Below are 115,343 nucleotides of genomic sequence, written 5' to 3'. Positions count from 1 at the left end.
CTCTTTCCGGGTAGCGCTGGGCCCCGCGCTGTCGCTGGCGACGCTCGGCGTACTGATCACGTCGGGGTTAACAGGTATGATGGCCGCCTGGCTGTTTCATCTGGATCTTATCGAAGGTCTGCTTATCGGCGCGATAGTCGGTTCCACTGACGCCGCAGCGGTCTTTTCTCTGCTTGGCGGCAAAGGGCTAAACGAACGTGTAGGCTCCACGCTGGAGATCGAATCGGGAAGTAACGACCCGATGGCCGTTTTTTTGACCATTACATTAATTGAGATGATCCAGAAACATGAAACCGGCCTGGACTGGATGTTTGCCGTCCATATTATCCAGCAGTTCGGTCTCGGTATTGTTTTTGGCCTCGGCGGCGGTTACCTGCTACAGCAGATGATCAACCGTATTTCTCTGCCCAGCGGCCTGTATCCGATGCTGGCGCTCAGCGGCGGTATTCTGATTTTTGCTTTGACGACCGCGCTTGAAGGCAGCGGCATTCTCGCGGTCTATCTGTGCGGATTCCTGTTAGGAAACCGTCCGATTCGCAACCGTTACGGCATCCTGCAAAACTTTGACGGACTGGCCTGGCTGGCGCAGATCGCCATGTTCCTGGTCCTGGGACTGCTGGTGACGCCTTCCGATCTGTGGCCGATTGCCGTCCCTGCGCTTATTCTCTCTATCTGGATGATTTTCTTCGCCCGCCCATTGTCGGTATTTACCGGCCTGCTGCCTTTTCGCGGCTTCAATCTTCGGGAGCGCATTTTCATCAGTTGGGTCGGACTGCGCGGCGCGGTGCCGATTATTCTCGCCGTTTTCCCGATGATGGCCGGGCTTGAAAACGCTCGCCTGTTCTTTAATGTCGCTTTCTTTGTGGTACTGGTGTCGCTGCTCCTGCAGGGAACATCGCTGTCATGGGCGGCGAAGAGAGCCAAAGTGGTCGTGCCTCCGGTTGGCTGGCCAGTATCGCGCGTGGGGCTTGACATCCATCCTGATAATCCGTGGGAACAATTCATCTATCAGTTGAGCGCCGACAAATGGTGCGTCGGCGCGGCGTTGCGCGACCTGCATATGCCGAACGAAACCCGCATTGCCGCGCTATTTCGCAATAATGAACTGTTTCACCCCACGGGTAGCACTCGCCTGCAGGAAGGCGACGTACTCTGCGTGATTGGCCGGGAGCGCGATCTGCCAGCGCTGGGCAAATTGTTTAGCCAGTCGCCGCCGGTTTCGTTAGATCAGCGTTTCTTTGGCGATTTTATCCTCGAAGCGAACGCGAAATTCGCCGACGTGGCGCTTATCTACGGGCTGGAAGAAGGAACGGAATACCGGGATAAACAACAAACCCTCGGTGAAATCATACAGCAGCTGCTGGGCGCTGCGCCGGTCGTTGGCGATCAGGTGGAGTTTGGCGGCATGATTTGGACGGTAGCTGAAAAAGAAGATAACGTGGTACGCAAGATTGGGGTACGCGTCGCCGAAGACGAAGCAGAATAAGGTCGCCGGACAACGTCGACCCGCCCCCGGTGGACCGGTCGACGCCTTAGCCTGAGTTAGGTTACGTTGTCACAAACGGCACGCGCGGCGCTACGGCGCACAGTAGCCCATAGCCCAGCGTGCCTGCCGCAGAGGCGACATCATCGACCTTAATTTCTTTGCCCCATAATTCAACCGGCGTGCCGATTCCCGCCTGCGGACACGGCGTCAAATCCACCGCCAGCATATCCATTGAAACGGTGCCTACTGTTCTGGTACGGATACCGTCCACCAGCACGGGCGTCCCGGTCGGCGCATGGCGTGGATAGCCATCGGCATAACCCGCCGCGACGATGCCAATGCGTTGTTCCTGAGTCACAGAATACCCTCCGCCATAGCCTACTCTTTCACCCGCGCTCAGCGTCTGCACGCCAATAATTTCGCTACTCAGCGTCATCACGGGTTTTAGTCCGGTATCGGCAATATCCCGCCACTGTCCTGACGGCGACGCGCCGTACAAAATAATGCCCGGCCTGACCCAGTCATAATGCGCCTGGGGATGCCACAGCGTCGCTGCCGAATTTGATAACGAGTATGCACACTGCAGGCCTTCTGTCGCCAGCGCAATACGTCTCATCGCCTCCCCGATACCTTCCGGATGATCGGCCTGAGCAAAATGTGACATCAGGGTCATTTCACCGACATTGCGCATTGCCCGCAATTGCTGCCAGACGGTCTGCGCCCGCTCAGGCTGAAAACCGAGTCGGTTCATACCGCTGTTGACTTTGACATAGATATCCAGCGGCGCGTTAAGCCGCGCATTTTGCAGCGCTTTCAACTGCCAGTTACTGTGGATGCAGGTGGTCAGCCGATAAGTGTCATACGCCTCCAGGTCTTGCGCATGGAAAAACCCCTCCAGCATCAATATCGGCCCTTTCCACCCGCGCTCACGCAGGGTAATCGCCTCTTCAAGGTTGAGCATAGCGAAACCATCTGTGGCGCCCAGCGCGCTCCAGACGCGTTCAATACCGTGGCCGTAGGCGTTAGCTTTCACTACCGACCAGACGCGCGCCTCCGGGGCCGCCCGGCGCACAATAGCCAAATTTTGTTTCATTACCTGTAAATCAAGGCTGGCCTGTATAGGGCGGGTCATTTCACTTCCTTTATCAGTTATGCGCGCTATGCAAACGTTGCGGGCGGGTGGGCGTAAAATCGGAACGGTATCGCGCCACGCTCAGATCGTCGTAGGGTATCGCTGGCGTACGACCCAACAAGATATCGCTTAACAACTGGCCTGAACCGCAGGCCATCGTCCAGCCTAAGGTGCCGTGTCCAGTATTAAGCCACAGATTTTTATAACGGGTGCGTCCTACTACCGGCGTGCCGTCCGGCGTCATGGGGCGCAGGCCGGTCCAGAATGTGGCCTGCTCAATATGACCGCCGCGCGGAAAAAGATCGCGCACAACCATCTCCAGCGTCTCGCGGCGCGGTTGCAGTAAGTCGGTATTAAAGCCCACGATTTCCGCCATTCCCCCCACGCGAATACGCTTATCAAAACGCGTAATAGCGATTTTGTAGGTTTCATCAAGAATCGTCGATACCGGCGCGCCGTCTGGCTCGACGATTGGGATGGTTAATGAATAGCCTTTCAGCGGATACACCGGGATATCAACAATGCCTTTAAGCATCGCCGTCGAATACGATCCAAACGCCATGACATACGCATCTGCTTTAATGATCTCATCGGCGCATTTCACGCCGTAAATCTGATCATTTTCGTACAGTAATTTTTCCACGGGAGTATTAAAGCGAAAGGTTACGCCCGCCTGCTCCGCCATGCGCGCCAGACGCTGGGTAAAGAGCTGACAGTCCCCGGTTTCATCATTCGGTAAGCGCAGCCCGCCGGTTAATTTATGCGCAACCTCAGCCAGAGCGGGTTCAACTTCCGCCAGTCGGCTGGCTTCCAGGAGCTGATACGGCACCCCGGCATCTTCCAGCACGGCGATATCACGGGTGGCGTTCTCATACTGTTGCGCGGTGCGGAAGAGTTGTAGCGTTCCCCCCTGGCGGCCTTCATATTCGATACCGGTCGCGGCGCGTAGCGTTTTCAGGCAGTCGCGACTATATTCCGCCAGACGCACCATGCGGCCTTTATTTTCCATATAATGCCGGGTATCGCAGTTACGCAGCATTTGCCACATCCACTTCAGTTGAAATGGGGTGCCATCCAGACGCACCGCCAGCGGCGCATGGCGCTGGAACATCCATTTTATCGCCTTCAGCGGTACGCCAGGGGCCGCCCAGGGTGCCGCATATCCCGGTGAAATTTGTCCGGCATTCGCCGCGCTGGTTTCTTGCGCCGGGCCGGATTCGCGATCGATGACGGTGACATCATGCCCCGCCTGACTCAAGTACCAGGCGCTGGTCACGCCAACTACGCCACTCCCCAGGATGACAACTCGCATAGCCACTCCGTTAATAGTAAAAGAACAATCTTCTGATTACATCTTGATAACTCAGATGAAAATATTATTCAACATATGACTTTTTTATGGTGACGTGCTTCACATATACCCTAAAGACAAGCGATCCCATTGGTTTGGGATCTCCTGCTACGCGGCATGGCTATACAGCATAAAATGATGCCAATACCCGATTTTTTGCCGTTCAATGTGGAGGAAATCGCAAAGAAAAGTTTTCACGATCAAGTCGTTTTTTAACATGGTGTTCTATGCTTGAAAGGAGGCGCTCCATACAGAGAGCGTCGCCAACAATGAGGGTGCGCGAATGGCAATGATTGATTCCATGAACAAGGACACCACACGTTTGAGCGATGGCCCCGACTGGACATTTGATCTGCTGGATGTTTATCTGGCAGAGATAGACCGCGTGGCGAAACTCTACCAACTGGATACTTACCCGCACCAAATTGAAGTCATCACTTCCGAACAGATGATGGACGCCTACTCCAGCGTCGGGATGCCGATCAACTATCCGCACTGGTCGTTTGGCAAAAAGTTCATTGAGACGGAACGTCTGTATAAGCATGGTCAACAAGGACTGGCTTATGAAATTGTGATCAACTCTAATCCCTGCATTGCCTACCTGATGGAAGAGAACACCATCACCATGCAGGCGCTGGTCATGGCGCACGCCTGTTACGGCCACAACTCCTTTTTTAAAAATAATTATCTCTTCCGGAGCTGGACGGATGCCAGCTCTATCGTCGATTACCTGATTTTCGCCCGGAATTACATTACCCGCTGTGAAGAACGCTACGGAGTGGATGAAGTAGAAAAACTGCTCGACTCCTGCCACGCGCTGATGAATTACGGCGTCGATCGCTATAAGCGCCCGCAGAAAATCTCGTTGCAGGAAGAGAAAGCGCGACAAAAAAGCCGGGAAGAGTATCTACAAAGCCAGGTGAATATGCTGTGGCGCACGCTGCCAAAACGCGAGGAAGAAAAAACTGTCGCCGAAGCACGCCGCTTTCCTGCTGAACCGCAGGAAAACCTACTCTATTTTATGGAGAAAAACGCCCCGTTGCTCGAGCCGTGGCAGCGCGAAATTCTGCGCATCGTGCGTAAAGTCAGCCAGTATTTTTATCCGCAGAAACAGACGCAGGTCATGAACGAGGGCTGGGCGACCTTCTGGCACTACACCATCCTGAACCATCTGTATGATGAAGGCAAAGTGACGGAACGCTTTATGCTGGAGTTTTTACACAGCCATACCAATGTCGTATTTCAGCCGCCCTATAATAGCCCCTGGTATAGCGGAATTAACCCCTATGCGCTCGGCTTTGCCATGTTCCAGGATATCAAACGTATTTGTCAGTCGCCCACGGATGAAGATAAATACTGGTTTCCGGATATTGCCGGTTCCGACTGGCTGGAAACGCTGCACTTCGCCATGCGCGATTTTAAAGATGAAAGCTTTATCAGTCAGTTCCTGTCGCCAAAAGTGATGCGTGATTTCCGTTTCTTCACGGTACTTGATGATGACAGGCATAATTATCTGGAGATCTCCGCCATTCATAACGAAGAAGGTTATCGGGAGATTCGATCAAAACTGTCGTCACAGTATAACCTGAGCAACCTGGAGCCGAATATTCAGGTCTGGAATGTGGATTTACGCGGCGACAGATCGCTGACGTTGCGTTATATCCCGCATAACCGCGCGCCGCTGGATAAAGGCCGCAAAGAGGTGCTGAAACATGTGCATCGGTTATGGGGCTTTGATGTGATGCTGGAGCAACAAAATGAGGATGGCAGCGTAGAACTGCTGGAGCGTTGTCCGCCGCGCATGAACACGCTGTAATCGAGATGCTGCCCGGTAGTGTTTGCGTCTACCGGGCATCGCGGGATTATCGTCCCTGAATCGCTAAATCGCCGGGCAGATTTTTCTGCATCCGATGCCAAATCTCGCCGCTGTCATGCCCATAACGCCGCACCGTTTCATACACCTGGTCGTGCGCGCCCTGCTCGCATAACGACGATAATTTATGATAGAAACCCAGTGCCAGACTGCGCGCTTCCGGATTGGCGAAATAGTGGCGACCAATGCGGGTGTATAACCCTTTCATGCCGTTCAGGATCAAGCCGTAAATAGGATTGCCGGAGGCAAATGCCAGACCACGAAAGATGTTATAGTCCAGATCGGCGAATGCATCGGCATGGTCGGCCACTTCGTGGGCAGTGGCCAGCACTTCCTGCGCCTTATCCGGGTGTTGACGCAATGCGGTACGAATAAAGATAGTAGAAATATTGGTACGCACCGACAACAAATTGTCGATCAGTTGCGGAACGCTTTCATGATCAAGGCGGGCCAGCGTTTCAAGGATATTCAGCCCTGACGTTTCCCAAAAATTATTAACCTTTGTCGGTTTGCCATGCTGAATGGTCAGCCAGCCATCTCGCGCCAGCCGCTGTAACACCTCGCGTAATGTCGTGCGCGTCACGCCGATCAGTTCGGAGAGTTCTCGTTCTGCCGGTAAGATCGTGCCAGGAGGAAAGCAGTTATTCCAGATACTTTCAATAATATACTCTTCCGCGAAACCCGCGGGGCTCTGCGCCTTAATGACCATAGTGAGATTTCCATTACACAGCAAAACATAGTTGTACTCATCATACCAGACGGGCGTAACACCTGATAGCGGACGCAATGAAGAAAAAGGGGATCAAGGCACCATTTCTGATATCGCCTGCCAATATCGTTAAGGACTTGCTTGCATTCGTCGCGCTCGCTACTCTCTGTGTTTAAACATAAAAACGCTATTTCATTTTTCTAGGTAAGGAAAAATTTCATGGAGATCTCATGGGGTCGCGCCATGTGGCGCAACTTTTTAGGCCAGTCGCCCGACTGGTACAAACTGGCACTACTTGTCTTTTTAATTGTTAACCCATTCATTTTCTTAGCTAATCCCTTTGTTGCTGGTTGGCTGCTGGTGGCAGAGTTTATCTTCACCCTGGCGATGGCGTTAAAGTGTTACCCCCTGCTGCCCGGCGGGTTACTGGCCATTGAAGCCGTTATCATCGGCATGACCAGCGCCGCCCATGTACGTGAAGAGGTTGCCGCCAACCTGGAAGTCTTGCTGCTGCTGATGTTTATGGTGGCAGGCATCTACTTTATGAAGCAGTTATTGCTGTTTATTTTTACCCGTCTGTTACTCAGTATCCGCTCGAAGATGGTTCTGTCGCTGGCCTTTTGCGTCGCCGCCGCATTCTTGTCGGCTTTCCTTGACGCGCTTACCGTCGTTGCGGTGGTGATCAGCGTCGCCGTCGGTTTTTACGGGATTTACCATCGTGTGGCCTCATCGCGCGGCGAAGAGAACGATATGCTGGACGACAGCCATATCGATCCGCATTACAAAACGGTGCTGGAGCAATTCCGCGGATTCTTGCGTAGTCTGATGATGCATGCAGGCGTGGGGACGGCGCTGGGCGGCGTCATGACCATGGTCGGGGAGCCGCAAAACCTGATCATCGCTAAAGCTGCTGGCTGGCATTTCGGCGACTTCTTTTTGCGGATGTCGCCTGTCACCGTCCCGGTACTGGTATGTGGACTGTTAACCTGTATGCTGGTCGAGAAAATGCGCTGGTTTGGCTATGGCGAAACGTTGCCCGAAAAAGTCCGCGACGTCTTGCAGCAATTCGACGATCAAAGCCGTAAGAAGCGCACCCGCCAGGATAAAATTAAACTAATAGTCCAGGCGGTTATTGGCGTCTGGCTGGTTACCGCCCTCGCCCTCCATCTCGCGGAGGTGGGACTGATTGGTCTGTCGGTCATTATTCTGGCCACCGCGTTAACGGGTGTCACCGATGAACACGCCATCGGCAAAGCGTTTACCGAGTCGCTGCCGTTTACTGCGCTGTTAACCGTTTTCTTCTCTATTGTGGCGGTTATTATCGATCAACATCTTTTCGCGCCGATTATTCAGTTCGTCTTGCAAGCCTCTGAACACGCACAGCTAACGCTGTTCTATCTCTTTAACGGCCTGTTGTCTTCCATCTCAGATAACGTCTTTGTCGGCACCATTTATATCAACGAAGCGAAGGCGGCAATGGAAAACGGCGCAATCAGCTTAAAACAGTTTGAGCTGCTAGCTGTGGCCATCAATACCGGTACTAACCTGCCATCGGTAGCGACGCCAAATGGTCAGGCGGCATTCTTATTCCTGCTGACCTCCGCGCTGGCGCCGTTAATCCGTCTCTCCTATGGCCGTATGGTCTGGATGGCGTTACCGTACACTATCGTACTGACCCTGATAGGGCTACTGTGCGTCGAATTCACTCTTGCGCCGGCCACCGAATGGATGACTCAGGCAGGATGGTTAGCAACGCTTTCGTAACGTTTGGCCGGGCAATACACCGCCCGGCTCCGATTTTTGCCTGATAATTATCCAATTACACATTATTTCATTTCCCGCTAGTGGCGCACGAATTGAATTGGTTTACACTGCGGTCTCTACGCATGTTGCAGGGAAATTATTATGTTGCGATTTTTAAACCAGTGCTCACGGGGTCGGGGCGCATGGTTACTGATGGCGTTTACCGCCCTGGCGCTGGAAATGGTGGCGCTGTGGTTCCAGCACGTCATGTTACTTAAACCTTGCGTGCTATGTATTTACGAACGTTGCGCCCTGTTTGGCGTGATGGGCGCGGGTCTGGTCGGCGCAATAGCGCCGAAAACGCCGCTGCGATACGTGGCAATGGTTATCTGGATTTACAGCGCCTGGCGGGGTCTACAACTGGCGTATGAACATACGATGATTCAGTTGCATCCCTCGCCGTTCATGACCTGTGACTTTATGGCGCGCTTTCCAGACTGGTTACCGTTGGGTAAATGGCTACCGCAGGTGTTTGTGGCATCCGGTGATTGCGCCGAGCGCCAGTGGTCGTTTTTAACGCTGGAGATGCCGCAATGGCTGTTGGGGATCTTTGCCGCTTACCTTGTGGTAGCGATAGCTGTCGTCATAGCTCAGGCATTTAAGCCTAAAAAACGCGACCTGTTCGGTCGTTGATACACACGCTCCTTCGGGAGCGTTTTTTTGCCCGAAGCGTTGTTTGCCAGTGATTAAAAGGTGTATATTAAATACATCTTTTAATCACCACATCAGGGAGATGTCTTATGTCCCACTTACGCATCCCGGCAAACTGGAAAGTTAAACGCTCTACCCCCTTTTACACCAAAGAGAATGTTCCGGCGGCACTGCTCTCTCATCACAACACAGCGGCAGGCGTTTTCGGACAACTCTGCGTGATGGAAGGCACCGTGACCTACTATGGCTTTGCGAATGAAACCGCGACAGAACCAGAAGTGAAAGTGGTGATTAATGCCGGGCAATTCGCCACCAGTCCGCCGCAATACTGGCATCGGGTAGAGCTGAGCGATGATGCGCGGTTCAACATTCATTTTTGGGTAGAGGAAGACCATCAGGGCGAGGAAATGTATCAACAGAAAAAAGCCTGACATCGGTAAACCAGTTACCACTGGGCGGCGTCCCGCCCAGTAGCCAGGTGATTAATGGCGCTAATTAAACGCTAGAGTAGTTTAATTTTAACGTGGTATCCCTCAAGCCCTTTCATCGTTTCTCGCGGCGCGAACTCTATTTCGGAAACCTCTTGCCCGGTTTTCTTCCGTAGTTCGGCGACCTTTTTGCTAATGAGTGCCGCGATTTCCTCTTCTGCTTTATGTGTCAACTCTTCGCTGTTCATTGATTTCCTCCTTTGAACTCGCAAACGGCTAAGCGCAATAAGACAGTGTCGTCATGGACGCGCTACTATTTTAACGTACAAAAAATTATAGGCTATCTTTCTGAGGATTATCAGGATGTTTCGCTTTAGAAGATGCAAAAAACCGCCTGGCACAGACGGTGCATCAGGCGGTTGGTTAATAGCACAAGACGCTATCTACGAGGATCTTCAACCTCATTCTGGGTATCCGGGTCGAGAGGATCGTCTCCCTCTGGCGTATCCGGAATATTTTCACCAGGAAGCGGCTCATCCTCTGGTAATGGATCGACTAAATCAGGACGTTCAGACATAAAGCCTCCAACGAACCATAGTTATTAAAGATACCCTACAGCACTACTTTTGGTTTTTCTTTGGATTTTTTCCTTCGTCTTCGGGTGTCTTATCAGGCTTCCTGGGCTGATCCTTTGAAACGCGCAACGGTTGGTTATTCATGGGGTAACTCCTCAGGATAGGCAGCGATATACTGCTTTGAAAGTATAGAGTCGCCGCCATACGTGCGCGAGCGCAGCGACAAGGCGCGTCAGGGAAGAATAGAAGGCAGTGATAACGCCAGGTGACGGAATTTGCACGCAATTCCTGATTTCAGGGGCCGCCCAGCGTAAATTAAAGAATTGTAAACAATCAGCCGTTTTGCCGAAGACTTATTCTGCCCACGACGGTTTATTTAAAATATGATCCTGCCAGTCCCGTACTTCGGATTCTTTAACCGCGATATGACGGACAGAAATTCGCTCGCCATGCATAGCGGCTTTCGATCCAGTCTGCAGCGGATGCCACGTCGGCAAGGGCTTACCTTCCGCCAACAAACGGTAGGCGCAGGTCATCGGCAACCATTCAAAGTCTGGCAAGTTTTCGCGAGTGAGTTTGATACAGTCGGGTTCAAATTCAAAACGGCGTTCATAATGACGGCACTGGCACGTTTTGATATTTAATTGCCTGCACGCCACGTTGGTGAAGTAGATTTCATCTGTATCTTCATCCATCAGCTTATGCAGGCAGCATTGACCGCAGCCATCGCACAGCGACTCCCACTCGGCATCGGTCATTTCATCCAGGGTTTTACGTTGCCAGAAAGGTGTATCGCTCATTAAAGTATCCGCCATTGCATTAAAGCTGCACCTTATAACCAGTCTGGCCTGCAGATGCAAGTTTTACCGCCGCTGAAGGCGGCAAGCAGATTTTACAGAACGCGAGTAGACAACGTTTCGCCATTAAAACGAATGTCCAGCTCATCGCCGCTTAATAATGGCCCCACGCCTGCCGGCGTGCCGGTTAGCACCACGTCCCCGGCTTTGAGCGTAAAATAGCGGCTCATATAGGCGATAAGGGGCACAATAGGATGAATCATATCCGCGGTCGACCCTTGCTGGCGAACCTCGCCATTAACGTTAAGTCCGATAACCGTATTTTGCGGATCGCCGCAGAAGGCCGCGACAGGGATGAAGCCTGAAATCGGACATGCGTTATCGAAACCTTTGGCTTTTTCCCAAGGCTGTCCGGCCTTTTTCATTTTCCCTTGAATATCGCGCAGGGTTAAATCAAGCGCCACGCCATAACCGGCTATCGCTTTACGTACATGATCTTCGGTCGCCTGGCGGAGCGTTGCGCCAATCAGCACGGCAAGCTCAACTTCATGATGAACAGCGCCCATATCCGCCGGAATCGCCAGCGGCTGGCGAATATCACACAATGCGGTTTCCGGCTTGATAAAAAGCACGGGTTCTTCCGGCGTCGCGCTGCCCATCTCCTTGATGTGATTTGCGTAATTACTGCCCACGCAGACCACCTTACTTACCGGGTAATCAAGCAAGGCACCTTGCCAGTTACGATGTTGATACATATTTTCCCCTAAGATCATGATGGAATTCAGGCGCGGCGCCGAATACCGTTTAACGGTCAGCGTGCGACGTATTTTGTCCCACCGAAGAAAGATGTTGTTTCAGCAAATCTTCCGGCGGCGGCGGCAATTGTAAATAATAGCCCTGCTCGCTTAACGCCTGTTTTACTTTTTCGAGCTCGGCATTGACTAATTTTTTACGTCCATCAAGCGGCAGCATCATCGCTAACTGCGGCTGACCGAATCCTTTCATCAACGCGTCAGGCACCCGCGAAAAATCGTCTTTTTTTTCGACATACAAATAGGTTTGATCGCGCTTGCTACTTCTATAGATCACACAAAACATACTTTTACTCTGAATTAACGGGATGGTGACTTGCCTCAATATAATACTGACTATAACATGCCTTCTGGACTTCGGAATATCACTCCGTATCGGAGATGATAAATAGCAAATTGAGTAAGGCCAGGATGTCAAACACGCCAATCGAGCTTAAAGGCAGTAGCTTCACCTTATCAGTGGTTCATTTGCATGAAGCGGAACCAGAGGTTATTCGTCAGGCGTTAGAAGACAAAATAGCGCAGGCTCCTGCGTTTTTAAAACACGCCCCTGTCGTTATTAACGTTAGCGGTCTTGAAAGCCCGGTAAACTGGCCGGAACTGCATAAGATCGTGACCTCAACCGGCTTACGCATTATCGGCGTGAGCGGCTGTAAAGACGCCAGCCTGAAAGTAGAAATCGATCGGATGGGTCTTCCTTTACTGACTGAAGGTAAAGAGAAAGCGGTTCGGCCTGCGCCCGTTGAGCCGGCAACGCCCAGCGAACCGCCGCAAAACGCTAATCCCATCACAAAAACGCGATTAATTGATGTTCCGGTTCGTTCCGGTCAGCGCATTTATGCTCCACAATGTGATCTGATTGTTACAAGTCACGTCAGCGCTGGCGCAGAGCTTATCGCTGACGGCAATATCCATGTCTATGGCATGATGAGAGGTCGCGCGCTGGCAGGGGCGAGCGGCGATCGGGAAGCGCAAATTTTTTGTACCCATCTGACGGCAGAACTGGTCTCTATCGCAGGTGTTTACTGGCTGAGTGATAAAATCCCGGCAGAATTTTATGGCAAAGCGGCGCGCCTGCGTTTAGCAGACAACGCTTTGACAGTTCAACCGTTGAATTGATCCCTTTTTAACAAGGAATTTTTATGGCACGCATTATTGTTGTTACTTCGGGTAAAGGGGGCGTTGGCAAGACCACCTCCAGCGCGGCCATCGCTACAGGTTTGGCCCAGAAGGGAAAGAAAACTGTCGTCATTGATTTTGATATCGGACTGCGTAACCTCGATCTGATTATGGGGTGCGAACGTCGTGTCGTTTACGATTTTGTAAACGTCATTCAGGGCGATGCGACACTGAATCAGGCGCTGATCAAAGATAAGCGTACTGAAAATCTCTTCATTCTTCCGGCGTCGCAGACCCGGGATAAAGACGCGCTAACGCGCGAAGGCGTCGCTAAGGTACTGGACTCACTGAAAGCAATGGACTTTGAGTTCATTGTTTGCGACTCGCCGGCGGGTATCGAAACCGGGGCGCTGATGGCGCTCTATTTTGCCGATGAAGCGATCATCACGACCAACCCGGAAGTCTCTTCTGTCCGTGACTCGGACCGTATTCTGGGTATTCTGGCATCGAAATCTCGTCGCGCAGAAAATGGCGAAGAACCGATTAAAGAATATCTCCTGTTGACGCGCTACAATCCAGGCCGCGTCAATAAAGGCGACATGCTCAGCATGGAAGATGTACTGGAGATTCTGCGTATTAAACTCGTCGGTGTGATCCCGGAAGATCAATCCGTACTGCGCGCATCGAACCAGGGCGAACCGGTGATTCTTGACGCCACTGCGGATGCGGGTAAAGCCTATGCAGATACCGTAGATCGTCTGTTGGGAGAAGAACGTCCTTTCCGCTTCATTGAAGAAGAGAAGAAAGGTTTCCTCAAACGCCTGTTCGGAGGATAAATTATGGCATTACTGGATTTTTTTCTCTCGCGGAAAAAGAGTACCGCTAATATTGCAAAAGAGCGGTTGCAAATCATTGTCGCGGAACGTCGCCGTAGCGATGCCGAACCGCATTATTTACCGCAGTTACGTAAAGATATTCTTGAGGTCATTTGTAAATACGTACAAATCGATCCGGAAATGGTTACCGTCCAGCTTGAGCAAAAAGATGGTGATATCTCCATCCTTGAACTTAACGTAACGCTGCCGGAAGCCGAAGAGTCAAAATAAGCTCTTTTATGGGAAAATTCCTGGATTAAAAAAGGCAGAAGAATCTGCCTTTTTTATTTTTTTACATTATTCCGAATACGGACATTTATTTCACTGGCCGTTTTCCCGGCAATTACCGTCGTTAAAGCGAATACTCCTGCAACAGAAGAGTTAACTTCTCCGCCATCAGTTCGGCGCGCCAGCCGGAAATCAATTCCGGTTGCCCATTTTGCGGTTTTAATTTCCAGTGCCAGTTAAGCAACTGATTAATCTGCCGACGCGATGCCAGTAGCTCGCCGCTGACGTGATGCGACGCGCTCACCTCCGCCACTAGCGCTTTGATGGCCTTAAACGCTTTGCGATAGCCCGGCATGTCCATCAGATTCAACAGGGGTTCCGGCAATGCCTCTTCCGGTAGCGCCTGTGCTTTCGCCACCAGCGATATCAACGTCTTGCCGTGAAAACGAATCTCGCTGCCGGAAAGCCCCAGGCTATCCAGCTCACCGAGACTGCCCGGCATATAACGCGCGACCGCCCACAGGTTTTCTTCACGCACAACAAAGTTCACCGCCATATCGCGCTCACGCGCCTTACGTAGCCGCCAGTCAGCTAAAAGTTGCAGACAGGCTAACTGGCGAGTACGCAGTTGCCAGGCATTGGTGATATCCCGCCATGCTTCTTCCGGCGCCTGAATCTCCTGACGACGCTGCTGCATCAATCGGCATTCATCAAGCGCGGCAGGCAGCCATCCTGCGGCTTCAGTTTCAATCATCAGCTTTTTGGCGATCGGTAACAGATACCAGACATCCGCCGCCGCGTATTCACACTGACGTTCGCTTAAAGGCCGGGCTAACCAGTCGGTACGAGACTCGCTTTTGTCCAGCGCCACGCCCGTATACTCTTCTACCATCGACGCAAAACCCCACGACAGCGGACGCCCGCAAAACGCCGCCAGAATTTGCGTATCAATCAGAGGTTCCGGCAGTTCGCCAAACGCATTCAGAAATACTTCCAGATCTTCGCTACCCGCGTGCAGAAATTTGGTGATTCCCGTATCGCGCAACACCGCTTTTAACGGCGACCAGTCGCTGATGCCGAGCGGATCGATCAGGGCGACATTTGCCCCGTCAAATAACTGGATCAATCCTAACTGCGGGTAATAGGTGCGGGTACGGACAAATTCCGTATCTAAAGCAATAGCCGGACATGCGCGGACAGCCTCACACAGGCTCGCCAGCGCATCGTCCGTTTCAATCATTTGGTAATTCAAATCGTGTTCTCTTTGGTTCGCGCCAAAAAAAACGCCGGCTTAACCGGCGTCTCTCGTTAGCTGACTTAACGCTCAGGCTTTATTGTCTACTTTGCCACGGGCTTCGTCACGCAGTTCTCGTCGTAAAATTTTCCCAACGTTAGATTTTGGTAATTCCTCGCGAAACTCGACCTGTTTGGGCACCTTATATCCGGTCAGATGGCGACGGCAGAAGGTGATCAACGCATCGTCAGTCAATGCCGGATCTTTCTTAACCACAAAAAGCTTCACCGCTTCGCCGCTACTACCGGAAGGCACGCCAACCGCCGCGACTTCCTGCACGCCAGAATGCTGCATCACCACATCTTCAATTTCGTTTGGATAAACGTTGAAACCAGAAACCAGAATCATATCTTTCTTACGATCGACAATCCGCAGAAAGCCGTCTTCATCCATAACCGCAATATCGCCCGTATGCAGCCAGCCATCTTTAATGATTTCATCCGTCGCGTCAGGACGCTGCCAGTATCCCAGCATAACCTGCGGGCCTTTCACGCAAAGCTCTCCGGCCTCACCCGGCGCGACTTCGTTGTCATCGTCATCCACCAGTTTGGCTTCTGTTGACGGTACTGGCAGGCCGATACTGCCGCTGTGATAATCAATATCATGCGGGTTGACGCTCACCAGCGGGGCGCACTCGGTCAGCCCGTAGCCTTCCAGCAGGTATTGCCCGGTCAGCTTTACCCAACGTTCCGCAACGACGTTTTGCACCGGCATCCCGCCGCCGGCTGACAGATGCAGCGAAGAAAAATCCAGCTGTTGAAACTCTTTATTATTGAGCAGGGCGTTGAATAGCGTATTAACGCCAGTCATCGCCGTAAATGGATATTTCGCCAGCTCCTTGACCAGACCGGGGATATCACGCGGATTGGTAATCAGCAGGTTTTGCCCACCCAGCTCGATAAAAAGCAGACAGTTCATGGTTAAGGCAAAAATGTGATACAGCGGCAGCGCGGTCACTACCAGCTCTTTCCCCGGGTGCAGCAGCGGCCCATAGGTCGCTTTCACCTGCTCCAGATTCGCCAGCATATTGCGGTGGGTCAACATCGCGCCTTTCGCCACGCCCGTCGTACCGCCAGTATATTGCAGGAAAGCCAGATCTTCAGCGACAACCTCGGGTTTGACATACTGCATACGGTAGCCATGCTGTAGCGCGCTGCGAAACGAGATCGCATCTGGCAAGTGGTATTTTGGCACCAGACGCTTGATGTATTTCACGACAAAGTTAACAACCGTACCTTTGGCGGTAGAAAGCTGGTCGCCCATCCGCGTCAGAATAACGTGCTGTACCGACGTTTTCTCGACCACTTTTTCCAGCGTATGGGCAAAGTTAGAAACAATAATGATTGCCGCCGCGCCGCTATCGTTAAGCTGATGCTCAAGTTCGCGCGGCGTGTAAAGCGGGTTAACGTTCACCACAATCATGCCGGCGCGTAAAATACCAAATAGCGCGACAGGATACTGCAACAGGTTTGGCATCATCAGCGCCACACGGTCGCCTTTTTTGAGTCCCAGCCCTTGTTGTAAATAAGCCGCAAATGCCCGACTACGTTCTTCTAATTTACGGAAGGTCATTACCTCCCCCATATTGACGAACGCAGGCTGATCGGCATAGCGCGTCGCCGCATGTTCAAACAGTTCAACCAGGGATTGATAACGGTCAGGGTTGATCTCCGCCGGAACATCAGCAGGATAACGGTTAAGCCAAACCTTCTTCAATGCATCACCTCTAAAATGAGTGTTCGTCGTCATCACAACCCCAGTCAATAAACAAGTTGTTAACATTATATTAACTCAGCGTACCAGTTTATTAATTACGCAACTGAAAGGTTGCGAAGCGCGTCACTATTTATTTTTATTATGTCTCTATGAATGCAGAAACAGCGGACCAGCCGCTGTTTCTTTTATTGATAAAACAAAGGGTTACTCTGTTACTATCGTCTGAACCTCTGCGGGTCCAGGGTTATACCATCCCCAACCGCCATATCCATAAGGCCAGGCGCGTCCGCCGTAAAACCACGGATCGATCGGCTGTGGAGGCATGACGACCTGCTGAACAAGATGCCAGCGTTTATAGCCGGTAGCCTGCATCAGCATAAATTTATACGGCGTATTGCCGATTTTACCGTCAACCGTGCCGGTTATCGGGCCGACAACGGTAACTAACTGGCCACGGAAGTCCACCGGGTCCAGAAAACCGTTCACATCGGCAAAAATTCTGCCGCGCGAGGCTTCGCCCAGAACAGGACGCGCGCCGCTGTCGAGCGGTACGGTCGCGATTTCAAGCCGGGTTTTTCCCTGCTGATTTTGTACCGCCACAACTTTGCCGCCAAAACGCGCCTCTTGCCCGATATAGAGCTGCGGCGCATTCATCACCCGCACCAAATCCTGCTGCGGCGTCGGACTCGAACCTTTAATGGCATCCGGGATAGTCACGCAACCGCTCAGCATAAGCGCAAAAGCGCACGCCAGCGCCCCTTTTATTAACCGTTTTTGAACCGCCATGATGCGACTCCTTTTTCTCGACCTCTATTCCACCCCACAGCATAAAGTATGGGGGTAATAGTAGTGAGAGTCATTCTTTGCCGGGAAGTTTCTTCCACGCCACTTCGTTACGCAAATAAACCGGCTCGGCATGTTCCACGGCAACGGTCTCTCCTGCCGCCAGCTTTTGACTGGCGATGGGCAACATATCTTCCGCTGCCGGGAGCGACACCTCCCCATCATGAAGCGTCAGGCCGCACTCCTTCGCCAGATCGGGCCATGCGGACCAACCCGTTCCTACGGTCGCCCACTCGCCGGAAAGCTGTTTCAACCGCTCGCCGACCCGTTCCGGTTTCAGCACCGCTTCCGTCTCTTCGCCCTGCCAGACGCCCTGCGCATCACGCTGGTATTCCGCCCAGTACACTTCGCCCATCCGCGCGTCAATCGCGGCGAGTACGCGGGTCGCGCCAGTTTTACGCCATGCGCCCTGCGCCATCGTGGCAAGCGTCGAAACACCGATCATCGGCAGATTTGCCCCTAACGCCAGCCCTTGCGCAATCCCAATGCCGATACGCACGCCGGTAAAGCTGCCCGGACCGCGCCCAAACGCCAGCGCATCTATCTCATTGAGCGAGGCGCCGCTGGCGGCCAGAATCTCCTGCACCATGGGCAGGATACGTTGAGTGTGTTCTCGTGGACAAAGCTCAAAGTGAGCATTGATAGTACCGTTGTTCCACAGGGCGACAGAACAGGCCTCTGTGGCGGTATCGATAGCCAGAATTCGCATGAGGTTTCGTGCTTAGATCAATAAAATAGCGCGCATCTTACCATACTCCGTAACAAATTACTCGGCGGATGGAATCGCAAGAAAGCGAACGGCACGGGCGATATCACGCGTGCGCGGCGCAGGAGGCAGGCTGGCGAGAAACGTGGCGCCATAGGGCCGCATCACCAGCCGGTTATCACAAATCACTAACACCCCGCGATCGTCCGCATCGCGAATTAGCCGCCCCACTCCCTGCTTCAGCGTAATCACCGCATCGGGCAGTTGAACCTCATCAAACGGATCGCCACCGCGCAAACGACAGTCTTCCATTCGCGCTTTTAACAGCGGGTCGTCCGGGGAAGTAAACGGCAATTTGTCGATAATCACCAAAGATAACGTATCGCCGCGCACGTCCACCCCTTCCCAGAAGCTGCTGGTGGCGACGAGCAGCGCGTTGCCGGCGCTAACAAATTGCTGTAACAGTTGGCCTTTACTGGTTTCCCCTTGCAACAATACCGGCAGCGTCATGGTGGCGCGAAACTGCTCCGCCAGATCGCGCATCATGGCGTGTGAGGTGCACAGCATAAAACATCGCCCGTTATTGGCTTCGATAATCGGCCTGAGCATAGCCGCCAACTGTCGCGCCGCGCCGGGCTGGTTGGTTTGCGGTAGGTTACGCGGTACGCAGAGTAACGCCTGGCGCGTATAGTCGAATGGGCTGGGCAACAGCATGGATTCTGCCTGTTCAATTCCCAGACGGGCGGTAAAGTGGTGGAGATCATCATTTACCGACAACGTGGCCGAGGTAAAAATCCAGCTACCGGGCTTCTGTTCCATCACCTCTTTGAATTTGTCCGCCACGGTGAGCGGCGTCAGCGCCAGAGTGAAATGGCGCGAGGTGCACTCATACCAGTAGCTGTATCCCGGCTGATTGATCTCTTTTAAGCGTTTCAGCCGTGAACGGTATAGCGTGGCGCGTTCAAAAGCCGCATCCAGCAGCGCCGAACGGCCCAGCGACAGTTTCGCCACGTCGTAACAAAGCTCCAGCGTATCATCCAGCAGTAAAAATGCCCGTTGGATACGAGAGTCGGCTAACAGTTCACGCAAATTTCCCCGGTAGCCGGGCTCCCCCAGTTGCAGACGAAAATCCTGGGCGCTCTGGGCAAGGCGATCGGCGCATTTTTGCAACTGTTGAGTGTCTTTCAGTTCCGTCCGGTAGGCGATGGTGATGTCTTTTGCTAAATCCAGCAACTGACGGCTAGAGAGCGATTGTCCGAAATACTGGCTGGCGATGTCAGGCAGTTGGTGGGCTTCATCGAAGATCATTACTTCAGCCTGAGGGATAAGTTCGCCAAACCCGCTCTCTTTAACCACCATATCCGCAAGAAAAAGGTGGTGGTTTACAATCACCACATCCGCGTCCATCGCCTTTTTACGCGCTTTCACCACAAAGCACTCTTTGTAAAGCGGACAATCGCTGCCAAGGCAGTTGTCGTTGGTACTGGTGACCAGCGGCCAAGCCTGGGAATCCTCCGCCACGCTGACGCAGGTGCTGATATCGCCATCCCGCGTCTGATTTGACCAGGAGCGCAGCAATATCACGTCGCTTAACGTTTGTACCGGTAAATCGCCGCCCGCCAGCGCTTGTTGTTCCAGACGCTCCAGGCAGAGGTAGTTTGAACGTCCTTTCAACAGGGCCGTCTTACCGGTAAACGCCAACGCTTTTGCTACCGTCGGCAGATCGCGGCTGTAGAGTTGATCCTGCAACGCTTTCGACCCGGTCGAAATAATGACTTTTTTCCCGGCGCGCAACGCCGGAGCGAGGTAAGCATAGGTCTTCCCGGTTCCGGTGCCGGCTTCAACAACCAAAGGCTGCGCATTTTCAATCGCTTGTGTCACGGCAACCGCCATTTGTCGCTGTGGTTCGCGCGGTTTAAAGCCGGTTATCGCTTTGGCCAGTTGGCCATCTGCTGCAAAATCGTCCGTCACACTGCCCCCTGTTAATTTGCACAGGGGATTATGTCAGGGTAGAAAGGCTTACGCCAGTTACAGAGGTGACGGCGGCGCCACATTGTGGCAGTCTTGAGCCATTCAAATGGAAAGCAAATGAGGAATAAGTGATGTCTATCGTGCGTATTGATGCCGAAGATCGTTGGTCAGACGTGGTGATCTACAATAATACGCTGTGGTATATCGGCGTGCCGGAAAACCTGGACGCCGATGCTTTTGAGCAAACGGCGAATACTCTGGCGCAAATTGATGCGGTGCTGGAAAAACAGGGCTCCAGTAAGTCACGTATTCTGGATGCCACTATTTTCCTGAGCGATAAAGCGGATTTTGCCGCCATGAATAAGGCGTGGGATGCGTGGGTCGTCGCAGGCCATGCGCCGGTACGCTGTACCGTACAGGCCGGGTTGATGAACCCGAAATATAAAGTTGAGATTAAGATTGTCGCGGCGGTATAAGCCGGTTATTCGTCTTCATCCTCAAAACGCGCCACTATCCGTTCGCCGGTATGGTTGGCGCGAAGTTCGCCTGCCACCTGGGCAATCGCTTCTCCGCTACTCATACCTTGCGACATCAATTCCTGGATACGTTCTACGGCTTTTTGCTGTTGTTCATGACTGAGTGAAGGTAAACCTGCAAACATGATTAACTCCTGCTAAATTGTTAGCGCTAATTATTTCACGCTACCCGGCGGTAAGCCAGTAGTGTTGTAACGAGTCAGGAATGATGAAGACGTTATCTCCCACTGTTATCACCTTACCCTGGCGTCCGGACGCCGCTGAACACTATTTTGCGCCCGTAAACCATTTGCCCTGGGCGATGCTGCTGCATTCAGGTGATGCTATTCATCCCTATAACCGTTTTGATATTCTGGTCGCCGATCCTGTCACCACACTGACCACGCGCGCCCAGGAAACCACGGTATGTACTGCGCGCACGACTACCGTCACTCTCGACGATCCGTTACACGTTTTGCAGACTCAACTGGAGGCGCTGCCTTTTCATCCTCAGCCTGACCCTGACTTACCCTTTCAGGGCGGCGCGCTGGGTCTGTTTGGTTATGATTTAGGGCGGCGTTTCGAAATTCTGCCCGATACTGCCGCGCGCGATATCGCTTTACCCGATATGGCGATTGGCCTTTACGACTGGGCGCTGATTGTCGATCACCATAAACAGGTAGTGTCGCTGATAAGCTATCACGATGCAGACGCCCGATATCGCTGGCTCACCGGCCAGCGCGCGCCGACCCGAACGCCCTTCAGGCTTACCTCGGCCTGGCAATCCAATATGACGCGTTGCGAGTATGGCGAGAAGTTTCGTCAGGTGCAGGCCTGGCTGCACAGCGGGGACTGCTATCAGGTCAATCTTTCCCAGCGTTTTCAGGCGAGCTACGAGGGTGATGAATGGCAGGCTTTCGAACGCCTTAACCGCGCAAATCGCGCCCCGTTCAGCGCCTTTCTTCGTTTACATGACGGCGCCATATTGAGCCTTTCTCCCGAGCGTTTTATCCAACTGGAGAACGGTCATATTCAGACGCGCCCGATCAAAGGTACGCTTCCACGGCTTAACGATCCGCAGGCGGATCGTCAGCAGGCGCAGAAACTGGCTAATTCAATGAAAGATCGCGCTGAAAATTTGATGATTGTCGATTTGATGCGTAACGACATTGGCCGGGTCGCCGTACCAGGTTCGGTGAAAGTGCCGGAACTGTTCGTCGTCGAACCATTTCCTGCCGTTCACCATCTGGTTAGCACCATTACTGCCCGTTTACCAGACTCGCTTCATGCCACCGATCTGCTGCGCGCGGCTTTCCCCGGCGGCTCCATTACCGGCGCGCCTAAAGTGCGGGCAATGGAAATTATCGACGAACTGGAGCCGCAGCGACGCAACGCCTGGTGCGGTAGCATCGGTTATCTGAGTTTCTGCGGCAAGATGGATACCAGTATTACTATCCGCACCGTCACGGCAACGCAGGGCCAACTCTATTGCTCAGCCGGCGGCGGTATCGTGGCCGATAGCAACGAAGAAGCGGAATATCAGGAAACTTTTGATAAAGTTAATCGTATCCTGCACCCACTGGAGAACTAATACGTGGATACCAGCCGTCTGACGCTCGATCATTTCTTATCGCGCTTTCAGCTTTTGCGCCCGCAGATGACTCATGAAACGTTAAATCAACGTCAGGCCGCCGTACTGATCCCTGTGGTTCGCCGCCCCCAGCCGGGGCTGCTGTTGACCCAGCGGGCTATTCATTTGCGCAAACACGCCGGACAGGTCGCCTTTCCCGGCGGGGCCGTGGACAGTACCGATGCTTCGCTTATCGCCGCAGCGCTTCGCGAAGCGCAGGAGGAAGTCGCCATCCCGCCGCAAGCCGTGGAAGTGATTGGCGTTTTACCGCCGGTAGACAGCGTGACCGGTTTTCAGGTCACCCCGGTGGTCGGCATTATTCCGCCAAATCTCCCCTGGCGCGCCAGTGAAGACGAAGTGTCTGCGGTGTTTGAAATGCCGCTGGCGCAAGCGTTGCAACTGGGTCGATATCATCCGCTTGATGTTTACCGTCGCGGCAATTCGCACCGCGTATGGCTCTCCTGGTATGAGCATTATTTCGTCTGGGGCATGACCGCAAACATTCTTCGTGAGCTGGCGCTGCAAATCGGCGTAAAGCCCTGACTGTACACAACGCCATTCACGTTGCCTCAAGGCGGTAACAATCGCCTCCCCCAAAGAGGCAGCCTGAAGGGCAACGTGTATATACTTAACTTTACGCGCGCAAGACACGACTTGAGATTACTGTCGCAATATTAGTAAAAACGCGGTTATTCATTAGTTTAATTCATGTGAATAGTTAAGCTGATGCCAGCGTTCCCTCTTACACTATGCGCAGTTATAACATCGTAACCGGAAGCCCCGGTTGCCCTGTCAGGAGTATTATCGTGATTAGCCTATTCGACATGTTTAAGGTAGGGATTGGTCCCTCCTCTTCCCACACTGTTGGCCCGATGAAGGCCGGTAAACAGTTCGTCGATGACCTAGTCGAAAAAGGATTACTGGATAACGTTACCCGCGTCGCTGTCGATGTCTACGGCTCGCTGTCGCTGACGGGGAAAGGTCACCATACCGATATCGCCATTATTATGGGTCTGGCGGGTAATGAACCCGCTACCGTGGATATTGATAGTATCCCCGGTTTTATTCGCGACGTCGAAACGCGCGAGCGTCTGTTACTGGCCCAGGGACGTCACGAAGTCGACTTCCCGAAAGATGACGGAATGCGTTTTCACAACGGCAATTTGCCGCTGCATGAAAACGGGATGCAGATCCACGCCTGGCATGACGACACGGTCATTTATAGCAAGACGTACTATTCCATCGGCGGCGGCTTTATCGTTGATGAAGCGCATTTCGGCCAGGAAGCGACGAATGAGGTTACTGTACCTTATCCGTTTAAATCGGCGAAAGAAATGCTGGAGTATTGCAACAGCACCGGCCTTTCACTCTCCGGCATGGTGATGCAAAACGAACTGGCGCTGCATAGCAAGAAAGAGATTGAAGAGTATTTCGGTCACGTCTGGCAAACCATGCAGGCTTGTATTGATCGCGGTATGAATACCGAAGGCGTTCTGCCGGGGCCGCTGCGCGTACCGCGTCGCGCCTCTGCGCTGCGTCGTATGCTGGTTTCCAGCGATAAGCTTTCCAGCGATCCGATGAACGTCATTGACTGGGTGAACATGTTTGCTCTGGCGGTGAACGAAGAGAACGCCGCAGGCGGTCGCGTCGTGACGGCGCCAACCAACGGCGCGTGCGGCATCGTTCCTGCGGTACTGGCTTACTACGACCATTTTATTGAGTCTGTCAGCCCGGATATTTACACCCGCTACTTCCTGGCGGCAGGCGCTATTGGCGCGCTGTATAAGATGAACGCGTCTATTTCCGGCGCGGAAGTCGGCTGTCAGGGCGAAGTCGGGGTCGCCTGTTCGATGGCGGCGGCAGGCCTTGCTGAACTGTTGGGCGCCAGCCCGGAACAGGTTTGCGTTGCCGCTGAAATCGGCATGGAGCATAACCTGGGGCTGACCTGCGACCCGGTTGCCGGTCAGGTGCAGGTGCCGTGTATCGAGCGTAACGCCATTGCTTCGGTTAAAGCGATCAACGCTGCGCGTATGGCCATGCGTCGAACCAGCGCGCCGCGCGTCTCGCTGGATAAAGTCATCGAAACGATGTACGAGACCGGAAAAGACATGAACGCCAAATACCGCGAAACGTCGCGCGGCGGGTTGGCTATTAAAGTCCAGTGTGATTAAACGCCATTTCCCCTCCCTTCGCCCATCTGCTACGGATGGGCGAAATTTTTATCTCTTCCTCGTCGACTCCACGTTTCCCCACTACACTTGCTGTGTCGCGGTTGGCTTTTGTCGCCAACGCTTATTGGGCGGCCCGCATGCAAACAGCACAACGGATCATCAATCATTATCGCCGTAATCGTTTCATTGTTTGCACGATTTGTGCACTGGTCACGCTCATTCTTACGCTGAACATCCGATTTATTTCGGAGCGGAACTTAAATCACCATCGCACGGTTGCATTCGCGAATCATGCCGTTGATGCGCTGGATAATGTGCTGCATCCTCTCCTGGTCGGACGAAACATACTGCTACCCTTACTTGAGCTTCCGTGCGCGACCGCGCATCTGCCGTTGCGTAAGCAAGCCGCCCGCCTGCAAACCATTCGTTCTATCGGGCTGGTAAAAGAGGGAATTCTCTACTGCTCAAGCATTTTTGGCGCCCGTAATACTCCCATACGCCAGCTTCAGCCCGATCTTCCCGCAGCTGGCGATCTGCTGCTACTTTCCACGGACCAATCGTTACTCAAGGGAAGCCCGATCCTCATTCAGTGGTATCCCGCCTCTGCCGATGGACAGGATGGCGTGATGGAAATTGTGAATATTGACTTGCTGGCGACTATGCTACTTGAGCCGCAGCAGCCGCAAATTACCAGCGCCAGCCTGACGGTCGGCAAACGGCACCTGTTATATGGTCGGGGCGTGGTCGATACTCTTCCGGAATTAAAAAAAGATGAAGAGCGTTACCAGCTTTCATCGCGGCATTTCCCTTTTACTATCAGCGTCAGCGGGCCGTCGGCAGGCGTACTGGCGTTCAAACATCTCCCGACGCAGTTACCGCTGGCCGTATTGCTTAGCCTGTTGATCGGTTATATCGCCTGGCTGGCAACCGCCAGCAGAATGAGCTTTTCCTGGGAAATTAATCTGGCCCTTGCCGAACGGGAGTTTGAGCTATTTTGTCAGCCGTTGCTTAATGCCCGCACGCAGCAGTGTACCGGCGTTGAGATCCTGTTACGCTGGAATAACCCGCGCCAGGGCTGGATCTCACCGGATGTTTTTATTCCTATCACCGAGGAGCATAACCTGATAGCGCCGCTGACCCGCTATGTGATTGCGGAAACCATTCGGCAGCGGCACTACTTCCCCATCAACCATCAGTTTCATATCGGCATCAATGTGGCGGCAAGCCATTTCCGACACGGCGTGCTTCTCAAGGATCTTAATCAGTACTGGTTTAGTGCGGAACCTGTTCAGCAACTGGTGCTGGAGCTCACGGAACGCGACGCGTTGCTTGACGTTGATTACCGCCTGATGCGCGAGCTGCATCGTAAAGGCGTGAAGTTAGCCATCGATGATTTTGGCACAGGAAACAGCTCGCTCTCCTGGCTGGAAAAACTGCGTCCGGATATTTTGAAAATCGATAAATTCTTCACCGCCGTCATCGGTACCGATGCGGTCAATTCAACGGTGACCGATATTATTATCGCGCTGGGGCAAAGACTGAATATTGAACTGGTTGCGGAAGGGGTCGAAAACCAGACGCAGGCACAGCATTTGCGCCAGCATGGCGTGCAAATGTTACAGGGCTATCTCTATGCGAAGCCGATGCCCATTAGCGAATTTCCACAGTGGCTGGCGGGCAGCGCGCCGCCGCCCGCCCGGCATAACGGACAGATTATGTCCGCGATGCCGCATCTATAGACTTGATTCCTGCGTGTGACGTTATTCCTCTTCGTCGTGGGCAGGCTGTTCTTTAACAATTCGAACCAGATCGACACGGTAGTCGTTGGCCTCGACAATGGTGATCCGCAGGGGCGGAACATCAATGACATCGCCTACACGAGGAATATGGCCATTAGCGGCGATCACTAACCCCGCGACCGTCGCAATATCACCCTCTTCGTTCACCAGATGGTCAACTTCCAGCGCCTGCTGTAACGCATGAAGATCGGTGCCGCCCTTCACTATCCAGCCCTCGGCATCGGCAACGATTTCCGGCGTTTCATCGGCATCCGGGAACTCACCGGCAATCGCTTCCAGCACATCCAGCGGCGTAACCAGCCCCTGCACCACGCCGAACTCGTTAGTGACGATAACGAAACTGCCGCGCGCGCGACGCAAAACGCCTAACAGATTGATAGGATCAAGCGTTTCCGGCACCACTATCGCCGGGGAAGAGGCGGCGATAGCCGCAACGTCCGCGCCCTCTTCCAGCGCCACCAGCAACTCTTTCGCCCGAACGATACCGATAATTTCATCCAGCTCGCCCCGACATACCGGGAACAGGCTATGCGGAGAAGAGAGTAACTGCTGACGGATTTCAGCTACGCTGAGATTCGCATCCACCCAACTAATTTCGCCTCGCGGCGTCATAATGCCGCGCAGGGAGCGCGACGCCAGAGTCAGTACGCCGTTAATCATGTAGCGTTCTTCTTCGGCGAAGGCGCCTTCCGACACCGATATCGCGGCCGGGCTATCCGTCTCATGTTGCATACTCGCCTGACGTTTACCGCCCATCAGACGCAGGATAGCGTCCGCAGTACGCGCGCGCAGCGGCAACGTGGACTGATGACGAATAAAGTTGCGGCGCGCAATCTGGTTAAACACCTCGATAACGATCGAGAAACCAATTGCCGCGTACAGGTAGCCTTTCGGAATATGGAAACCAAATCCTTCCGCCACCAGGCTCAAGCCGATCATCAGCAGGAAACTCAGACAGAGCACCACCACCGTCGGATGCTGGTTGACAAAACGGGTCAGCGGTTTTGACGCCAGTAGCATCACCGCCATCGCAATCACCACCGCCGCCATCATAACCGGCAGATGGTTTACCATACCTACCGCCGTAATCACGGCGTCCAGCGAGAAGACCGCATCCAGGATGACAATCTGCGTGACTACCACCCAGAAGCTCGCATAGCCTTTACCGTGTCCGGTGTCATGCTCGCGGTTTTCCAGACGTTCATGCAGCTCGGTGGTCGCTTTAAACAGCAGGAATATACCGCCCAGCAGCATAATTAAATCGCGGCCGGAGAAGGTAAAATCCCAGACAGTAAAGAGCGACTTTGTTAAGGTCACCAGCCACGAAATAATGGACAGCAGCGCCAGACGCATAATCAGCGCCAGCGAGAGCCCGATAAGACGCGCTTTGTCACGCTGCTTTGGCGGCAATTTATCGGCGAGGATCGCGATAAAGACCAGGTTATCGATACCTAGGACAATTTCCAGGACGACGAGCGTGAGTAAACCCACCCAAATTGAGGGATCCATTAATAATTCCATGACAAGCTCCTGCTTAAGGAATGACTAAACGGCGCCCACAACATCTCAAAGGATGCAGGCGGTAACGCAATAAACAAAGTAAGGCTATGGCAAGATATGCCAGATTGACAGGCGCAAAACGGCCAAAGAGTGAAATGACGTCGGTGACGATCCATACAACGGGCTGCTGCCCTATACCCCATTCTAATTAAACGGAAGCTAAACATAACAGAGACAACTGGTTTTTGGCAAAGATTTACCTTCCTTTGCAAAGAGATGTAACCAGGATATTTTACACTTCGAAATTTCTCATTATCGAAAACAAAATTACAGATCTCCATCACACAAAATATTTTTTTCGATATCTAAAATAATTCACGAAAATCATGCGTTTTTCGTTGTAACCCTCATCTGAATCGATTCGCTTGCGGACGGCGATTCAAAAAATACATCTGTCAAGTTGATGTGTTGACAATAATAAAGGAGGTAGCAAGTGACCATTGCTATTGTTATAGGCACACATGGTTGGGCTGCAGAGCAGTTACTTAAAACAGCCGAAATGCTGTTAGGCGAGCAGGAAAACGTCGGCTGGATCGATTTCGTTCCAGGCGAAAATGCCGAAACGCTGATCGAAAAGTACAACGCTCAGTTGGCTAAACTCGATACCAGTAAAGGCGTGCTATTTCTCGTTGATACATGGGGAGGCAGTCCGTTTAATGCTGCCAGCCGCATTGTCGTCGATAAAGAGCGCTATGAAGTTATTGCCGGCGTCAACATCCCGATGCTGGTCGAAACGTTTATGGCTCGTGACGACGATCCGAGCTTTGACGAGCTGGTCGCACTGGCGGTAGAAACCGGTCGTGAAGGCGTAAAAGCGCTGAAAGCGAAACCGGTAGAAAAAGCCGCGCCAGCGCCGGTCGCCGCCGCGCCAAAAGCGGCCACGCCGGCAAAACCGATGGGCCCGAATGATTATATGGTTATCGGGCTTGCCCGTATTGATGACCGCCTCATTCACGGTCAGGTCGCTACCCGCTGGACCAAAGAGACCAATGTCAGCCGTATTATTGTTGTGAGCGATGAAGTCGCGGCGGATACCGTACGTAAAACGCTGCTGACGCAAGTTGCGCCGCCGGGCGTTACGGCGCATGTGGTTGACGTCGCGAAGATGATTCGCGTCTACAATAACCCGAAATACGCCGGCGAACGCGTGATGCTTCTGTTTACCAATCCTACCGACGTCGAGCGCATCGTTGAGGGCGGCGTGAAAGTCACCTCCGTGAACATTGGCGGTATGGCCTATCGTCAAGGTAAAACGCAGGTGAACAACGCCGTTTCCGTCGATGAAAAGGATATCGAAGCCTTTAAAAAGCTCAACGAGCGCGGCATCGAGCTTGAGGTGCGTAAAGTTTCCACCGATCCGAAACTGAAAATGATGGATTTAATTGCCAAAGTGGCGAAATAACCGCCGGCATTTAATTAGCTTTCACACTTAAGATAGCAATAGGAGAAGTACAATGGAGATTACCACTCTTCAGATTGTGCTGGTGTTCATCGTCGCATGTATCGCGGGTATGGAGTCGGTACTTGATGAATTTCAGTTCCACCGTCCGCTGATCGCCTGTACCTTAATCGGCGCCGTTCTGGGGGACATGAAAACCGGTATTATCATCGGCGGTACTCTGGAAATGATCGCTCTGGGCTGGATGAACATCGGTGCTGCCGTTGCGCCTGATGCCGCACTGGCGTCCATCATCTCTACCGTTCTGGTCATCGCTGGGCATCAAAGCATTGGCGCCGGTATCGCGCTGGCGATTCCGCTGGCGGCGGCAGGCCAGGTACTGACCATTATCGTTCGTACCATCACCGTGGCATTCCAGCACGCGGCGGACAAGGCGGCTGAAAACGGCAACCTGACGGCGCTCTCCTGGCTGCACGTTTCTTCTCTGTTCCTGCAGGCAATGCGTATCGCCATCCCGGCGGTTATCGTTGCCATCTCCGTAGGCACCAGCGAAGTACAGGGAATGCTGAATGCGATTCCTGAAGTCGTCACAGGCGGTCTGAACATCGCCGGCGGCATGATCGTCGTGGTTGGTTATGCGATGGTTATCAACATGATGCGCGCAGGCTACCTGATGCCGTTCTTCTACCTCGGTTTCGTCACCGCGGCTTTCACAAACTTCAACCTGGTCGCACTGGGTGTCATCGGCGCAGTGATGGCTATTCTTTACATCCAGCTGAGCCCGAAATACAACCGTGTAGCGGGCGCGCCTGCAGCGGCTGCTGGCAATAACGATCTCGATAACGAACTGGACTAACAGGTGAGCGAAATGGTTGATATGACTAAAACTACCACCGAGAAAAAACTCACTCCGAGCGATATTCGCGGCGTATTTCTTCGTTCTAACCTGTTCCAGGGGTCATGGAACTTCGAACGTATGCAAGCGCTGGGCTTCTGCTTCTCTATGGTGCCGGCGATTCGTCGCCTGTATCCGGAGAATAATGACGCGCGTAAACAGGCGATTAAGCGTCACCTGGAGTTCTTTAACACTCATCCTTACGTTGCGGCGCCGGTACTGGGCGTAACGCTGGCAATGGAAGAAAAGCGTGCGAACGGCGCAGAGATTGACGATGGTGCTATCAACGGTATCAAAGTCGGTCTGATGGGACCGCTGGCAGGCGTCGGCGACCCTATCTTCTGGGGTACCGTCCGTCCAGTATTCGCGGCGCTGGGCGCAGGTATTGCAATGAGCGGCAGCCTGCTTGGTCCGCTGCTGTTTTTCATCCTGTTTAACCTGGTGCGTCTGGCGACCCGTTATTATGGCGTGGCTTATGGCTACCGCAAAGGCGTCGATATCGTTAAAGATATGGGCGGCGGCTTCCTGCAAAAACTGACTGAGGGGGCGTCAATCCTCGGCCTGTTTGTCATGGGGGCATTGGTTAACAAGTGGACGCATGTGAATATCCCGCTGGTGGTCTCCACCATCACCGGTCAGGATGGTCAGACACGCGTTACCACCGTGCAAACCATTCTCGACCAGCTGATGCCGGGTCTGGTTCCGCTACTGTTGACCTTTGCCTGTATGTGGCTGCTGCGTAAGAAAGTTAACCCGCTGTGGATTATCGTGGGCTTCTTCGTCATTGGTATCGCCGGCTACTCCGTAGGACTGCTGGGCCAGTAAGGCTGTTGTACACTACCGGGGCCAAACGGCCCCGTTTTTTTATTTCTCTGGAGGATAAATGACTATCACGGACCTGGTGCTGATTCTCTTTATTGCCGCATTATTGGCTTACGCTCTCTACGATCAGTTCATCATGCCCCGTCGCAATGGCCCCACTCTGCTTTCTATAGCCCTGCTCCGCCGCGGTCGCATAGACAGCGTTATCTTCGTTGGGCTGGTCGCCATCCTTATTTATAACAACGTAACCAGCCACGGAGCGCAGATGACCACATGGTTATTAAGCGCGCTGGCGTTAATGGGGTTTTATATATTCTGGATCCGCACGCCACGGATCATCTTTAAACAACGTGGCTTTTTCTTCGCCAATGTCTGGATAGAATATAACCGTATTAAAGAGATGAATTTATCGGAGGACGGCGTACTGGTGATGCAATTAGAACAACGACGCTTGCTTATCCGTGTACGCAATATCGACGATCTGGAAAAAATATATAAACTTCTTATTGAAAATCAATAGCTTAAGATATAGCCTCAACTATGTTTTTCGAATTTTATTTCGAATCATAATATAGCTAAGGCTATATTTTCTATTGACCAATTGTTATTTAATTTAACGTTTTATTGATGAATAAATCTAAATGAAAATCGTTTTCAATTAGAAGGCAAATAATATTTTATCGCTGTTGTTTTATATTCTAAAAATATGTTAATGTTGCGCCGTCAATTAGGGAGTAGCCGATTTCCAGACTCCGGAAATGTACGTGTCAACATACTCGTTGCAAAACGTGGCGCGTACGGACCAGCCGCCGCTGGTCAGGCGAGACCATAGGCGCATCAACTGCTGTGTATTTCGTCACAGAATGGCGACATGCATGTTTGCTGGGGGCAGTGATGTGTTTAATGGATACCCCGGTCAGGACGCTGTCATGCACTTTACTGCTACTGTTCTTCTCGCTTTCGGCATGTCGATGGATGCTTTCGCGGCATCAATTGGCAAAGGCGCCACCCTACATAAACCCAAATTCTCAGAAGCGTTGCGTACCGGTCTTATCTTTGGCGCGGTTGAAACGCTAACCCCGTTGATCGGCTGGGGGCTGGGGATATTGGCGAGTAAATTCGTTCTGGAATGGAACCACTGGATAGCCTTTGTTCTGCTGATCTTTCTGGGCGGACGCATGATCATCGAAGGTATCCGCGGCGGTAGTGATGAAGATGAAACACCGTTACGTCGTCACAGCTTTTGGCTATTAGTCACGACGGCTATCGCGACCAGCCTCGATGCGATGGCGGTTGGCGTCGGTCTGGCGTTTTTGCAGGTAAACATCATCGCAACCGCATTAGCTATCGGTTGCGCCACGCTTATCATGTCCACCCTCGGAATGATGATCGGTCGCTTTATCGGCCCAATGCTGGGTAAGCGTGCTGAAATTCTCGGCGGGGTCGTACTGATAGGAATTGGCGTCCAGATCCTCTGGACGCATTTTCACGGTTAACGGTTACGCTGCCAGAGATGAAGGTTGAAATCCGTCTGGCAGCTAAGTCCGGCGCTGGCAGCCAGTTGTTCCCACACGTCTGGTCTGGCGCGCCAGGCAAATGGCGTCATTTGCAACAGTGCTACAGCCGCTTCGGCGGTGAGCTGCATGTGATAAGCAAGGCGGGTACTCTGCTGCAATGTGAATCCGTCGAGCTGCTCGGTATACGGCGCATGTAAACGCACCTCATCATAAATGAGCCCTTTTAGTTCCATCAGATGATGCGGCCCCGGCGTGGCGGTAACGACCCAACCACCAGGTTTCACCACACGCGCCAATTCCTGCGCCTTACACGGAGCGTAGATTCTGATCACCGCATCCATTGACGCATCGGCAAAGGGCAGTCGATGGCTTGACGCCACACAAAACTTCACCTGCGAATAGCGCTTCGCCGCCGCTTTGATCGCCGTTTTAGCAACGTCCAGTCCAAACGTGGTAACTCCCGGCAACGCCTCGGCAAAAGCATGAGTGTAATACCCCTCGCCGCAGCCAATATCCAGAATCGCCGTGGCCGACTGATCCAGCCGCTCGCGCAACAGGTTAATCACCGCATCGCGCAGCGGCTGATAATGGCCTGCATCAAGAAACGCTCTCCTCGCCTGCATCATTTCGGCGCTGTCGCCCGGATCGCGCGAACGTTTATGCTGTACCGGCAGCAGATTGATGTAGCCCTCTTTCGCCACATCAAACTGATGGCGCTGTGGACATATAACGCTGCTATTAATCTGCGTAAGCGGTTGATGGCAAAGCGGACAGGTAAACGACATGACAACTCCGGACTGGGGCGCTAAAGGGCGCAAGTGTAACGCGAATTGCGCCCCGGGAAAATCCTTTACGAGCCCGGAACCGCAACGTGGCTGCCATGCATCACCAGAAGGTGATCTGAATCGGCTGGCATACCGTCTGGCTCAACATTTTCCAGCCGCAGTACATCGCCCATGATCTGGCTGAATACGGGCGCAGATACCGCACCGCCATAATAAGCCCCATTTTGTGGATTATTAATCACCACCACCAGCGCAAATCTGGGGTTACTTGCCGGCGCGACGCCTGCGGTATATGCCACATACTTATCAACGTATTTACCATCATCGCCAATTTTTTTCGCCGTCCCGGTTTTGACCGCAATACGGTAGTCTCTTACTGCGGCTTTTGTTCCGCCGCCGCCAGGCAACGCGACGCTCTCCATCATATGTTCCACCTCGTGCACCAGTTCTTCCGGCATTACTCGCGTGCCGATCACGGGCGGATCAACTTTGGTGATCGATAACGGACGGTAGATACCAAAGCTGCCAATCGTGGCATAAACATGCGCCAGTTGCAGCGGCGTCACCATTAATCCATAGCCAAAAGCGAAGGTAGCGCGATCTAAATCACTCCAGTAACGGCGTTTCGGTAATAACCCGCTGCTCTCTCCGGTGAGACCCAGTCCGGTAGGCACGCCGAAACCAAAGCTTTTATAAGTATCCATTAATTTCTGCACCGGCATCGCCAGAGAAAGGTGAGAAACGCCGGTATCGCTGGATTTTTGCAAAATGCCGGTTAATGTCAGTTCCGGATAGTAGCCGACGTCGCGGATACGGTGTCCATCGAGAGTAAAAGGATGGGTATCGATAACGCTGTCCGGTTGCACGATACCCTGCTGTAACGCAGTCATAATGACCAATGGCTTCACAGTAGAACCGGGTTCGAAAGTGTCGCTAATCGCGCGGTTACGAAAATCGTCCAACTGCGCGCCTTCACGGTTGTTCGGGTTGAAATCCGGGTAGCTCGCCATCGAGAGAATTTCACCCGTTGGGATGTTAATCAATACGGCAGCGCCGGATTCCGCTTTGTTCCAGATGACGGCGTTATCCAGCGCATCTTCGGTAACCGTTTGCAGACGTTCATCAATGCTAAGCTGAAGTTCATGAGCAGGAACCGGATTCACTTCCGTAATGTTCTCAATAACGTGACCAAATTTATCTTTACGCACCAGCCGGGAGCCCGGTTTTCCCGTCAGTTGCGCGTTAAAGCTCTTTTCAATACCTTCTATTCCCTGCCCGTCGATATTGGTAAAGCCGATCAAATTGGCCGCTACATGTCCGGCAGGGTAAAAACGGCGCGACTCTTCCCGCAGGTTAATACCCGGTAGATTCAGTTTATCTATCCATTCGGCTTGCTGGGGTGAAACCTGGCGCGCGAGGTAGATAAAACGACCTGCCGGGTTACTGTTTACCCGTTCCGCAAGCGTACTGAGAGACAGATGTAAGGCGCTGGCCAGCGCCTGCCAGCGCTCATTGTAGCCAACGCCGCCTTTGCTTATGATAGTTTTCGGATCGGCCCAGACAGCATTAACCGGAACGCTCACCGCTAAGGGCCGCCCTTCTCTGTCGGTGATCATGCCGCGTGGAGAGGCCGTGGTCACTTCACGAAGCGAGCGCATATCTTCTTGTTTCACCAGTTTCGACGGCGTAACAATTTGCAGCCATGCCACCCGCCCTAACAACAATGCCATACTGAGCAGAATGGCAGTGCAAAGTAGTGCAAAACGTATGGGTGTAAAATTACGGGTATCGCCGTCGCTTTTCTTTTTCACCTGATCTCCAGCCGAATCATTTTTCAGGTGATTGATTTAACGGGAAACGGCCGGAAAAACCAGAAAAAACAATGCTAATAACATCGCGCCTTTGCAACAAATCGCTAACGAGAGCGCATCCAGACACATTTTGAAGGATATTGAATTAAAAAGCCCCGCTTTTAGCGAGGCTTTATATCTGAGGCTGACGCGACAAACGCATCAAATCAGTGGTGTCGATCAGATAGCTGTTACGTTAACAGCAGCCGGACCTTTCTGGCCGTCCTGAATTTCGAACTCAACGTTCTGGCCTTCAGCCAGAGTTTTGAAACCATTGCCCTGGATAGCGGAGAAGTGTACGAACACATCTTTGCTGCCGTCAGCCGGAGTAATGAAGCCAAAACCTTTGGATTCGTTGAACCACTTAACTTGACCTTTAATCTTTGCCATTTGCAAAATTCCTTAGAGTGTTTTCTTTGCCCGTAGGCATAACATAGATAAAACTGAGACATTACTGCTTGAGGCACTAATATAAGGTTCGGCAGAGAAGCGGTATTCAACGTCAACGTGTTTACTCAGGACTTCTTTACTGAAAATGCCACACATAAACAGAACTGTACCTCGTTTAACCCAAAGCCTGTTATCACATATAACGTTAATTATGGCAAGCCATTTTTAAACGTGTCTCGATCCGTCGCACAAATTACGAGAACCTTCACAAATTGACAACACGTTTATGCAACAAAATTGCGAAAGATATATCCTCACGCGCTGACGGACTCCTGACAACGTCACTGCTGAAAAGCCATTTTTCTACCATAGCTCAATAATTTCGCTTCTTCCAGTGCATCAAATCACATTTAAAAGCTGTATTTTTCATATCACTTTTTATGCTGAGTTATGCATAAATTGTCACAATGATAAAAAACACCTTTTAATCAAAATAATAGAAAAGAAAAGCGATTTTCGACACCGCTTTTTGTGATGTTCTGCGTCTTTACAGAATGCCTTAAAATAATGAACAAACAATGACAATCCATAAAGAGAGAGAAACGTTTCGCTTTTAATAGAGAATGAGCGGTATCACAAAAATGCCATATGTCCATTTGTTATACATATAAAACTATGTTGCATATAAAGCCATATATTAGGTAAGGTGTTGATGCTGTAGTATCAGTTGCAAACGGCAACGCGGAGAGATCCGACGGGGAAATGGGGCGTATGGCACTGGCGCCATTTGCGCCCCGGTAAGCATTATCGTTCAGCAACCAGACGAATGATGTCCTCATCCTCTTTCGGTTCGCTTGCCGCTGTTGCGGGTTCCGCTTCTTTTTCTGGTTCGTTTGCTTCGCAAAGGCGGCGTAACAACGCGTTTTGCCGCTTCTGTTGATCCAACAACGCTTCGAGCAGTTCTATCTGCTCGTTGGCACGGGAACTTGCCCGGTTGACAAAGAACCAGAGCGCCAGCCCCACCACCAGAACCACCATTGATACTATTAAAGATGCAAGAGAAAACGCACCAGAGTTTAAAACGTCGTTCATTTCACCACCTCAATGTAGAGACGTCATTCTACCACTGCTACACGGGAAGGAAATCTCTGGTGTAAAACGTTTACCAGGGAATAAATTTATTGATGGCGCAAATACCGCTGAAAAATTGTACATCCTGATCGCACATGATATTAAACACCTGCGCCCACAGCAACAGGCATACTACCACCACGATGCCGAGAACGACCCATCGAAATTTTTTCACTCCACTCTCCGATCTTACATCTTATGTCGCTAAATTATCATAAGTTACTTAAACCAGGAGTAACTGTAGCGGCATTATATGTTTTTAGGAATGATTCACTTGTTTCAATCAATGTACACGCTACTCTTATTCTAACTAAAAAAGAGGTAGTAATGCGTTTGATCATTCGCGCAATTGTATTGTTTGCCCTGGTGTGGATAGGCCTGCTGATGAGCGGCTATGGCATCCTGGTGGGAAGTAAAGTGAACGCTGCGGGGCTGGGTTTACAGTGCCATTACCTGACCGCACGCGGCACCAGCACGGCGCAATATCTCCATACCAACAGCGGCATTATCGGCTTTTCCGACTGTCCCATTTTCAGAAAAATCGCCACCGTGGTGGATAATGGCTAAGCGGCAATAAATAATTTCACAGTGAAACTATCACCAATAATTCCCCTATATTGGCTGTTGTTCATAAGTACTGTTAAATAATATTTTAATAACCGTTAAATAAGCCGACAGATATTATCTACTTTTACGATTTCATCCCACCCGATGTTATAAAAAAAGCAGCTACGAAAAATGTAGCTGCTTTTTTTTAACGTCATGCTAATAACGTTGCTTAGAAGGGATAATCGTTGTAACCCATTTGTTCAGAAATTTTACGCGCGGCGACGTGTAACATAGCCACATATTCCTGTAGGCGTTCTTCTGAAAAACGCAGCGTCGGGAACGAAATGCTTAACCCTGCGATGACTACGCCAAAACGGTCAAATACCGGTACGCCGATACAACGTAACCCTTCTTCCTGTTCTTCGTTATCTTCACCGTAGCCTTGCGCACGCACTTCATCCAACAGCGGCAGCAACGCTTCAGTGCTGGTAATCGTGCGTCCCGTGCTTTGCTTATACTCTACGCCGTCGAGAATCTGCTTAACCTCATCACGGTCGCGCCAGGCCAGAAGCACTTTACCGATGGCCGTACTGTACAGCGGATTACGACGCCCAATACGTGAGTACATCCGCAGATTGTACATAGAGTCAATTTTATGGATATAGACAATGCTGTCTTCATCCAGCGCGCCAAGATGGATAGTTTCTTTTGTCAGACGAGACAGTTCGCGCATCTGAATGTCCGCACTGCGGATGAGATCAACATTTTGCAAAGCTCGCGCGCCCAGCTCAAACAGCTTTAGCGTCAGAGAGTATTTTTCAGACTCCCCCTCCTGAGCCACGTAGCCCAGCGTTTTCATGGTTTGCAAAAAGCGATAAACGGTGCTTTTCGACATCATGACGCGCTGCGATAGCTCGGTAATCCCTATTTCACGCTCTTCACCCAGCGCCTGCAGAATGCCGAAAACTTTCAGCACAGAAGATACAGAATCAGGCTGCTTATCCAGATCTGCGTTTGCCATTTATCACCTCATTACGAGCGTTTTATAAAATTCAGAACGAGTTTTTATTATAATTTCACGCCAGGTCGCCCGCAATCCATCTTTGCTTACTTCGTTACAAATCTACGACATAACAACTCAGTATTAATGCTAACATTATTATTCAGCTCATAATTCCCCTTATTACAAAATACTTATGGAAAAAACACGGGCCGACGGCTGCCCCTCCCGCAGAGATACGGCGCTATCCTGACGATTATTATCGGTATTTCGATGGCGGTTCTGGATGGCGCAATCGCTAATGTCGCGCTGCCAACCATTGCGACTGATTTACATGCCTCCCCTGCCAGCTCTATCTGGATTGTCAATGCGTACCAAATCGCCATTGTCGTCTCACTACTTTCCCTGTCTTTTTTAGGCGACATGTTTGGTTATCACCGGATCTATAAATGTGGTTTAGTGGTATTTCTGCTTTCATCATTGTTTTGCGCGCTTTCAGACTCGCTGCAGATGCTGACGCTGGCGCGCATCGCGCAGGAATTTGGCGGCGCGGCGCTAATGAGCGTAAACACGGCGCTGATTCGTCTTATCTACCCCCAGCGTCATCTGGGACGAGGTATGGGAATTAACTCTTTTATCGTCGCCGTCTCTTCCGCCGCGGGTCCGACGATCGCCGCGGCGATTTTGTCCATCTCATCATAGAAATGGCTGTTTCTGATTAATGTCCCGTTAGGTATCATCGCGTTAATTCTGGCCATACGCTTTTTACCAGCAAACATCGCCCATGACACTAAGCCGCGCTTTGACTTACCGAGCGCGGTAATGAATGCGCTCACATTTGGTCTGCTGATTACCGCATTGAGCGGCTTTGCCCAGGGACAGTCGCTAACGTTGATTGGCGCAGAGCTGCTCGTTCTGGTCGTGGTCGGGTTTTTCTTCGTGCGCCGCCAGCTTTCTTTGCCCGTCCCTTTGTTACCCATCGACTTGTTACGCATTCCGCTTTTTTCACTCTCGATCGGCACGTCAATTTGCTCGTTCTGCGCGCAAATGTTAGCCATGGTCTCGCTACCTTTTTATCTGCAAACCGTGCTGGGCCGTAGCGAAGTAGAAACCGGCCTGTTATTGACGCCCTGGCCGCTGGCAACGATGGTGATGGCGCCGCTGGCGGGATACCTGATAGAACGTCTTCATGCCGGTTTGCTGGGGGCGCTGGGAATGGTGATAATGGCAGCCGGGTTGTTTGCGCTGGTCATGTTGCCAGGCACCCCCTCCGATCTGAATATTATCTGGCCGATGATCCTTTGCGGCGCAGGGTTTGGCCTGTTCCAGTCGCCGAATAATCACACCATTATCACTTCCGCGCCGCGTGAGCGCAGCGGTGGCGCCAGCGGGATGCTGGGCACGGCGCGACTGTTAGGCCAAAGTACTGGCGCCGCGCTGGTAGCGCTGATGTTGAACCAGTTTGGCGATAGCGGTACGCATCTTTCGCTGCTCGCGGCGGCGATCCTGGCGACTCTCGCGGCGGTGGTGAGCGGTTTACGTATTACGCAACCACGCGTTCAGGCGTAAAAAAAGCGCGTCATTCGACGCGCTTTTCATACTTGCCAGTGGGCTTATTATTTCAGGTACTCGCCGCTACGCAGCGCTTCAATGCGTTTATCCAGCGGTGGGTGCGTCATAAACAGCTCGCTTAACGATTTCGATTTACCGTTAATACAAAACGCCATCATGCTGGTCGCTTCTTGCGGCTCGTAGCTGGTTTTCAGGCGCTGCAACGCGGCAATCATTTTTTCACGGCCCACCAGCTTCGCCGATCCCGCATCGGCATGAAACTCACGGTAACGGGAGAACCACATGGTGATAATGCTTGCCAGAATACCGAAGACCAGTTCCAGCACCGTCGCAACGGCGAAATAGATTAGCGGATTACCGTTACTTCCTTCGCCTTCATCACGGTTGCCGCCCAGAAAACCAGCAGCAATTTGCGCGATAATGCGCGAAATAAAGATAACGAAGGTGTTAACCACCCCCTGAATCAACGTCATCGTCACCATATCGCCATTGGCAATATGGCTGATTTCATGCGCAATGACGGCTTCCGCCTCGTCAGGGCTCATATTTTGCAACAGACCGGTGCTCACAGCGACCAATGAGGCGTCACGGCGTGCGCCCGTCGCAAACGCGTTAATGTCCGGCGCATGGTAGATAGCAACCTGCGGCATGGCGATACCAGCCTGGCGCGCTTGCGTTGCTACGGTGTTCATCAACCAGCGTTCTCTTTCATTGCGAGGCTGTTCAATAACTTCCCCTCCTACGGATTTTAACGCCATCCATTTGGACATCAGCAATGAAATAAAAGAACCGCCAAAACCAAACAGCAGCGCCATGATCAGCAAGCCTTGCACGCTGCTCGACTGTATCCCTGTCAGGCTCAGAACCAGCCCGAAAACGACCATCACGGCCAGGTTCGTCAGCAGGAAGAGCGCGATTCGCATCATAATTTTCTTTTAACCTCAATTTAACAAAGCGCACTATGCGATTACCCACATCGTATGGGTCTTATGGCTATTTTCAAGTATCACCAGGCGGTAAGTCACGAGAAAAACACAACTTTACATTTTGTAGCATTATCCTGACGACTTCTGCGCTTGTTAAAAAAAACAGGCACAATTTTTTGTGCCTGTTTAGCGTTACTTATCGGTTGCCGCTTGCTCCGCTGGTTTTTCTTTTTCAAGATGCGCCAGGTCCAGAGCAATCTTCACCGTTTCATCAAGGTACGGGTCCGGCTCCTGGTAATCCTTTGGCAGATCGTCCAGTTTCTTCAACAACGGTTTACCCTCACGTTTAAACCGATCGTTAATACGCGCCAGACGCAGAGCGTCTTCTTCATTGTTCTCTTTCTCACGCTGCGCATAATTCAGAGAGACGATGTTGCGCTTATCCTTCATGGCATTGAAACGTGCGATATCCTTCATGATGTACTGAAACTCAGGATCTTTGGCGATACGCGCGTTGTGCTCTTTCAATAATTCCGGGCCAAACGGGGCCAAATCGTCCGATTTCACGTATTTCGCCGCATCAATGCTATCCCACGGCAAGGCGTTATCTTCAAATTTTTCTCCGGTTTCCGTCTCTTCATTGCCAGTCGGCATGATGATATCCGGCGTGACCCCTTTACGCTGCGTACTACCGCCGTTGACACGGTAAAACTTCTGAATGGTGTACTGCACCGAACCCAGCGCAGGCCATTCCGGGCGGAGCATCTGATCGTAAATTCGGTTTAGCGAACGATATTGCTGTACCGTCCCTTTACCGAAGGTCGGCTCACCGACAATCAGCGCGCGACCATAATCCTGCATCGCGGCAGCGAAGATTTCCGATGCCGAAGCACTGAAACGATCGACCAGCACCACCAGCGGGCCTTTGTAGTAGACCACGCCGTCGGTGTCGCTATCCTCACGCACTTTACCGTTATTGTCGCGCACCTGAACTATCGGACCAGAAGGGATAAACAGGCCGGAAAGCGAAACGGCTTCCGTCAGCGCCCCACCGCCGTTTGAACGCAGATTGATAACGATGCTGTTAACATTCTGTTTTTCCAGCTTCTGAAGCTGAACTTTGACATCATCGGTCAAGCCAACATAGAAGCCTGGAATATCCAGTACGCCAACTTTTTCCTTGCCGATGGTTTTCACCGACATTTTAACCGCGCGATCTTCAAGACGAATCCGTTCACGCGTCAGCGTGATAATACGCGTTTTCGTCCCTTTGCCAGCCGGCAGTATTTCCAGTCGGACCTTGCTGCCTTTCGGCCCTTTGATCAGCGCCACCACATCGTCAAGACGCCAGCCAATGACGTCGACCATCGGTTTTCCGGCCTGCCCTACGCCGACGATACGATCGCCGACGCTAATCGACTTGCTCTTCGCTGCCGGGCCACCGGCGACCAATGAGTTAATGACAGTGTAATCGTCATCCATTTGCAGCACCGCGCCGATACCTTCCAGAGACAGGCTCATTTCGGTATTAAACTGCTCGGTATTGCGGGGAGAAAGATAATTCGTATGCGGGTCGATTTCACGCGCAAAAGCGGTCATCGCCAGCGAGAACACATCTTCACTGTTGGTCTGCGCCAGGCGGCGAATAGCGAATTTGTAGCGACGCGTCAGCGTTTCGCGAATTTCTTTGTCGCTCTTGCCGGTGAGTTTCAGACTGAGCTCATCGAATTTCACTTTACCATCCCACAGCGCATTTAGCTCAGCCTCATCTTTCGGCCAGGGCGCTTTACTGCGGTCCAGGTTAAACGTATCGTTTCCGGTGAAATCCATTGGCCGTTCCAGCACTTTTAGCGCGTACTGGTAACGTTCAAACCGGCGCTTTTGCGCCAGGTTATAAAGATCGTAAAAAACATCCAGCTTACCCGTGCGCAGCTCATCGCCCAACACGGTTTTCTTTTTCGCAAACTGCTCGACATCGCTCGCCAACAAAACGTTGTGGCTATAGTCGAGAAGATTCAGATAGCGATCAAAAATCTTTGCCGAAAATGCCTCATCCAGATCGAACTGGCGATAGTGGGAGCGGGTAAAACGCGACGTTACGCGCTCGCTCACCGTCGCATGTTGCGTCTCTTCCTTTAGTACGGGAATTTGATCGGCACGCGTAATATCTTCCACGGCGAAGGACTGGCCTGCTAATGCAAGCAGGCCAGCTAACGCGGTAAGCCTAAAAAAAGTGTTCATGCCAGGCCTGGCCTCCGTTTCAGAACACCAGGTGTTCTGCGCGTACAATCAAAGACATACCCGAATTCAGCTGTACACGGACACCATCTTTGGTAATTTCTAATACGGTGGCATCCATCGCATTATTACCCGCTTTCACCTTGAGGGACTGCCCTACGGTCAATACTGAAATATCAGAAACCGGCGTGTGCTTCTCTTCGCGAGGCGCACGCGGCGCTTTCGTCGTCGGTTTATCAGCGCGAGGTTTACGTTCAGCGCCTTCTTTACGACGCGCTACCGGGCGAGGTTTACGCTCGCGTCGCGGCGCGTCTTCTTTTTCGCCAGCCGCCGCGGCAGCTTCGCGTTTTTTCGCTTGCTGCTCTGCGCGCTGCGCCTGAACACGGGCTTTGGCTTCTTCAAGCTGCTTACGCGCATGTTCGACATGCTGTTCTTCCAGCTCGCCGCACGGATTGCCATCAAGGTCGACGCGCGTTGCGCCCGGCTTAACGCCGTACAGGTAACGCCAGCTTGAAGTATAAAGACGTAAAGCGGAACGAAGTTGCGTTTTGCTGAGGTTCATTTCGCCCCCAACTCGCTCTACCAGATCCTGAAAAATACCAATTTTCAGCGGGCGAGCTTCGCCTTCCGCACTAAAACAGTGAGGAAAACGCTCGGCCAGAAACGCGATAACTTCTTTACTGCTATTCAACTTAGGTTGATTTTCCATGAAATTTCCTGATTACAACGGACGTAGCCAACAAGCAGCAGGCATGAACAGGCGTCATTATAATGACGCTATCAGTAATTGCTACGTTATCCGTTGATTATCCTGCGACGCTCGCAAAGAATTTTTTGTAATCCGTCGTTGCAAGCACGGTTTCAAGCTGTGCGACCAGCGTACGCAGGCCGTGTTCATCTTCTTCGGTAAAACGGCCAAACGCCGTGCTATCTATATCCAGCACGCCGATAATCCGTTCGCCAACCGTGACAGGCAGCACAATTTCGGCGTTGCTGGCGGCATCACAGGCAATATGGCCGTCAAACGCATGAACATCATCAATACGTTGAACCTTATTCTGCGCTACCGCTGCGCCGCACACGCCGCGACCAACCGGAATCCGCACACAGGCGATTCGCCCCTGAAACGGCCCCAACACCAGCGTATCGCCTTCGAGGAGATAAAATCCCGCCCAGTTCACCTCGGTAAGACGTTCGAACAGTAGCGCGCTGGTATTCGCCAGCGTGGCCAGAAAGCTGGTTTCACCTGCCATTAACGACTGAAAATCGCGGTTTAACGCCGCGTATAGTTCTGTTTTGCTCATTATATAATCACTTCGTGGTCTTACTCCTAAACACAGGCTATTAAAATAAGCATTAAATGCGTTCTTGTTCAAGATTATTCCTGTCATGAGTTAAGATTACATTATTCTAACACTTTGATTCACGATACATGGCTCTGAACACCTCACACGTCACGCCAACAAAAAAGCTAACGATCAGGTCAGTTAGCGAAGCGCTGCCGCGCAGCCACTACCAGCGCTGCCCTGAATGCGACATGCTGTTCAGCTTGCCGGAGATGAGCGCTCATCAAAGCGCTTATTGTCCTCGTTGCCAGGCCAAAATTCGCGATGGGCGCGACTGGTCGCTGACGCGGCTGACCGCGATGGCAGTAACCATGCTGCTATTGATGCCGTTTGCCTGGAGTGAACCGCTACTCCATATCTACCTGTTGGGCGTACGCATTGATGCCAATGTGATGCACGGCATCTGGCAAATGACGCAGCAGGGCGATCCGTTAACCGCCGCAATGGTGCTCTTTTGCGTGGTGGGCGCGCCGCTTATTCTGGTTTTTTCAATTGCTTACCTGTGGTTTGGCAGCCTTCTCGGCATGAATCTGCGTCCAGTCCTGCTGATGCTGGAAAAACTGAAAGAGTGGGTGATGCTGGACATCTATCTGGTCGGTATTGGCGTTGCCTCTATCAAAGTGCAGGACTATGCCTTTCTGCAGCCGGGCATTGGGCTTTTAGCGTTCGTCTCGTTGGTGGTTCTTAGCATTCTGACTATGATTCATCTGAATGTGGAGCAACTATGGGAACGATTTTATCCGCAGCACCCTGCTCAACGTGCGGACGAAAGATTGCGCGTCTGTCTTGGCTGCCACTTTAGCGGCTATCCGGATGCGAAAGGACGCTGCCCGCGTTGTCATATTCCGCTACGGTTACGCAGAAAACAGAGCATACAGAAGTGTTGGGCGGCCTTGCTGGCGTCTATTGTCTTTTTGCTGCCGGCAAACCTGCTGCCTATCTCGGTAATCTACATTAATGGCGGGCGTCAGGAAGATACTATCCTGTCGGGCATTATGTCGCTTGCCAGCAGCAATATCGCCGTCGCCGCCGTCGTTTTTATCGCCAGTATTTTGGTGCCGTTTACCAAAGTCATCGTGATGTTTACGCTACTGTTGAGTATCCATTTTAAATGCCAACAGGGACTGCGGACGCGAATTCTGTTGCTGCGTCTGGTGACATGGATAGGCCGCTGGTCGATGCTGGATCTTTTCGTTATCTCGTTAACCATGTCTCTGATTAATCGCGATCAGATTCTGGCTTTTACTATGGGACCGGCTGCGTTTTATTTCGGCGCAGCGGTAATTTTGACTATTCTTGCAGTGGAATGGCTGGATAGCCGCTTACTTTGGGATGCACATGAGTCAGGAAACGCCCGCTTCGAAGACTGAAGCGCAAATTAAAACCAAACGCCGTATTTCACCTTTCTGGCTGCTACCGCTTATCGCGCTAATGATCGCGGGGTGGCTGGTATGGGATAGCTACCAGGATCGCGGCAATAGCGTGACTATCGATTTTATGTCGGCGGACGGTATCGTACCGGGCCGTACTCCCGTGCGTTATCAGGGAGTAGAAGTCGGCACCGTGGAAGATGTCAGTCTGAGCAAAGATCTGCGCAAAATTGAAGTTCGCGTCAGTATCAAATCAGATATGGAAGATGCGTTGCGCGAAGAGACGCAATTCTGGCTGGTGACGCCCAAAGCCTCGCTGGCGGGCGTTTCCGGCCTGGATGCGTTGGTCGGCGGGAATTACATCGGTATGATGCCAGGTAAAGGCAAGCCCAGAGATCATTTCGTCGCCCTAGATACACAGCCTAAATACCGGCTTAGCAACGGCGATCTGATGATTCATCTCAATGCGCCGGATCTCGGTTCGCTTAATAGCGGTTCACTGGTCTATTTCCGTAAAATCCCTGTCGGACGGGTGTATGACTATTCGATTAACCCTAACAAACAGGGCGTGACGATTGACGTTCTGATTGAGCGACGGTTTACCGATCTGGTGAAAAAAGGCAGCCGTTTTTGGAATGTCTCCGGCATTGACGCCGATCTAAGCCTGAGCGGCGCGAAGGTGAAACTGGAGAGCCTCGCGGCCCTGGTCAATGGCGCGATTGCGTTTGACTCACCGGACAATTCCAAACCCGCCGCCCAGGATGACACGTTCGGCTTATATAAAGATTTAGCCCACAGCCAACGAGGGGTAATCGTTAAACTTGAGCTGCCCAGCGGAGACGGTCTGAAAGCGGAATCTACGCCGCTAATGTACCAGGGACTGGAGGTGGGTGAGCTTTCTAAACTGACGCTCAACCCTGGCGGCAAAGTCACCGGAGAGATGACCGTCGATCCCAGCGTTGTTCCGCTGATGCGGGAAAATACGCGTATTGAGTTACGCAATCCCAAACTGTCGCTAAGTGACGCGAATATCAGTTCGTTGTTAACCGGAAAAACCTTCGAGCTGGTGCCGGGCGACGGCGAACCACGCAGTGAATTTGTGGTGGTGCCGGGTGAAAAAGCCCTGCTGCATGAGGCGAATGCCTTAACCCTGACGCTGACGGCCCCGGAAAGTTACGGCATCGAACCGGGCCAGCCGTTAATTTTACATGGCGTAAAAATTGGCCAGGTCATTGAGCGCAACTTATCCAGTAAAGGCGTGTCATTCATCGTCGCGATTGAACCGCAGCACCGGGATTTGGTACAGGGCGACAGTAAATTCGTGGTCAACAGCCGGGTGGATGTCAAAGTCGGCCTTGACGGCGTAGAGTTCCTCGGCGCCAGCGCCAGCGAGTGGATTGACGGCGGAATTCGTATTTTACCCGGTACGAGCGGGAAGATGAAATCCACCTACCCGCTCTATGCTAACCTGGAAAAAGCGCTGGAAAATAGCCTCAGTGACTTACCGACTACCACCCTGACGCTGACGGCCGAAACGTTGCCGGATGTCCAGGCAGGTTCCGTCGTGCTGTATCGAAAATTTGAAGTAGGCGAAGTCATCACCGTTCGCCCACGCGCCAATACCTTTGACATCGACCTGCATATTAAGCCGGAATATCGCCACCTGTTAACCAGCAATAGCGTGTTCTGGGCGGAAGGCGGCGCGAAGGTGCAACTTAACGGCAGCGGCCTAACGGTACAGGCCTCGCCACTCTCCCGTGCGCTGAAAGGGGCCATTAGTTTTGATAACCTGAGCGGCGCCAGCGCCAGTCGGCGCAAAGGCGATAAACGCATTCTTTATGCTTCAGAAACTTCCGCCCGCGCGGTAGGCGGACAAATTACGCTACACGCGTTCGACGCCGGAAAATTGGCGGAGGGGATGCCCATTCGTTACCTCGGTATTGATATCGGCCAGATCCAGACGCTGGAATTGATCACCGCACGTAATGAAGTGCAGGCAAAAGCCGTACTTTATCCGGAGTACGTGCAAACATTTGCCCGCGCCGGGACACGTTTTTCCGTTATTACGCCACAAATCTCCGCGGCGGGCGTCGAGCATCTGGATACGATTCTCCAGCCCTATATTAACGTTGAGCCAGGACGCGGCGCGGCGCGGCGCGACTTTGAACTGCAGGAAGCCACGATTACCGACTCACGCTATCTGGATGGGTTAAGCATCGTCGTGGAGGCGCCAGAAGCAGGCTCGCTTAATATTGGCACACCCGTCCTGTTTCGCGGTATCGAAGTGGGAACCGTCACCGGAATGTCCCTGGGGTCGCTCTCCGATCGCGTGATGATCACCTTGCGCATCAGTAAGCGTTACCAATATCTGGTGCGTAATAACTCCGTATTCTGGCTTGCCTCCGGCTATAGTCTCGACTTTGGTCTGACAGGCGGCGTGGTGAAAACGGGGACATTTAATCAATTCATCCGTGGCGGTATCGCCTTCGCTACTCCACCAGGTACGCCGCTGGCGCCAAAAGCGCAAGCCGGTAAGCATTTCCTGTTACAAGAGAGCGAACCGAAAGAGTGGCGTGAATGGGGTACCGCTCTGCCACGTTAAACACCAGGCTCCGGCGTACTCGCGCCGGAGCGTTTTATGCTACACTGCGCGCCTGTTTTTTTGCCGGCGATACACCTGTGGCTCAACACGCTGTCTATTTTCCTGACGCTTTTCTGACGCAAATGCGTGAAGCAATGCCTTCCACGCTCTCTTTTGATGAATTTATTTCGGCCTGCCAACGCCCGTTGCGCCGCAGTATACGCATCAATACGCTTAAAATATCCGTGGCTGATTTCCTTGCCCTAATCGCGCCCTACGGCTGGTCGCTCACGCCAATTCCGTGGTGTCATGAAGGATTCTGGATCGAGCGCGATGATGAAGAGGCATTGCCGCTTGGCAGTACCGCTGAGCATTTAAGCGGCCTGTTTTACATTCAGGAGGCCAGTTCGATGCTGCCGGTCGCGGCCCTGTTCGCCGATGATAATCATCCGCAGCGGGTCATGGATATGGCAGCGGCGCCTGGCTCCAAAACCACGCAGATCGCTGCCCGCATGGGGAACCGCGGCGCCATTCTGGCCAACGAATTTTCGGCCAGCCGCGTCAAAGTTCTGCACGCTAATATCAGCCGATGTGGAATCGCCAATACCGCACTGACGCATTTCGATGGCCGCGTATTTGGCGCTGCGTTACCGGAGATGTTTGACGCTATCCTGCTGGATGCGCCCTGCTCTGGCGAAGGCGTAGTACGTAAAGATCCTGATGCGCTAAAAAACTGGTCGCCAGAAAGTAATCTGGATATCGCGGCGACACAGCGGGAACTGCTCGACAGCGCTTTTCATGCTTTACGACCCGGCGGCACGCTGGTCTACTCCACCTGCACGTTAAATCGCCAGGAAAACGAAGCGGTCTGCCTCTGGCTGAAAGAGACCTACGCCGACGCCGTTGAATTTTTGCCGCTGGGTGATCTGTTTCCTGACGCTGACCGCGCCCTCACCCCGGAAGGCTTCCTGCACGTCTTCCCGCAAATTTACGACTGCGAAGGATTCTTCGTCGCACGTCTGCGTAAAATGTCATCCCTTCCAGCCATGCCCGCGCCGGGGTATAAAGTGGGGGCGTTTCCTTTTACCTCCCTCAAAGGCCGCGAAGCATTAAACGTTACCCAGGCGGCCAACGCCGTCGGACTGCTATGGGATGAAAATCTCCATCTTTGGCAGCGTGAAAAAGAGGTCTGGCTGTTCCCGGCAGAGATTGAATCACTGATCGGAAAAGTCCGTTTTTCCCGGCTCGGCATTAAGCTGGCCGAAAGTCATAATAAAGGCTATCGCTGGCAACATGAGGCGACGATAGCCCTTGCCTGCCCGACTCATGCTCACGCGTTCGAACTTTCTGTGCAAGAGGCGGAGGAGTGGTATCGCGGTCGGGATATTTATCCGCAAACACCCCCTGCCGCTGATGATGTCCTGGTGACGTTCCAGCATCAGCCACTTGGTCTGGCAAAACGTATCGGCGCCAGAATAAAGAACAGTTACCCGCGTGAACTGGTGCGGGATGGAAAACTCTTTACTGGTAATAGTTAAAAGGCGCACAAAAAAACCGCACTTTTTGACTGGCGCTTTTGCGTACGTTGACTACGCTGAAAAATGGACGGCTAAACTGGTCGTACCACAATTAGCGTATTAACGGAGAGCACGATGATGAAAACCAGTGTGCGCATTGGCGCTTTTGAAATCGACGATGCCGAATTACATGGCGAATCGCCGGGGGAGCGAACGTTAACAATCCCCTGTAAATCCGATCCGGATTTATGTATGCAACTGGACGCCTGGGATGCCGAAACCAGCGTTCCCGCCATTCTCAACGGGGAACATTCCGTTTTGTTCCGTAATCATTACGATCCTAAATCTGATGCCTGGGTCATGCGTCTTGCCTGACTCAAAAAGAACCCGTCGCCAGGCGGGTTATTTATTCTTCCTTTTCTCATTTCCCCCCTGCGCTAACCTCTCCTACACTATCGTGTAAAGTAGTTAACATTGAGGATGTAATGTTCGCGCTGGTACTTTTTGTATGTTACCTGGATGGAGGATGCGAGGATATTGTCGTGGACATCTACGATACCGAGCAGCAGTGTCTTTATTCGATGGACGATCAACGGATTCGCCATGGCGGCTGTTTTCCGGTAGAGGATTTTATCGACGGCTTCTGGCGACCTGCGCAGCAATATAGCGATTTTTAACCCTAGTCGCTGATGCCGCTATTGTATCCGCGCTAACGTCAATTGCCCGCCAAATACCGCGCCCGTATCAATATAGTGTATGTTGGCGAAATCCATGCGCCGACGCAACGGCGTATGGCCAAACCAAAAATGATCGGCTCCGCTAATCCCGCCGCGCTTATTTATGAGCCGTTCGCGGCTCCAGAGAACCTGATGTAAGTCGACCTTTTTTTGCCATTGATAGGTTGACGCTGGATAATCTGCATGAGCGATCACATGCGTGCTATGGCGGCAGCGAACTTCCAGTATCCAGGGCAGCCGCTGACAAAGAATAAAAAGCGCTTCAGCTTGCGCAGCGTGTTCAGCCGTCAGGCGGGTAAACCAGTCGCCACCATTCATCAACCACAGCGTCGACTGCGATGAGGCCCGCGCATCCAGCGCCATTTGTTCATGATTGCCGCGAACCGCCGTCATCCAGGACTCACGCAGTAAAGCCAGGCAACCCAGGCTGTCCGGGCCTCTATCAATGAGATCGCCCACAGAAACTAACAAGTCTTGTTGCGGATCAAATTGACACTCACGTAACCTTTTCATTAACATTGAAAAACAGCCGTGAATATCGCCGACCACCCAGACATGCCGCCAATTCTTTGCCTCTATTCGCTGATAAATCTCTTCAGGCCGCATCATGTTTTTCCTGTCGTTCATTATCCAAGATAGATATAAAAAGATAGCGTGTGCAGATTTTCTTGCTTAGTAAACGTGCTCTGTTGTAAATAGCGAATTTCATCAGTAGCGAGTAAATGCTTTGTTATCATCGCAATAAAATATAACTGACTGCACCAGGGGAGTGTTATCCCCTGGCGCAGCGAGCTACTCACTATCACCTGTTCGCGTTCAATATTCTCCCTCCTTAAAAACATATCGGAAACATAAACCACATCACCTCAGCACACGATATAGCACACTCTTTAGCGGAGTGATCCTCAAGGCAAACCAGCGCCAATGCAGGTGTCGTTACCGTGGCGACCATCGCCCCCACAAACAGGCGCAGCACAATTTTTTTTAAAGGTGGCATAACCTCTCCTGACAGTTAACAGACCATTAATCCTTATCGAGACATCATCCGTGCGCGGGTATCATAGACTTAACAACACGCAGCGTTTCAAAAAAAGCTGTCTGGTTATACCGGCATTTAGAGTAATAACAATTATTTTAAGTTTTAAGTGTATCCATTTGATTTTTATATTAAAATAAATATGACGACGTTTTGTTAAAAGCGTCGCCATAAAAATGAATATATAGTTTCAGAAAATCTGCTATTAATTCATACGGTTAATAGCGGTATTGTGTTTGCTATCTTCAGGAGGCATTCTGAAGATGCTTATTCGCAATATTTTCTATAGTTAACTGAAATTGTTGTGGCGTCGGCATCGTCCCCTTATTAAACAGCGGCGTAACCTCTTTCATAACGATTTTCTCAGCATACGCTTTAAAAGACACCTGCTGATTATGATTTATAAACATATGCGGATATTTAATGCTCGCTGCAGCAATGAGGGGGACGACAAAAGGATTCGCCCCTGCCCCACCTGGAGTAAATACACCATTTTTTATCTCCCTAGGTAGCCCCGCATTCTGCGCAGCCTCTCCTATCTCTTTCAGAAAGGGGGTAATACTGACCCCTTTACTGATGAGTAATTTACAACAGTGATCTTTATTATTACTGTACACGGCTGATAATATGGCTTCGCATGTCTGACGAGCATAGGCCGGATCTTTACTCGCATTACCTTTGATATCCAGGCTATTGAGCTTTTGCAGCATAAAATCTTTAACAGTTTTACTGGTTAATACTGCCCTACCCTCAGAGGCGCTCCCACGATGAAAATGGGTAGTCGGTATGTCTGTTTGTTGATGCAGGCTAAAACGATCTGACAGACTCGTCGACAGGCTGATAAAGCTATTTCTAACGGCAGTAATACTTTTTGCAAAAATGTCCTTCTCCGTTGTTTTTCTTTTACTGGTTCAACGTCACTTCTATGGATTCTGTAGTGCTGGGTGGATAGTGTTATGTTAGTCACGGTAGTTCTCCTTTTAGATAACTATGCATAGCTACACTTTGTTTATATTTCTTGCTTTCAAAAAATAGCCACCTTCTCCACAACCATTTTTACTCATTGATATTTATAAATTTTATTTTCCTGATGGATTTTGTTCTTCTGTCACTTAGCCTGTTTTTTTTCGGCGCAAGGTGATCGACTTTTATCGAGGAACATTTTTATCGGGACAATCCTGAACAGGCAAAACATCACTTCAATTCAACTGCTGCGTCACACAAAACATTCATGAACATTATTATTTATGCTGATGTTGTTACGATTTTGCCCCCATTCGCAGGCTGGCTACCAATTATCCTGCCAGCGAGTTAGCCGCTTTTTCAAAACCTATAAAGTCGCCACGCCAAACCTCTCCGCCACTGTAATCCTTATCTAAAAATCAATTAATTAACTGATTTTTATATATTATGACTTTTCATGGCGTTCAGAAAAACTACAAATGAAATGGATTGACTCATCTATTAGTGGTCAAAAAAACGCGCTACGAGAAATAATCAGTAACAATTGCAACACTATTCCAATCATAACGTAAACTATATGATACCAGACGATTATTATTGCTTTTAGGTAGCATATCTGTATAGCTGCTTTTAAACAACAATACTCTAACACAACATTCAACATTATAACTTACAATAGGTTAACAAATGGAATTACAGCTTATGCTTAACCACTTTTTCGAGCGTGTCAGAAAGGATGCAAATTTCAACGCATTTCTAATCGATCTGGAATATAATAATATCGCTTATTACATCTATTTTGTTGCTACCGGTAATGTGAAAATTATCACTCATGCAGGCCATTTCATTTCTATTAAAAGCAATAGAAAGCTGATTAAAGTCAATTCAACACCAAATACGCAATTAATAAAATTGACTTCAGCTAAACACTTTTCGGGCGAGCATTCCTATGAAAAATACTGTACCGATCTGGCAACGGCAGGCGTTTTTAAATGGATTGTGGAATTAAACAAAAAAACTCGACAATACTGGTCGAAAGACAACCAATTATTATATATAGAAAATGTGGTCATGCCGCTTTAACAAACCTGGGTAATAATAGCGTCAGTCGTGACATCCGGCGTGTTGCGACTGCGGGTTATCCATTTAGAGACCATAATGAGAGTCTGACTGCGAGAGTTATCCTGTGCAGTCCGACCGACGCAGCAACGTTTGACACGATGCTCGACAACAGCATCTCCTGGTGCAGGAGAAATGATATTCAAAGCGATATCGACTAAAAGCTCAAAATATTTGCCTGCTATTTATATTCTATCTAATTAATACTCTCCAGGAAGTGTGGCATAATTGCAGAATCTGTCAGGATTCCGGGAGCATACCGGAGCGTAATCGAAAAACCATCTGGAGATGTATGAGCAAAGATGAAATCAGTTATCAAATTCTTTACCGGTACTCTCTGGAAAAACTATACAGTACTCTTACCAGAAGAGTAGATAACGTGCTGTCATTCGCCCTCGTTTTTCTCGGGGTCGGCGTCACCATAAACGTCGGGAGTCCCTTTATTCTGGGGCCAGGCATTGTGGGTATCGCCATACTAAAAAGAGTACTCCGCTTCGGCACGCGCTCAACACAGGCCGACCGGCAGTCCCGCGCCTGGCTGAAACTTTTTAATACTCAGCACCGCTTTCCTTCAGATAAGACACTGTTCCTTGCCTTCACATCGCTTGAGCAAGACGCGAGCGAAGTATGGTCCATGCTTATTGGTCCTGCCATCGTCATGACTGAGACCGCCCTCGGAAAAACGCCCATTGAGCCATTGACGGCGGGTGAAAAACTCTGTGCATTTTTGAGTGGCGCGACGAAATCCCAGCCAGCAGCTCGCAATTGACCTGTCTTCTAAACGTCTGTGCCATACCACAGAGATTTAGTACAAAATTAATTAATGGAGCACTAACGCTGTCAGCAGGTTTCTCTGAGTGAAAGATTCGTATTATACGCACAGCCCAGTTTACAGTTTATATAACAGCGCTATATGTTTTTGTATCCGTACCATGCCGCCTACAAGCGGCTGTCTGAGTACCTCTAGCCGTGCCAGGGGGTATTAGCTCAAATGTGAGCTGACATATCTATGGCACAGCGCCAAACCTAATCTGACTGTCCGCCCTGCGCCAGAAGCGGACGCTGAACATGGTGTGTACAGGCCAACAATACGATATATTTTAAAGCTACCTGATTGCAGCTTTCATAAGGCTATGGGTATTCAAATGTAGCAAAGCTATAAATCAGGCTTAATTAAATAATGCCTTTGCGAACCTACTTTAGGAAAGTCCGGTAGCGACATTTGAAGTATATGACCCTGTTTTTCATAAAAAGGGAGAGCCTGGAAGCTAAAGGTATCTACAAGTCCATGAACACAGCCTTTCCGCAAACCTTCTTTTTCGGCCATCTCCATAAGTTGACTCCCCAGACCGCGGCTCCTTGCAGATTCACTTACCCAAAGATAGTCGATGCAAAGCCACGGACCTTTTCTGTCAGCAATTAATCCGCCTACCATTTCGCCGCTTTCGTTTCTGCAGTAGACCCCAAGCTGCCCATTTTTACTAAAATCGACGAACTGAGCATTGTAGCTTCTTAATCCGGCTAATAGTTCTTCTTTATCAAATTCAGTAACTTGATGTGTAATTTGAATGTCCATACATATCCAATTGAACAAGTTTGCATTTGGAATATAACGTTATAAATAAGTTAATTAAATGTATCAATAGAAAGTTTATTTTTACTCCTGCGGGGCAGGTCACGTCCGCTACTCGCTTAAAGCAAACTGTCAGTTGGAGTCTGAGCTGGTACAATTAATGTGCCACTGGTTAGAAATCAGTAATACGATTTTATCAGGCTGATACTCTGGCCTGTCAGGATTTGAGGTATCCACCCGGTTTACCAGCCCACTGTATTTGGCACCAGTGGAACCCACTTCCCGATCCAGGATATCCAGTATCCACCGCCGAACCTCTTTCCCCAAAAGATATGTGCAACCTCAAGCGCCTTGTCTGGATGATGACCACGGTATGAAGTTTGATAACGCGTGGAATCAGGGCGTTTGGTACGCTCTCCGTTCAGCAACTGGACGCCTTTCTCCCCAGCCTTTCAGCGTTGAAGATTTGCCAGCGCTGGGTGAAGAGTGTAGGCGAATTATGAAAATCACTTCTGCCGTTTATACTTCGAAAAAGACGTTATCAGAAAGGTGGTTCGCAAGCGCGGAGTTATTAAACCTTTACTTAACGAAATACGGTTTAAGTTGCTTGAATTGCAGCAGAAAGAAAACGACGGCTTGATGATGCTGGACAAATTAAGCGAGCATGGCATCAATGGACTGATACGCCGTCAATAAAAGGAAGGGTGCATGGACGATCCCGTCACATCACCAATCACAACAGAAGAGCACAAAACAACATTTCACAGCGTAAATGATAAAACACGATGCCATTTTCAATCAAAAACATATGTTCAGGTCCACAAGGACACTACCCAGAAATCTCCAGACCTATACAGAACAAGCCAGTACCGAGGAATTGCACACTGATCTCAACAACATGCAAAGTACTGGACTATACAGTATTCAGCAAATGGTCCTGCAGTTATGAAATGCGCCCACCCGGTGCAGAAGAAAGAACCTCACGACTAAAATTATCAGCATCAGGCGGTCACCGAACCCGATAATAAAACGGCTCATCGCCAGCCACCAGCTCTGGAGCGGTATACTCCATTTTTTGACGCATCCTTTGATCGCCAGATAAATAACTTTTCGTACTGAGTCATCCGTCGGGAACACCTTGCATTTCTTTATCGCGGCACGGATCACGCTGTTCAGGGATTCGACTGCGTTTGTCGTGTAGATGGCCTTGCGGATATCCGGCGGATAACTGAAGAGCGTATTGAGGTTTTCCCGGTGCGCACGCCAGCTTTTGCTGATTTGCGGATATTTATCGTCCCGGACTTTCGCGAACGCATCTATCGCCATCAGTACCGCATCTTCGGTCGGGGCCTGATAGACCATCTTCCGGCCGCTGGTGACGGCTTTGTAGTCTTTCCAGGCTACGTATTTCAGGCTGTTACGCATCATATGGATACTGCACAGCTGAATATGGGTTTGCGGGAAGACGCTATTTATCGCATCCGGGAAGCCCTTCAGACCATCCACACAGGCAATCAGGATGTCCTGAAGGCCCCGGGTTTTCAGCTCCGTCAGCACGCTTAGCCAGAACTTTTCGCATTCATTTTCGGCCAGCCACATACCCAGTAACTCTTTCTGGCGTTCGGTGTTGATACCCAGTGCCAGGAAGACGGCTTTGTTGATTACGCTGCCATTCTGACGGACTTTGACGACAACGCAGTCCATATAAACAATGGGGTACAGCGCATCCAGTTGCCGGTTTTGCCTCTCAGTGACCTGCTCTTTTACGGCGTCGGTGACTTTAGATATCAGCGAAGGTGACACATCGGCGTCGTACATCTCTTTGGAGGTGGCGACGATTTCGCGGGTAGTCATGCCTTTGGCGTAGAGGGATAAAATTTGGCTGTCCATCTGCGTAATGCGCGTCTGGTGCTTCTTAAGTAGCTGCGGTTCGAAGGTGTTTTCACGGTCACGCGGCGTGTTCAGTTCGATCTCGCCGTCATCGCATAACACCGTTTTTGACGAGTAGCCATTGCGGGTGTTTGAGCCTGTTTTGGGGGCGTTTTTCTCATACCCGGGGTGGTCAGTCAGCTACGCATTGAGCGCCGTTTCGACGGTTAATTTCGTCAGCATACGGGAAAACGGATTGAGGTCGGCTTCGGTTTTAAGGCCTTTAGCCAGTTCAGCCGCAAGGAATTTGAGTTTCTTTTCGTCCATAATTGCCTGTCTCCGTTACTGGAGTGAACATATCAAAAACAGGCAATTACACAATTTTAATTACAGTCTCAGTTCAGTCACATTATTGATGAGCGACTGTACGTTAAGCCAATCAAGACCGAGATGAAAATCGCTCTGCCACTTTCGCTCACCCCTCCTTCCATGGGTTTACGCCTCAGTACGGTGATTGATCGTTGCCGCCTGGTAAGCCGTAGCGAATACCTTATCAGCGCTGGCATACGCAAAAACCGCCCGAACGGGAGTATTCATCCTGACAGCCTGACTAAAAAATTTGTTGCGGCACGAAAATTTACCGGAATAAATTTAGTGATAACCCACCGACATTTCACGAGATCCGCAGCTTATCCGGACGACTATATAAAGATGCTTACGGGGAAGGGTTTGCTCAGAAACTCCTGGGACATACTTCCGAGAACACCACGAAACTCTATATCGACAAACGCGATAATAAAGCTTACGTGATGCTCTGATTTTGCTGTAAAAGAAATGTTAAACTGGATTTGGATCTGATATAACGAAAAAGCCCGGAATACAGAAATTCTGGAAAATTTCGGAAATTTCGGATTATTGATCATAAGCAACTGATTTATAAGAAAAACAAAAAGAGACCGAATACGATTCCTGTTTACGGCAACAATTGATCTTTCCCTTTAAATTCATAATGTTACATATTAATTAGGTGATTTTAACGATTAGAACACGTTATTTTTGATTCTAATAGATTCAATTAGTTATCACTTTTTACGTTTTAATTCGGACGTATTTCGGGCCATTTTGCGTATAAATCTCCCGACCAAACAAACTCACTGCCCAATACATCACTCCCCTCTTCCATTGGGGGACTCCCGATGCCAAATACCCATGTAGACGAAGGCTTAATAGTGATGCCAACAAAAGCGATCGCGAAAAGTTGAACAGGTGGCTAGTTTCAGATTAAACACATTGGTTAGTCATCCTGAACAAGTAAAATCCGCCGCAACTGGCAGCCATTCAATACTCGCACTATCGAACGATCGCCAGCTTGCCGCAGCCCGTTCTTGCATACGATGTGGCTGCGGTTCCATCACATCAGGAATGTGAAAATCTGGATAAACCTGCCACTTAACCTGAAGCAGGTCTTCATAGCGGGTGGTATACCGAGGCGAAAGCATTTCTCTTAAGGTCGCCATATAAAAACATTCTATTACAACGAGTTATCTCCTCCTGCCTCCGCCCCGGCGCAAAGCTATAGTTTTTCTATCTCCTTGTGAAACAAACAATTATTCTTGCTATAGCGCTGATTAACAATCGTTCGCGGGCAACGTACATTCAGCGAGTTTCAGAGCTTCCTGACGGAATTCCGCCGGTGCTGTTTCCGGGACTTCTTACTGGTTGATACAGATCCTGCCTCTTACTTGAGAATTTACTCATTTAGCCGTATGTCCATTATGGGTGGATAAGATCATTTATCATCGTAAGGGTTGAAAGCGATAAGTTAAACTTGTCCTGGCTCAACAAGGGAACCCGACTAATGATGAGCTCTTCATCTTCAAGGCGTTTTATGCCTTCCAGCAAGAATAGATATTAAATCGACAACTGCTGCCAGGTCTTGCAGGCGCAGTGGACAATCGTGTGGTAACAGCCTGAGTCATTTCTTATTTTTCTCATTCAGCATAACTGCGTCTTCTGATAGAGAAATTTTTATCTAAACATATAAAAAACACAGTGAAGAAAACGCTACTTTTTTCTAGCTAAAAAGCTAAATTAATTTTTTTATGGAGAGGATCTTATGCGCAAGGTGTCGATATCTATATTATTCATGCTAGTTTCACTGACCTGGGGGACTACATGGTTGGCTATGCGAATTGCCGTTGAAACTATCCCTCCAGTGTTTGCAACCGGAATGAGGTTTATGTTTGCAGCACCTTTTTTAATCATCATTGCATGGTTAAGAAAAAAAAACCTGTTGTTTCCTCCCGGACAACGATTATTCCAGTTTGTGATTTGCATCTTTTATTTTTCTATTCCTTTCTCACTAATGATTTATGGTGAAACCTATGTCAACTCTGGGCTTGCCGCCATTATCTTTGCGAATATGCCTGTGGCCGTTTTGATAGCATCGGTTTTGTTTCTAAATGAAAAAGCGAAACTAATGCAGATCGCGGGCTTAACTATCGCAATCACTGCATTGACGGGGATACTTCTTGAAGAAACGAATACAAGTACAGAGAGTCACTGGCAGGGTATCACTGCGCTTATTTCTGCTGTGTTAATCCATGCCATAATATATACACAATGTAAGAAAAGAAGTTGTACTGTCTCTGTTATCACATTTAATGCGCTCCCGTGCCTTTTAGCTGGGTTGATACTTTCTGCGACAGGATGGTTTTTTGAAAGACCACAAGTATCAACCTTCTCAGTACACTCAATATTAGCTACCCTGTATCTCGGGGCTTTTGCCGGAGTTTTTGGTATCCTGTGCTACTTTGCGCTTCAGCAAAAGGCTAACGCCTTCCAGGCTTCGCTTGTATTTCTTATCTTTCCGCTGATTGCGGTAAGTCTGGAAGACTATATTTATGGATATGCTATTTCAACACACTCAATGCTGCTTATTATACCATTAGCTATCGGGATATTTCTTACTCTTGTCGCCAGAAATATCCCTGTAACCAGCAGATGTCGGGATAATTCATCACAGAAATAATCGATTTATAATAACGCAAATAATTCCTGATGCCTTACTGAGCTCCAGCTAATGCGGGGTGGATAAGCTGGAATACAGACCCGGTAATACACAGCGATTATATTAACAAGCAATGTAATAAAGGAGTTTTTTATGTTCATGTTTCTGCCATTCTTGCTTGCACTGAGCGTGGCAATGGGAGCCATAAACAGAAAGGATAAAGTCAGCTACATTCTATGGGCCGTTTTACTCATCGTCACTATTTTATCATTCATCCATCATATGACCAATTCGCTAACTTTGTCATTTTAAGGAGTGTGTATGAAAACGCATCATCATCCAACAACATTTGTTCATCTGATTAATCAGATAGGACTCCTTGGGATATGCGTTGCTCTGGTTGTAGCCTTTTATTATCAACTCGTTAGGCATGAGCTGCCTTGTCCAATTTGCTTATTACAGCGGGCTGGCCTCATCATCGCCGGTTTTGGCTTTTTATTTAACCTCTGCTTTGGTCTACGAGGCATACATTACGGGATGGTAATTATTGGCAGTATCCTGACCGGAGTTATGGCATCCCGGCAAATATGTTTGCATATCATGCCCGGTGACACAGGATATGGTTCTGCATTTTTTGGATTACACTTTTATACCTGGACTCTGATTACGTCAATTCTCATTATTATTGCTGTTGCGGTAGTTCTGGCAATCAGTAGCATGAATGCTGCATTTCGTTCATTGAATATTAATCCGAACCTGTTCAGTATTGTCGGTTGGGTATTTCTATTACTGATTACTGCCAACCTTATTTCAACTGTACTGGAATGTGGCGGAGGGGAATGTGCTGCTAACCCGGTCACATATAAGCTACTGTCGAAGCAGGATATTGCCTTTCTGAAAACAGGCCTCCTGACGAGGACAGTTCTCCGGTTATGACGCACTTTTAAAATGACTGATTGGTAAATATATAGCAAGCACCTGTCTTGTAGAAACTGGAATGGTTATGGGCTAACACGGAAGTTTCAGTAACGTTGAAATGGTGCAATAATAGGAATCAAACTTATAACCTTCGCATTACGAATTAGTAGAATCACATTTAACTAACTAAAAGCATGTTGACCAGACTCGCAGACCATTGAATCACGCAACAACCAGTTACTGTCATCTGATGAAAAAGGCTGTGCATAACAGAATCAGGACTGACTGGCATCAGGGTCATGTGCTTCAGCAGCAAATACATAAAATGAAGCAAGATATAAAGAATGAAGGAAAAATCGAGTATGAAAAACGTACAGAATTGTCTGAAGTAACTTCCCTGCAGCATTGACGCCGCAGGGAATCTATTTATGGTGTAACTATATTGAACCAGAACTCAAACTTGTCCATATAGCCCAGCATCTCATCCAGTTTCGCAGCATTACCGGTAACGTTGACTTCTCCTTTATCTTGAGCCTGCTTCAGAGTTTCTTCCTTCAGGATAATTTTATTCAGCGTGTCACGGTTCAGAGTAATCGTGGCATCAGCGTCTTTCGCTTCAGCATTAGCCGTGTGGTTCAGCACGCCATTTTCCAGCTCAAGCTTGTACTTTCCGCCGTCGCTGCCAAGGTCAATATTAAACACCGCCCGGGCATTACCCGCTTTTTCACCGTTGATATGTACAGCCAGGAAATCGAAGAACATTTCAGGGGTCATTGCCCGAACGGTATCCGGACTTGCTGTATTTGGCGTCGGACCTTTAACCACACCGTTACGCAGCTCCTGCGCACCGGTCAGGTAGAAGTTACGCCATGGACCAGATTCAGCCTGATACCCCAATTGTTCCAACGCATCGGCTTCAAGGTTACGTGCATTCTGGTTATTTGGATCGGCAAACACGACCTTACTCACCACCTGAGCAACCCAACGGTAGTTCCCCTGGTCAAAGTCTGCTTTGGCTTTCTGAAGAATCGCATCGGCACCGCCCATATATTCAACAAATTTCTTAGCCGCTTCTTCGGGTGGCAGCTCATCAAGGGTTGCCGGATTGCCATCGAACCAACCGAGATACAGCACATACGTTGCTTTTACGTCATGGCTGATGGAGCCGTAATAGCCGCGGTTGGCCCAGGTTTTTGCCAGGCTATCCGGTAGTTTGAAGTTGGCCGCTATTTCGTCGCGAGTCAGACCTTCATTGGCCATACGCAGAGTCTGGTCATTGATATAACGATACAGGTCTCGCTGGCTTTTCAGCAGACCAACAACATTCTCGTTACCCCAAGTCGGCCAGTGGTGCTGGGCCATAATAATTTCAGCTTTGTCACCCCAACGCACTATAGCTTCGTTGATATATTTCGACCACGGCAACGGCTCACGAATTTTTGCGCCGCGTAGCGAGTAAGTGTTATGCAGGGTGTGAGTGACGTCCTCTGCGGCTTCGATGAGTTTCTTCTCTTCGATGAACCACAGCATTTCCGAAGGGGCTTCCGAACCAGGGGCCAGCATAAAGTCGTAAGTCAGGCCATCAATCACTTCTTTCTGGCCGTCTTTATCAATGATATTAGTGGGCGCAATCAGTGTCACCGTCCCCGCAGAGGTGGTCGTCCCCAGTCCGGCGCCAACCTGGCCGGAGGCATCTGGTTTCAGGAGGTTGCCATACATATAGCTGGCACGGCGGCTCATCACGTTGCCGGCCATAATATTCTCGGCTACTGCTGCCTCCATAAAGCCAGCAGGCGCATACACTTTCACCTTGCCGGATTTCACGTCCGCTTCATCGACAACGCCACGCACACCACCATAGTGGTCAACATGGCTATGAGTATAAATGATGGCGACAACAGGCTTATTGCCACGGTTTTTGAAATACAAATCCATACCGGCTTTGGCTGTTTCCGCAGAAACCAGCGGATCGACAACCGTAATCCCCTCTTTACCTTCGATAATCGTCATGTTGGATAAATCAAGGTTACGAATCTGGTAGACGCCGTCTGTTACTTCAAACAAGCCACTGATATTGATTAGTTGGGACTGACGCCACAGACTAGGGTTAACAGTGTCAGGAGATTTTTCCCCTTCTTTTATGAAAGCGTACTGCTGTGGATTCCAGATGACATTCCCTTGCTCTCCCTTAATCACCTCTGCAGGTAAATCAGCAATAAAGCCTTTATGGGCATTCGTGAAATCGGTGTTATCAGAGAAAGGAAGTTGGTTATAAAGCGCATTGTTAGCTTGCTTGGTTGAAGCAGTGGCACCTTTTGGGGCTTCCTGGGCAAATAAAGGTGTCAGCGCAGTGGAAGAGAGTAGCCCCGCCAGCGCAAAACTTTTAACGATCGACTTAAGTCTCATTTGTACCCCTCATGTAAAAATATTCTGTATCACTCAGTCTGGTCGATTAATTATCTGTTAATTCAAACAATTAAAGTTATTGCTGACCATTTTCGCTCTTTTAAATATAACCAAAACGTTACATTTCGCTATTTATGGATACAAATAAGTCGTGTTTTACGTCTGCCAGTTACATCCTCTTTTAGTAAGTGGGGTAAACTCGCTTCCAGTTTCCGGGAAACACTATAATTCTCCCCCCTACTACAGGAATTGTGACTATAAGTTCGTCACTGTGGAGCAAAAATCATCTCATCAGCCAAAAATGCAGCCTGGCCTGATAGCTTTTCCATTTTTCACCATGAAGTATCTCCGCACTACACTGGATAGTAATTATTCATTATATGAGGCGATTAAGGATGGGGCAGGATTCGGACGACAGGCGCCGTACCTCCAGTGCTGGAAGGGTATGGCAGGATCATAAAGATATGGTCAGGCAAGCGCTACGTGTAAGTATTCCGTGGTTCACATTTGTGAATATCAGCTTTGCGCTTATCATTTTATTTCGCCACATACTCATCAGTGACTTTGACAAGTCGATCAGTGCACAGACTGGAATACTGCCTTTAATAGACGATATTATGGGCAGTATTATTGTTTTTTCGTTCCTGATACTCCTTTTCATTTACCGCCTTCCGGCCAGATTTACTCCTCTTTGTCTGGTGATGCTGCTGATTCTCAGTCTGATGTGGAGCTATTGTAGCTACTGTTTTATTGTCTGGTGGCAACTGCCTTTTGCCTGGCCTCTCAGTGTCATCCTTATGCTTACCGCGCTGGCTGCGCTTTATTATCATCTGCCAGCGTTGCTACTTTTCATCGTCCCGTTATGGCTGACCGCCCTACTGGCCAGCGTGCAGCTTAACCAGTATGTGAATATCCGGTTTTTATTAGTCTGGCTTACTCTTACCGCCATACTCATTTATGGTCGCTTTATCCTGCAGCGCTGGTTTGATGAAGCCTGGTTGCGTTACCAGGAAAACCGGATGCTTATCGCGCGTCTCGACGTTATGGCTCACCAGGATGCACTGACCGGGACCGCTAATCGACGTTCAATGGAAAGTTTTCTTGGGGATGCTCTCCGCCAGACGGAGCCGTTTGCACTGATCATGCTCGATGTGGACTATTTCAAAAACTATAACGACAATTATGGTCACCAGGCTGGCGATGCCTGTCTGGCAAAGGTGGCCTGTGTAGTAAAGAGGTCGATTCGTACTCCGGCAGACCTGGTGGCACGTTACGGGGGCGAGGAGTTTGTCGTTGTGCTGCCTTCGTCGTCGCTGAATGAAGCTGCACTGGTTGCTAAACGTATTCAGACAAACCTGCGTGAAACCGCACTGCCGCATGTAGCATCTGCGGTAAGCGAAACGGTCACCGTCAGCATGGGCATCACCCTTTCCACAGCCGGTGACACTGTTACCGGCATTATTGCCAGAGCGGATGAGGCCCTTTATCGGGCTAAACAACAGGGACGTAATCGTTGGGTAAAGTAAAACCAGTTGCCCGGTGTTTGATACAGAAGATCACCTTGCCATACTCAGATAATTAAAACTGAATATTTGGAAGCAAAAAAGACAGTCGGACTCACGGAACCTTTGCGCTGGTACAGCCTGAATATCAGATAAAATTATGTCCAGCCGCAGACACCAGTTGACAGTGGAATATTCCTGGTGTTGTGAACAAGGCGACATTCACAACACGACTGTGCTCACGGAATTCAAATGCCAAACGGATGATTACGATATTCGCTACCTCTGCAAAGTTATATTATTCGATTTTCATGCAGATTTCGCCTCCCGGTAATTTCCCCGATAAAATGCCAGTACCCTTTGCATCGTCACGCTGTTCCGGCACTCCGTACAGATAACGTTTCTGGTCCGGTCGTAGGAACTCACGACACCTTCCGGCGTTTTCAGAAAGCGGGTAATCCTGGCATCTTCACGTTTCTACTTCCAAAGCAGGAAAGCCTGTTCCGAAGGAAAAATACCGCTTCTCCCGGCCTGATACAGATCCCCACAACTTTCCGCCTTTTCCAGGTAGTGACGGGCTGTAAAAATGGTTAACCCTGTTATCTTCCGAAGTTCTCCAAACGTCATCCGACCGTGTGTTCGTACCAGTTCCGTCAGGCGCTTTTGTATTTCAGCTTTCTGCGCCGGTGTGTAATTTCTGCTCATAAGTCCCCCCAGTTAAAGCCTTCCCGCCGCCTTACGCCGTCTGAATTTTTCCATCATCAGTTGTGCCGGGGTTGGCCCTGCCGGATGACGCGGCGCTGCAAGTTGACGGCGTACCGGCGGTATGCCACAACGGAAATCCGAAAAGTTCCGGCGCTGGGTGACTGTGACACCATGAGTTTTGTCAGCGCCATCGTTCAGTGTTCCCAGCTTGGGCTGGAACCCGGCGGCGCGCTCGGTCATGCCTATCTGCTGCCGTTCGGAAACAAAAACGAAAAGTCAGGCAAAAAAACGTTCAGTTAATTATTGGCTACCGGGGAATGATCGACCTTGCCCGCCGTTCCGGACAGATTGCCAGCCTTTCCGCGCGCGTTGTCCGTGAAGGTGACGATTTCAGCTTCGAGTTTGGTCTGGAAGAGAAGCTGGTACACCGTCCGGGTGAGAACGAAGATGCACAGGTTACTCATGTCTATGCCGTTGCCCGCCTTAATCGATCGCTGCCGACTGGTAAGCCGAACTGATTTCATGATCAGTGCCGGAATCAGGAAAAATAGCCCAACCGGGAATATTCACCCGGATGGGCTGACAAAGAAATTTGTAAAAGCCAGAAAAATTTCAGGCGTTAAATGTAGTGATAACCCACCGACATTTCACAAGATCCGTAGCCTGGCTGGTCGGCTGTACAAAAACGAACGCGGCGAGGAATTCGCTCAAAAACTACTGGGCCACACCTCAGAGAACACCACGAAACTCTATCTCGATGAACGCGATAATAAAGCTTACGTGATGCTCTGATTTTGTTGTAAAAGAAATGTTAAACTGAATTTGATTGTGATATAACCAAAAAGACCGGAATACAGAAATTCGAGGAAATTTCGAGGGAAAACACATAACCCGTTGATTTATAATCGAAATAAAAAGAGACCGAATACGATTCCTGTATTCGGTCCAGGGAAATGGCTCTTGGGAGAGAGCCGTGCGCTAAAAGTTGGCATTAATGCAGGCTAAATCGCCTTGCTCTTTAAGAATAGATGACGACGCCAGGTTTTCCAGTTTGTGACGAAGGTGATTGAAAAAACCTGGCGTATTGTCTGTCATCAGAGATAAAAAAACCGTAAGCCTTTTCGTGAAGGTTTACGGTTTTTTATTAAAAATCAGTCAGCTATTGGATGGATCACAAAGCTTTTGCGCACGTTCGATAAACGGCGCCAGACTCATTTTCTCACCGGGCTTTGCCGGGTTATCGATTTGAATGATGGCAATAGGCTGAGCGCGCGTTTTACCCTCCGCTACTTGCTGCTCGGCAATAGCATTCAAGGGATACTGCACCAGAGTACTGGGGTTGATCACATAGAGCGCCTGGCCAGGCCGACAGGTCAACATGACCTCTTCCCGATTAAACGCCCACTTGTCTTTTCCTACTTCAAAACGACTTACGGTAATCACCTGCGGCGCCGCCAACGCTACGCCCGAAGTGGCCAGCAGAAGCGCCGGAAGGAGTATTTTTTTCATTCGTTATGCCAGTCCATCAGAAAGGTTCGAGGGTTGCAAACAGGCTGACGATCGCCAGAACTATGCCTCCAACTCCCCATTCAATTTGCGTCATCCTGACAAACCATAGGTCAGTCCGGGGATTTTCCTGTCGCATACGTGGTACGAGAACATACCGATTCGTCAGCGCAATTGCTACCATAAGCACCACCAGCGCACATTTTAACAAAAGCAACTGTCCATAAGTGGTCTGCCAGATAGCGGTAAATCCCGTGATAAATAGCGTGTTGCCAATGCCTGTGAGCAATACGCCCGCCACAAAAAAGTGACCATAACGAGAAAAACTCATCATGGCGCTAATGGCATGTTGACGCCAGCGTCCTTGAGCCATGCGCATACAATAAACCACTGGCAACAGCCCGCCAAACCAGGCTGCGGCACAGAGCAAATGCAGAGCATGGTTAATTTGCTGTAATGTTCCCGCTACACCATCGCGCATCGTCGCATGTCCAACGCCTGCCAGCAGGATAAACTGAGCAACGGTTAGAATAAGAAGCCGTCGTTGCATTTTTACCGGCGCAATGACTACCACCGCCAGCGTGACCAGCGCGAGGATAATTTGCCATATCCAGACCGCGCCAAAGCGGGTTTGCAGTACCGCGCCCCAAACCGAGACGGAAAAAACATCGGGCCAGCCGCCGCCCATCAGTCCGCCCTGAATTGCCAGCATAAAAGCCGCGCTGATAACGCTCCAGGCGGCGGCATGTCGTTGCAGATGTAAAAATCGACGCGTCATTAAACGACGAATTGATGCGGGTGCCAGCCAGGCGCCGTAAAGCGCGCAGCCGTAGACCAGCATCAAACTAGCAAAATGAATAAATCGGAGAGTTATCCAGACGAATGTCAGCATCATTTATTTCACGCTGAAGGTGTATTTCCCTTTTGTTTTATGTCCATCCACCGACACAACGTGCCAGTCTACCGTGTAAGCGCCAGATTTTAACGGCTGCTCAAGCGGGATAATCAACTGCGTTTTATCCTGTTCATTTCGCTTTGCCGGGCGCGTTTTGATGGACTCTTGCTGAGGGCCAGTAATGGTTGCGCCGCTGAATCCTGGCTCAATCCCTTCAAAAAAGTTCAGAGTCAGCGCCTGTGGCGAGGCCGTAACGGCAGCATTCGCTGCTGGATACTGATGCGTCAGGTGCGCATGTGCCCAGGCCGCTGGCGTCGCAAATGTCGATGCCAGCAGCAGTAAAGCTAAACGTCGCGATGGTGCAGAAGAAGCCATATTCACTATTCCTTTTTGTTATACCTACGTTACAAAGAATAACCTTCAACAATCAATGAGTCGAGGATCATCATTTCCATCTTGCCATTGCCGCGGACTCTTAGTACCTTCTGGCGGCAACAAAAAAGGAGACACGTATGAAAACGAATCTGGCTCAGCTTGAACAAGCGGAAATGGATAAAGTCAATGTGGATCTGGCGGCAGCTGGGGTGGCATTTAAAGAGCGCTACAATATGCCAGTTGTCGCGGAGGCGGTCGAACGTGAGCAGCCAGAGCATCTACGCGCCTGGTTTCGCGAGCGGCTGATTGCCCATCGTCTGGCTTCCGTATCACTATCCCGACTCCCTTACGAACCCAAAGTTAAATAAAAATTATATAACGTTACACTTCCTTACATGCAGACGACTACATTATAAGGCGATTCTTAACCTATGCTTTTTAGAATGGCTGTAGAGACTATGAAAAGGAAGTCATTATGTCCTCCTGGAAAATTGCCGCTGCGCAGTACGCGCCCCTGAACGCTTCGCCGGCAGAGCATGTCGCCCATCATCTGGAATATATTGAGCTTGCGGCTCGTCAACAGTGCGAACTGCTGGTCTTTCCGTCACTGTCGCTATTAGGCTGCGACGAAAGAAATAAACCGTTGCCCGCCCCGCCTGACGAGGCGCTTTTACAGCCGCTCACTCATGCGGCCGATACCCACCATATGACTATCATTGTGGGTATGCCTGTTGAGCATAACTGCCGCTTCGTAAAAGGCATCGCTATTTTTGCCCCATGGCTAACGTCGCCGCTCATGTTTCACAAAAGTCATGGCGCCTGTATTGCCAGGCAGCGAAGCGCTATCAACGTGGTGGATGAGCAGCCAGAAGGTGGTGATATAGGCCCCTCATTTACGTTATTCACAACCAGTCAATGTCTTAACGAGCCTGAACTCCATGCTTCTACCTCACGCTTACAACGTTTTTCGCATAAATATGCGCTGGCCGTACTGATGGCCAATGCCTGTGGCAGTAGCGCGCTGTGGGATGAAAGCGGGCAACTTATTGTTCGTGCCGATTGCGGTTCGCTATTACTGACGGGTCTGCGCACAACCGAGGGTTGGCAAGGCGATATCATTCCATTACGCTAAGGTCTTTGGGTGAGGAATGAATCATGTTGCGGATTATAGACACGGAAACCTGCGGGCTGCAGGGCGGGATCGTAGAGATAGCCTCTGTAGATGTCATTGATGGCAACATTGTCAATCCCATGAGTCACCTGATACGCCCCGATCGCCCTATTACGCCGCAGGCGATGGCGATACACCGTATTACCGAAGCCATGGTCGCCGATAAGCCGTGGATTGAAGATGTCATACCGCTTTATTACGGTAGTGAGTGGTATGTCGCTCACAATGCCAGTTTCGACAGACGCGTATTACCTGAATTGCCGGGTGAGTGGATCTGTACCATGAAGTTGTCGCGACGCCTGTGGCCGGGAATAAAATACAGCAATATGGCGCTCTATAAATCGCGCAAACTAAGCGTACAAACGCCGCCGGGGCTGCACCATCACCGGGCGCTTTATGATTGCTATATCACCGCCGCCTTGCTGATTGATATTATGCGAACCACCGGCTGGACCGCGGAAGAGATGGTCAATATCACGGGCCGTCCTGCGCTGTTAACCACTTTCCCGTTCGGTAAATACCGCGGTAAGGCGGTATCTGAAGTCGCAAAACGCGATCCGGGCTATTTACGCTGGCTTTTTAATAACCTTGATAATATGAGCCCGGAACTTCGCCTGACGCTTAAACACTACCTGGAAGATGTTCAGGCTGGCGAGCAACGCAGCAATGGAACACCACAATAACCCGCGACGCTCACAAGCCGTTGCGGGCGCGCGCGTCTATGCGCTATGTAAGGTTCCCTGCGCCAGGCCGATTAAAAAGGCGAACTCCAGCGCGACGCCTTCGTAGGATTTAAACCGCCCCGACTTACCACCGTGCCCGGAGTCCATATCCGTACATAACAGCAGCAGACGTTGGTCCGTTTTTAGCTCGCGTAATTTTGCCACCCACTTCGCCGGTTCCCAGTATTGCACCTGGGAATCGTGCAATCCTGTCGTCACCAGCAGGTGCGGATAGTCCTGCGCTTTGACATTGTCATAAGGACTATAGCTTTTCATATAGTCATAATACTCAATATCCTGCGGGTTCCCCCACTCTTCAAACTCCCCTGTCGTTAATGGGATCGACTCATCCAGCATCGTGGTTAATACATCAACAAAGGGCACCTGGGCAATAACGCCGTGGAAAAGCTCGGGGCGTTCGTTGATAGCGACGCCCATTAGCATTCCGCCCGCGCTCCCGCCCATCCCATAACACAGCGACGGTGAACCGTAACCCAGTTTTAATAAGGCATCGCAGGCATCAAGATAGTCATTAAAAGTATTCCGCTTTTTGAGGAATTTGCCATCTTCATACCACTGCTGCCCCAGCTCACCGCCGCCGCGAACGTGTACGATTGCGTAAACAAAGCCACGATCCAGCAAGCTCAGTCGGCTGCTGCTGAAGTCGGCGTCAATACTGGAACCGTAAGATCCGTAACCGTAAACCAGAAGCGGATTTTGCCCTTTACGAAAATACTTCTGATGATAAACCAGCGATACCGGCACTTCGACGCCGTCGCGTGCGGTGATCCACAGGTGTTCGCTCTGATAACAGCCAGAATCAAACCCAGGCACTTCCGTCTGTTTAAGTACCCGTCGTTCTCCGGTATCCATATCCAGTTCAAACAAGGTATCTGGCGTCGTCATTGAAGAATAGCCGTAACGCAGCCGGGAGGTCTCAGGTTCGGGATTATAGGCAAGCCACGTCACGTAAGCCGGATCGTCAAAGGCAATGCCTATCACTTCACGGGTTTTACGGTTAATTTGCCGCAGGCTGGTAAGCCCCCGTTGACGCTCTTCGACCACTAACCAGTCGGTAAACAGGGTAAACCCTTCCAGCATAATATGCTCGCGCGGAGGGATCAGCTCTTCCCAGGCGTTTTCATTGCGCACGCGGGTACGGTACAACCCAAAGTTTTTACCGTTCCGGTTAGAGCGCAGGTAAAACTTATGTTGATAGTGATCGAGACTATATTCATGGTCTTTGCGGCGCGGTAAGAATGAAAACGGCTCGGCATCGGCCAGTTCCGCGTCAAGTAATAGCACTTCGCTAGTGGTGGCGCTGGCAAGATGAATCACCACATAATGCTGCGAAGTGGTTTTATGCAGGCTGACATAAAAGGTATCGTCTTTCTCCTCATATACCAGTTCATCTTGCGATGACGGAGTGCCAATCGTGTGCCGCCAAACCTGATAGGGCAGCAGCGTCTTCTTATGCTTACGCACATAGTAAAGAGTCAGGGAATCATTGGCCCAGACAAATTCAGGCGCAACGTTATCCAGCAGTTCCGGATACCAGTTACCGCTTTCGAGGTTACGAAAACGCAACCCATACTGACGACGGGATAAATAATCTTCTGCCAGCGCCATGATGGTATTATCCGGCGTAATGGCAAGCCCGCCGAGCGTATAAAATTCGCTGTGCGCGGCCCGCTGGTTCGCATCGAGCAAGGTTTCCCACACATTCCACTCTTCGCTTAACGCCGATTGTCGTTGATAGATGGCATATTCGCAGCCGGGTTCATAGATATAACGGTAGCGATAGCCGTTTTTCACATACGGAGCGGAAACTTCTCTGGGCGGGATGCGATCGATAATTTCTTTTAGAATGCGGTCCTGTAACGCCTGCTGAGAGGACATGACCTTCCGGCCATACTCATTTTCCTGATGCAGGTAATCAAGGACTTCCGGCTGCGAGCGAGTGTCATCTCGCAGCCAGTAATAATTATCAATGCGCGTATCGCCATGTACGGTCATGGCATAGGGAATTCGATTGGCTTTTGGCAACATGTCGTTTTTTCTTTTGCGTTAATATTTGTTATATATCACGCGGCAAACACAGCGGCTTAGCATGGTAGTCCCGGTCCGCTCACCTCGGTAAGCGCCTGAGATGTCACTGCTTCGCCGCTATCTTGCAACATGAATGACGTAAACTATCCATCCTATAAGGGTGGCAAAAGACACGCATGATGCAAGCGAAACATGTTACTTAATGGCAGGTTATCAGCCTGGTAGCGCCTGTTTTTGCTGCTGCAAGTCCTGCTCGATACCGTCCCGAACCTCCTGAGGAATTTTTAGCGCGTCTCCTAACGCATTCAGATAGCTACGTTCCATAAAGTGGTCAATATCAATGGCGGCGCAGCTCAGGAAGTAGATTTCCAGGGCTTCTTCTTCATTGCGAACGCCCTGTGCCAGACGTTGTGGATCAAGCGGCTGCTCAATAGCTTTCTCGATAAACACACGCCCTTGCTCTTCCACACCTGATTCTCGCAGTTGGTGCTCAATCGCCGCGCGTTCTTTGGCATCAATATGCCCATCGCTTTTTGCAGCAAAAACCAGCGCTAGGATCAGTCGCTCAGTGCGAATATCCAGCGGCGTACTTTGGCTGCCGAATTGCGGCTCCCCCTGATGCGCAGCGCGTACTTTATCTTTGTACTTATTCCACAATACGGAACTCGCCACCGCGCCGCCGCCCACCAGCAAAGCGCCAGTACCGTATTTGGTTAATAATTTGCGCGAAGACTTATTGGCGACCAACAGTCCAGCCAGACCGCCCAGCGCGCCGGGAACCAGCAGTTTATTTAACCCCTGTTCACCGGAAGGCGATGCAGAAGCGCCTTTTTGCCCAAGAAGTGATTGTAATTGGTTCAACCAGTTAGCCATAGTACCCCTCAAATACAGACCAATAATGGTCAAGCGTACCTGAGGGGATGTCAGGAATTGTCTGTTCCGGCAAAAGAAGCGCAAATTACGCTGCTAGCGGGGCTTATATTCCGCCTTGCCGGCTTTGCAATCAACGATGACCTGATAATGGATATCGGCGCTTTTACCGCGAACGGTTAGCGGAACGGTCCATTTATCATTTTGACCCACAACGTCCTGCACATTAACCCACGCGACCGGGTCAGCCTGCCCGACCTTTTTTTGGTCGTCTGCCCACCGCACGATACGATTTTGCTGGTAGTCGCGCTTCACGCTTGCCGCAATCCCGGCGGCATCCAGCCCTTCGCACTGCGGAAACTTAACCGATTTACTCTCGGTGGATGCCGCAAATGCCGATACGCTGGCGGATAACAACAGCAGGCTCAACAACGCTCCTCTTTTATTCATACTTTTCTCCTTAGCACAATGATTCAGGAAAAGCATGGTACAAAACGCCGAGAGCGCAAGTGTGGGTTCAGGCGGCTTGCTTTTTCGTTTTACTCGCGGCGTCCTTTTCAACCGCCTGCGGAGAAGGCAACTTACCGGTTTTGAGGATCGTGCTTAACACCTCTTTATGTTCCGCCATCCACAGCGACAACGCCTCGCGCTGCCCATCTTCCAGCACGACTGGCGACTGCTCAAGCCAGGTATCAAGAAGATCGGCAGTATCGAGCATTTTGTCCCAGGCGTCGGCTTCCTTTTTACTGGTAAATGACATCTTCTCCTCACCCTCGCGAATGACTACGTATTTAACTTCAACCGCCATTTTGCAGCCCCTTATTTACCTGTGTTTATATACAGTATATTGCAAGGCGGCAAGAAAAGCAATTTATTCGAAAAGACATACGCAAACGTTTTCGTATATACTGCGCGCAGGTAAATAAGGGGACAGAAATATGACGCTATTAGGCACTGCGCTACGTCCGGCAGCAACGCGGGTGATGTTATTAGGGGCAGGTGAATTGGGAAAAGAGGTGGCGATTGAATGCCAACGCCTGGGGATCGAGGTTATCGCCGTCGATCGCTATCCTGATGCTCCCGCCATGCATGTGGCTCACCGTTCACACGTCATTAATATGCTGGACGGCGAGGCGCTACGTCATGTGATTACAGAGGAAAAACCGCATTATATCGTGCCGGAAATAGAAGCGATCGCCACCGATACGCTGCGCGAGCTGGAGGGCGAAGGGCTGAATGTCGTGCCTTGCGCCCGTGCAACGCAGCTCACGATGAACCGCGAAGGGATCCGTCGCCTGGCCGCAGAAGAATTAGGTCTGCCGACATCGACGTATCGCTTTGCCGACAGTGAGGCCAGTTTTCATGATGCGGTAGCCGCAGTGGGTTTTCCTTGCATCGTCAAACCGGTCATGAGCTCTTCCGGCAAAGGCCAGAGCTTTATCCGCTCGGCCGAACAGCTCGCGCAGGCATGGGAGTATGCTCAACAGGGCGGACGCGCTGGCGCGGGTCGCGTGATTGTGGAAGGCGTGGTTAAATTTGATTTTGAAATTACGCTGCTCACCGTTAGCGCCGTCGATGGCGTGCATTTCTGCGCGCCGGTCGGTCATCGTCAGCAAGATGGTGACTATCGCGAATCCTGGCAACCACAGCAGATGAGCGAACTGGCGCTGAAGCGGGCGCAAGAGATTGCTCGTCATGTGGTACTGGCGTTAGGCGGTCATGGTCTGTTCGGCGTTGAACTCTTCGTCTGTGGCGATGAAGTCATTTTCAGCGAAGTCTCCCCTCGCCCGCACGATACCGGAATGGTCACGTTGATTTCTCAGGATCTTTCTGAGTTTGCGCTGCATGTGCGCGCCTTTCTGGGAATGCCCATAGGCGCTATTCGCCAGTATGGTCCCGCTGCCTCGGCCGTGATTCTGCCGCAGCTTACCAGTCAAAATGTGACGTTTGATGATGTACACGCGGCGGTAGGGGCCGGAGTGCAGGTACGGCTGTTTGGTAAGCCTGAGATCGACGGCACCCGTCGTCTTGGTGTAGCGTTAGCGACAGGTGAAAACGTTGAAGAAGCGGTGATAAGAGCGAAAAAGGCCGCCAGCCGCGTGACGGTAAAAGGCTAATGCGCCATCGCCTGATGGCGACGTTAGCGCATTTTTATCAGGCCTGCCTGATCGCCACTCGTAAGCCCGATAAGCAAGCGCCATCGGGCATTTAACGGCTTACTGCTTCGCGCCTTCTACCGCTTCGCGCGCCAGTTTGGTGATGCGATCGTAATCACCCGCTTCCAGCGCGTCGGCCGGCACCAGCCAGGAACCGCCGATGCACAACACGCTTTTCAGCGCCAGATAGTCACGATAGTTTGCCAGAGAGATGCCGCCGGTTGGGCAGAAACGTACCTGAGAGAACGGACCGGCAATCGCCTGCAACGCTTTAGTGCCGCCATTCGCTTCCGCCGGGAAGAATTTGAACTCTTTCAGACCATAGTCCATGCCCAACATCAGTTCAGAAACGGTGCTAATACCGGGAATCAATGGGATAGTGCCTGCCGTCGCGGCTTTCAGCAGTGGCTCAGTCAGTCCCGGGCTAATCGCAAACTGCGCGCCCGCCTCCGTCACCTCCGCCAACTGCTGCGGATTGAGAACGGTTCCGGCGCCGACAATCGCTTCCGGCACGTCTTTAGCGATAGCGCGAATAGCATCCATCGCGCAGGCCGTACGTAAAGTCACTTCCAGAACGCGAACGCCCCCGGCCACCAGCGCTTTAGCCATCGGCACCGCGTGCTCCAGTTTATTGACTACAATGACCGGGACAACCGGGCCGGTGGTCAGGATTGCTTCTGCACTTGTTTTCCAGTTTTTCATCGGAATTCTTCTCTCGCCTGATTACTAGTGTGTCATCTTAAAAAGTGATACAGGTTGCGCCCTGCTCCGCACCCGACAGCTTTTCGCGCAGCGCGCCAAACAACTCACGCCCCGTTCCGACGCGCGACGCGCTCAGGTCCGGAATATGAGGCTGACGAGCGGCAAGTTCCGCCTCGTCGACCAGCAGAGTTAACTCACCTGTCTGCCCATTCACGCGAATGATGTCGCCATCGCGCACTTTTGCCAGTAAGCCGCCATCGTAGGCTTCCGGCGTTACGTGGATAGCTGAAGGCACTTTACCCGAAGCGCCTGAAAGTCGTCCATCAGTAACTAACGCGATTTTGAAACGGCGGTCCAATAATACACCAAGTGGCGGCATGAGTTTATGTAATTCTGGCATTCCATTCGCTTTTGGTCCCTGATGACGCACGACAACGACACAATCCCGGTCAAGCAGGCCCGCGTCAAACGCAGGCAGCACATCATGCTGACTTTCAAATACCATGGCAGGCGCTTCAATGATCTGGTTTTCAACCGGTACCGCAGACGTCTTCATTACTGCGCGCCCCAGATTACCGCTTAGCACCTTAGTACCGCCGTGAGGAGAGAACGGCTTATCAAAAGAGGCAATGACATCGTTATCCAGTGACCTTTCCGCGCCTTCACGCCAGTCCAGCTCGCCGTTGTTGAGCCAGGGCTCCAGCGTATAGCGTTTCAGGCCGAAGCCTGCGACAGTATTAACGTCTTCGTGCAGCAATCCGGCATTGAGCAGCTCACGCATCAATACCGGTACGCCGCCCGCCGCCTGGAAGTGGTTAATGTCCGCCGGACCGTTCGGGTACAGACGCGCCATCAACGGAACCACTTCCGACAAATCCGAGAAGTCATCCCAGTTGATCAGAATGCCCGCCGCGCGCGCCATTGCAACCAGATGCATGGTGTGGTTGGTGGAACCGCCGGTAGCCAGCAGCGCGACAATGCCGTTCACCACGACTTTTTCGTCGATCATTTTACCGAGCGGCATCCACGTATTGCCGTTGCCGGTAAGACGTGTTACCTGACGTGCGGCAGCGGCAGTCAATGCCTCGCGCAGCGGCGCATCCGGATGCACAAACGAGGAACCCGGCAACTGCATTCCCATAAACTCCACCACCATCTGGTTGGTGTTGGCAGTGCCGTAAAATGTACAGGTGCCCGGCGCATGGTAAGAGGCGGCTTCCGACTCCAGCAGCGCCATTCTGTCTACTTTTCCTTCCGCATATAGCTGACGAATACGGACTTTTTCTTTATTCGGCAGGCCGCTCGCCATCGGGCCTGACGGAACAAAAATCGCGGGTAAATGACCAAAAGAGAGCGCGGCCATCGCCAGCCCCGGAACAATTTTGTCGCATACGCCGAGGAATAACGCGCCGTCAAACATATTGTGAGAAAGGCCTACTGCTGCCGACATCGCTATCACTTCGCGGCTGAGTAATGACAACTCCATGCCATCCTGCCCTTGCGTAACGCCATCGCACATTGCCGGTACGCCGCCTGCGACCTGACCTACCGCATTCACGGAATGCAGGGCCTGACGAATAATCTGCGGATAATGTTCATACGGTTGATGCGCAGAGAGCATGTCATTGTAGGAGGTAATGATGGCGATATTATTGCGCAACATACTTTTCAGCGAGGCTTTGTCCTCTGGCTGACAGGCGGCGAAGCCATGCGCCAGGTTGCCGCAGGCCAGTTGAGATCGGTGGACCGTGGCGGTTTTCGCCTGCTCAATGCGGGCAAGATAGGCTTTTCGGGTCTGCTGCGAGCGTTCGACAATGCGCTGTGTTACGCGTAACAAATTAGGATTCATAGAGGCTCCTGAAATTTATCTGTCCGGCTACCGGGTTTACCATGCGTTTCATCAATGTGGAAAGACAGTGAAATACATGATGTCCGGGGATAATGGGGCAAAATCGTTTCAGGCAGTGTAATAAAAAAAGCCTCGCAGGTGAATCCACACGAGGCTTAAAAGTGCAAAAATGATTCTACAATCTGTGTTAGATCATGTTACCGGTAAAATACCACCTAAGAGTGAGTGGCAAATTTACTCAAACTCATTCCACGAACGACCGTCACGGGTAATCATCGCCACGGACGCTACCGGTCCCCAGGTGCCCGCCTGATACGGCTTCGGCGCGTCGTTGTCCATCGCCCATGCTTCGGTAATGGAGTCCACCCACTTCCAGGCTTCTTCCACTTCGTCACGGCGGACAAACAGCGCCTGAATGCCACGCATCGTTTCCAGCAGCAGGCGCTCATATGCATCCGCCAGGTGCGTCTGATTAAAGGTCTCGGAGTAGCTCAGATCAAGCTTCGTGATTTGCAGATTATGCTTATGATCCAGCCTCGGTACTTTGTTAAGTACCTGAATATCTACGCCTTCATCCGGCTGCAGGCGAATCGTCAATTTGTTCTGCGGCAGGTCTTGCCAGGACTCTTTAAAGAGATTCAGTTCAGGCGTCTTGAAATAAACCACGACTTCAGAGCACTTAGTTGGCAGACGCTTGCCGGTGCGCAGATAGAATGGCACGCCCGCCCAACGCCAGTTATCGATGTCGACGCGGATCGCGACGAAAGTTTCGGTGTTGCTGCTTTTATTCGCGCCCTCTTCTTCCAGATAGCCCGGCACCTTTTGACCCTGCGCAAAGCCCGCGGTGTATTGACCACGAACCGTTTTTTCACGCACGTTGGAGCGATCAATACGGCGCAACGATTTCAACACTTTTACTTTTTCATCGCGAATACTGTCGGCGCTCAGGTCAGACGGCGGTGACATGGCAATCATGCAGAGAATTTGCAGCAAGTGGTTCTGGATCATATCGCGCATCTGACCGGCCTGGTCAAAATATCCCCAGCGCCCTTCAATCCCCACCTCTTCCGCTACGGTAATCTCAACGTGATCGATAGTGCGGTTATCCCAGTTATTAACGAATAACGAGTTGGCAAAACGCAGCGCCAGCAGGTTGAGAACCGTTTCTTTGCCCAGATAGTGGTCGATACGATATACTTGGCACTCTTCAAAGTATTCGCCGACCCGATCGTTAATCTCACGCGAGGTCGCCAGCGAAGTACCCAACGGTTTCTCCATCACGACACGCGCCGGTTTGGCGTTGAGTTTAGCCTCCCCTAACCCTTTGCAAATAGCGCCAAACGTGCTGGGCGGCATCGCAAAATAGTTAATGGTGGTGCGGTTTTTTTGATCCAGCATATCGCCCAGGCGACTGAACGCAGGCGTATCGTTAACGTCAAGATTACAAAAATCCAGACGGCCGCTCAGCGTATCCCACAAGCCTTCATCAATTTTTTCCTTCATGAAGGTTTCCAGCGCCTCACGCACAACGTGGGTATAAGCTTCTTTATCCCAGTCCGCGCGCCCCACCCCAATGATCCGGGTATCCGGATGGATCTGGCCGGCTTTCTCAAGCTGATACAGGGAAGGCAGCAGTTTCCGGCGCGCCAGGTCGCCTTTCGCGCCGAAAATGACCAGGTCACATGCCTGGGCTGTTTGCGTTACCGCCATGTCATTCTCCTCAGTTAATCTCCTGGTACTTTAGCCAGGATATCGTTGTAATTTTATTACACAGCACTGTACTGCTTTTACGAGATTACGGAAACCGTAAACGCCTTTTCATAGGTGAACCGGCGTTTGATTGGCAATATAATCGGCAAAACGCCTAATAAAATTGTCGCTTTTCCACACAAGCTGGAACTTAAAATCCGACGTCGGTCATGTAATGAAAAAAAACGACACCTTTTTTAGCCATTTTGCCCCCTTTGACAGCCGCCAGGAGTAATATCTAACAAAACGCGCTCGGTTTCGCGCATCATTGAAATCGCTAATACCCATGAGCCTTGCTAATCATGAATATGCTGGAAAAAGTCCAGTCTCAACTGGAACATTTAAGCAAATCTGAACGAAAAGTCGCCGATGTTATTCTGGCCGCCCCAGGCAGATCGATTCACTTAAGCATTGCCATGCTGGCCCAGGAAGCTAACGTTAGCGAGCCAACGGTGAACCGTTTCTGTCGCAGCATGAATACCCGCGGCTTTCCTGATTTTAAACTGCATCTGGCGCAAAGTCTGGCAAATGGCACCCCCTATGTTAATCGCAATGTGGATGAAGATGACAGCGTTGAGGCCTATACAGGAAAAATCTTCGAGTCCGCCATGGCCAGTCTCGACCATGTTCGTCAGTCGCTGGATAAATCGGCCGTCAACCGCGCCGTCGATTTACTGACCCAGGCAAAAAAAATCGCCTTTTTTGGTCTTGGTTCCTCCGCCGCGGTCGCGCATGACGCCATGAATAAGTTTTTTCGCTTCAATGTGCCGGTGATTTACTCCGACGATATCGTGCTGCAACGGATGAGCTGTATGAATTGTAACGATGATGACGTCGTCGTGCTCATTTCGCATACTGGCAGAACCAAGAGCCTGGTGGAACTGGCGCAGTTGGCGCGGGAAAACGATGCGATGGTGATCGCCCTGACCTCCGCTGGAACGCCGCTGGCGCGCGAAGCCACGCTGGCCATTACCCTCGACGTACCGGAAGATACAGACATTTATATGCCCATGGTCTCTCGACTTGCTCAACTGACCGTGATAGATGTGCTGGCAACGGGATTTACTTTGCGTCGCGGGGCAAAATTCAGAGATAACTTGAAGCGTGTCAAGGAAGCGCTCAAGGAATCGCGTTTTGATAAAGAATTACTCATCAGGAGTGATGACCGCTAAAAGCAATAACAATGTTCTACCCTTTTCGTCATCCGGGGACGTTCATTTTATACCGTTAAGGTTTCAGAACGACCGGATCAATGTTCACGCAACACCAAGTTGTTTTAGTCAACGGAGTATTACATGTCCAGAAGGCTTCGCAGAACCAAAATCGTTACCACGTTAGGCCCGGCAACTGACCGCGATAACAACCTTGAGAAGGTTATCGCCGCGGGCGCAAACGTAGTACGTATGAACTTCTCTCACGGCTCGCCGGAAGATCATAAAATGCGTGCTGATAAAGTCCGTGAGATTGCCGCCAAATTGGGGCGTCATGTGGCTATTTTAGGCGACCTGCAAGGGCCAAAAATTCGCGTTTCCACTTTTAAAGAAGGCAAAGTGTTCCTCAATATCGGGGACAAATTTCTGTTAGACGCTAACCTGGGTAAAGGCGAAGGCGATAAAGAAAAAGTCGGCATTGATTACAAAGGGTTGCCGGCAGACGTCGTTCCTGGCGATATCCTGCTGCTTGACGATGGTCGAGTGCAGTTGAAAGTGCTTGAAGTCCAGGGCATGAAAGTCTTTACCGAGGTCACCGTCGGCGGCCCGCTGTCTAACAATAAAGGCATTAACAAGCTCGGCGGCGGGCTTTCTGCTGAAGCGCTGACCGAAAAAGATAAAGCCGATATTCAAACCGCTGCGCTGATAGGCGTTGACTATCTGGCAGTCTCCTTCCCGCGCTGCGGCGAAGATCTGAACTATGCACGCCGCCTGGCGCGCGACGCCGGCTGTGACGCGAAAATTGTGGCTAAAGTCGAACGCGCCGAAGCGGTATGCGATCAAAACGCTATGGACGATATCATTCTGGCCTCTGACGTTGTGATGGTCGCACGTGGCAACCTGGGCGTTGAAATCGGCGATCCGGAGCTGGTTGGTATCCAGAAGGCGCTGATTCGCCGTGCGCGTCAGCTAAACCGCGCAGTCATCACCGCAACGCAGATGATGGAGTCGATGATCACCAACCCGATGCCGACCCGTGCGGAAGTGATGGACGTGGCGAACGCCGTCCTGGATGGCACGGATGCAGTTATGCTGTCTGCCGAAACCGCAGCCGGTCAGTATCCTTCTGAAACCGTTGCCGCAATGGCGCGCGTCTGTCTGGGCGCAGAAAAAATCCCCAGCATCAATGTGTCTAAACACCGTCTCGACGTGCAGTTCGACAATGTTGAAGAAGCCATTGCCATGTCTGCGATGTATGCGGCAAACCATCTGAAAGGCGTTACCGCGATCATCACCATGACGGAATCCGGTCGTACCGCGCTAATGACTTCCCGTATCAGCTCCGGCCTGCCGATTTTCGCCATGTCGCGCCATGAACGCACGCTGAACCTGACCGCGCTCTACCGCGGAGTAACGCCGGTGCATTTTGATAGCGCGGCTGATGGCGTTGTCGCGGCGCATGAAGCTGTTAATCTGCTGCGCGATAAAGGGTATCTGGTTTCCGGTGACCTGGTTATCGTGACCCAGGGCGATGTCATGAGCACCGTCGGTTCAACCAATACCACGCGTATTTTGACCGTTGAGTAAAGCTCCCCCTGGCCTGCTCATCAGGTAATACAGGGTTTGTCAGCATAAAGCCTCTCTTACGAGAGGCTTTATTTATTTGATGGGATAAAGATCTTTACGCTTATACGGCTGAATCTCGCCTGGCTTGCGGGTTTTGAGCAACTTCAGAATCCAGGTGTACTGTTCCGGATGCGGGCCGACAAAAATTTCGACCTCTTCGTTCATCCGTCTGGCGATAGTGTGGTCGTCAGCCGTGAGCAGATCGTCCATTGGCGGACGAATCTGGATAGTCAGGCGATGCGTTTTACCATTATACACCGGGAAAAGCGGTATCACGCGTGCGCGGCACACTTTCATCAGCCGACCAATTGCAGGCAGCGTTGCTTTGTATGTCGCAAAGAAATCAACGAATTCACTATGCTCCGGGCCATGATCCTGGTCCGGCAGGTAGTAACCCCAGTAGCCCTGACGAACAGACTGAATAAAGGGTTTAATCCCGTCATTGCGCGCATGCAAACGTCCGCCAAAACGCCGACGCACGGTATTCCAGATATAGTCAAAAACCGGATTACCCTGATTATGAAACATCGCCGCCATTTTTTGCCCCTGAGAGGCCATCAGCATGGCTGGAATGTCGACGCCCCAGCCATGCGGTACGAGAAAAATAACTTTTTCGTCGTTACGACGCATCTCCTCGATAATCTCCAGACCTTCCCAGTCAACACGCTGTTGAATTTTTTTCGGACCGCGCATCGCCAGCTCAGCCATCATCGCCATTGCCTGCGGCGCGGTGGCGAACATCTCATCGACAATCGCTTCGCGTTCAGCTTCGCTACGCTGCGGAAAGCACAATGACAGATTAATTAGCGCCCGGCGACGAGAACTCTTCCCCAGCCGTCCGGCAAAACGCCCCAGCGTCGCCAGCAAAGGGTCGCGGAATGATGCCGGCGTTAATGCGATCCCCGCCATTGCCGCAGCGCCCAACCAGGCGCCCCAATACTGCGGATAGCGAAAGGATTTTTCGAATTCAGGGATATACTCACTATTATTTTTTTTGGTTTCCATGCTTTTCCAGGGTCTGCTGACGCGAAAAGGAATTGTGAATAGTGTAGCGATGTCTGCGCCGCACACAAAACAAAACAGCCGGCACACATCGCGTACCGGCTCTGTCAACGCATTTGTTAATCGAAGCGCAGTTGCGGCAGAATCTCTTTCACCTGTGCCAGGTATTCACGACGATCTGACCCCGTCAGACCTTCCGTGCGCGGCAATTTTGCTGTCAGAGGGTTAACGGCTTGCTGGTTGATCCATACCTCATAATGCAGATGCGGCCCTGTGGAACGCCCGGTGTTACCAGAAAGCGCAATACGATCGCCACGTTTCACTTTTTGCCCCGGTTTCACCAGCAGCTTACGCAAGTGCATGTAACGTGTGGTGTAGGTGCGTCCATGACGAATCGCAATGTAGTAACCGGCAGCGCCGCTACGTTTAGCAACCACGACCTCGCCATCCCCCACCGACAGCACCGGCGTACCCTGCGGCATCGCAAAGTCAACGCCACGATGCGGCGCAACGCGTCCGGTAACCGGGTTCAGACGACGCGGATTGAAGTTGGAGGAGATGCGGAACTGTTTGGCGGTCGGGAAGCGTAAAAAGCCTTTCGCCAGGCCAACACCGTTACGGTCATAGAATTTACCGTCAGCGGCGCGAATGGCGTAGTAATCTTTACCATCGGAACGCATACGCACGCCCAACAACTGACTCTGTTCACGCTTGCCATCCAGCATCTCACGCGACATCAGAACCGAAAATTCATCGCCCTTTTTCAGCTTCCGAAAATCCATCTGCCACTGCATTGCTTTTATCACTGCGCTGATTTCGCTGCTGGTTAAACCAGCCTCTTTCGCGCTGGCGACAAAGCTGCCCCCTACCGTGCCTTTCAGCAGACTGTTGACCCAGTCCCCCTGCTGCATTTCACTGCTCATTTTAAAACCGTTGGCAGTGCGATCGTAGGTACGCGTTTCACGGCGGGAGACTTCCCATGTCAGACGCTGTAAATCGCCATCGGCGGTCAGTGTCCAGGAAAGCTGTTGGCCAATTTTCAGATTGCGCAGCTCCTTATCAGAAGCGGCAAGTCGGCTAATATCGCTCATATCGATGCCGTACTGATTCAGAATACTGCTTAACGTATCGCCTGTGGAGACGACGTATTCATGGACGCCGACTTCGCCTGCGGTTTTATCGTCCAGCTCATCCTGAGGAATAGCTTCATCTTCCTGCGCGGCCTGATCGATGGGTTCGCTGGCCTCCGGTAAGAGGGAACGAATCTCGCTTTTCTCCAGTTCAATAGTTTTAACGATTGGTGCGGATTCTGGGTGGTAAACATAGGGCCGCCATACGGCGACGGCCAGTGTCAGAACGGTAAGTGACCCCAGCATAACGCGGTGGGGTCGGGGCAGATTATTAAATGCCAGGGCGACAGAGCCGGCTATCTGTTGCACGTATTCACTTCCTCGTTAATCTCCTTTCAGGCAGCTCGCATACTGGTTGGCTAATTGGCTTAAAAACGCTGAATAGCTTGTTTTACCCAGTTTAATGTTCGTCCCGAGGGGGTCCAGTGTTCCCATTCGAACGGATGTCCCTCTCGCCACGGCTTCCACGACCGCTGGCCTGAATTGTGGCTCAGCAAAAACGCAGGTTGCTTTTTGCTCAACCAACTGTGTTCTTATTTCATGTAAACGCTGCGCGCCAGGTTGTATCTCAGGGTTCACGGTAAAGTGACCGAGTGGGGTGAGTCCGTAGTGTTTTTCGTAGTAACCGTAGGCGTCATGAAAAACGAAATACCCTTTCCCCTTGAGCGGCGCGAGCTCGTTACCGACCTGTTTATCGGTTGCGGCTAATTGTGCCTCAAAATCCTTCAGGTTGGCGTCGAGTTTAGCTCGACTTTGCGGCATAAGTTCCACTAATTTTTCATGGATTGCAACCGCTGTAGCCCGCGCTATCTCTGGGGAGAGCCAAAGATGCATGTTATATTCGCCGTGATGGTGATGTACGTCACCTTTTTCCTCATCGGCGCCCGTATGCGCATGTTCATCCTCATCATCATCCGCGCCCTTCATGAGTAACGGTTTTACATCGGCAAGTTGCGCAATGGTAACCTGCTTATTATCAGGGATATTCCTGACCGACTTCTCCATAAAGGCTTCCATTTCCGGGCCAACCCAGACGACTAAGTCCGCGCCCTGTAAGCGTTTTACGTCTGATGGACGCAATGAATAATCATGCTCGGATGCCCCATCCGGAAGTAATACTTGCGTATCCGTAACGCCATCAGCAATGGCGGAAGCAATAAACCCAAGCGGTTTAAGCGAAGCGACAACGGCGGCGTCGGCAGCCTGGGTTGCACTCCCCCAAAGCGCGGCGGATAATGCTGCGAAAAGAAGCGTATTTTTCTGTAACATAATGCGACTAATCATCGTAATGAATATGTGAAATGTGATATTATAACATTCTATCACTTCTGCAAGCCTAAAATTAACATGACAAGTTTAGTTTCACTGGAAAACGTCTCGGTCTCATTTGGTCAACGCCGCGTCCTCTCTGACGTGTCGCTTGAATTGAGCCCCGGAAAAATTTTAACGCTTCTCGGCCCTAACGGTGCGGGGAAGTCAACGCTTGTACGCGTGGTTTTAGGACTGGTAGCCCCTGATGAAGGGGTGATCAAGCGCAACGGGCAACTCCGTATCGGCTATGTCCCGCAAAAGCTCTATCTCGATACCACGCTTCCGCTGACGGTAAACCGATTTTTACGTTTACGTCCCTGCACGCAAAAAACGGATATTCTCCCGGCGCTTAAACGCGTTCAGGCCGGACATTTGATTGACGCGCCCATGCAAAAACTCTCCGGCGGTGAGACACAGCGCGTACTGCTGGCCCGTGCTCTGCTTAACAGGCCGCAGTTGCTGGTACTTGATGAGCCGACGCAAGGCGTGGATGTCAACGGCCAGGTCGCGTTATACGACCTTATCGATCAGCTGCGCCGTGAACTCGATTGCGCCGTTCTGATGGTGTCGCATGATCTACATCTGGTCATGGCAAAAACGGATGAAGTGTTATGCCTGAACCATCATATTTGCTGTTCCGGCGCGCCGGAAGTGGTGTCTATGCATCCGGAATTTATCTCTATGTTTGGCCCGCGTGGCGCGGAGCAATTAGGGATTTATCGCCATCATCATAATCATCGCCACGATTTACAGGGTCGTATTGTACTGCGCCGGGGAAATGGTCACTCATGATTGAATTATTACTGCCCGGCTGGCTGGCCGGGATGATGCTGGCCTGCGCTGCTGGTCCGTTGGGCTCATTTGTGGTCTGGCGTCGGATGTCCTATTTTGGCGATACGCTGGCTCACGCGTCGCTTCTGGGCGTGGCGTTTGGCCTGTTGCTGGACGTTAACCCCTTTTATGCGGTAATCGCCGTTACGCTGCTGCTGGCCTCCGGTCTGGTATGGCTGGAGAAACGCCCTCACCTCGCGATTGATACCTTACTGGGCATTATGGCACACAGCGCCTTGTCTTTAGGACTGGTCGTGGTCAGCCTGATGTCCAACGTCCGCGTTGATTTAATGGCTTATCTGTTTGGCGATTTGCTGGCCGTGACGCCGGAAGATCTTATCTCGATCGCTATTGGGGTCGTTATTGTGCTGGCCATTCTCTTCTGGCAGTGGCGCAACTTGCTGTCAATGACTATCAGTCCGGATCTTGCCTTTGTCGATGGCGTGAAGTTACAGCGCGTGAAGCTGCTATTGATGCTGGTAACGGCGTTAACCATTGGCGTAACGATGAAGTTTGTCGGAGCGCTGATTATCACCTCGCTGCTGATTATCCCCGCCGCAACCGCGCGTCGCTTTGCCCGTACGCCGGAGCAGATGGCGGGCGTCGCCGTTGGTGTAGGTATGATAGCGGTTACAGGTGGACTGACCTTCTCAGCCTTTTATGATACCCCGGCAGGGCCATCCGTAGTGCTGTGTGCCGCGCTGCTGTTTATCTTCAGTATGATGAAAAAGCAGGCAAGCTAAGCGTGTGTTGCCCGGTGGCGCTGCGCTTACCGGGCCTACAAAATCGCCCAGGCCTGATGAGCGCAGCGACTTCAGGCGTTAAGGCATCTCTGGCGGCGTAATACCAAAGTGGTTCCAGGCGCGCACCGTTGCCATACGCCCACGCGGCGTGCGCTGCAAAAAGCCTTGCTGAATCAGATACGGCTCCAGCACATCCTCAATGGTTTCACGCTCTTCGCCAATCGCCGCCGCCAGATTATCCAGTCCCACCGGGCCACCGAAGAATTTATCAATAACCGCCAGCAGTAGCTTGCGATCCATATAATCAAACCCTTCCGCATCGACGTTCAGCATATCCAGCGCCTGCGCGGCAATTTCCGCTGAAATAGCCCCGTCATGCTTCACCTCAGCAAAATCACGCACACGTCTGAGCAGGCGGTTGGCTATACGCGGCGTACCGCGCGCCCGACGCGCCACTTCCAGCGCGCCGTCATCGCTCATCTCAAGCCCCATGTGCCTTGCGCTGCGCCCGACGATGTGCTGCAGATCGGGCACCTGGTAGAACTCCAGGCGCTGCACAATACCAAAACGGTCACGTAGCGGGGACGTTAACGACCCGGCGCGCGTCGTCGCGCCAATGAGCGTAAACGGCGGCAGATCGATTTTAATTGAACGTGCAGCCGGCCCTTCGCCAATCATAATATCCAACTGGTAATCTTCCATCGCCGGATAGAGTACCTCTTCCACCACCGGTGAAAGCCGGTGGATCTCATCAATAAACAGCACATCATGCGGTTCAAGATTGGTGAGCATAGCCGCCAGATCGCCTGCTTTTTCCAGCACCGGGCCGGACGTGGTTCGGAGGTTGACGCCCATTTCATTGGCAACGATATTCGCCAGAGTCGTTTTACCTAACCCTGGCGGGCCGAAAATCAGCAAGTGATCTAATGCGTCGCCACGCCGTTTTGCCGCCTGAATAAAGATCTCCATCTGGGAGCGCACCTGCGGTTGGCCGACATATTCCGCCAATAACTTCGGGCGAATGGCGCGATCGGCGACGTCTTCTGCGATCGTGGCGCCTGCTGAAATCAGGCGATCTGCTTCTATCATCCTTTACCTCATAGCGCGGCGCGTAACGCGTCGCGAATCAGTGTTTCACTGCTTGCGTCCGGACGGGCGATCTTACTTACCATCCGACTGGCTTCTTGCGGTTTATAACCCAGCGCCACCAGCGCAGCAACTGCTTCTTGTTCTGCATCTTCCGAGGTTGGGCTGGCCGGCGACGTCAATACCAGATCGACCGCTGGCGTAAAGAGATCGCCATGTAGCCCTTTAAAGCGGTCTTTCATTTCGACAATCAGCCTTTCGGCGGTTTTCTTGCCGATACCCGGCAGCTTCACCAGCGCACCCAGCTCTTCGCGCTCAACCGCATTCACAAACTGCTGCGCCGACATGCCGGAGAGGATCGCCAGCGCCAGCTTAGGCCCGACGCCATTCGTTTTAATTAGCTCTTTAAATAGCGTGCGCTCTTGCTTATTGTTAAATCCGTACAGCAACTGCGCATCTTCACGCACCACGAAGTGGGTGAAGACGATTGCCTCCTGCCCGGCCTCCGGCAGCTCGTAAAAGCAGGTCATAGGCATATGTACTTCATAGCCTACGCCCCCTGTCTCCAGCAGCACGATCGGGGGTTGTTTTTCGAGAATAATGCCTCTGAGTCTGCCTATCACATGACGCTCCTGCGTAAAGGGCTGAAAAGATAATGCACTATCATAAAAAAAGACTGGATGTTTATCCAGATGAAAAACACTTATCCCGATATTTCTGTACTCCGACAACCCGCGATAGTTAACGACGGGCACGCTCCCCGCTGCGTACAAAATAAGTCGTACACTCATTGACAACTTTTTGCGTCCTACGCGAATAACTTTTTGCCAACATGCCGTGGCGCAAGTTTGGTAGTCTTCAATAATGAGTATCCTGATAACACTAATACTGTATCCAGTACGAATGCCAACAGCGGAACATCGGTCCCCCCAAAAAACAGACCCGAGAATAGATTTAATAAAATTAACCACTAGCGCTGAATTTAATCGCATGTTGTTTTATCGTCGCGCACAACATATTTTAATTCACCATGACACAATAAATATTGTGCAAACTCATTTTTCATGCCATCGAAATTCACGGCTGGTATCCCTTCTGAATAACTATAATAAATATTCACATACTCTTCACTACTAAAAAGTGCCTGTCGTTTTGCTGCTAACCCACGGCCTTTTGCTGCAATATACTGGAAGCAGTGGCCGCTGGCACCACAGCTCCGCCCATCATCAACAATATATATATCGGCAGCGTTAAACAACTGTTCCAGCCAGCACTGGCGAATCGTTCCGGCCGCACAAACCAAAAATAATGATGCGCTAATCATCCACCCGGATTTTTTTACCGATGTCATAGCCAGGAAAGCCATAAAGCACGCTGCCTGCATGCACAAAACCAGTTCTTTATTCCCGGCAACCAAATGCCACTGGTTAAATACTAAGGCAATGAAAACTGAACTCAATGTTGCCAACAGTCTGGTTCTGAACCGCCTGGCAGGGAGAAGTAAAAATAATAATGAAATCGTCCCTGGCTTTAATAAAAAAACAACGGTATTAGCCTCTGCCATATCAATACTCAAACAATAACAAAAACTAATAAACAGATGAAAGATAATAGCAACAAAAATATAAGAAAAATAAAACACCCAACCTATTTTCATTGGTTTATCATCAACCACGTCGTACTCCCTGTCAATATAAGAGAGCAGATAATGAGAAATTTACCACCTTAATTCCTCCCCAGTTATATTTGCGACATTAATTCCAACAAATGAAATATTCACCATACATATTTCGATGACACTAAGGCTTGTCATTTATCTGGTATAATGCTAACTACCCTGTAGAATAAATAAAAGGAATTTATTTCAAATAATGGAATGCAGAGATGAAAAAACATTATCCTGTCCAATATGAAACCGGGGATATCGTCTTTACCTGTATAGGTGCCGCGCTTTTCGGCCAGATATCCACCGCTTCACAGTGCTGGAGCAACCATGTTGGGATTATTATTGGTCATAATGGTGATGACTATCTGGTGGCGGAAAGTCGCGTCCCCCTCTCAACCGTCACCACGCTGTCACTGTTTATACAACGTTCAGCCGGACAACGTTACGCGGTTCGTCGCCTGTGCGGCGGCCTGACGGTCGAGCAGAAACTCGCCATCATGGAGCAGGTTCCCGCCCGGCTGAATAAGTTTTATCACACGGGGTTTAAATACGAGTCATCGCGCCAGTTCTGCTCGAAATTTGTGTTTGATATCTATAAAGAAGCATTGTGTATTCCGGTAGGCGATATTGAGACATTCGAAGAATTACTTCACAGCAATCCTGATGCGAAACTCACCTTCTGGAAATTCTGGTTTTTAGGTTCAATCCCGTGGGATCGTAAGACGGTGACGCCCGCCAGCCTGTGGCAACATCCCAATTTAGAATTAATTAGCGCCTGTGGAATTGAAAACCCTCAACGCGAGGCTGAGGGAGAATAATTTAGCGCAACCTTCCCCGCGCCAGATTGAGTCGGCTCTCGCTCATTTGCATCGCGTTCTGGCTAACATGGCAATGCGTAATGGCGATAGCCAGCGCATCTGCGGCGTCTGCCTGCGGGTTAGCGGGGAGCTTCAGCAACGTACGAACCATATGCTGTACCTGGCTTTTCTCCGCGCTACCAATACCGACGACAGTTTGCTTCACCTGACGCGCCGCGTATTCAAACACGGGCAGTTCCTGGTTGACCGCGGCGACAATCGCTACGCCGCGCGCCTGTCCCAGCTTGAGGGCTGAATCGGCATTCTTCGCCATAAACACTTGTTCGATAGCAAAATAGTCCGGCTGGAACTGCGTGATGATTTCCGTCACGCCTGCGTATATGAGCTTCAAACGAGACGGCAAATCATCGACTTTGGTACGAATACATCCGCTGCCCAGATAGGTCAGTTGTCTGCCTACCTGGCGGATAACGCCATAACCGGTAATACGCGAGCCGGGGTCAATACCGAGAATAATCGACACGCTATACCCCCTGCCCGCCGGCGTTTAGCAGCACCATTACAGGGTCGCCGCCACCTCATCAGAGATCTCACCGTTATGGTAGACTTCCTGAACATCGTCACAGTCTTCCAGCATATCGATAAGACGTAGCAGTTTCGGCGCGGTTTCCGCATCCATATCCGCTTTGGTTGACGGGATCATGGACACTTCGGCGCTGTCCGCTTTCAGACCCGCCGCTTCCAGCGCGTCACGCACTTTGCCCATCTCTTCCCAGGCAGTGTAAACATCAATCGCGCCATCATCATAGGTCACAACATCTTCCGCGCCAGCTTCCAGTGCGGCTTCCATGATGGTGTCTTCATCGCCTTTCTCAAAGGAGATGACCCCTTTCTTACTGAACAGGTACGCCACTGAGCCATCGGTACCCAGATTACCGCCGCACTTGCTGAAAGCATGACGCACTTCCGCTACGGTACGGTTACGGTTGTCACTCAAACACTCAATCATAATGGCCGTGCCGCCAGGACCATAACCTTCATAGATGATGGTTTCCATGTTCGAGTCTTCATCACCACCCACACCGCGAGCGATGGCACGGTTCAGAGTGTCGCGGGTCATGTTGTTGGCCAGCGCTTTATCTACAGCCGCGCGCAGACGCGGGTTGGCATCCGGATCGCCGCCGCCCAATTTAGCTGCCGTTACCAGTTCACGAATAATTTTAGTGAAGATTTTACCGCGCTTGGCATCTTGCGCAGCTTTACGATGTCTGGTGTTGGCCCATTTACTATGACCTGCCATAAATATTTCCTCAAAAAAAGCGCGCCTTTTCAGGCGACGTTAATGACAAACTCTTCAATCGCTTGCCGGTTACTCCAGGACTTGGTAAGCGCCGCCGCGTCAGGCGCATCAAGCCACTGGTACGTTAGATGTTCAGTGAATATCACCTGCCGCTCATGCGGTAACGCAAGGCAGAACCAGAATTCTGTATTGTGCATGACGCCCGGCGCATAGCGATGACGTAAATGTGAAAAAATTTCAAACTCCACCGTACGTTGGCAGTCGACTAAGGTCAGTTGCTCTGCCGCAACATCAATCGTGACCTCCTCTTTGACTTCACGCACGGCGGTCTGCAACGCGGTCTCCCCTTCTTCTATGCTGCCAGTCACTGACTGCCAAAAATCCGGGTCGTCGCGTCGCTGCAACATTAGCACCCGTTTCGTATCCTGCGCGAAAATAACCACCAGGACCGAAACGGGGCGCTTGTACACTTTATCCTTCACGCGACCTCGTTGTTGGCTGTTGGGTGACGCCGCGCATTGATGAGACTCCCCCTTGCGGGCCGCCGCGATATCACGCGAATGATGTCGTGTACATTGTTCATATCAGTTATTCTCGGCTTTCTTCACAACCTGAATCCCCAACTCCGTCAACGCTGCCTGGTTGGCGAAACTCGGCGCTTCAGTCATCAGACACGCGGCGGCGGTCGTTTTCGGGAAGGCGATAACATCACGAATATTGTCGGTGCCGGTCAACAGCATGGTCAGACGGTCCAGACCAAACGCCAGGCCCACGTGCGGCGGCGTACCGTATTTCAACGCATCCAACAGGAAGCCGAACTTCTCGCGCTGCTCCTGCTCATTGATACCGAGAATACCAAATACGGTTTGCTGCATTTCACCGTTGTGAATACGCACCGAACCGCCACCCACTTCATAGCCGTTAATCACCATATCGTAAGCGTTAGCGACGGCTTCTTCCGGGGCAGTTTTCAGTTCAGACGCCGTCATGTCACGCGGGGCGGTGAACGGATGGTGCATCGCGGTCAGACCGCCTTCGCCGTCGTCTTCGAACATCGGGAAGTCAATCACCCACAGCGGCGCCCATTTGTCTTCGTCGGTCAGGCTCAGGTCTTTGCCCAGTTTCAGACGCAGCGCGCCCAGCGCATCGGCAACCACTTTTTTGTTATCTGCGCCGAAGAAGATCATGTCGCCGTCCTGCGCGCCGGTACGTTCAAGGATAGCCTCGACGATGTCGGCGGTCAGGAACTTGGCCACCGGACTGTTAATCCCGTCCAGACCTTTCGCGCGCTCGTTAACTTTGATATATGCCAGTCCTTTCGCGCCGTAGATCTTAACAAAGTTACCGTAATCGTCGATCTGCTTACGGCTAAGCTGTGCGCCGCCAGGCACACGCAGCGCTGCCACGCGGCCTTTCGGATCGTTAGCCGGGCCCGCGAAGACCGCGAACTCTACCGATTTCAGCAGGTCAGCGACATCTACCAGCTCCATCGGGTTACGCAGGTCTGGCTTGTCGGAACCGTAGCGACGTTCCGCTTCGGCAAACGTCATGACCGGGAAATCCCCCAGATCCACGCCTTTCACTTCCAGCCACAAATGGCGCACCAGCGCTTCCATCACTTCGCGCACCTGTGGCGCGGTCATGAAGGAGGTCTCGACGTCGATCTGAGTAAACTCCGGCTGACGGTCAGCACGTAAGTCTTCATCACGGAAGCATTTGACTATCTGATAGTAACGGTCGAAACCGGACATCATCAGGAGCTGTTTGAACAGCTGCGGCGACTGCGGCAACGCATAGAATTTACCTTTGTGTACGCGGGACGGTACCAGGTAATCGCGCGCGCCTTCCGGGGTCGCTTTGGTCAGCATCGGGGTTTCAATATCAAGGAAACCGTGATCGTCCATAAAACGACGCACCAGGCTGGTAATTTTGGCGCGAGTTTTCAGGCGCTGCGCCATTTCCGGACGACGCAAATCCAGATAGCGGTACTTGAGACGCGCCTCTTCGGTATTAACGTGGTTAGCGTCAAGCGGCAGTGAGTCTGCGCGGTTGATGATAGTGAGAGAGGACGCCAGCACTTCAATTTCGCCGGTCGCCATATCCGCATTGACGTTTTTCGCGTCACGCGCACGCACGGTGCCCGTAACCTGAATGCAGAACTCATTACGCAGTTCAGAGGCCAGCTTTAACGCGTCCGCACGATCCGGATCGAAGAACACCTGCACAATACCTTCGCGGTCGCGCATATCGATAAAGATCAGGCTGCCAAGATCACGACGACGGTTGACCCAACCACACAGAGTCACCTGCTGCCCCACGTGGGACAGACGTAGCTGTCCGCAATATTCTGTACGCATGAGATATCCCTTAACTTAGCCGCAGGCGGATTGTTGCCTGCCATGCAGGCGACGAAGTCGCAGCTTTAGCTGTATGTCACAACTGGATGAAAAAAGGCGGCTATTATACTGGAAATTCTGCCGCACGATAAGAGTCAATCCAGCATGGGAGCGATAACTTGCCCGTTTCATGCGGTATCGACACTTGGTTCATACTGACTGTACCCGGGTTTTTCACGCGGGTATTGCGTATGCTCACAAAAATTAACAATATTTGTCGCCGCTTTCCTCTTTAATCGCGCTTAAGGTGTAGTGAAATCCGCTATTTTTAGGAGAGTGATTATCATGCTGAAACTCAACGCGACCACAACCGCCCTGGTGGTTATTGATTTACAGGAAGGAATTCTTCCGTTTGCCGGCGGCCCGTATACGGCAAATGAGGTGGTCGCCCGCGCCGCGCGGCTGGCGGAAAAGTGTCGCGCCAACGGCTCGCCCGTGGTTATGGTACGCGTTGGATGGTCTGATGATTATGCCGAAGCGTTAAAACAGCCGGTGGATGCCGCAACGCCTGCGCACGCGTTGCCGGAAAACTGGTGGACCTGGCCTACGGCATTGGGTAAAAAGGACAGCGATCTGGAAGTGACTAAACGCCAGTGGGGCGCGTTTTACGGCACCGACCTGGAATTACAGCTTCGCCGCCGGGGTATCGACACCATCATATTGTGCGGAATCTCAACCAATATCGGCGTCGAATCCACAGCGCGTAACGCCTGGGAGTTGGGATTTAACCTTATTATTGCCGAAGATGCCTGTAGCGCCGCCAGCAGTGAGCAGCATCAGAGCAGTATGACGCATATTTTCCCGCGCATTGGCCGGGTACGCAGCGTAGAGGATATTTTAAACGCCTTATGATCTACATTGGCTTGCCGCAATGGTCGCACCCGAAATGGGCGCGGCTCGGCATCACCAGTCTGGAAGAGTATGCCCGCCACTTTAACTGCGTGGAGGGCAACACCACGCTTTACGCGCTGCCGAAAGCGGAAATTGTCGATCGCTGGTATGCGCAAACTACGGACGATTTCCGTTTTTGCTTTAAATTTCCCGCCACCATTTCTCACCAGGCCGCTCTGCGCCATTGCGACGATCTGGTACAGGCGTTTTTTACCCGCCTGGCGCCGCTGGAAACGCGTATTGGCCAATACTGGCTGCAGTTGCCCGCCGCCTTTGGACCGCGCGATCTCCCCGCCTTATGGCAGTTTCTTGATGCGCTCCCCGCCACGTTTACCTATGGCGTAGAAGTTCGTCATCCGTGTTTTTTTGACAAGGGTGAGGATGAACAGCGGCTCAATCGCGGGTTACACGCGCGCGGCGTAAACCGCGTGATCCTGGATAGTCGTCCGGTACATGCCGCCCATCCCCACAGCGAGGCCGTCCGTGACGCGCAGCGAAAAAAACCCAAAGTCCCGGTACATGCGGTCGTGACGGCCAGCCATCCGATGGTGCGTTTTATCGGTAGCGATAATATGGCGCAAAACCGTGAGTTTTTCGCTGCCTGGTTGCAGAAACTCCCGCAGTGGCGGCAGACCACCACGCCTTTTCTGTTTTTACATACTCCGGATATCGCGCAGGCGCCGGAACTGGTGAATACGCTTTGGCATGATTTACGCAGCGTCTTACCGGAAATCGGCACTGCTCCGTCCATTCCACAGCAATCTTCTCTTTTCTGAAAATGCCCCCTATCATAGACAGTGCCATCAGCCATTTTAAAAGGGAGTTTGTATGGTAAGCGCGCTGTATGCCGTTTTGGGTGCGTTATTATTAATGAAGTTCTCTTTTAATGTCGTTCGCTTACGAATGCAGTACCGTGTCGCCTATGGCGACGGCGGTTTTAGCGAATTGCAAAGCGCCATCCGTATTCATGGCAACGCGGTGGAATATATTCCTGTCGCGCTGGTGCTGCTGCTGTTTATGGAAATGAACGGCGCCGAAACGTGGATGGTGCATATCTGCGGCATCATTTTAATCGCCGGTCGGCTGATGCATTATTACGGTTTTCACCACCGCCTGTTCCGCTGGCGGCGGGCGGGGATGAGCGCGACCTGGTGCGCATTGTTGCTGATGGTGCTGGCAAACCTGTGGTATATGCCCTGGGAGTTGGTTTTCTCCCTGTATTAGCGCACAATATGCGCCTTTATTTTTCCCGGATGTATACGTTATGTCTCACCGCGACACGCTTTTTTCTGCGCCTATCGCCCGTCTCGGCGACTGGACTTTTGATGAACGAGTAGCCGAAGTTTTCCCCGACATGATTCAGCGTTCGGTACCAGGCTACTCCAACATCATCTCCATGATCGGCATGTTAGCTGAACGCTTTGTGCAGCCGAACACGCAGGTCTACGATCTGGGCTGCTCGCTGGGTGCCGCGACGCTGTCTGTTCGGCGTAATATCCGCCATGAGCATTGTCGCATTATCGCCGTCGATAACTCCCCGGCCATGATTGAACGCTGCCGCCGTCATATTGATGCGTATAAAGCGCCTACGCCGGTTGAAGTCGTTGAAGGCGATATCCGCGATATCACTATTGAAAACGCCTCGATGGTGGTGCTGAATTTTACCCTACAATTCCTTGAACCTGCCGAACGCCAGGCATTGCTGGATAAGATTTACCTGGGGTTGAATCCCGGCGGCGCGCTGGTACTGTCGGAAAAATTTAGCTTTGAAGACGCGAAAGTGGGCGAGCTGTTATTCAACATGCACCACGATTTTAAACGCGCTAATGGGTACAGCGAACTGGAGATCAGCCAAAAGCGCAGTATGCTGGAAAACGTGATGCTCACCGACTCGGTGGAAACACATAAAGCGCGCCTGCGTCAGGCGGGTTTCGAACACAGCGAACTGTGGTTCCAGTGCTTTAACTTCGGGTCGCTTGTCGCGTTAAAAGCCGGAGTTGCCGCATGATCGAGTTTGGTAACTTTTATCAGCTCATTGCTAAAAATCATCTCTCCCACTGGCTGGAAACATTGCCCGCGCAGATTGCCGCCTGGCAACGCGAGCAGCAGCATGGCTTGTTTAAACAGTGGTCGAACGCGGTAGAATTTTTACCGGAAATTACGCCCTGGCGGCTGGATTTACTGCACAGCGTCACGGCGGAAAGCGAAACGCCGCTCAGCGAAGGTCAGCTAAAGCGTATTGATACATTGCTGCGTAATCTGATGCCGTGGCGTAAAGGCCCGTTCTCGCTTTATGGCGTAGATATTGATACCGAATGGCGCTCAGACTGGAAGTGGGATCGCGTACTGCCGCATCTGTCAGATTTAACCGGCCGGACGATCCTTGATGTCGGCTGCGGCAGCGGCTATCACCTGTGGCGGATGATTGGCGCGGGCGCACATCTGGCGGTCGGCATCGATCCTACACAGCTTTTCCTCTGCCAATTTGAGGCGGTGCGTAAACTGTTGGGTAACGATCAGCGCGCGCATCTGCTGCCGTTGGGCATTGAACAACTCCCGGCGCTGAAAGCATTTGATACCGTCTTTTCAATGGGGGTGCTTTATCACCGTCGCTCGCCGCTGGAGCATCTGTGGCAATTAAAAGATCAGTTGGTCAACGAGGGTGAGCTGGTACTGGAAACGCTGGTCGTCGACGGCGACGAAAATACCGTACTGGTGCCGGGTGACCGCTACGCGCAGATGCGTAACGTCTATTTTATTCCTTCCGCGCCGGCATTAAAAAAATGGCTGGAAAAATGCGGCTTTGTTGATGTGCGTATCGCTGACGTTTGCGTCACTACCACCGAAGAGCAGCGCCGTACCGAATGGATGGTTACCGAGTCGCTGGCCGATTTTCTTGACCCGAACGATCGCAGCAAGACGGTGGAAGGCTATCCCGCCCCGCAGCGCGCGGTGCTGATTGCGCGTAAACCGTGATGGATTGCCGAATGACCGTTACGTATAGCACCGTTTCTCCAAAATAGTTCAAGTTGCAGCAAGGCGGCAACGCAGCAAATCCCCGGGAACGTAGGTAGCTACGTGACCGGGGTGCGCGAGGCGGCCAACGCTGCTGCGGCTTGAAATATGAAGGAGAAAAAAAGGCCCCTGTTGAATTGGCAGGGGCCTGGTACGAGCAAGCATCATATTGGGCGACATGATGCAACGGTAAAAATCATTTGGCCTGATGGCGAACAATGATTCCTTTCATTCTCAGCGACCGCCGCACCCTCTACCCTATAGCGAGAATACTCGTCCGCCTGTATATCGGCAGACATCGATAACCCCTGATTGCGATAGCGCATCGGCGAAGGCAGTAAGACTCCGGCGGAACTGTGTACTTCCCGTACTCCGGCATCGAGGAAATTCTGCAGGTTATTTGCACGAACCCCCGCACCAGCCATAATGATTGGAGCATCCCCCTGGGCAATAAGTTCCATAATTATTGATAAACCTTGCGCCGCATCGGCTTTTTGCCCGGAAGTCAGTACTCTTGCTACGCCTGCGTCAGCCAGATTCTTTAGCGCATTGAAGGGATTAGCGCACATATCGAAGGCGCGGTGGAATGTCACCGCCAGCGGCCCGGCCGCCGCCATTATTTTTTCCATTCGCGACATATCGACATCCCCATCAACGGTCAACACGCCAGTAACCAGCCCGGGAAACCCCAACTCTCTGACGAGACGGATATCTTCCAGCATGGCGGCAAATTCGCCGTCAGTGTAGTAAAAATCTCCGCCGTGAGGACGAATAATCGGATGTACGGGAATCGTAATATGCTCGCGTACGCTGCGTAAGATGCCGAAAGAAGGCGTAAGCCCCCCTTCTTTCGGCGCGGCGCACAGTTCGATACGATCCGCGCCGTTTCGCTGCGCGGTGAGCGCGCATTCCATGCTGTAACAACAGATCTCAAGTAACGCCATATTCACTCCGCTCGGCAGGTTAATGGGCCGCCTGTTCGCTGGCGACAATCGCTTCAATCGACCATGGATGAAATTTTACCGTGACGCGGCCATCGGTCACAGCCAGCGTAGGGTTTGGCAAACGTTCATGCTCGCCCTGTGGCGAACTGGTTTTAACCACGATCCCCGGCTGACTAAGCCCCTCATCCGACAACAACGCCAGGGCCCTCGCGTTCAAGGTCTCCGGCTCGCCGGGCAGCACGATTTCAATATGCTCCCACCCTTCGTGTGGATAGCGTTTTTCTCCCGGCCACGGTAATTCAATAACAGAAAACCGCCAGTGTTCCACACATACCGGTTCATGCAGTTTAAACAGACAAATCGGCCTGCCGTTGATGATATTTTCCGACAGTAGCTCGCCGCATTGTTCAAAACCGCGACGCCAACGCTCCGCCGTCGTATTCTGGTGACAGCGCAATGAAATGTGATCGGCCTCAAGGGCGTTAATCTGCAGACCAAGGCGAGTGGAAAGTTCTCTGAACGCCAGAGTGAATCGCGGTAAATCTGCGGAAATATCATGCAGTTCATCAATGTGTTGCCAGTTCGCCATATCAGGACGCTCTTCTTGCTGTGAAAACCGCTAATTTACGCTGTTGCGCCCCGGCAACCAACCTTTGATTTGATTGGGCGTTTATTGAATGCTTATGCAGATTATTGTTGCGTATATTTCAGGCGACGCGCCGCGCGCGCAATGCTGACGCCAACGGGCATTTGCAGTATACTCCCGCCCTAATTCTTAAACTGGCGCGGGCAATACAGTCCGCTTCATAAACGTAAGGTATTCCGGTGAATATTCAGGCTCTTCTCTCAGAAAAAGTTAGTCAGGCCATGATTGCTGCAGGCGCGCCTGCAGATTGCGAGCCCCAGGTTCGTCAGTCAGCCAAAGTTCAGTTCGGCGACTATCAGGCCAACGGCATGATGGCAGTTGCGAAAAAACTGGGTATGGCCCCCCGACAACTTGCAGAGCAGGTGCTGACTCATCTGGATCTCAGCGGCATCGCCAGCAAGGTTGAAATCGCCGGCCCTGGCTTTATCAATATTTTCCTCGAACCGGCTTTTCTCGCTGAACAGGTGCAACAGGCGCTGACCTCCGATCGTCTGGGCGTTTCTCAGCCGACTCGCCAGACGATTGTCGTCGACTACTCCGCGCCCAACGTCGCGAAAGAGATGCACGTTGGTCATCTACGCTCCACGATCATTGGCGATGCGGCAGTGCGCACGCTGGAGTTTCTGGGCCATCATGTTATTCGCGCTAACCACGTCGGCGACTGGGGCACCCAGTTCGGTATGCTTATCGCTTGGCTGGAAAAACAGCAGCAGGAAAACGCGGGCGACATGGCGCTGGCGGATCTCGAAGGATTTTACCGCGATGCGAAAAAACATTATGACGAAGATGAAACGTTTGCCGAGCGCGCGCGTAACTACGTCGTCAAATTGCAGAGCGGTGATACCTATTTCCGTGAGATGTGGCGTAAGCTGGTTGATATCACGATGACGCAAAACCAGATCACCTATGATCGTCTGAACGTCACTCTGACGCGTGACGATGTGATGGGCGAAAGTCTGTATAATCCGATGCTGCCGGGCATCGTCGCCGATCTGAAAGCCAAAGGCCTGGCGGTTGAAAGCGAAGGCGCAACGGTGGTTTTCCTTGATGAGTTTAAAAACAAGGAAGGCGACCCGATGGGCGTCATTATTCAGAAGAAAGATGGCGGTTATCTGTATACCACTACCGATATCGCCTGCGCCAAATACCGTTACGAAACGCTGCACGCCGACCGCGTGCTCTACTACATTGACTCCCGTCAGCACCAGCACCTGATGCAGGCCTGGACCATTGTGCGTAAAGCCGGTTATGTGCCGGATTCCGTTCCGCTGGAACACCACATGTTCGGCATGATGTTGGGTAAAGACGGTAAACCGTTTAAAACTCGCACGGGCGGTACGGTGAAACTGGCGGACCTGCTGGATGAGGCGCTGGAGCGCGCGCGTCGTCTGGTGGCGGAGAAGAACCCGGATATGCCGGCTGACGAGCTGGAAAAACTGGCTAACGCCGTCGGTATTGGCGCGGTGAAATACGCCGATCTGTCAAAAAACCGCACCACTGACTATATCTTCGACTGGGATAATATGTTGGCTTTCGAAGGCAATACCGCACCTTATATGCAGTATGCCTATACGCGTGTGCTGTCTGTTTTCCGTAAAGCGGACATCGACGAGCAGGCGCTGGCGAGCGCGCCGGTTATCATTAGCGAAGATCGCGAAGCGCAGCTCGCTGCCCGTCTGCTGCAGTTTGAAGAAACCCTGACGGTGGTCGCGCGTGAAGGTACGCCGCACGTCATGTGCGCGTATCTGTATGACGTCGCCGGGCTGTTCTCCGGCTTCTACGAGCACTGCCCTATTCTCAGCGCCGAGAATGACGCGGTTCGCAATAGCCGCCTAAAACTGGCGCAACTGACGGCGAAGACGCTGAAACTGGGTCTGGATACGTTGGGTATCGAAACCGTAGAACGCATGTAAACGCGCCGTCGTTAACATCATCAGGCCTGACTCCGGGTAACGGACTCAGGCCTTTTTATTGCCACAGCGGTATATCTGTAACAAATCACAAGGAATGACACATTTCTATAGAGAGATGGAACATCTTTTACCTGTGCTGGCGCTGACCGCCCCGTATCATTAGGCGGCGGATTGTTCAGGTACAGGTAATGACTTTTAAAGACTTTGATGCGGAAGAGAAACTCTTCCTGAGACGTGTGATTGTGGCGTTTGGTGTAGTGGTTGTCTGCTTTGGTATCCTGATCTTCAACCTCTATAACTTGCAAATCCGCCAGCACCACTACTACACCACCCGTTCGAATGAGAACGATATCAAGATGCTACCCGTCGCGCCCACGCGCGGCATCATTTACGATCGCAACGGCATTCCGCTGGTGCGTAACGTAACCTGGTATGATATCGCGGTTACGCCCTATAAAATTGCCGATATGGATGCGCTGCTAAAACAGCTCACCCCTATTGTTGATCTCTCCCCCGACGATATCGCCGACTTTCGCCGCGCGCTAAAATCCAGTAGCCGCTATCGTCCGGTAGTGCTCAAAAACGCGCTAACGGATGTTGAAATCGCACGCTTTGCGGTCAATCAGTTTCATTTCAACGGCGTCACGATCAATAGCTATCAGGATCGGCAGTATCCTTACGGCGCGGAGCTGGCGCATGTTCTCGGTTACGTGTCAAAGATAAACGATAACGACCTTAAAGCGCTGGATAAAAAAGGGCTGGCAGAGAATTACGCGGCGGACCATAACATCGGTAAACAGGGGATTGAGCGTTACTACGAAAACGATCTTCATGGCAAAACCGGTTATCAGGAGGTCGAGGTGGATAATCACGGGCGTATTGTCCGCCTGCTGAAAGACGTTCCTCCCATCGCGGGTAAGAACATTCACCTGACGTTGGATCTCCATTTACAAGAGTACATTGAAAGTTTGCTGGCCGGGCAGCGTGCTGCCGTACTGGTTGAAGATCCGCACGATGGTTCAGTGCTAGCGATGGTATCTATGCCCAGCTACGACCCGAACCCCTTTGTAAAAGGCATTAGCTATCAGGATTACGGCAAACTGCTGCACGATAAAAATCTGCCGCTGATCAACCGCGTGACGCAAGGGCTTTATCCCCCGGCGTCAACGGTTAAACCCTATATGGCGATGTCCGCGCTGTTATGCGGGATTATTACGCCGCAAACCACCTTCTTTGGCGCGCCAACCTGGACGCTTCCCGGCACGCAGCGTCATTACCGGGACTGGAAAAAAACCGGACACGGTATGCTGGATGTCACTAAAGCGATTGAGGAATCTGCGGATACCTTTTTCTATTAGGTCGCTTATATGATGGGTATTGACCGTATCGACACGATGTTGTCTCAGTTCGGCTATGGCAAACCGACGGGTATCGACCTTAGTGAAGAGTATGACGGGCTGCTTCCCAGCCGCGCATGGAAACAGCGGGTCCATAAAAAAGCCTGGTATCAGGGCGATACCATCTCTGTCGGCATCGGCCAGGGCTACTGGATTGCCACCCCCATCCAGATGGTAAAAGCGATGGTGGCGCTCATCAACAACAGTAAGGTGATTGCCCCTCACCTGTTACTCAATGAAGAGAGCGGCAAAACGGTGGTTCCGTATCGTCCTTCAGGAACACCGGCACAGATAGCCGATCCGGCGTCGCCATACTGGGGACTGGTGCGTCAGGCGATGTACGGCATGGCGAATGCACCCAACGGAACGGGCTATAAGTTCTTTCACACCGCGCCCTACGGCATTGCGGCCAAAAGCGGCACGTCGCAGGTGTTTAGCCTGAAAGAAAATCAGACCTACAATGCGAAAATGATCCCCATTCGCCTGCGCGATCATGTGTTTTATACCGCTTTTGCACCGTATAAAAACCCTAAGGTCGCTATTGCCTTGATTCTGGAAAACGGCGGAAGCGACGGCGTTACCGCCGCGCCCATCATGCGAAAAATCCTTGACCACCTGTTTGATCCACAGGCTGATACCACACAGTCGGGTCAGGCGCCATAGTCAAATAAGCAAAGCGCCATCAGACAAGGATACGACCGGAATATCTGCATACATCAGAAATAGTTACGCAGATATTCCGTCAAACACAGCATTGCCATCGCCTGCCCGTAAGGCATAGAGGTCAACGGAATATGACGGTAAAAATCGAGATCGTGGCCCATGCCAGTGCCAAATGATGTTTGCAGCAGTTCGCCTTCCGGCGAGATATGTTTCACTATCCCCCGAATAGCTTTTTCCGCCACCTGCGCATAGTGCCGTTCGACATAGCGTTTGCGCACCGCTTTAAGAATACCGTAGGCAAAACCCGCCGTCGCCGACGCCTCAAGATAAGAGTGCGGATCGTCAAGCAGCGTATGCCACAAACCGCTTTCATCCTGACATTTCGCCAGCGCGGCGATCTGCGCATTCAGTACCTGGACCAGATAACGGCGCACGGCATTATTTTCCGGCAAGTCCAGCAGTTCAAGAAAATCCGGGACCACAATGGTCAGCCAGCTGTTGCCGCGCGCCCAGCGAGCGTTAGCGAAGTTATGATGACCGTCATAGCTCCAGCCGTGGAACCACAGCCCCGTCTCTTTATCCATCAAATTCTGCACGTGTAGCAGGAACTGATAGGTTGCCTCTTCCACATATTCCGGCCGGTTCAACAGCTTACCGATTTTCGCCAGCGGCAGCACCGTCATCATTAGCGTGTCGTCCCACATCTGCTGATGATTTTCCTCCGCCAGCGTGATGTGCTGCATTCCGCCGTAATCGGTACGGGGCATTTCATTCATCGCCCATTCGGCCCACGTTTCCAGCCACGGTAAATACGCTGGATTACGCGTCTCTTCATAGCGATACGCCAGCGTTAAAAACGGCGCCATCGTATTAACGTTTTTCGTCGTCGCGCCTTCCGCAAAGCGATCGGCAAACCAGTCATCAATGATCTTACGCATCGTCTGGTCGCCGGTCTGTTGGTAATAGTGATACATTCCGTACAGGCCCACGCCGTGCGTCCACTCCCATCCGGCCCAGCCTTTAGTATCGATCACGCGTCCGTCGTCCAGTCGCAATAAAAATTCGCCTGTCTCATCTTTAATATTGACCAGGTTATGCGTCACCTTTTGCACCAGGGCTTTTAGTTCATCTCTGGCGATAAAATGCTCAGGCTGACGCAATAGCGGACTGTGTTTGACTGGATAAACCATCATTTGCTTAACCTCTGTGTAATGTCGAATTCAGTGCTGCGTGCAGTTTTACCGCCGACGCAGTCGATTCGCTACAGTAAAAGCTAAGCTGGGCGGAAACCTTTTTGTTTCTGCCATTGTCAGAGCGTAAATGGCAAAAACGCAAAGAGTCCGGCAACCTACCTCACCATTTTATAAAACGACGTTTCTATTTATTCAAAAAGAGAGTCAGGTCTGCTACCTGGCAAAGAAAGGGGCGGTTAGCGGTAGTTCACAATCACCTGATTGCTCCGCACTTTTAACGCCGGGATAAGTCTGCCGCCGCCGGGGACTTCCCAGACAAAGCGGAGCGGCTCGACTGCGGGAACATGAGCAAAACCGTGGGTCGTGCCACTCTGACCATCAAGTTCTACGCAACGGGACTGGGAACATAAACGTACCCGTAATCCTGCGGGGGTCGGGCCATTCAGTTCATAACGCCAGGCGACCAGCGTCATCACACCGGAAACCGGCTGGCGCGCCGACAATGGCGAAGACGATGCGGAAACGCCCCGGTAATTTAAGGTTACGCCCATACCGCTATCCTGCCACGCGCCTTCGCCTGCGGCCTGAACCGTTAGGGGAAAGAGCAACAATGCCAGCCATTTACGCATTATTTTCCTCCAATGGTCGCCGTCATGCGGATATGACGGTTATCGGAAAGCTCAAGGTTCGACAACACCACCAGCTGCGGTAAACTGCGCCGCAAAAAGCGGGACAATAATGGACGTAGCGCATGGTTAACCAGTAATACCGGCGGCGCGCCAAGCATTTCCTGGCGAGAAAGTGCCTCTTGGGTCTGCGCCAGCAGGCGATCCGCCAACCCAGGCTCAAGTCCACCGCCGCCCTGCAATGCCTGAAGCAGCAAACGCTCCAGCGCGGTATCCAGGCCAATCACCTGCACTTCTTCATTACCGGGGAACCACTGTTGCGTAATCGCTCGCCCTAATGCCACGCGTACCACGGCGGTTAATTCATGCGGATCGCTTTGTAACGGCGCATGTTCCGCCAGCGTTTCCAGAATGGTGCGCATATCGCGAATAGGGACTTTTTCCGCCAGTAAGTTTTGCAGGACTTTGTGTAAAGTCGTGAGGGTCACGACGCCGGGGACCAGATCTTCCGTGAGTTTAGGCATCTCCTGAGAGACACGATCCAACAGTTGCTGCGCTTCCTGGCGGCCAAACAGTTCGGCGGAGAATTGGCCAATCAAGTGGTTAAGGTGCGTCGCCACAACGGTACTGGCTTCCACGACGGTAAAGCCCTGAATTTGCGCCTGCTCTTTCAGGGCGCTTTCAATCCAGATGGCATCAAGGCCAAAAGCTGGATCGACGGTTTTCTCGCCCGGTAGCGTTCCCGCCGCCGTGCCGGGGTTAATAGCCAGCCAGCGTCCCGGATAGGCGTCCCCGCTGCCGATCTCTACCCCTTTCATCAAAATACGGTAGCGCGCAGGCTGTAAATCCATATTGTCGCGAATGTGGACCACCGGCGGCAGGAACCCCATATCCTGCGCGAATTTTTTACGAATACTGCGAATACGTCCGAGCAATTCGCCATCCTGTTGAAAATCCACCATCGGGATCAGGCGGTAGCCCACTTCCATTCCCAGTGAATCCTCAAGCTGTACGTCATTCCAGGTGGCTTCGACCACCGAGTTATTTTCCGGCATTTTTACCGGCTGCGGCTCCTCCGGCGCTTTTTCTTCACGCCCGCGCAGCCACCATGCCAGGCCGAGCAAAGCGGCGGTAAAGAGTAAAAATACCAGGTTAGGCATTCCAGGCACCATGCCAAGCAGCCCCAGCACCGCCGCCGCCAGCAGCATTACCCTTGGATTACTGAACAGTTGGCCAACCATCTGCTCGCCTACATCCTGATCGGTACTGACGCGGGTCACAATGACGCCCGCCGCCGTGGAGATAACCAGCGCCGGGATCTGGGCGACCAGGCCGTCGCCAATGGTCAGCAGGGTGTAGCTTTCCGCCGCGCTGCCCATGCTCATTCCGTGCTGTAATACGCCGACCAGCAGCCCGCCTACCACGTTAATGACCATGATGAGAATACCGGCGATGGCGTCGCCGCGTACAAATTTACTTGCCCCGTCCATCGAACCGTAGAAGTCGGCTTCCTGAGTGACTTCCGAACGCCGTTTTTTGGCCTCGTCTTCACCAATCAGACCGGCATTAAGATCGGCGTCAATCGCCATTTGCTTACCGGGCATACCATCCAGCACAAAGCGCGCGCCGACTTCGGCAATACGTCCGGCACCTTTGGTGATGACCATGAAGTTGATAATGACGAGGATGATAAAAACCACAATCCCGATCGCGAAGTTACCGCCGACCAGGAAATGACCGAACGCCTCTACCACCTTTCCCGCCGCCGCCGCGCCGGTATGCCCTTCCATCAAAATAATGCGCGTTGAGGCAACGTTAAGCGCCAGACGCAGTAGCGTGGTAAACAGCAGGATGGTCGGAAACGCGGCAAAATCCAGAGTACGCTGGGTAAACATCGCCACCAGCAGCACCATGATCGATAGCGCAATATTAAAGGTAAACAATAAGTCGAGGATAAAAGCAGGTAGCGGCAGCACCATCATCGACAAAATCAGCAGAATGAGGATCGGCCCGGCAAGAATTTGCCATTGCGTCGATTTCAGGTTGCTGGGCAGGCGCAGCATCGCGACCAGATTAGCCATCAGTATTCTTCTCGTTCATAAAATCCAGCGCTTCTGGCACCGGAAGGTTCTCAGGTTGTGGAGGACGTTGCCCGCCCGCAAGCCGCCAGCGTTTAAGCTGCCAGACCCAGGCCAACACTTCCGCAACGGCAGCATATAACTGCCCGGGAATTTGCTGACCGATTTCGGCGTGGCGATATAATGCCCGCGCCAGCGGCGGCGCTTCTAAAGTGGGAACCCGATGTTCAGCGCCGATCTCGCGAATGCGCAGCGCTATTAATCCAGCCCCCTTCGCGACCACTTTCGGCGCGCTCATTTTGTTTTCGTCATACTGCAGCGCCACGGAATAGTGCGTCGGGTTAGTGACAATGACGTCCGCTTTCGGCACATCTTCCATCATGCGGCGCTGCGCGGCGGCGCGTTGCATCTGGCGAATTTTGCCCTTAACATGCGGATCGCCTTCGCTCTCTTTAAATTCGTCGCGAATGTCCTGCCGCGACATGCGTAATTTTTTCAGGTGGCTAAAGATCTGGAAAAAAACGTCAAATCCCACCATCGGGATCACGCCCAGTACCACCAGTAACGCGCAGAGTCCAACCAGATCCAGCGCATTCCCCATTGCGACGATCGGCGACTCCGCCATCAGGCGCATCATTTGCGGCCAGTGATTCCAGAGATAAAAGCCGGTAACGCAGCCGACCAGCGTGGATTTCAACACCGCTTTTAGCAGTTCCGCGCCGGTCTGCGCCGAAAACATGCGCTTAATTCCCGGCAGCGGGTTTAATTTAGAAAATTTTGGCTGTAGCGACTTACCGCTAAAAATCAGGCCGCCAAGCATAACCGGCGAGATAAGCGCCACCAGCACCACGCCCGCGATGAGCGGTAGCAGTGCCATCATCGCCGCTTTAATCAGCAAAATTATCTGCCCCAGGATCAGGTTAGGATCGTTCACCATACGGTGATCGAAGTGCAGGCCTGCTGAGAGCATTCCCGCCAGCTGCCGCGCTAACGACTCGCCGCCGAACCAAATAATACAAACGCCCACCAGCAATATCAGCAGTGAGGTCAGTTCTCTGGAACGGGGGATCTGCCCTTCTTCCCGCGCTTTTTCAAGTCGGTGGGGTGTGGGGGCTTCTGTTTTGTCGTCGTCGCTCTCTTCTGCCACGCAGCAAACCCTGGATAGATTGATAAGCGAGAATGATGCCAGAACCGCTTTACGCCAATGGGCAGAGTAAGCGGTAAAAAAGGCGGGGTTTATGGCGTTAATAGAGATAGCCGGATACGATAAGAAAGTATCGTATCCGGCCGGGTTGACGGATTCGGACCCGATAAGCGCAGCGCCATCAGGTCAAAAAAGCTTAAAAGCCAAGACTGTCCAGCAGGTCGTCCACCTGCTCCTGACTGGCGACGACGCCAGCTTTCGAGGTATCCACCTGCGGGCCGTTGAGCAAGCTTTCGTTCTCGCGTTTTGGTCGCGCGCTCTGTTCCGGGATGTTTTCCAGCAGCACCATTAACAACTGGCGCTCAATCTCCTGAATCACGTCCATCATGCGTTTGATCACCTGACCCGTCAGATCCTGGAAATCCTGCGCCATCATGATGTCCAGCAGTTGCGCGTTAGTAAAGCTGGTATGGCCCGGGACATCCCTGAGAAACTGGCGCGTATCCGTCACCAGTTCACGGGCGTCGGAAAGCTCGATCGGATTGTCAAACCACTCGTCCCAACGTTGGGTTAGCGCTTTCGCCTCTTTTTCCATCGCATCCTGATGCGGCTGCGAGGCTTCGACACTGTTTAGCGCGCGTTCCGCCGCCTGCGCCGTCATCTGGACGACATAATCCAGACGGTCGCGCGCATCAGGGATCGCCTCCGCCGCTTCGGCAATCGCCTGGTCCAGCCCCAGTTCACGCAGGCTGTCGCGCAGCATTCGGGTCAGACTACCGATGCGCGCAATGATGTCTCCTGCTGAGCCTTCATCAGCAGGCTTGATAGATGGTTGCATCATCATCGCATCCTCACATGCCCAGTTTCTCAAAGATTTTGTTGAGCTTCTCTTCCAGAGTCGCTGCGGTGAACGGTTTTACGACATAACCGCTGGCGCCAGCCTGTGCGGCGGCGATAATATTCTCTTTCTTGGCTTCCGCCGTGACCATCAACACGGGTAACGCCGACATGGCGCTATCGGCGCGAATGGTTTTCAGCAGCTCCAGGCCATCCATGTTCGGCATGTTCCAGTCAGAGATAATAAAACCAAAGCCGCCTGCCTGGAGCTTGTTCAGCGCATCGACGCCGTCTTCGGCCTCTTCCACATTGTTAAATCCAAGCTCTTTTAAGAGGTTGCGCACGATACGACGCATGGTCGAAAAGTCATCCACAACCAAAAATTTAAGCTCTTTATCCGCCATAAAATACTACTCCTGGTTCAAATACGTATCGCCTGTCCGGCACTGATTTTCGCCAGCATCTGCTGGCTTACCTGGCTAAGATCGACCACTTCGCTTACGCCACCCATATTGATGGCCTCGCGCGGCATGCCGAACACCACACAACTTGCTTCGTTTTGCGCAATGGTCCAGGCGCCAGCCTGGTACATCGCTAACATTCCAGCGGCGCCATCGTTGCCCATCCCCGTAAGAATGACGCCTACGGCGTTGCGCCCCGCGTGTTTCGCCACCGAATGAAACAGCACATCCACGGAAGGCCGATGCCGGTTTACCGGCGGGCCATCATGAATTTTGATTTGATAATTCGCCCCGCTACGCGCCAGCTCCATATGCTTGTCGCCGGGCGCAATGTAGGCATGACCTGGCAATACGCGTTCGCCGTCCTCCGCCTCCTTCACGCTGATTTGACAGAGTTTATTCAGGCGCTCGGCAAACGAGCGGGTAAAGCCAGGCGGCATATGCTGCGTAATAATCACTGCCGGACTGGAAAGCGGCAGCGGTTGCAGCACATGTCGGATAGCTTCAGTACCGCCCGTTGAAGCGCCGATAGCAATCAGTTTTTCCGAACTGAGCAGCGGACCGGCTTTTAAGGTTGTCGGGGCCGCCATCGGTTTATGTGCGGCGATGCGGGCCCGCGCGGCGGTACGCACTTTTTCGGCAATCATCTCGCTATACGCCAGCATACCTTCACGAATGCCAAGCTGCGGTTTGGTGACAAAATCGATGGCCCCCAACTCCAGCGCCCGTAGCGTCACTTCGGAACCTTTCCCGGTCAGCGAAGAGACCATCACCACCGGCATCGGTCGCAGGCGCATCAGTTTTTCCAGAAAATCGAGGCCGTCCATACGCGGCATCTCAACGTCCAAGGTCAATACGTCCGGATTAAATTTTTTGATGAGATCCCTGGCGACCAACGGGTCCGGCGCAGTCGCTACCATCTCCATATCGCTATGGCTATTAATAATTTCAGTCATGATTTGGCGCATTAGCGCGGAATCATCAACTGACAATACCCTGATTTTACTCATGCTTTATCCTTACTTAGCGCATACACCGTCTGTCCGCGCAGGCTAAACTCGCGCACGAGGTTGCTAAAGTTTTCTGAGTGACCGGCAAACAACAGTCCGTCAGGTTTAAGGAGTGGAACAAAACGGCGCAGAATGTCCTCCTGAGTCGTTTTATCAAAATAGATCATGACGTTACGGCAAAAAATCGCGTCAAAGGGACCGGGTACGTTGTACTGCTTTTCCAATAAATTAACGGAGGAAAATTCAACATAATTGGCCAGTTGCTGACGCACGCGCACCAGTCCTTCATGCGGCCCCGTACCGCGCATGAAGTAACGTTGTAGCTGCTGCGGCGATAACGTTTTCAGTTCGCTGAGGCGATAAATACCGCTTCTCGCTTTTTCCAGCACTTCAGTATCAATATCGCTGGCGAATACTTTCCAGCGACCGGGGGCCATCCCTAACGCATCCGCCAGCGTAATGGCGATACTGTAAGGTTCTTCTCCTGTCGATGCCGCCGCACTCCAGACGCGGTACTCGCCGTGGCGGCGACGCGCATGTTCCGCAAGGATGGGAAAATGGTGCGCCTCGCGAAAAAAAGCGGTCAGGTTGGTAGTCAGAGCGTTGATAAAAGCCTGCCACTCAACGCTGTTTTGATTAGCCTCCAGCATACTGAGATAACGGCCAAAATCATCCAGTCCCAGGGCACGCAGCCGACGGACCAGGCGGTTATAAACCATATCCCGCTTATGGTCGGCCAGCACGATCCCTGCACGCTGGTAGATTAATTGACATATCCGACGAAAATGCGCGTCGGACAGCGCGAGGCGCTGTGTCATCTGTAACAATACTGACGTTTGCCCGGAGGGCAGAGATGATGTCATAGCGCCTTCTTAATCACATTCAAAGTACAACGGGCGCGCCCTGCGGCAGCGCCATGCTTCCCGTATTACACATTTTTTGCTTTTATCTATGCGAACCAGACGAAAGGGATCGGCGGGTTCGCAAATTAATCGATAACCGACAGCACACAGCGCACATCGATCAGAAGGTTTCCCAGTTCGCATCATCCCCGGCGGCTAAGGGCCGCGGCGTATTGCCGGACTGAGCGTCCACTGATAAACGCATCTCAGGTTTATTTACCGCCAGCGGTCGCGATGCCAGGCGGAAAGCCGATACCGCCTGGGTCAGACGGCTGGCCTGCTCTTCCAGCGCGGCGGCGGCCGCTGCGGATTCCTGAACCAGCGAGGCGTTCTGTTGCGTTACGCGATCCATTTCGGAAACGGCCAAAGCGACCTGATCGATACCCCGGCTTTGCTCATCCGAGGCGGAGGCGATTTCGCCCATGATATCCGTGACGCGCGTAACGGCATTGACGATGTCAGTCATGGTTTCCCCGGCGCTTTCCACCAGCACTGAACCGGTATCGACACGCGAGACGGAATCTTCAATCAACGCTTTTATTTCTTTCGCCGCCTGGGCACTGCGGCTGGCCAGATTACGCACCTCGCCTGCCACGACCGCAAAACCGCGCCCCTGCTCTCCCGCGCGCGCCGCTTCTACCGCCGCGTTCAGCGCCAGAATGTTAGTCTGGAAGGCAATACCGTCGATAACGCTGATAATGTCAGCGATTTTTTTCGAACTGTCGGCAATTTCGTGCATAGTGTTTACTACGCCGTCGACCACTTTGCCGCCATGACGCGCGGTCTCGGAGGCGCTTTGCGCCAGTTGCGAAGCCTGACGGGCATTATCGGCGTTTTGCTTCACGGTGGCCGTCAGTTGTTCCATGCTGGCCGCCGTCTCCTCCAGAGCGGAGGCTTGTTGTTCGGTACGGGAAGAGAGGTCGGTATTACCGGCGGCAATTTCACTGGTGCCGGAATAAATCGCATCCGAACCTTCACAAACCTGCGTCACGGTGTCAATCAGCGAGCGTTGCATATGTTCAACCGTTCCCGCCAGTTCGCCAATTTCATTACGTCCTGAGACGGTGAGCGTTTTCGTCAGATCGCCGCTGGCAATTTCACGGATATGAGTAATCACTCGCGCTAATGGGTTAAGCAAGGCATGACGAATGCCGAACCAAACCACCATCAAAATCAGCACCAGCACGACCGCAAGAACCCCCAGTTGCCATTGCGCAAAACGGTAGTCATGAGCACTTTGATCAAATGTCTGGCGGTACAGGTTTTCGCTCACCCGGGCGTAATTGCCCAGCGCCTCGCCCAACGCGTTTTGCATTCCCTGGGTTGGCTGGGCGAAGTAGGCATCCATATTGCCATTGTCCAGAAACTGAATAAGTTCGGCTAATGCGGCCTGATAGCGCTGATATTTTTCATCGACGTTCGCGCTGGCCTCCGCCATCGCTGGCAATGGCGTCATGTTTTTGAAATTGGCGTAGTGCGCCGCCGCCTGTGCGAGGGTCGTTTTTGCATTCTGGAGTAAATCCGTTTTGGCGCTGCTCTGCTGGTTAGAAGCGTCCATCATCATGCGTGCGGCGGAGCGGCTCAGGTTAATGCGCGTTTGCAGCATTAAGTCCCATGTCGACGTGAGTTCGCTTTGTTGCTGGCGTAATTCGTTAGAAATAACAAAACCTTGCTGGTTATGCTGTAATGAAGAAAACAGCAAACCACCGGAAACAAGCTGTAGCAGTGCGAAAACCCCCAGCACCATCATCAGCATTGTGACAACGCGGATACGGTTAAACATAAGGCACCTTCCTGATAACGAGTTATCAACGTTATCGGCACCTGCGGTGATAACTTTACTTTTGCAAAAAGGAAATACGCTGTTCCGGAAGACGACATTGCCAATGACAGTGTCGCAGCGGCGATGCCGGCGCAAAATGCAGGGGCTGGGCGCGGGCGATGAAGAGGCACTCTCACCGCTGGCGGAAGCATAACGGTGAATATTGCCGGATGGCGCGACGCCATCCGGCAACGTTATTACGCGACGTGTGATGCTGCGATATCCAGCAGCGCCATCTCTTCGCTGTTAAGCAGTTTTTCGATATTCACCAGAATCAGCATACGCTCGCCGAGCGCGCCCAATCCCGTCAAATATTCTGTTGACAAGGTCACGGCAAATTCTGGCGCCGGACGGATCTGTTCCGCCGTTAACGACAGTACGTCAGACACGCCGCCTACCACTATCCCGACGACACGTTGCCCCAGATTCAGTACGATCACTACCGTATTGTCATCATACTCAACGTCGCCTTCGCAGAATTTCACGCGCAGATCGACAATGGGGACAATCACGCCGCGCAGGTTAGTCACCCCTTTTATAAAGGCCGGTGTATTGGCGATGCGCGTCACCTGGTCATAGCCACGGATCTCCTGCACTTTCAGGATATCGATGCCGTACTCTTCATTTCCCAGTGTAAACACCAGGAATTCCTGACCTGACGGCTCGCCGGCCAGTTTGCTTACATTACTCATACCGGTCATATTATTCCCTTCTCACTCAATCAGGCGGCTGTGATCGCCATACGTTGTTCGCGGTTTAAACCCTGCAATGCGGAAACATCAACAATCAGCGCGACGCTGCCGTCGCCCAGGATCGTCGCGGCGGAAATCCCCGGTACCTTGCGATAATTGCTTTCCAGATTTTTGACCACCACCTGGTGCTGACCGATGAGCTGATCGACCAGCAGCGCGTAACGGCGTCCCGCGC

General features: G+C 51.6%; 110 protein-coding genes and 10 pseudogenes (2 of these 120 cut by a window edge). 52 read left to right on the top strand and 68 right to left on the bottom strand.

The window, feature by feature from the left end; translation table 11 throughout:
- Positions 1–1,486, top strand: partial view of a potassium/proton antiporter gene (locus AAYN39_RS23090; RefSeq protein ID WP_000338376.1) — the 3' portion only. 248 nt of this gene lie to the left of the window's left edge; only the last 1,486 of its 1,734 coding nucleotides appear in the window; the start codon falls outside the window, past its left edge; it ends in the stop codon at positions 1,484–1,486.
- Between the two features lie 61 nt (positions 1,487–1,547).
- Here the strand turns inward: AAYN39_RS23090 and dadX are convergent, their stop codons facing one another.
- Entirely contained in the window at positions 1,548–2,618 is a 1,071-nt protein-coding gene (dadX, locus tag AAYN39_RS23085) for a catabolic alanine racemase DadX (protein WP_000197904.1), read from the bottom strand.
- Positions 2,619–2,631: 13 nt separating this feature from the next.
- Positions 2,632–3,930 (bottom strand): D-amino acid dehydrogenase, encoded by a 1,299-nt coding sequence (locus AAYN39_RS23080; protein ID WP_001266934.1) that lies wholly within the window; start codon positions 3,928–3,930, stop codon positions 2,632–2,634.
- Positions 3,931–4,252: 322 nt separating this feature from the next.
- On the opposite strand from AAYN39_RS23080, the gene AAYN39_RS23075 reads away from it, so the two are divergent.
- Entirely contained in the window at positions 4,253–5,785 is a 1,533-nt protein-coding gene (locus AAYN39_RS23075) for a SpoVR family protein (protein ID WP_001240763.1), read from the top strand.
- Between the two features lie 46 nt (positions 5,786–5,831).
- Here AAYN39_RS23075 and fadR read toward each other — a convergent pair whose 3' ends face one another.
- A complete protein-coding gene (fadR, locus tag AAYN39_RS23070) occupies positions 5,832–6,551 on the bottom strand; it encodes a fatty acid metabolism transcriptional regulator FadR (protein WP_000234821.1) in 720 nt (239 codons plus the stop codon).
- A gap of 219 nt (positions 6,552–6,770) precedes the next feature.
- Here fadR and nhaB point away from each other — a divergent pair, with 219 nt between their 5' ends.
- From nhaB to AAYN39_RS23055, 3 genes are all read left to right on the top strand, one after another.
- Positions 6,771–8,315 (top strand): Na(+)/H(+) antiporter NhaB, encoded by a 1,545-nt coding sequence (nhaB, locus tag AAYN39_RS23065; protein WP_000406446.1) that lies wholly within the window; start codon positions 6,771–6,773, stop codon positions 8,313–8,315.
- A 141-nt stretch (positions 8,316–8,456) separates the two neighbouring features.
- Positions 8,457–8,987, top strand: coding sequence for a disulfide bond formation protein DsbB (dsbB, locus tag AAYN39_RS23060; protein ID WP_000943475.1), 531 nt, complete (start codon positions 8,457–8,459; stop codon positions 8,985–8,987).
- Positions 8,988–9,094: 107 nt separating this feature from the next.
- Entirely contained in the window at positions 9,095–9,436 is a 342-nt protein-coding gene (locus AAYN39_RS23055) for a DUF1971 domain-containing protein (protein ID WP_000018971.1), read from the top strand.
- Between the two features lie 71 nt (positions 9,437–9,507).
- On the opposite strand, the gene AAYN39_RS23050 is transcribed toward AAYN39_RS23055, so the two are convergent.
- The 5 genes from AAYN39_RS23050 to AAYN39_RS23030 all read right to left on the bottom strand — a co-directional run bounded on the left by AAYN39_RS23050 (position 9,508) and on the right by AAYN39_RS23030 (position 11,903).
- The gene (locus AAYN39_RS23050; protein WP_001083582.1) at positions 9,508–9,681 is read right to left on the bottom strand and encodes an addiction module toxin, GnsA/GnsB family; all 174 of its coding nucleotides are present in this window, start codon (positions 9,679–9,681) and stop codon (positions 9,508–9,510) included.
- Between the two features lie 191 nt (positions 9,682–9,872).
- On the bottom strand, positions 9,873–10,010 hold the full coding sequence (locus tag AAYN39_RS23045) for a hypothetical protein (RefSeq protein WP_001519337.1): 138 nt from the start codon (positions 10,008–10,010) through the stop codon (positions 9,873–9,875).
- A 351-nt stretch (positions 10,011–10,361) separates the two neighbouring features.
- Positions 10,362–10,808, bottom strand: a complete 447-nt coding sequence (locus tag AAYN39_RS23040; protein ID WP_001285704.1) for a YcgN family cysteine cluster protein — start codon at positions 10,806–10,808, stop codon at positions 10,362–10,364.
- 92 nt (positions 10,809–10,900) lie between these two features.
- Positions 10,901–11,560, bottom strand: a complete 660-nt coding sequence (locus AAYN39_RS23035) for a fumarylacetoacetate hydrolase family protein (RefSeq protein WP_001519895.1) — start codon at positions 11,558–11,560, stop codon at positions 10,901–10,903.
- 49 nt (positions 11,561–11,609) lie between these two features.
- Positions 11,610–11,903 (bottom strand): YcgL domain-containing protein, encoded by a 294-nt coding sequence (locus AAYN39_RS23030; RefSeq protein WP_001763996.1) that lies wholly within the window; start codon positions 11,901–11,903, stop codon positions 11,610–11,612.
- A gap of 125 nt (positions 11,904–12,028) precedes the next feature.
- On the opposite strand from AAYN39_RS23030, the gene minC reads away from it, so the two are divergent.
- The 3 genes from minC to minE are packed head-to-tail and all read left to right on the top strand — an operon-like array spanning position 12,029 to position 13,842.
- Positions 12,029–12,736, top strand: a complete 708-nt coding sequence (minC, locus tag AAYN39_RS23025; RefSeq protein ID WP_000072527.1) for a septum site-determining protein MinC — start codon at positions 12,029–12,031, stop codon at positions 12,734–12,736.
- Positions 12,737–12,759: 23 nt separating this feature from the next.
- Positions 12,760–13,572, top strand: a complete 813-nt coding sequence (gene minD, locus AAYN39_RS23020) for a septum site-determining protein MinD (protein WP_000101048.1) — start codon at positions 12,760–12,762, stop codon at positions 13,570–13,572.
- 3 nt (positions 13,573–13,575) lie between these two features.
- Complete coding sequence (gene minE, locus AAYN39_RS23015; RefSeq protein WP_001185666.1) at positions 13,576–13,842, top strand: cell division topological specificity factor MinE; 267 nt, start codon at positions 13,576–13,578, stop codon at positions 13,840–13,842.
- Positions 13,843–13,963: 121 nt separating this feature from the next.
- Here minE and rnd read toward each other — a convergent pair whose 3' ends face one another.
- The 5 genes from rnd to AAYN39_RS22990 all read right to left on the bottom strand — a co-directional run bounded on the left by rnd (position 13,964) and on the right by AAYN39_RS22990 (position 20,369).
- On the bottom strand, positions 13,964–15,091 hold the full coding sequence (gene rnd, locus AAYN39_RS23010; RefSeq protein WP_001109129.1) for a ribonuclease D: 1,128 nt from the start codon (positions 15,089–15,091) through the stop codon (positions 13,964–13,966).
- Positions 15,092–15,163: 72 nt separating this feature from the next.
- Positions 15,164–16,849: a long-chain-fatty-acid--CoA ligase FadD gene (gene fadD, locus AAYN39_RS23005; RefSeq protein ID WP_000758418.1), complete on the bottom strand. Its 1,686-nt coding sequence runs from the start codon at positions 16,847–16,849 to the stop codon at positions 15,164–15,166.
- Between the two features lie 204 nt (positions 16,850–17,053).
- Positions 17,054–17,635 (bottom strand): Slp family lipoprotein, encoded by a 582-nt coding sequence (locus AAYN39_RS23000; protein ID WP_000290594.1) that lies wholly within the window; start codon positions 17,633–17,635, stop codon positions 17,054–17,056.
- 70 nt (positions 17,636–17,705) lie between these two features.
- On the bottom strand, positions 17,706–18,401 hold the full coding sequence (tsaB, locus tag AAYN39_RS22995) for a tRNA (adenosine(37)-N6)-threonylcarbamoyltransferase complex dimerization subunit type 1 TsaB (RefSeq protein ID WP_001221014.1): 696 nt from the start codon (positions 18,399–18,401) through the stop codon (positions 17,706–17,708).
- A gap of 57 nt (positions 18,402–18,458) precedes the next feature.
- Entirely contained in the window at positions 18,459–20,369 is a 1,911-nt protein-coding gene (locus AAYN39_RS22990; protein ID WP_000128807.1) for an ATP-dependent DNA helicase, read from the bottom strand.
- A gap of 131 nt (positions 20,370–20,500) precedes the next feature.
- Here AAYN39_RS22990 and AAYN39_RS22985 point away from each other — a divergent pair, with 131 nt between their 5' ends.
- Complete coding sequence (locus tag AAYN39_RS22985) at positions 20,501–20,845, top strand: RidA family protein (protein WP_000029549.1); 345 nt, start codon at positions 20,501–20,503, stop codon at positions 20,843–20,845.
- A gap of 5 nt (positions 20,846–20,850) precedes the next feature.
- On the opposite strand, the gene AAYN39_RS22980 is transcribed toward AAYN39_RS22985, so the two are convergent.
- Positions 20,851–21,030: a YoaH family protein gene (locus AAYN39_RS22980; RefSeq protein WP_000457328.1), complete on the bottom strand. Its 180-nt coding sequence runs from the start codon at positions 21,028–21,030 to the stop codon at positions 20,851–20,853.
- Between the two features lie 80 nt (positions 21,031–21,110).
- Between AAYN39_RS22980 and pabB the strand changes: the two genes are divergently transcribed.
- The 4 genes from pabB to AAYN39_RS22960 all read left to right on the top strand — a co-directional run bounded on the left by pabB (position 21,111) and on the right by AAYN39_RS22960 (position 26,424).
- A complete protein-coding gene (pabB, locus tag AAYN39_RS22975) occupies positions 21,111–22,475 on the top strand; it encodes an aminodeoxychorismate synthase component 1 (RefSeq protein ID WP_000978456.1) in 1,365 nt (454 codons plus the stop codon).
- Positions 22,476–22,478: 3 nt separating this feature from the next.
- Entirely contained in the window at positions 22,479–23,057 is a 579-nt protein-coding gene (locus tag AAYN39_RS22970; RefSeq protein WP_000381544.1) for a CoA pyrophosphatase, read from the top strand.
- 263 nt (positions 23,058–23,320) lie between these two features.
- Complete coding sequence (gene sdaA, locus AAYN39_RS22965; RefSeq protein ID WP_000624274.1) at positions 23,321–24,685, top strand: L-serine ammonia-lyase; 1,365 nt, start codon at positions 23,321–23,323, stop codon at positions 24,683–24,685.
- A 137-nt stretch (positions 24,686–24,822) separates the two neighbouring features.
- Complete coding sequence (locus tag AAYN39_RS22960; protein ID WP_001192512.1) at positions 24,823–26,424, top strand: cyclic diguanylate phosphodiesterase; 1,602 nt, start codon at positions 24,823–24,825, stop codon at positions 26,422–26,424.
- A gap of 21 nt (positions 26,425–26,445) precedes the next feature.
- Here the strand turns inward: AAYN39_RS22960 and yoaE are convergent, their stop codons facing one another.
- Complete coding sequence (gene yoaE / locus AAYN39_RS22955; protein WP_000421821.1) at positions 26,446–28,005, bottom strand: CNNM family cation transport protein YoaE; 1,560 nt, start codon at positions 28,003–28,005, stop codon at positions 26,446–26,448.
- Positions 28,006–28,477: 472 nt separating this feature from the next.
- On the opposite strand from yoaE, the gene manX reads away from it, so the two are divergent.
- From manX to mntP, 5 genes are all read left to right on the top strand, one after another.
- Positions 28,478–29,446 (top strand): PTS mannose transporter subunit IIAB, encoded by a 969-nt coding sequence (gene manX / locus AAYN39_RS22950; RefSeq protein ID WP_000150523.1) that lies wholly within the window; start codon positions 28,478–28,480, stop codon positions 29,444–29,446.
- A 52-nt stretch (positions 29,447–29,498) separates the two neighbouring features.
- Positions 29,499–30,299 (top strand): PTS mannose transporter subunit IIC, encoded by an 801-nt coding sequence (gene manY / locus AAYN39_RS22945; RefSeq protein ID WP_000406918.1) that lies wholly within the window; start codon positions 29,499–29,501, stop codon positions 30,297–30,299.
- 12 nt (positions 30,300–30,311) lie between these two features.
- Positions 30,312–31,163, top strand: coding sequence for a PTS mannose transporter subunit IID (locus AAYN39_RS22940; protein WP_001518647.1), 852 nt, complete (start codon positions 30,312–30,314; stop codon positions 31,161–31,163).
- Between the two features lie 58 nt (positions 31,164–31,221).
- Positions 31,222–31,680 (top strand): DUF986 family protein, encoded by a 459-nt coding sequence (locus AAYN39_RS22935; RefSeq protein ID WP_000156273.1) that lies wholly within the window; start codon positions 31,222–31,224, stop codon positions 31,678–31,680.
- Between the two features lie 409 nt (positions 31,681–32,089).
- A complete protein-coding gene (gene mntP, locus AAYN39_RS22930; protein ID WP_001518359.1) occupies positions 32,090–32,656 on the top strand; it encodes a manganese efflux pump MntP in 567 nt (188 codons plus the stop codon).
- Here mntP and rlmA read toward each other — a convergent pair.
- The 6 genes from rlmA to mgrB form a co-directional block, all read right to left on the bottom strand.
- Complete coding sequence (gene rlmA / locus AAYN39_RS22925) at positions 32,653–33,462, bottom strand: 23S rRNA (guanine(745)-N(1))-methyltransferase (protein ID WP_000010934.1); 810 nt, start codon at positions 33,460–33,462, stop codon at positions 32,653–32,655. The two genes, mntP and rlmA, sit on opposite strands and share 4 nt — an antisense overlap.
- A 65-nt stretch (positions 33,463–33,527) precedes the next feature.
- Positions 33,528–35,273 carry a peptidoglycan glycosyltransferase FtsI gene (gene ftsI / locus AAYN39_RS22920; protein WP_000730322.1) on the bottom strand — a complete coding sequence of 582 codons (1,746 nt, stop codon included), beginning with the start codon at positions 35,271–35,273 and terminating at the stop codon, positions 33,528–33,530.
- 219 nt (positions 35,274–35,492) lie between these two features.
- Positions 35,493–35,702 carry a transcription antiterminator/RNA stability regulator CspE gene (cspE, locus tag AAYN39_RS22915; protein WP_001062678.1) on the bottom strand — a complete coding sequence of 70 codons (210 nt, stop codon included), beginning with the start codon at positions 35,700–35,702 and terminating at the stop codon, positions 35,493–35,495.
- Between the two features lie 12 nt (positions 35,703–35,714).
- Positions 35,715–35,858: a DUF2627 domain-containing protein gene (locus tag AAYN39_RS22910; protein WP_001537930.1), complete on the bottom strand. Its 144-nt coding sequence runs from the start codon at positions 35,856–35,858 to the stop codon at positions 35,715–35,717.
- 648 nt (positions 35,859–36,506) lie between these two features.
- Positions 36,507–36,794, bottom strand: a complete 288-nt coding sequence (locus tag AAYN39_RS22905) for a YebO family protein (RefSeq protein WP_001000660.1) — start codon at positions 36,792–36,794, stop codon at positions 36,507–36,509.
- A gap of 70 nt (positions 36,795–36,864) precedes the next feature.
- Positions 36,865–37,008, bottom strand: coding sequence for a PhoP/PhoQ regulator MgrB (mgrB, locus tag AAYN39_RS22900; RefSeq protein ID WP_000714547.1), 144 nt, complete (start codon positions 37,006–37,008; stop codon positions 36,865–36,867).
- Positions 37,009–37,160: 152 nt separating this feature from the next.
- Between mgrB and yobH the strand changes: the two genes are divergently transcribed.
- On the top strand, positions 37,161–37,400 hold the full coding sequence (gene yobH, locus AAYN39_RS22895; RefSeq protein ID WP_001236777.1) for an invasion protein YobH: 240 nt from the start codon (positions 37,161–37,163) through the stop codon (positions 37,398–37,400).
- Between the two features lie 211 nt (positions 37,401–37,611).
- Here yobH and kdgR read toward each other — a convergent pair whose 3' ends face one another.
- Positions 37,612–38,403: a DNA-binding transcriptional regulator KdgR gene (gene kdgR / locus AAYN39_RS22890; protein WP_001262197.1), complete on the bottom strand. Its 792-nt coding sequence runs from the start codon at positions 38,401–38,403 to the stop codon at positions 37,612–37,614.
- Between the two features lie 175 nt (positions 38,404–38,578).
- Here kdgR and AAYN39_RS22885 point away from each other — a divergent pair.
- Positions 38,579–39,951: pseudogene (locus AAYN39_RS22885) on the top strand (MFS transporter).
- Between the two features lie 47 nt (positions 39,952–39,998).
- Here AAYN39_RS22885 and htpX read toward each other — a convergent pair.
- From htpX to AAYN39_RS22865, 4 genes are all read right to left on the bottom strand, one after another.
- Complete coding sequence (gene htpX, locus AAYN39_RS22880) at positions 39,999–40,880, bottom strand: protease HtpX (protein ID WP_000984498.1); 882 nt, start codon at positions 40,878–40,880, stop codon at positions 39,999–40,001.
- A gap of 192 nt (positions 40,881–41,072) precedes the next feature.
- Entirely contained in the window at positions 41,073–43,121 is a 2,049-nt protein-coding gene (prc, locus tag AAYN39_RS22875; protein ID WP_001091235.1) for a carboxy terminal-processing peptidase, read from the bottom strand.
- Between the two features lie 19 nt (positions 43,122–43,140).
- Positions 43,141–43,827, bottom strand: a complete 687-nt coding sequence (proQ, locus tag AAYN39_RS22870; protein ID WP_000431401.1) for an RNA chaperone ProQ — start codon at positions 43,825–43,827, stop codon at positions 43,141–43,143.
- A gap of 97 nt (positions 43,828–43,924) precedes the next feature.
- Positions 43,925–44,422 (bottom strand): GAF domain-containing protein, encoded by a 498-nt coding sequence (locus tag AAYN39_RS22865; RefSeq protein ID WP_001518229.1) that lies wholly within the window; start codon positions 44,420–44,422, stop codon positions 43,925–43,927.
- Between the two features lie 128 nt (positions 44,423–44,550).
- Between AAYN39_RS22865 and yebS the strand changes: the two genes are divergently transcribed.
- The 5 genes from yebS (at position 44,551) to AAYN39_RS22840 (ending at position 50,609) form a co-directional block, all read left to right on the top strand.
- The gene (gene yebS, locus AAYN39_RS22860) at positions 44,551–45,834 is read left to right on the top strand and encodes a membrane integrity lipid transport subunit YebS (protein ID WP_001207300.1); all 1,284 of its coding nucleotides are present in this window, start codon (positions 44,551–44,553) and stop codon (positions 45,832–45,834) included.
- The gene (locus tag AAYN39_RS22855) at positions 45,803–48,436 is read left to right on the top strand and encodes a PqiB family protein (RefSeq protein WP_001521100.1); all 2,634 of its coding nucleotides are present in this window, start codon (positions 45,803–45,805) and stop codon (positions 48,434–48,436) included. The genes yebS and AAYN39_RS22855 overlap by 32 nt, the downstream gene beginning before the upstream one ends.
- 77 nt (positions 48,437–48,513) lie before the next feature.
- Complete coding sequence (gene rsmF, locus AAYN39_RS22850) at positions 48,514–49,953, top strand: 16S rRNA (cytosine(1407)-C(5))-methyltransferase RsmF (RefSeq protein WP_010989184.1); 1,440 nt, start codon at positions 48,514–48,516, stop codon at positions 49,951–49,953.
- 117 nt (positions 49,954–50,070) lie between these two features.
- The gene (locus AAYN39_RS22845) at positions 50,071–50,307 is read left to right on the top strand and encodes a YebV family protein (RefSeq protein ID WP_024131167.1); all 237 of its coding nucleotides are present in this window, start codon (positions 50,071–50,073) and stop codon (positions 50,305–50,307) included.
- A 110-nt stretch (positions 50,308–50,417) separates the two neighbouring features.
- Complete coding sequence (locus tag AAYN39_RS22840; protein WP_000457838.1) at positions 50,418–50,609, top strand: DUF1482 family protein; 192 nt, start codon at positions 50,418–50,420, stop codon at positions 50,607–50,609.
- A gap of 18 nt (positions 50,610–50,627) precedes the next feature.
- Here AAYN39_RS22840 and pphA read toward each other — a convergent pair whose 3' ends face one another.
- The 4 genes and pseudogenes from pphA to sopE2 all read right to left on the bottom strand — a co-directional run.
- Complete coding sequence (gene pphA / locus AAYN39_RS22835) at positions 50,628–51,278, bottom strand: protein-serine/threonine phosphatase (RefSeq protein WP_000986169.1); 651 nt, start codon at positions 51,276–51,278, stop codon at positions 50,628–50,630.
- 17 nt (positions 51,279–51,295) lie between these two features.
- Positions 51,296–51,511, bottom strand: coding sequence for a hypothetical protein (locus tag AAYN39_RS22830; protein WP_001764306.1), 216 nt, complete (start codon positions 51,509–51,511; stop codon positions 51,296–51,298).
- A complete protein-coding gene (locus AAYN39_RS22825; protein WP_001134857.1) occupies positions 51,502–51,666 on the bottom strand; it encodes a hypothetical protein in 165 nt (54 codons plus the stop codon). Before AAYN39_RS22825 ends, AAYN39_RS22830 begins: the two co-directional genes overlap by 10 nt.
- 284 nt (positions 51,667–51,950) lie before the next feature.
- Positions 51,951–52,609: pseudogene (gene sopE2 / locus AAYN39_RS22820) on the bottom strand (SPI-1 type III secretion system guanine nucleotide exchange factor SopE2); the annotation flags it as partial.
- Between the two features lie 746 nt (positions 52,610–53,355).
- Here sopE2 and AAYN39_RS22815 point away from each other — a divergent pair.
- Together AAYN39_RS22815 and AAYN39_RS22810 are read left to right on the top strand one after the other, a co-directional pair.
- Positions 53,356–53,751, top strand: coding sequence for a DUF1398 domain-containing protein (locus AAYN39_RS22815; RefSeq protein WP_000422884.1), 396 nt, complete (start codon positions 53,356–53,358; stop codon positions 53,749–53,751).
- Positions 53,752–54,079: 328 nt separating this feature from the next.
- Positions 54,080–54,556, top strand: a complete 477-nt coding sequence (locus tag AAYN39_RS22810) for a hypothetical protein (RefSeq protein WP_000030950.1) — start codon at positions 54,080–54,082, stop codon at positions 54,554–54,556.
- A gap of 387 nt (positions 54,557–54,943) precedes the next feature.
- Here AAYN39_RS22810 and AAYN39_RS22805 read toward each other — a convergent pair whose 3' ends face one another.
- Positions 54,944–55,363 carry a GNAT family N-acetyltransferase gene (locus tag AAYN39_RS22805; protein WP_000354403.1) on the bottom strand — a complete coding sequence of 140 codons (420 nt, stop codon included), beginning with the start codon at positions 55,361–55,363 and terminating at the stop codon, positions 54,944–54,946.
- Between the two features lie 370 nt (positions 55,364–55,733).
- Here AAYN39_RS22805 and AAYN39_RS22800 point away from each other — a divergent pair, with 370 nt between their 5' ends.
- Positions 55,734–56,000, top strand: a complete 267-nt coding sequence (locus tag AAYN39_RS22800; RefSeq protein ID WP_010989185.1) for a hypothetical protein — start codon at positions 55,734–55,736, stop codon at positions 55,998–56,000.
- Positions 56,001–56,168: 168 nt separating this feature from the next.
- The gene (locus AAYN39_RS22795; protein WP_031624337.1) at positions 56,169–56,309 is read left to right on the top strand and encodes a hypothetical protein; all 141 of its coding nucleotides are present in this window, start codon (positions 56,169–56,171) and stop codon (positions 56,307–56,309) included.
- Here the strand turns inward: AAYN39_RS22795 and AAYN39_RS22790 are convergent.
- Positions 56,285–57,556 (bottom strand): annotated as a pseudogene (locus tag AAYN39_RS22790) (IS256 family transposase). The gene AAYN39_RS22795 and the pseudogene AAYN39_RS22790 overlap by 25 nt on opposite strands.
- Positions 57,557–57,625: 69 nt before the next feature.
- Here AAYN39_RS22790 and AAYN39_RS22785 point away from each other — a divergent pair.
- The 4 genes and pseudogenes from AAYN39_RS22785 to AAYN39_RS22770 form a co-directional block, all read left to right on the top strand.
- Positions 57,626–58,047: pseudogene (locus AAYN39_RS22785) on the top strand (tyrosine-type recombinase/integrase); the annotation flags it as partial.
- Positions 58,048–59,345: 1,298 nt separating this feature from the next.
- The gene (locus AAYN39_RS22780; protein ID WP_001233444.1) at positions 59,346–60,260 is read left to right on the top strand and encodes a DMT family transporter; all 915 of its coding nucleotides are present in this window, start codon (positions 59,346–59,348) and stop codon (positions 60,258–60,260) included.
- A gap of 132 nt (positions 60,261–60,392) precedes the next feature.
- Positions 60,393–60,551 (top strand): DUF5993 family protein, encoded by a 159-nt coding sequence (locus AAYN39_RS22775; protein ID WP_000480735.1) that lies wholly within the window; start codon positions 60,393–60,395, stop codon positions 60,549–60,551.
- Positions 60,552–60,560: 9 nt separating this feature from the next.
- Positions 60,561–61,175: a disulfide bond formation protein B gene (locus AAYN39_RS22770; RefSeq protein ID WP_000848063.1), complete on the top strand. Its 615-nt coding sequence runs from the start codon at positions 60,561–60,563 to the stop codon at positions 61,173–61,175.
- Positions 61,176–61,583: 408 nt separating this feature from the next.
- Here AAYN39_RS22770 and AAYN39_RS22765 read toward each other — a convergent pair whose 3' ends face one another.
- A complete protein-coding gene (locus AAYN39_RS22765) occupies positions 61,584–63,563 on the bottom strand; it encodes an alkyl sulfatase dimerization domain-containing protein (protein WP_001237518.1) in 1,980 nt (659 codons plus the stop codon).
- A 395-nt stretch (positions 63,564–63,958) separates the two neighbouring features.
- Here AAYN39_RS22765 and AAYN39_RS22760 point away from each other — a divergent pair, with 395 nt between their 5' ends.
- On the top strand, positions 63,959–65,089 hold the full coding sequence (locus AAYN39_RS22760; protein WP_000529513.1) for a GGDEF domain-containing protein: 1,131 nt from the start codon (positions 63,959–63,961) through the stop codon (positions 65,087–65,089).
- Positions 65,090–65,374: 285 nt separating this feature from the next.
- On the opposite strand, the pseudogene AAYN39_RS22755 reads toward AAYN39_RS22760, so the two are convergent.
- Positions 65,375–65,770, bottom strand: a pseudogene (locus AAYN39_RS22755) (DUF977 family protein).
- Positions 65,771–65,782: 12 nt separating this feature from the next.
- Positions 65,783–65,893: pseudogene (locus AAYN39_RS22750) on the bottom strand (replication protein); the annotation flags it as partial.
- Between AAYN39_RS22750 and AAYN39_RS22745 the strand changes: the two are divergent.
- Both AAYN39_RS22745 and AAYN39_RS22740 read left to right on the top strand, forming a co-directional pair.
- Positions 65,894–66,255: pseudogene (locus tag AAYN39_RS22745) on the top strand (recombinase RecT); the annotation flags it as partial.
- Positions 66,254–66,562 (top strand): annotated as a pseudogene (locus AAYN39_RS22740) (tyrosine-type recombinase/integrase); the annotation flags it as partial. The pseudogenes AAYN39_RS22745 and AAYN39_RS22740, both read left to right, overlap by 2 nt.
- A 363-nt stretch (positions 66,563–66,925) precedes the next feature.
- On the opposite strand, the gene AAYN39_RS22735 reads toward AAYN39_RS22740, so the two are convergent.
- The 3 genes from AAYN39_RS22735 to yobA are packed head-to-tail and all read right to left on the bottom strand — an operon-like array spanning position 66,926 to position 68,546.
- The gene (locus AAYN39_RS22735; RefSeq protein ID WP_000722366.1) at positions 66,926–67,279 is read right to left on the bottom strand and encodes a YebY family protein; all 354 of its coding nucleotides are present in this window, start codon (positions 67,277–67,279) and stop codon (positions 66,926–66,928) included.
- 16 nt (positions 67,280–67,295) lie between these two features.
- Positions 67,296–68,171 (bottom strand): copper homeostasis membrane protein CopD, encoded by an 876-nt coding sequence (gene copD, locus AAYN39_RS22730; protein ID WP_000979693.1) that lies wholly within the window; start codon positions 68,169–68,171, stop codon positions 67,296–67,298.
- Positions 68,172–68,546: a CopC domain-containing protein YobA gene (gene yobA, locus AAYN39_RS22725; RefSeq protein WP_001681742.1), complete on the bottom strand. Its 375-nt coding sequence runs from the start codon at positions 68,544–68,546 to the stop codon at positions 68,172–68,174. It abuts the gene before it with no gap.
- 137 nt (positions 68,547–68,683) lie between these two features.
- Here yobA and AAYN39_RS22720 point away from each other — a divergent pair, with 137 nt between their 5' ends.
- From AAYN39_RS22720 to exoX, 3 genes are all read left to right on the top strand, one after another.
- A complete protein-coding gene (locus AAYN39_RS22720) occupies positions 68,684–68,914 on the top strand; it encodes a DNA polymerase III subunit theta (RefSeq protein ID WP_000856224.1) in 231 nt (76 codons plus the stop codon).
- Between the two features lie 107 nt (positions 68,915–69,021).
- Complete coding sequence (locus AAYN39_RS22715; RefSeq protein WP_000100250.1) at positions 69,022–69,678, top strand: carbon-nitrogen hydrolase family protein; 657 nt, start codon at positions 69,022–69,024, stop codon at positions 69,676–69,678.
- A gap of 23 nt (positions 69,679–69,701) precedes the next feature.
- Positions 69,702–70,400 carry an exodeoxyribonuclease X gene (gene exoX, locus AAYN39_RS22710; RefSeq protein WP_000944282.1) on the top strand — a complete coding sequence of 233 codons (699 nt, stop codon included), beginning with the start codon at positions 69,702–69,704 and terminating at the stop codon, positions 70,398–70,400.
- Between the two features lie 36 nt (positions 70,401–70,436).
- Here the strand turns inward: exoX and ptrB are convergent, their stop codons facing one another.
- The 4 genes from ptrB to yebG all read right to left on the bottom strand — a co-directional run bounded on the left by ptrB (position 70,437) and on the right by yebG (position 74,166).
- The gene (gene ptrB / locus AAYN39_RS22705) at positions 70,437–72,488 is read right to left on the bottom strand and encodes an oligopeptidase B (RefSeq protein WP_000936997.1); all 2,052 of its coding nucleotides are present in this window, start codon (positions 72,486–72,488) and stop codon (positions 70,437–70,439) included.
- 213 nt (positions 72,489–72,701) lie between these two features.
- Entirely contained in the window at positions 72,702–73,361 is a 660-nt protein-coding gene (locus AAYN39_RS22700; RefSeq protein ID WP_000024713.1) for a tellurite resistance TerB family protein, read from the bottom strand.
- A 93-nt stretch (positions 73,362–73,454) separates the two neighbouring features.
- Positions 73,455–73,808 carry a protein YebF gene (gene yebF / locus AAYN39_RS22695; RefSeq protein ID WP_001042123.1) on the bottom strand — a complete coding sequence of 118 codons (354 nt, stop codon included), beginning with the start codon at positions 73,806–73,808 and terminating at the stop codon, positions 73,455–73,457.
- Between the two features lie 67 nt (positions 73,809–73,875).
- The gene (gene yebG, locus AAYN39_RS22690) at positions 73,876–74,166 is read right to left on the bottom strand and encodes a DNA damage-inducible protein YebG (protein ID WP_000257728.1); all 291 of its coding nucleotides are present in this window, start codon (positions 74,164–74,166) and stop codon (positions 73,876–73,878) included.
- A 130-nt stretch (positions 74,167–74,296) separates the two neighbouring features.
- Here yebG and purT point away from each other — a divergent pair, with 130 nt between their 5' ends.
- Entirely contained in the window at positions 74,297–75,475 is a 1,179-nt protein-coding gene (purT, locus tag AAYN39_RS22685) for a formate-dependent phosphoribosylglycinamide formyltransferase (RefSeq protein WP_000173426.1), read from the top strand.
- 99 nt (positions 75,476–75,574) lie between these two features.
- Here purT and kdgA read toward each other — a convergent pair whose 3' ends face one another.
- The 3 genes from kdgA to zwf form a co-directional block, all read right to left on the bottom strand.
- A complete protein-coding gene (kdgA, locus tag AAYN39_RS22680; protein ID WP_000800493.1) occupies positions 75,575–76,216 on the bottom strand; it encodes a bifunctional 4-hydroxy-2-oxoglutarate aldolase/2-dehydro-3-deoxy-phosphogluconate aldolase in 642 nt (213 codons plus the stop codon).
- A 37-nt stretch (positions 76,217–76,253) separates the two neighbouring features.
- A complete protein-coding gene (edd, locus tag AAYN39_RS22675) occupies positions 76,254–78,065 on the bottom strand; it encodes a phosphogluconate dehydratase (RefSeq protein WP_001069124.1) in 1,812 nt (603 codons plus the stop codon).
- A gap of 234 nt (positions 78,066–78,299) precedes the next feature.
- The gene (gene zwf, locus AAYN39_RS22670) at positions 78,300–79,775 is read right to left on the bottom strand and encodes a glucose-6-phosphate dehydrogenase (protein WP_000301712.1); all 1,476 of its coding nucleotides are present in this window, start codon (positions 79,773–79,775) and stop codon (positions 78,300–78,302) included.
- Between the two features lie 341 nt (positions 79,776–80,116).
- On the opposite strand from zwf, the gene AAYN39_RS22665 reads away from it, so the two are divergent.
- On the top strand, positions 80,117–80,986 hold the full coding sequence (locus tag AAYN39_RS22665; RefSeq protein ID WP_001056719.1) for a MurR/RpiR family transcriptional regulator: 870 nt from the start codon (positions 80,117–80,119) through the stop codon (positions 80,984–80,986).
- 123 nt (positions 80,987–81,109) lie between these two features.
- Positions 81,110–82,552, top strand: a complete 1,443-nt coding sequence (gene pyk, locus AAYN39_RS22660; RefSeq protein ID WP_000091158.1) for a pyruvate kinase — start codon at positions 81,110–81,112, stop codon at positions 82,550–82,552.
- Between the two features lie 72 nt (positions 82,553–82,624).
- On the opposite strand, the gene lpxM is transcribed toward pyk, so the two are convergent.
- From lpxM to znuA, 3 genes are all read right to left on the bottom strand, one after another.
- Positions 82,625–83,596, bottom strand: coding sequence for a lauroyl-Kdo(2)-lipid IV(A) myristoyltransferase (lpxM, locus tag AAYN39_RS22655; RefSeq protein WP_000448401.1), 972 nt, complete (start codon positions 83,594–83,596; stop codon positions 82,625–82,627).
- Between the two features lie 116 nt (positions 83,597–83,712).
- The gene (gene mepM, locus AAYN39_RS22650; RefSeq protein ID WP_001184019.1) at positions 83,713–85,032 is read right to left on the bottom strand and encodes a murein DD-endopeptidase MepM; all 1,320 of its coding nucleotides are present in this window, start codon (positions 85,030–85,032) and stop codon (positions 83,713–83,715) included.
- 15 nt (positions 85,033–85,047) lie between these two features.
- The gene (znuA, locus tag AAYN39_RS22645) at positions 85,048–85,992 is read right to left on the bottom strand and encodes a zinc ABC transporter substrate-binding protein ZnuA (RefSeq protein WP_000939597.1); all 945 of its coding nucleotides are present in this window, start codon (positions 85,990–85,992) and stop codon (positions 85,048–85,050) included.
- A gap of 78 nt (positions 85,993–86,070) precedes the next feature.
- On the opposite strand from znuA, the gene znuC reads away from it, so the two are divergent.
- Entirely contained in the window at positions 86,071–86,826 is a 756-nt protein-coding gene (gene znuC, locus AAYN39_RS22640; protein ID WP_000203015.1) for a zinc ABC transporter ATP-binding protein ZnuC, read from the top strand.
- Positions 86,823–87,608, top strand: a complete 786-nt coding sequence (gene znuB, locus AAYN39_RS22635; RefSeq protein WP_000571518.1) for a zinc ABC transporter permease subunit ZnuB — start codon at positions 86,823–86,825, stop codon at positions 87,606–87,608. Before znuC ends, znuB begins: the two co-directional genes overlap by 4 nt.
- 78 nt (positions 87,609–87,686) lie before the next feature.
- Here the strand turns inward: znuB and ruvB are convergent, their stop codons facing one another.
- The 3 genes from ruvB to AAYN39_RS22620 form a co-directional block, all read right to left on the bottom strand.
- Entirely contained in the window at positions 87,687–88,697 is a 1,011-nt protein-coding gene (ruvB, locus tag AAYN39_RS22630; RefSeq protein WP_000568508.1) for a Holliday junction branch migration DNA helicase RuvB, read from the bottom strand.
- 8 nt (positions 88,698–88,705) lie between these two features.
- Entirely contained in the window at positions 88,706–89,317 is a 612-nt protein-coding gene (gene ruvA / locus AAYN39_RS22625) for a Holliday junction branch migration protein RuvA (protein ID WP_000580335.1), read from the bottom strand.
- A gap of 359 nt (positions 89,318–89,676) precedes the next feature.
- On the bottom strand, positions 89,677–90,369 hold the full coding sequence (locus AAYN39_RS22620) for a hypothetical protein (protein ID WP_000227314.1): 693 nt from the start codon (positions 90,367–90,369) through the stop codon (positions 89,677–89,679).
- A gap of 209 nt (positions 90,370–90,578) precedes the next feature.
- Here AAYN39_RS22620 and AAYN39_RS22615 point away from each other — a divergent pair, with 209 nt between their 5' ends.
- Complete coding sequence (locus AAYN39_RS22615; protein WP_000716741.1) at positions 90,579–91,178, top strand: YebB family permuted papain-like enzyme; 600 nt, start codon at positions 90,579–90,581, stop codon at positions 91,176–91,178.
- A 1-nt stretch (position 91,179) separates the two neighbouring features.
- Here AAYN39_RS22615 and ruvC read toward each other — a convergent pair whose 3' ends face one another.
- The 4 genes from ruvC to aspS form a co-directional block, all read right to left on the bottom strand.
- Positions 91,180–91,701 carry a crossover junction endodeoxyribonuclease RuvC gene (gene ruvC / locus AAYN39_RS22610; RefSeq protein WP_000022509.1) on the bottom strand — a complete coding sequence of 174 codons (522 nt, stop codon included), beginning with the start codon at positions 91,699–91,701 and terminating at the stop codon, positions 91,180–91,182.
- A 36-nt stretch (positions 91,702–91,737) separates the two neighbouring features.
- A complete protein-coding gene (locus AAYN39_RS22605) occupies positions 91,738–92,478 on the bottom strand; it encodes a YebC/PmpR family DNA-binding transcriptional regulator (RefSeq protein ID WP_000907242.1) in 741 nt (246 codons plus the stop codon).
- A gap of 29 nt (positions 92,479–92,507) precedes the next feature.
- Positions 92,508–92,960 (bottom strand): dihydroneopterin triphosphate diphosphatase, encoded by a 453-nt coding sequence (gene nudB / locus AAYN39_RS22600; RefSeq protein ID WP_000653696.1) that lies wholly within the window; start codon positions 92,958–92,960, stop codon positions 92,508–92,510.
- Positions 92,961–93,062: 102 nt separating this feature from the next.
- On the bottom strand, positions 93,063–94,835 hold the full coding sequence (gene aspS, locus AAYN39_RS22595) for an aspartate--tRNA ligase (RefSeq protein ID WP_001258634.1): 1,773 nt from the start codon (positions 94,833–94,835) through the stop codon (positions 93,063–93,065).
- Positions 94,836–95,159: 324 nt separating this feature from the next.
- Between aspS and AAYN39_RS22590 the strand changes: the two genes are divergently transcribed.
- From AAYN39_RS22590 to cmoB, 5 genes are read left to right on the top strand one after another with little or no spacing between them, the layout of a single operon-like run.
- On the top strand, positions 95,160–95,726 hold the full coding sequence (locus tag AAYN39_RS22590) for a hydrolase (protein ID WP_000916144.1): 567 nt from the start codon (positions 95,160–95,162) through the stop codon (positions 95,724–95,726).
- Complete coding sequence (locus AAYN39_RS22585) at positions 95,723–96,541, top strand: DUF72 domain-containing protein (protein WP_000639226.1); 819 nt, start codon at positions 95,723–95,725, stop codon at positions 96,539–96,541. The genes AAYN39_RS22590 and AAYN39_RS22585 overlap by 4 nt, the downstream gene beginning before the upstream one ends.
- Positions 96,542–96,593: 52 nt before the next feature.
- Positions 96,594–96,989, top strand: coding sequence for an MAPEG family protein (locus AAYN39_RS22580; protein ID WP_000252975.1), 396 nt, complete (start codon positions 96,594–96,596; stop codon positions 96,987–96,989).
- Between the two features lie 40 nt (positions 96,990–97,029).
- Entirely contained in the window at positions 97,030–97,773 is a 744-nt protein-coding gene (cmoA, locus tag AAYN39_RS22575; RefSeq protein WP_000019609.1) for a carboxy-S-adenosyl-L-methionine synthase CmoA, read from the top strand.
- On the top strand, positions 97,770–98,741 hold the full coding sequence (cmoB, locus tag AAYN39_RS22570) for a tRNA 5-methoxyuridine(34)/uridine 5-oxyacetic acid(34) synthase CmoB (RefSeq protein WP_000569029.1): 972 nt from the start codon (positions 97,770–97,772) through the stop codon (positions 98,739–98,741). The genes cmoA and cmoB overlap by 4 nt, the downstream gene beginning before the upstream one ends.
- 235 nt (positions 98,742–98,976) lie before the next feature.
- Here the strand turns inward: cmoB and cutC are convergent.
- Both cutC and AAYN39_RS22560 read right to left on the bottom strand, forming a co-directional pair.
- Positions 98,977–99,724, bottom strand: a pseudogene (gene cutC, locus AAYN39_RS22565) (copper homeostasis protein CutC).
- 19 nt (positions 99,725–99,743) lie between these two features.
- A complete protein-coding gene (locus AAYN39_RS22560; protein WP_000024793.1) occupies positions 99,744–100,313 on the bottom strand; it encodes a VOC family protein in 570 nt (189 codons plus the stop codon).
- A 236-nt stretch (positions 100,314–100,549) separates the two neighbouring features.
- On the opposite strand from AAYN39_RS22560, the gene argS reads away from it, so the two are divergent.
- Positions 100,550–102,283, top strand: a complete 1,734-nt coding sequence (gene argS, locus AAYN39_RS22555) for an arginine--tRNA ligase (RefSeq protein ID WP_001025371.1) — start codon at positions 100,550–100,552, stop codon at positions 102,281–102,283.
- A 188-nt stretch (positions 102,284–102,471) separates the two neighbouring features.
- A pseudogene (mrdA, locus tag AAYN39_RS22550) lies at positions 102,472–104,343 on the top strand (penicillin-binding protein 2).
- A gap of 53 nt (positions 104,344–104,396) precedes the next feature.
- On the opposite strand, the gene AAYN39_RS22545 reads toward mrdA, so the two are convergent.
- From AAYN39_RS22545 to cheA, 11 genes are all read right to left on the bottom strand, one after another.
- The gene (locus AAYN39_RS22545; protein ID WP_000989911.1) at positions 104,397–105,536 is read right to left on the bottom strand and encodes a glycoside hydrolase family 105 protein; all 1,140 of its coding nucleotides are present in this window, start codon (positions 105,534–105,536) and stop codon (positions 104,397–104,399) included.
- Positions 105,537–105,772: 236 nt separating this feature from the next.
- Complete coding sequence (flhe, locus tag AAYN39_RS22540; protein WP_001233619.1) at positions 105,773–106,165, bottom strand: flagellar protein FlhE; 393 nt, start codon at positions 106,163–106,165, stop codon at positions 105,773–105,775.
- Positions 106,165–108,243: a flagellar biosynthesis protein FlhA gene (gene flhA, locus AAYN39_RS22535; protein WP_000002392.1), complete on the bottom strand. Its 2,079-nt coding sequence runs from the start codon at positions 108,241–108,243 to the stop codon at positions 106,165–106,167. Before flhA ends, flhe begins: the two co-directional genes overlap by 1 nt.
- Entirely contained in the window at positions 108,236–109,387 is a 1,152-nt protein-coding gene (flhB, locus tag AAYN39_RS22530) for a flagellar biosynthesis protein FlhB (protein WP_000797087.1), read from the bottom strand. The genes flhA and flhB overlap by 8 nt, the downstream gene beginning before the upstream one ends.
- A 193-nt stretch (positions 109,388–109,580) precedes the next feature.
- Positions 109,581–110,225 carry a protein phosphatase CheZ gene (gene cheZ, locus AAYN39_RS22525; protein ID WP_000983587.1) on the bottom strand — a complete coding sequence of 215 codons (645 nt, stop codon included), beginning with the start codon at positions 110,223–110,225 and terminating at the stop codon, positions 109,581–109,583.
- A gap of 10 nt (positions 110,226–110,235) precedes the next feature.
- Positions 110,236–110,625 carry a chemotaxis response regulator CheY gene (gene cheY / locus AAYN39_RS22520; protein ID WP_000763861.1) on the bottom strand — a complete coding sequence of 130 codons (390 nt, stop codon included), beginning with the start codon at positions 110,623–110,625 and terminating at the stop codon, positions 110,236–110,238.
- Between the two features lie 17 nt (positions 110,626–110,642).
- A complete protein-coding gene (cheB, locus tag AAYN39_RS22515) occupies positions 110,643–111,692 on the bottom strand; it encodes a protein-glutamate methylesterase/protein glutamine deamidase (RefSeq protein ID WP_000036392.1) in 1,050 nt (349 codons plus the stop codon).
- Positions 111,689–112,555 (bottom strand): protein-glutamate O-methyltransferase CheR, encoded by an 867-nt coding sequence (gene cheR / locus AAYN39_RS22510; protein WP_000204368.1) that lies wholly within the window; start codon positions 112,553–112,555, stop codon positions 111,689–111,691. Before cheR ends, cheB begins: the two co-directional genes overlap by 4 nt.
- Positions 112,556–112,715: 160 nt before the next feature.
- A complete protein-coding gene (gene tar, locus AAYN39_RS22505; protein WP_000483273.1) occupies positions 112,716–114,377 on the bottom strand; it encodes a methyl-accepting chemotaxis protein II in 1,662 nt (553 codons plus the stop codon).
- A 236-nt stretch (positions 114,378–114,613) separates the two neighbouring features.
- Complete coding sequence (gene cheW / locus AAYN39_RS22500; RefSeq protein WP_000147296.1) at positions 114,614–115,117, bottom strand: chemotaxis protein CheW; 504 nt, start codon at positions 115,115–115,117, stop codon at positions 114,614–114,616.
- Positions 115,118–115,137: 20 nt separating this feature from the next.
- Positions 115,138–115,343 carry the end of a chemotaxis protein CheA gene (gene cheA / locus AAYN39_RS22495; RefSeq protein ID WP_000061308.1) on the bottom strand. 1,810 nt of this gene lie beyond the right edge of the window, so only the last 206 of its 2,016 coding nucleotides appear in the window; its start codon lies beyond the right edge, outside the window; it ends in the stop codon at positions 115,138–115,140.

The sequence above is a fragment of the Salmonella sp. K21076 genome (genome assembly GCF_039650795.1).
GTDB classification, from domain to species: Bacteria; Pseudomonadota; Gammaproteobacteria; order Enterobacterales; family Enterobacteriaceae; genus Salmonella; species Salmonella enterica.
The sequence above is the reverse complement of the archived record's forward strand: the minus strand, read 5'-3'. Positions and strand labels throughout refer to the sequence as shown.

Excerpts from the sequence above, each read along its gene's own strand:
- kdgR (WP_001262197.1), bottom strand. The coding sequence starts at position 38,403 with ATGGCAAACGCAGATCTGGATAAGCAGCCTGATTCTGTATCTTCTGTG.
- cheY (WP_000763861.1), bottom strand. The coding sequence starts at position 110,625 with ATGGCGGATAAAGAGCTTAAATTTTTGGTTGTGGATGACTTTTCGACC.
- AAYN39_RS22845 (WP_024131167.1), top strand. The coding sequence starts at position 50,071 with ATGAAAACCAGTGTGCGCATTGGCGCTTTTGAAATCGACGATGCCGAA.
- AAYN39_RS23000 (WP_000290594.1), bottom strand. The coding sequence starts at position 17,635 with ATGGCGGTTCAAAAACGGTTAATAAAAGGGGCGCTGGCGTGCGCTTTT.
- AAYN39_RS22715 (WP_000100250.1), top strand. The coding sequence starts at position 69,022 with ATGTCCTCCTGGAAAATTGCCGCTGCGCAGTACGCGCCCCTGAACGCT.
- zwf (WP_000301712.1), bottom strand. The coding sequence starts at position 79,775 with ATGGCGGTAACGCAAACAGCCCAGGCATGTGACCTGGTCATTTTCGGC.
- AAYN39_RS22855 (WP_001521100.1), top strand. The coding sequence starts at position 45,803 with ATGAGTCAGGAAACGCCCGCTTCGAAGACTGAAGCGCAAATTAAAACC.
- pabB (WP_000978456.1), top strand. The coding sequence starts at position 21,111 with ATGATGAAGACGTTATCTCCCACTGTTATCACCTTACCCTGGCGTCCG.
- dsbB (WP_000943475.1), top strand. The coding sequence starts at position 8,457 with ATGTTGCGATTTTTAAACCAGTGCTCACGGGGTCGGGGCGCATGGTTA.
- AAYN39_RS22780 (WP_001233444.1), top strand. The coding sequence starts at position 59,346 with ATGCGCAAGGTGTCGATATCTATATTATTCATGCTAGTTTCACTGACC.
- flhA (WP_000002392.1), bottom strand. The coding sequence starts at position 108,243 with ATGGCTAATCTGGTCGCGATGCTGCGCCTGCCCAGCAACCTGAAATCG.
- znuB (WP_000571518.1), top strand. The coding sequence starts at position 86,823 with ATGATTGAATTATTACTGCCCGGCTGGCTGGCCGGGATGATGCTGGCC.
- AAYN39_RS22760 (WP_000529513.1), top strand. The coding sequence starts at position 63,959 with ATGGGGCAGGATTCGGACGACAGGCGCCGTACCTCCAGTGCTGGAAGG.
- AAYN39_RS23040 (WP_001285704.1), bottom strand. The coding sequence starts at position 10,808 with ATGAGCGATACACCTTTCTGGCAACGTAAAACCCTGGATGAAATGACC.
- htpX (WP_000984498.1), bottom strand. The coding sequence starts at position 40,880 with ATGATGCGAATCGCGCTCTTCCTGCTGACGAACCTGGCCGTGATGGTC.
- AAYN39_RS22940 (WP_001518647.1), top strand. The coding sequence starts at position 30,312 with ATGGTTGATATGACTAAAACTACCACCGAGAAAAAACTCACTCCGAGC.
- manY (WP_000406918.1), top strand. The coding sequence starts at position 29,499 with ATGGAGATTACCACTCTTCAGATTGTGCTGGTGTTCATCGTCGCATGT.
- pyk (WP_000091158.1), top strand. The coding sequence starts at position 81,110 with ATGTCCAGAAGGCTTCGCAGAACCAAAATCGTTACCACGTTAGGCCCG.
- AAYN39_RS22585 (WP_000639226.1), top strand. The coding sequence starts at position 95,723 with ATGATCTACATTGGCTTGCCGCAATGGTCGCACCCGAAATGGGCGCGG.
- AAYN39_RS22700 (WP_000024713.1), bottom strand. The coding sequence starts at position 73,361 with ATGGCTAACTGGTTGAACCAATTACAATCACTTCTTGGGCAAAAAGGC.
- ruvB (WP_000568508.1), bottom strand. The coding sequence starts at position 88,697 with ATGATAGAAGCAGATCGCCTGATTTCAGCAGGCGCCACGATCGCAGAA.
- prc (WP_001091235.1), bottom strand. The coding sequence starts at position 43,121 with ATGAACACTTTTTTTAGGCTTACCGCGTTAGCTGGCCTGCTTGCATTA.
- AAYN39_RS22795 (WP_031624337.1), top strand. The coding sequence starts at position 56,169 with ATGTTCAGGTCCACAAGGACACTACCCAGAAATCTCCAGACCTATACA.
- minD (WP_000101048.1), top strand. The coding sequence starts at position 12,760 with ATGGCACGCATTATTGTTGTTACTTCGGGTAAAGGGGGCGTTGGCAAG.
- ptrB (WP_000936997.1), bottom strand. The coding sequence starts at position 72,488 with ATGTTGCCAAAAGCCAATCGAATTCCCTATGCCATGACCGTACATGGC.
- AAYN39_RS22605 (WP_000907242.1), bottom strand. The coding sequence starts at position 92,478 with ATGGCAGGTCATAGTAAATGGGCCAACACCAGACATCGTAAAGCTGCG.
- cspE (WP_001062678.1), bottom strand. The coding sequence starts at position 35,702 with ATGGCAAAGATTAAAGGTCAAGTTAAGTGGTTCAACGAATCCAAAGGT.
- AAYN39_RS23045 (WP_001519337.1), bottom strand. The coding sequence starts at position 10,010 with ATGTCTGAACGTCCTGATTTAGTCGATCCATTACCAGAGGATGAGCCG.
- AAYN39_RS22765 (WP_001237518.1), bottom strand. The coding sequence starts at position 63,563 with ATGAGACTTAAGTCGATCGTTAAAAGTTTTGCGCTGGCGGGGCTACTC.
- AAYN39_RS22775 (WP_000480735.1), top strand. The coding sequence starts at position 60,393 with ATGTTCATGTTTCTGCCATTCTTGCTTGCACTGAGCGTGGCAATGGGA.
- yobH (WP_001236777.1), top strand. The coding sequence starts at position 37,161 with ATGCGTTTGATCATTCGCGCAATTGTATTGTTTGCCCTGGTGTGGATA.
- AAYN39_RS22985 (WP_000029549.1), top strand. The coding sequence starts at position 20,501 with ATGTCTATCGTGCGTATTGATGCCGAAGATCGTTGGTCAGACGTGGTG.
- minE (WP_001185666.1), top strand. The coding sequence starts at position 13,576 with ATGGCATTACTGGATTTTTTTCTCTCGCGGAAAAAGAGTACCGCTAAT.
- znuC (WP_000203015.1), top strand. The coding sequence starts at position 86,071 with ATGACAAGTTTAGTTTCACTGGAAAACGTCTCGGTCTCATTTGGTCAA.
- lpxM (WP_000448401.1), bottom strand. The coding sequence starts at position 83,596 with ATGGAAACCAAAAAAAATAATAGTGAGTATATCCCTGAATTCGAAAAA.
- AAYN39_RS22825 (WP_001134857.1), bottom strand. The coding sequence starts at position 51,666 with ATGCCACCTTTAAAAAAAATTGTGCTGCGCCTGTTTGTGGGGGCGATG.
- AAYN39_RS22905 (WP_001000660.1), bottom strand. The coding sequence starts at position 36,794 with ATGAACGACGTTTTAAACTCTGGTGCGTTTTCTCTTGCATCTTTAATA.
- yebF (WP_001042123.1), bottom strand. The coding sequence starts at position 73,808 with ATGAATAAAAGAGGAGCGTTGTTGAGCCTGCTGTTGTTATCCGCCAGC.
- AAYN39_RS22665 (WP_001056719.1), top strand. The coding sequence starts at position 80,117 with ATGAATATGCTGGAAAAAGTCCAGTCTCAACTGGAACATTTAAGCAAA.
- nhaB (WP_000406446.1), top strand. The coding sequence starts at position 6,771 with ATGGAGATCTCATGGGGTCGCGCCATGTGGCGCAACTTTTTAGGCCAG.
- AAYN39_RS22590 (WP_000916144.1), top strand. The coding sequence starts at position 95,160 with ATGCTGAAACTCAACGCGACCACAACCGCCCTGGTGGTTATTGATTTA.
- yoaE (WP_000421821.1), bottom strand. The coding sequence starts at position 28,005 with ATGGAATTATTAATGGATCCCTCAATTTGGGTGGGTTTACTCACGCTC.
- yobA (WP_001681742.1), bottom strand. The coding sequence starts at position 68,546 with ATGGCTTCTTCTGCACCATCGCGACGTTTAGCTTTACTGCTGCTGGCA.
- exoX (WP_000944282.1), top strand. The coding sequence starts at position 69,702 with ATGTTGCGGATTATAGACACGGAAACCTGCGGGCTGCAGGGCGGGATC.
- AAYN39_RS22545 (WP_000989911.1), bottom strand. The coding sequence starts at position 105,536 with ATGATGGTTTATCCAGTCAAACACAGTCCGCTATTGCGTCAGCCTGAG.
- purT (WP_000173426.1), top strand. The coding sequence starts at position 74,297 with ATGACGCTATTAGGCACTGCGCTACGTCCGGCAGCAACGCGGGTGATG.
- edd (WP_001069124.1), bottom strand. The coding sequence starts at position 78,065 with ATGAATCCTAATTTGTTACGCGTAACACAGCGCATTGTCGAACGCTCG.
- AAYN39_RS22980 (WP_000457328.1), bottom strand. The coding sequence starts at position 21,030 with ATGTTTGCAGGTTTACCTTCACTCAGTCATGAACAACAGCAAAAAGCC.
- AAYN39_RS22720 (WP_000856224.1), top strand. The coding sequence starts at position 68,684 with ATGAAAACGAATCTGGCTCAGCTTGAACAAGCGGAAATGGATAAAGTC.
- yebG (WP_000257728.1), bottom strand. The coding sequence starts at position 74,166 with ATGGCGGTTGAAGTTAAATACGTAGTCATTCGCGAGGGTGAGGAGAAG.
- znuA (WP_000939597.1), bottom strand. The coding sequence starts at position 85,992 with ATGTTACAGAAAAATACGCTTCTTTTCGCAGCATTATCCGCCGCGCTT.
- cheW (WP_000147296.1), bottom strand. The coding sequence starts at position 115,117 with ATGACCGGTATGAGTAATGTAAGCAAACTGGCCGGCGAGCCGTCAGGT.
- AAYN39_RS22935 (WP_000156273.1), top strand. The coding sequence starts at position 31,222 with ATGACTATCACGGACCTGGTGCTGATTCTCTTTATTGCCGCATTATTG.
- pphA (WP_000986169.1), bottom strand. The coding sequence starts at position 51,278 with ATGATGCGGCCTGAAGAGATTTATCAGCGAATAGAGGCAAAGAATTGG.
- AAYN39_RS22615 (WP_000716741.1), top strand. The coding sequence starts at position 90,579 with ATGAAAAAACATTATCCTGTCCAATATGAAACCGGGGATATCGTCTTT.
- AAYN39_RS22910 (WP_001537930.1), bottom strand. The coding sequence starts at position 35,858 with ATGTGTGGCATTTTCAGTAAAGAAGTCCTGAGTAAACACGTTGACGTT.
- cheR (WP_000204368.1), bottom strand. The coding sequence starts at position 112,555 with ATGACATCATCTCTGCCCTCCGGGCAAACGTCAGTATTGTTACAGATG.
- fadR (WP_000234821.1), bottom strand. The coding sequence starts at position 6,551 with ATGGTCATTAAGGCGCAGAGCCCCGCGGGTTTCGCGGAAGAGTATATT.
- AAYN39_RS22580 (WP_000252975.1), top strand. The coding sequence starts at position 96,594 with ATGGTAAGCGCGCTGTATGCCGTTTTGGGTGCGTTATTATTAATGAAG.
- tar (WP_000483273.1), bottom strand. The coding sequence starts at position 114,377 with ATGTTTAACCGTATCCGCGTTGTCACAATGCTGATGATGGTGCTGGGG.
- AAYN39_RS23080 (WP_001266934.1), bottom strand. The coding sequence starts at position 3,930 with ATGCGAGTTGTCATCCTGGGGAGTGGCGTAGTTGGCGTGACCAGCGCC.
- cheZ (WP_000983587.1), bottom strand. The coding sequence starts at position 110,225 with ATGATGCAACCATCTATCAAGCCTGCTGATGAAGGCTCAGCAGGAGAC.
- rlmA (WP_000010934.1), bottom strand. The coding sequence starts at position 33,462 with ATGTCGTTTACCTGTCCGCTTTGCCATCAACCGCTTACGCAGATTAAT.
- AAYN39_RS22840 (WP_000457838.1), top strand. The coding sequence starts at position 50,418 with ATGTTCGCGCTGGTACTTTTTGTATGTTACCTGGATGGAGGATGCGAG.
- flhe (WP_001233619.1), bottom strand. The coding sequence starts at position 106,165 with ATGCGTAAATGGCTGGCATTGTTGCTCTTTCCCCTAACGGTTCAGGCC.
- AAYN39_RS22960 (WP_001192512.1), top strand. The coding sequence starts at position 24,823 with ATGCAAACAGCACAACGGATCATCAATCATTATCGCCGTAATCGTTTC.
- AAYN39_RS23030 (WP_001763996.1), bottom strand. The coding sequence starts at position 11,903 with ATGTTTTGTGTGATCTATAGAAGTAGCAAGCGCGATCAAACCTATTTG.
- dadX (WP_000197904.1), bottom strand. The coding sequence starts at position 2,618 with ATGACCCGCCCTATACAGGCCAGCCTTGATTTACAGGTAATGAAACAA.
- cmoA (WP_000019609.1), top strand. The coding sequence starts at position 97,030 with ATGTCTCACCGCGACACGCTTTTTTCTGCGCCTATCGCCCGTCTCGGC.
- AAYN39_RS23050 (WP_001083582.1), bottom strand. The coding sequence starts at position 9,681 with ATGAACAGCGAAGAGTTGACACATAAAGCAGAAGAGGAAATCGCGGCA.
- AAYN39_RS22735 (WP_000722366.1), bottom strand. The coding sequence starts at position 67,279 with ATGAAAAAAATACTCCTTCCGGCGCTTCTGCTGGCCACTTCGGGCGTA.
- AAYN39_RS22865 (WP_001518229.1), bottom strand. The coding sequence starts at position 44,422 with ATGAGCAAAACAGAACTATACGCGGCGTTAAACCGCGATTTTCAGTCG.
- minC (WP_000072527.1), top strand. The coding sequence starts at position 12,029 with ATGTCAAACACGCCAATCGAGCTTAAAGGCAGTAGCTTCACCTTATCA.
- yebS (WP_001207300.1), top strand. The coding sequence starts at position 44,551 with ATGGCTCTGAACACCTCACACGTCACGCCAACAAAAAAGCTAACGATC.
- cheB (WP_000036392.1), bottom strand. The coding sequence starts at position 111,692 with ATGAGTAAAATCAGGGTATTGTCAGTTGATGATTCCGCGCTAATGCGC.
- cmoB (WP_000569029.1), top strand. The coding sequence starts at position 97,770 with ATGATCGAGTTTGGTAACTTTTATCAGCTCATTGCTAAAAATCATCTC.
- kdgA (WP_000800493.1), bottom strand. The coding sequence starts at position 76,216 with ATGAAAAACTGGAAAACAAGTGCAGAAGCAATCCTGACCACCGGCCCG.
- aspS (WP_001258634.1), bottom strand. The coding sequence starts at position 94,835 with ATGCGTACAGAATATTGCGGACAGCTACGTCTGTCCCACGTGGGGCAG.
- AAYN39_RS23075 (WP_001240763.1), top strand. The coding sequence starts at position 4,253 with ATGGCAATGATTGATTCCATGAACAAGGACACCACACGTTTGAGCGAT.
- AAYN39_RS22815 (WP_000422884.1), top strand. The coding sequence starts at position 53,356 with ATGGAATTACAGCTTATGCTTAACCACTTTTTCGAGCGTGTCAGAAAG.
- AAYN39_RS22830 (WP_001764306.1), bottom strand. The coding sequence starts at position 51,511 with ATGTTTTTAAGGAGGGAGAATATTGAACGCGAACAGGTGATAGTGAGT.
- mntP (WP_001518359.1), top strand. The coding sequence starts at position 32,090 with ATGCACTTTACTGCTACTGTTCTTCTCGCTTTCGGCATGTCGATGGAT.
- AAYN39_RS23055 (WP_000018971.1), top strand. The coding sequence starts at position 9,095 with ATGTCCCACTTACGCATCCCGGCAAACTGGAAAGTTAAACGCTCTACC.
- AAYN39_RS23035 (WP_001519895.1), bottom strand. The coding sequence starts at position 11,560 with ATGTATCAACATCGTAACTGGCAAGGTGCCTTGCTTGATTACCCGGTA.
- proQ (WP_000431401.1), bottom strand. The coding sequence starts at position 43,827 with ATGGAAAATCAACCTAAGTTGAATAGCAGTAAAGAAGTTATCGCGTTT.
- AAYN39_RS22770 (WP_000848063.1), top strand. The coding sequence starts at position 60,561 with ATGAAAACGCATCATCATCCAACAACATTTGTTCATCTGATTAATCAG.
- AAYN39_RS22805 (WP_000354403.1), bottom strand. The coding sequence starts at position 55,363 with ATGGACATTCAAATTACACATCAAGTTACTGAATTTGATAAAGAAGAA.
- AAYN39_RS22560 (WP_000024793.1), bottom strand. The coding sequence starts at position 100,313 with ATGGCGAACTGGCAACACATTGATGAACTGCATGATATTTCCGCAGAT.
- AAYN39_RS22800 (WP_010989185.1), top strand. The coding sequence starts at position 55,734 with ATGAAGTTTGATAACGCGTGGAATCAGGGCGTTTGGTACGCTCTCCGT.
- tsaB (WP_001221014.1), bottom strand. The coding sequence starts at position 18,401 with ATGCGAATTCTGGCTATCGATACCGCCACAGAGGCCTGTTCTGTCGCC.
- copD (WP_000979693.1), bottom strand. The coding sequence starts at position 68,171 with ATGATGCTGACATTCGTCTGGATAACTCTCCGATTTATTCATTTTGCT.
- AAYN39_RS22810 (WP_000030950.1), top strand. The coding sequence starts at position 54,080 with ATGAGCAAAGATGAAATCAGTTATCAAATTCTTTACCGGTACTCTCTG.